Annotated in this window: 97 protein-coding genes (1 of these 97 cut by a window edge); 57 read left to right on the top strand and 40 right to left on the bottom strand. The window is 60.7% G+C overall.

The features are described 5' to 3' along the window. Positions 1 to 264: 264 nt before the first annotated feature. The 8 genes from QRN46_RS01250 to QRN46_RS01215 all read left to right on the top strand — a co-directional run bounded on the left by QRN46_RS01250 (position 265) and on the right by QRN46_RS01215 (position 19,408). On the top strand, positions 265 to 1,788 hold the full coding sequence (locus QRN46_RS01250) for a fumarate hydratase (protein WP_011335679.1): 1,524 nt from the start codon (positions 265 to 267) through the stop codon (positions 1,786 to 1,788). Positions 1,789 to 1,941: 153 nt separating this feature from the next. Further along, positions 1,942 to 6,408: a SpvB/TcaC N-terminal domain-containing protein gene (locus QRN46_RS01245; protein ID WP_285354188.1), complete on the top strand. Its 4,467-nt coding sequence runs from the start codon at positions 1,942 to 1,944 to the stop codon at positions 6,406 to 6,408. After that, the gene (locus QRN46_RS01240) at positions 6,405 to 9,191 is read left to right on the top strand and encodes an RHS repeat-associated core domain-containing protein (RefSeq protein ID WP_201816299.1); all 2,787 of its coding nucleotides are present in this window, start codon (positions 6,405 to 6,407) and stop codon (positions 9,189 to 9,191) included. Before QRN46_RS01245 ends, QRN46_RS01240 begins: the two co-directional genes overlap by 4 nt. Position 9,192: 1 nt before the next feature. Next, the gene (locus tag QRN46_RS01235; protein WP_285354187.1) at positions 9,193 to 12,027 is read left to right on the top strand and encodes an RHS repeat-associated core domain-containing protein; all 2,835 of its coding nucleotides are present in this window, start codon (positions 9,193 to 9,195) and stop codon (positions 12,025 to 12,027) included. Positions 12,028 to 12,033: 6 nt separating this feature from the next. Then, entirely contained in the window at positions 12,034 to 14,709 is a 2,676-nt protein-coding gene (locus tag QRN46_RS01230) for an RHS repeat domain-containing protein (protein WP_011335683.1), read from the top strand. A 76-nt stretch (positions 14,710 to 14,785) separates the two neighbouring features. Beyond that, the gene (locus QRN46_RS01225) at positions 14,786 to 16,546 is read left to right on the top strand and encodes a sensor histidine kinase (protein WP_201816304.1); all 1,761 of its coding nucleotides are present in this window, start codon (positions 14,786 to 14,788) and stop codon (positions 16,544 to 16,546) included. After that, on the top strand, positions 16,546 to 17,874 hold the full coding sequence (mifR, locus tag QRN46_RS01220; protein WP_201816307.1) for a two-component system response regulator MifR: 1,329 nt from the start codon (positions 16,546 to 16,548) through the stop codon (positions 17,872 to 17,874). The genes QRN46_RS01225 and mifR overlap by 1 nt, the downstream gene beginning before the upstream one ends. A 214-nt stretch (positions 17,875 to 18,088) precedes the next feature. Next, positions 18,089 to 19,408 carry an MFS transporter gene (locus QRN46_RS01215; protein ID WP_011335686.1) on the top strand — a complete coding sequence of 440 codons (1,320 nt, stop codon included), beginning with the start codon at positions 18,089 to 18,091 and terminating at the stop codon, positions 19,406 to 19,408. Positions 19,409 to 19,471: 63 nt separating this feature from the next. Here QRN46_RS01215 and QRN46_RS01210 read toward each other — a convergent pair whose 3' ends face one another. Beyond that, positions 19,472 to 20,230: a COG4705 family protein gene (locus QRN46_RS01210; RefSeq protein WP_201816310.1), complete on the bottom strand. Its 759-nt coding sequence runs from the start codon at positions 20,228 to 20,230 to the stop codon at positions 19,472 to 19,474. A gap of 348 nt (positions 20,231 to 20,578) precedes the next feature. Between QRN46_RS01210 and QRN46_RS01205 the strand changes: the two genes are divergently transcribed. Further along, positions 20,579 to 20,896, top strand: a complete 318-nt coding sequence (locus QRN46_RS01205) for a hypothetical protein (protein ID WP_011335688.1) — start codon at positions 20,579 to 20,581, stop codon at positions 20,894 to 20,896. 124 nt (positions 20,897 to 21,020) lie between these two features. Then, entirely contained in the window at positions 21,021 to 21,650 is a 630-nt protein-coding gene (locus QRN46_RS01200; protein WP_011335689.1) for a flavin reductase family protein, read from the top strand. A 4-nt stretch (positions 21,651 to 21,654) separates the two neighbouring features. On the opposite strand, the gene QRN46_RS01195 is transcribed toward QRN46_RS01200, so the two are convergent. Both QRN46_RS01195 and QRN46_RS01190 read right to left on the bottom strand, forming a co-directional pair. After that, positions 21,655 to 21,897: a hypothetical protein gene (locus QRN46_RS01195; RefSeq protein WP_007960172.1), complete on the bottom strand. Its 243-nt coding sequence runs from the start codon at positions 21,895 to 21,897 to the stop codon at positions 21,655 to 21,657. A 43-nt stretch (positions 21,898 to 21,940) separates the two neighbouring features. Then, on the bottom strand, positions 21,941 to 22,294 hold the full coding sequence (locus QRN46_RS01190) for a putative quinol monooxygenase (RefSeq protein ID WP_201816313.1): 354 nt from the start codon (positions 22,292 to 22,294) through the stop codon (positions 21,941 to 21,943). 335 nt (positions 22,295 to 22,629) lie between these two features. Here QRN46_RS01190 and QRN46_RS01185 point away from each other — a divergent pair, with 335 nt between their 5' ends. Beyond that, positions 22,630 to 23,559, top strand: coding sequence for an AraC family transcriptional regulator (locus QRN46_RS01185; RefSeq protein ID WP_011335691.1), 930 nt, complete (start codon positions 22,630 to 22,632; stop codon positions 23,557 to 23,559). Here QRN46_RS01185 and QRN46_RS01180 read toward each other — a convergent pair whose 3' ends face one another. The 6 genes from QRN46_RS01180 to QRN46_RS01155 all read right to left on the bottom strand — a co-directional run bounded on the left by QRN46_RS01180 (position 23,560) and on the right by QRN46_RS01155 (position 30,862). Further along, positions 23,560 to 24,615: an ABC transporter ATP-binding protein gene (locus tag QRN46_RS01180; protein WP_011335692.1), complete on the bottom strand. Its 1,056-nt coding sequence runs from the start codon at positions 24,613 to 24,615 to the stop codon at positions 23,560 to 23,562. It abuts the gene before it with no gap. A 16-nt stretch (positions 24,616 to 24,631) separates the two neighbouring features. Continuing rightward, complete coding sequence (locus QRN46_RS01175; protein WP_007960165.1) at positions 24,632 to 25,480, bottom strand: ABC transporter permease; 849 nt, start codon at positions 25,478 to 25,480, stop codon at positions 24,632 to 24,634. Next, a complete protein-coding gene (locus tag QRN46_RS01170; RefSeq protein WP_201816315.1) occupies positions 25,477 to 26,385 on the bottom strand; it encodes an ABC transporter permease in 909 nt (302 codons plus the stop codon). The genes QRN46_RS01175 and QRN46_RS01170 overlap by 4 nt, the downstream gene beginning before the upstream one ends. Before the next feature lie 71 nt (positions 26,386 to 26,456). Further along, positions 26,457 to 27,560 (bottom strand): ABC transporter substrate-binding protein, encoded by a 1,104-nt coding sequence (locus tag QRN46_RS01165; protein WP_011335694.1) that lies wholly within the window; start codon positions 27,558 to 27,560, stop codon positions 26,457 to 26,459. A gap of 216 nt (positions 27,561 to 27,776) precedes the next feature. Then, complete coding sequence (locus tag QRN46_RS01160; RefSeq protein WP_201816318.1) at positions 27,777 to 29,225, bottom strand: aldehyde dehydrogenase family protein; 1,449 nt, start codon at positions 29,223 to 29,225, stop codon at positions 27,777 to 27,779. Then, positions 29,225 to 30,862 carry a 5-guanidino-2-oxopentanoate decarboxylase gene (locus tag QRN46_RS01155; protein WP_201816320.1) on the bottom strand — a complete coding sequence of 546 codons (1,638 nt, stop codon included), beginning with the start codon at positions 30,860 to 30,862 and terminating at the stop codon, positions 29,225 to 29,227. The genes QRN46_RS01160 and QRN46_RS01155 overlap by 1 nt, the downstream gene beginning before the upstream one ends. A gap of 139 nt (positions 30,863 to 31,001) precedes the next feature. On the opposite strand from QRN46_RS01155, the gene QRN46_RS01150 reads away from it, so the two are divergent. Next, positions 31,002 to 31,880 (top strand): LysR substrate-binding domain-containing protein, encoded by an 879-nt coding sequence (locus tag QRN46_RS01150; RefSeq protein ID WP_201816323.1) that lies wholly within the window; start codon positions 31,002 to 31,004, stop codon positions 31,878 to 31,880. Between the two features lie 135 nt (positions 31,881 to 32,015). Here QRN46_RS01150 and QRN46_RS01145 read toward each other — a convergent pair whose 3' ends face one another. Together QRN46_RS01145 and QRN46_RS01140 are read right to left on the bottom strand one after the other, a co-directional pair. Then, entirely contained in the window at positions 32,016 to 32,630 is a 615-nt protein-coding gene (locus QRN46_RS01145) for an NAD(P)-dependent oxidoreductase (RefSeq protein WP_285354186.1), read from the bottom strand. A gap of 46 nt (positions 32,631 to 32,676) precedes the next feature. Then, a complete protein-coding gene (locus QRN46_RS01140) occupies positions 32,677 to 33,555 on the bottom strand; it encodes an MBL fold metallo-hydrolase (protein WP_201816325.1) in 879 nt (292 codons plus the stop codon). A 115-nt stretch (positions 33,556 to 33,670) separates the two neighbouring features. On the opposite strand from QRN46_RS01140, the gene QRN46_RS01135 reads away from it, so the two are divergent. Further along, complete coding sequence (locus QRN46_RS01135) at positions 33,671 to 34,576, top strand: LysR family transcriptional regulator (RefSeq protein ID WP_201816327.1); 906 nt, start codon at positions 33,671 to 33,673, stop codon at positions 34,574 to 34,576. 86 nt (positions 34,577 to 34,662) lie between these two features. Then, complete coding sequence (locus QRN46_RS01130; RefSeq protein WP_007953274.1) at positions 34,663 to 34,839, top strand: hypothetical protein; 177 nt, start codon at positions 34,663 to 34,665, stop codon at positions 34,837 to 34,839. A 9-nt stretch (positions 34,840 to 34,848) separates the two neighbouring features. Here the strand turns inward: QRN46_RS01130 and QRN46_RS01125 are convergent, their stop codons facing one another. Then, positions 34,849 to 35,745 (bottom strand): helix-turn-helix domain-containing protein, encoded by an 897-nt coding sequence (locus tag QRN46_RS01125; protein WP_011335702.1) that lies wholly within the window; start codon positions 35,743 to 35,745, stop codon positions 34,849 to 34,851. 178 nt (positions 35,746 to 35,923) lie between these two features. Between QRN46_RS01125 and pobA the strand changes: the two genes are divergently transcribed. Further along, a complete protein-coding gene (gene pobA, locus QRN46_RS01120; RefSeq protein ID WP_221615299.1) occupies positions 35,924 to 37,117 on the top strand; it encodes a 4-hydroxybenzoate 3-monooxygenase in 1,194 nt (397 codons plus the stop codon). A gap of 79 nt (positions 37,118 to 37,196) precedes the next feature. Next, complete coding sequence (locus QRN46_RS01115) at positions 37,197 to 38,714, top strand: MDR family MFS transporter (RefSeq protein ID WP_221615298.1); 1,518 nt, start codon at positions 37,197 to 37,199, stop codon at positions 38,712 to 38,714. 44 nt (positions 38,715 to 38,758) lie between these two features. Here the strand turns inward: QRN46_RS01115 and QRN46_RS01110 are convergent, their stop codons facing one another. From QRN46_RS01110 to QRN46_RS01095, 4 genes are all read right to left on the bottom strand, one after another. Beyond that, positions 38,759 to 39,607, bottom strand: coding sequence for a cache domain-containing protein (locus QRN46_RS01110; RefSeq protein WP_011335705.1), 849 nt, complete (start codon positions 39,605 to 39,607; stop codon positions 38,759 to 38,761). Positions 39,608 to 39,731: 124 nt separating this feature from the next. Beyond that, positions 39,732 to 40,607 (bottom strand): ATPase, encoded by an 876-nt coding sequence (locus tag QRN46_RS01105; RefSeq protein ID WP_201816331.1) that lies wholly within the window; start codon positions 40,605 to 40,607, stop codon positions 39,732 to 39,734. A gap of 117 nt (positions 40,608 to 40,724) precedes the next feature. Next, positions 40,725 to 41,717, bottom strand: coding sequence for an NAD-dependent epimerase/dehydratase family protein (locus tag QRN46_RS01100; RefSeq protein WP_285354185.1), 993 nt, complete (start codon positions 41,715 to 41,717; stop codon positions 40,725 to 40,727). A 54-nt stretch (positions 41,718 to 41,771) separates the two neighbouring features. Then, on the bottom strand, positions 41,772 to 42,665 hold the full coding sequence (locus QRN46_RS01095; protein WP_011335708.1) for a LysR family transcriptional regulator ArgP: 894 nt from the start codon (positions 42,663 to 42,665) through the stop codon (positions 41,772 to 41,774). Between the two features lie 96 nt (positions 42,666 to 42,761). Between QRN46_RS01095 and QRN46_RS01090 the strand changes: the two genes are divergently transcribed. From QRN46_RS01090 to QRN46_RS01045, 10 genes are all read left to right on the top strand, one after another. Further along, complete coding sequence (locus QRN46_RS01090; protein WP_011335709.1) at positions 42,762 to 43,163, top strand: ACT domain-containing protein; 402 nt, start codon at positions 42,762 to 42,764, stop codon at positions 43,161 to 43,163. Positions 43,164 to 43,168: 5 nt separating this feature from the next. Further along, positions 43,169 to 43,771, top strand: a complete 603-nt coding sequence (locus QRN46_RS01085) for a LysE/ArgO family amino acid transporter (RefSeq protein WP_011335710.1) — start codon at positions 43,169 to 43,171, stop codon at positions 43,769 to 43,771. A gap of 175 nt (positions 43,772 to 43,946) precedes the next feature. Next, positions 43,947 to 44,543 (top strand): superoxide dismutase, encoded by a 597-nt coding sequence (locus tag QRN46_RS01080; RefSeq protein ID WP_003227660.1) that lies wholly within the window; start codon positions 43,947 to 43,949, stop codon positions 44,541 to 44,543. A gap of 354 nt (positions 44,544 to 44,897) precedes the next feature. Continuing rightward, positions 44,898 to 46,949 carry a putative bifunctional diguanylate cyclase/phosphodiesterase gene (locus tag QRN46_RS01075; RefSeq protein WP_064383811.1) on the top strand — a complete coding sequence of 684 codons (2,052 nt, stop codon included), beginning with the start codon at positions 44,898 to 44,900 and terminating at the stop codon, positions 46,947 to 46,949. 197 nt (positions 46,950 to 47,146) lie between these two features. Next, a complete protein-coding gene (locus QRN46_RS01070; protein WP_201816335.1) occupies positions 47,147 to 48,502 on the top strand; it encodes an imelysin family protein in 1,356 nt (451 codons plus the stop codon). A 155-nt stretch (positions 48,503 to 48,657) separates the two neighbouring features. After that, entirely contained in the window at positions 48,658 to 50,085 is a 1,428-nt protein-coding gene (locus QRN46_RS01065; RefSeq protein WP_285354184.1) for a di-heme oxidoreductase family protein, read from the top strand. A gap of 26 nt (positions 50,086 to 50,111) precedes the next feature. After that, positions 50,112 to 51,176, top strand: a complete 1,065-nt coding sequence (locus QRN46_RS01060) for an imelysin family protein (protein ID WP_285354183.1) — start codon at positions 50,112 to 50,114, stop codon at positions 51,174 to 51,176. Positions 51,177 to 51,190: 14 nt separating this feature from the next. Further along, the gene (locus tag QRN46_RS01055) at positions 51,191 to 52,291 is read left to right on the top strand and encodes a DUF1513 domain-containing protein (protein ID WP_201816339.1); all 1,101 of its coding nucleotides are present in this window, start codon (positions 51,191 to 51,193) and stop codon (positions 52,289 to 52,291) included. A gap of 146 nt (positions 52,292 to 52,437) precedes the next feature. Continuing rightward, entirely contained in the window at positions 52,438 to 53,586 is a 1,149-nt protein-coding gene (locus tag QRN46_RS01050; RefSeq protein ID WP_064383816.1) for an efflux RND transporter periplasmic adaptor subunit, read from the top strand. 13 nt (positions 53,587 to 53,599) lie between these two features. Continuing rightward, a complete protein-coding gene (locus tag QRN46_RS01045) occupies positions 53,600 to 56,629 on the top strand; it encodes a multidrug efflux RND transporter permease subunit (protein WP_201816342.1) in 3,030 nt (1,009 codons plus the stop codon). A 72-nt stretch (positions 56,630 to 56,701) separates the two neighbouring features. Here the strand turns inward: QRN46_RS01045 and QRN46_RS01040 are convergent, their stop codons facing one another. The 5 genes from QRN46_RS01040 to colR form a co-directional block, all read right to left on the bottom strand. Continuing rightward, positions 56,702 to 56,929, bottom strand: coding sequence for a hypothetical protein (locus QRN46_RS01040; protein WP_011335717.1), 228 nt, complete (start codon positions 56,927 to 56,929; stop codon positions 56,702 to 56,704). A 2-nt stretch (positions 56,930 to 56,931) separates the two neighbouring features. Then, complete coding sequence (locus QRN46_RS01035; protein ID WP_201816343.1) at positions 56,932 to 57,645, bottom strand: lipopolysaccharide kinase InaA family protein; 714 nt, start codon at positions 57,643 to 57,645, stop codon at positions 56,932 to 56,934. 4 nt (positions 57,646 to 57,649) lie between these two features. Continuing rightward, positions 57,650 to 58,318 carry a class I SAM-dependent methyltransferase gene (locus tag QRN46_RS01030; RefSeq protein ID WP_011335719.1) on the bottom strand — a complete coding sequence of 223 codons (669 nt, stop codon included), beginning with the start codon at positions 58,316 to 58,318 and terminating at the stop codon, positions 57,650 to 57,652. A 161-nt stretch (positions 58,319 to 58,479) separates the two neighbouring features. Next, positions 58,480 to 59,754 (bottom strand): sensor histidine kinase, encoded by a 1,275-nt coding sequence (locus QRN46_RS01025; protein ID WP_011335720.1) that lies wholly within the window; start codon positions 59,752 to 59,754, stop codon positions 58,480 to 58,482. Continuing rightward, a complete protein-coding gene (colR, locus tag QRN46_RS01020) occupies positions 59,744 to 60,427 on the bottom strand; it encodes a two-component system response regulator ColR (RefSeq protein ID WP_007953224.1) in 684 nt (227 codons plus the stop codon). The genes QRN46_RS01025 and colR overlap by 11 nt, the downstream gene beginning before the upstream one ends. A gap of 203 nt (positions 60,428 to 60,630) precedes the next feature. On the opposite strand from colR, the gene QRN46_RS01015 reads away from it, so the two are divergent. Both QRN46_RS01015 and QRN46_RS01010 read left to right on the top strand, forming a co-directional pair. Beyond that, positions 60,631 to 62,580, top strand: coding sequence for an LTA synthase family protein (locus QRN46_RS01015; protein ID WP_285354182.1), 1,950 nt, complete (start codon positions 60,631 to 60,633; stop codon positions 62,578 to 62,580). A gap of 51 nt (positions 62,581 to 62,631) precedes the next feature. Further along, entirely contained in the window at positions 62,632 to 63,375 is a 744-nt protein-coding gene (locus tag QRN46_RS01010; protein ID WP_201816368.1) for a phosphatase PAP2 family protein, read from the top strand. Between the two features lie 75 nt (positions 63,376 to 63,450). Here QRN46_RS01010 and groL read toward each other — a convergent pair whose 3' ends face one another. The 4 genes from groL to QRN46_RS00990 all read right to left on the bottom strand — a co-directional run bounded on the left by groL (position 63,451) and on the right by QRN46_RS00990 (position 66,975). After that, on the bottom strand, positions 63,451 to 65,097 hold the full coding sequence (groL, locus tag QRN46_RS01005) for a chaperonin GroEL (protein ID WP_011335723.1): 1,647 nt from the start codon (positions 65,095 to 65,097) through the stop codon (positions 63,451 to 63,453). Between the two features lie 51 nt (positions 65,098 to 65,148). Further along, the gene (locus QRN46_RS01000) at positions 65,149 to 65,442 is read right to left on the bottom strand and encodes a co-chaperone GroES (RefSeq protein ID WP_011335724.1); all 294 of its coding nucleotides are present in this window, start codon (positions 65,440 to 65,442) and stop codon (positions 65,149 to 65,151) included. Between the two features lie 259 nt (positions 65,443 to 65,701). Next, positions 65,702 to 66,178 carry an FxsA family protein gene (locus tag QRN46_RS00995; RefSeq protein ID WP_007953217.1) on the bottom strand — a complete coding sequence of 159 codons (477 nt, stop codon included), beginning with the start codon at positions 66,176 to 66,178 and terminating at the stop codon, positions 65,702 to 65,704. Positions 66,179 to 66,243: 65 nt separating this feature from the next. After that, positions 66,244 to 66,975 carry a HugZ family pyridoxamine 5'-phosphate oxidase gene (locus QRN46_RS00990; RefSeq protein ID WP_201816371.1) on the bottom strand — a complete coding sequence of 244 codons (732 nt, stop codon included), beginning with the start codon at positions 66,973 to 66,975 and terminating at the stop codon, positions 66,244 to 66,246. Positions 66,976 to 67,135: 160 nt separating this feature from the next. Here QRN46_RS00990 and QRN46_RS00985 point away from each other — a divergent pair, with 160 nt between their 5' ends. Continuing rightward, complete coding sequence (locus tag QRN46_RS00985; protein ID WP_011335726.1) at positions 67,136 to 67,894, top strand: SDR family oxidoreductase; 759 nt, start codon at positions 67,136 to 67,138, stop codon at positions 67,892 to 67,894. 68 nt (positions 67,895 to 67,962) lie between these two features. On the opposite strand, the gene apbC is transcribed toward QRN46_RS00985, so the two are convergent. Beyond that, positions 67,963 to 69,057: an iron-sulfur cluster carrier protein ApbC gene (gene apbC / locus QRN46_RS00980; RefSeq protein ID WP_011335727.1), complete on the bottom strand. Its 1,095-nt coding sequence runs from the start codon at positions 69,055 to 69,057 to the stop codon at positions 67,963 to 67,965. A 155-nt stretch (positions 69,058 to 69,212) separates the two neighbouring features. On the opposite strand from apbC, the gene metG reads away from it, so the two are divergent. From metG to QRN46_RS00940, 8 genes are all read left to right on the top strand, one after another. Further along, positions 69,213 to 71,264 (top strand): methionine--tRNA ligase, encoded by a 2,052-nt coding sequence (gene metG / locus QRN46_RS00975; RefSeq protein ID WP_285354181.1) that lies wholly within the window; start codon positions 69,213 to 69,215, stop codon positions 71,262 to 71,264. Positions 71,265 to 71,395: 131 nt separating this feature from the next. After that, on the top strand, positions 71,396 to 71,965 hold the full coding sequence (locus QRN46_RS00970; RefSeq protein ID WP_285354180.1) for an electron transport complex protein RnfA: 570 nt from the start codon (positions 71,396 to 71,398) through the stop codon (positions 71,963 to 71,965). Continuing rightward, positions 71,962 to 73,173 (top strand): electron transport complex subunit RsxB, encoded by a 1,212-nt coding sequence (rsxB, locus tag QRN46_RS00965; RefSeq protein ID WP_285354179.1) that lies wholly within the window; start codon positions 71,962 to 71,964, stop codon positions 73,171 to 73,173. Before QRN46_RS00970 ends, rsxB begins: the two co-directional genes overlap by 4 nt. Next, a complete protein-coding gene (locus QRN46_RS00960) occupies positions 73,160 to 74,143 on the top strand; it encodes an RnfABCDGE type electron transport complex subunit D (RefSeq protein WP_285354178.1) in 984 nt (327 codons plus the stop codon). The genes rsxB and QRN46_RS00960 overlap by 14 nt, the downstream gene beginning before the upstream one ends. Then, on the top strand, positions 74,140 to 74,745 hold the full coding sequence (locus QRN46_RS00955) for an RnfABCDGE type electron transport complex subunit G (RefSeq protein WP_201816382.1): 606 nt from the start codon (positions 74,140 to 74,142) through the stop codon (positions 74,743 to 74,745). The genes QRN46_RS00960 and QRN46_RS00955 overlap by 4 nt, the downstream gene beginning before the upstream one ends. Next, positions 74,742 to 75,323 carry an Rnf-Nqr domain containing protein gene (locus QRN46_RS00950; protein ID WP_011335733.1) on the top strand — a complete coding sequence of 194 codons (582 nt, stop codon included), beginning with the start codon at positions 74,742 to 74,744 and terminating at the stop codon, positions 75,321 to 75,323. The genes QRN46_RS00955 and QRN46_RS00950 overlap by 4 nt, the downstream gene beginning before the upstream one ends. Then, positions 75,320 to 75,958, top strand: a complete 639-nt coding sequence (gene nth / locus QRN46_RS00945) for an endonuclease III (RefSeq protein ID WP_007953205.1) — start codon at positions 75,320 to 75,322, stop codon at positions 75,956 to 75,958. The genes QRN46_RS00950 and nth overlap by 4 nt, the downstream gene beginning before the upstream one ends. 107 nt (positions 75,959 to 76,065) lie before the next feature. Then, positions 76,066 to 76,245 (top strand): PA3496 family putative envelope integrity protein, encoded by a 180-nt coding sequence (locus tag QRN46_RS00940; protein WP_011335734.1) that lies wholly within the window; start codon positions 76,066 to 76,068, stop codon positions 76,243 to 76,245. Positions 76,246 to 76,333: 88 nt separating this feature from the next. On the opposite strand, the gene QRN46_RS00935 is transcribed toward QRN46_RS00940, so the two are convergent. Then, positions 76,334 to 76,960, bottom strand: coding sequence for a response regulator transcription factor (locus QRN46_RS00935; protein ID WP_011335735.1), 627 nt, complete (start codon positions 76,958 to 76,960; stop codon positions 76,334 to 76,336). A 398-nt stretch (positions 76,961 to 77,358) separates the two neighbouring features. Between QRN46_RS00935 and QRN46_RS00930 the strand changes: the two genes are divergently transcribed. Next, a complete protein-coding gene (locus QRN46_RS00930; RefSeq protein WP_011335736.1) occupies positions 77,359 to 77,943 on the top strand; it encodes a hypothetical protein in 585 nt (194 codons plus the stop codon). 164 nt (positions 77,944 to 78,107) lie between these two features. Here the strand turns inward: QRN46_RS00930 and QRN46_RS00925 are convergent, their stop codons facing one another. Together QRN46_RS00925 and QRN46_RS00920 are read right to left on the bottom strand one after the other, a co-directional pair. After that, entirely contained in the window at positions 78,108 to 79,325 is a 1,218-nt protein-coding gene (locus QRN46_RS00925; protein ID WP_011335737.1) for an argininosuccinate synthase, read from the bottom strand. A gap of 129 nt (positions 79,326 to 79,454) precedes the next feature. Next, entirely contained in the window at positions 79,455 to 80,363 is a 909-nt protein-coding gene (locus QRN46_RS00920) for a flagellar protein MotY (RefSeq protein ID WP_007953200.1), read from the bottom strand. A gap of 160 nt (positions 80,364 to 80,523) precedes the next feature. Here QRN46_RS00920 and pyrC point away from each other — a divergent pair, with 160 nt between their 5' ends. Together pyrC and rnt are read left to right on the top strand one after the other, a co-directional pair. Next, positions 80,524 to 81,570: a dihydroorotase gene (pyrC, locus tag QRN46_RS00915; RefSeq protein WP_285354177.1), complete on the top strand. Its 1,047-nt coding sequence runs from the start codon at positions 80,524 to 80,526 to the stop codon at positions 81,568 to 81,570. Further along, on the top strand, positions 81,567 to 82,241 hold the full coding sequence (gene rnt, locus QRN46_RS00910; protein WP_011335739.1) for a ribonuclease T: 675 nt from the start codon (positions 81,567 to 81,569) through the stop codon (positions 82,239 to 82,241). Before pyrC ends, rnt begins: the two co-directional genes overlap by 4 nt. A 74-nt stretch (positions 82,242 to 82,315) precedes the next feature. Here rnt and QRN46_RS00905 read toward each other — a convergent pair whose 3' ends face one another. Continuing rightward, positions 82,316 to 82,918, bottom strand: a complete 603-nt coding sequence (locus QRN46_RS00905; protein WP_007963972.1) for a peroxiredoxin — start codon at positions 82,916 to 82,918, stop codon at positions 82,316 to 82,318. Positions 82,919 to 83,209: 291 nt separating this feature from the next. Here QRN46_RS00905 and QRN46_RS00900 point away from each other — a divergent pair, with 291 nt between their 5' ends. Both QRN46_RS00900 and bfr read left to right on the top strand, forming a co-directional pair. Next, positions 83,210 to 83,428, top strand: coding sequence for a bacterioferritin-associated ferredoxin (locus QRN46_RS00900; protein WP_007953193.1), 219 nt, complete (start codon positions 83,210 to 83,212; stop codon positions 83,426 to 83,428). A gap of 199 nt (positions 83,429 to 83,627) precedes the next feature. Next, complete coding sequence (bfr, locus tag QRN46_RS00895; protein WP_011335740.1) at positions 83,628 to 84,104, top strand: bacterioferritin; 477 nt, start codon at positions 83,628 to 83,630, stop codon at positions 84,102 to 84,104. A 105-nt stretch (positions 84,105 to 84,209) separates the two neighbouring features. Here bfr and grxD read toward each other — a convergent pair whose 3' ends face one another. The 3 genes from grxD to plzR all read right to left on the bottom strand — a co-directional run bounded on the left by grxD (position 84,210) and on the right by plzR (position 87,174). Beyond that, positions 84,210 to 84,551, bottom strand: coding sequence for a Grx4 family monothiol glutaredoxin (grxD, locus tag QRN46_RS00890; RefSeq protein ID WP_011335741.1), 342 nt, complete (start codon positions 84,549 to 84,551; stop codon positions 84,210 to 84,212). A 97-nt stretch (positions 84,552 to 84,648) separates the two neighbouring features. Then, positions 84,649 to 86,754, bottom strand: a complete 2,106-nt coding sequence (locus QRN46_RS00885) for a molybdopterin oxidoreductase family protein (protein ID WP_201816384.1) — start codon at positions 86,752 to 86,754, stop codon at positions 84,649 to 84,651. A gap of 129 nt (positions 86,755 to 86,883) precedes the next feature. Further along, positions 86,884 to 87,174, bottom strand: coding sequence for a PlzR type 4 pili assembly inhibitor (gene plzR, locus QRN46_RS00880; RefSeq protein WP_007963969.1), 291 nt, complete (start codon positions 87,172 to 87,174; stop codon positions 86,884 to 86,886). Between the two features lie 406 nt (positions 87,175 to 87,580). Here plzR and argF point away from each other — a divergent pair, with 406 nt between their 5' ends. Both argF and QRN46_RS00870 read left to right on the top strand, forming a co-directional pair. Then, positions 87,581 to 88,501 (top strand): ornithine carbamoyltransferase, encoded by a 921-nt coding sequence (argF, locus tag QRN46_RS00875; protein WP_039765834.1) that lies wholly within the window; start codon positions 87,581 to 87,583, stop codon positions 88,499 to 88,501. After that, the gene (locus QRN46_RS00870; RefSeq protein WP_011335744.1) at positions 88,498 to 89,607 is read left to right on the top strand and encodes an ABC transporter ATP-binding protein; all 1,110 of its coding nucleotides are present in this window, start codon (positions 88,498 to 88,500) and stop codon (positions 89,605 to 89,607) included. Before argF ends, QRN46_RS00870 begins: the two co-directional genes overlap by 4 nt. Before the next feature lie 50 nt (positions 89,608 to 89,657). On the opposite strand, the gene QRN46_RS00865 is transcribed toward QRN46_RS00870, so the two are convergent. Beyond that, positions 89,658 to 90,440 carry a PhzF family phenazine biosynthesis protein gene (locus tag QRN46_RS00865; protein WP_011335745.1) on the bottom strand — a complete coding sequence of 261 codons (783 nt, stop codon included), beginning with the start codon at positions 90,438 to 90,440 and terminating at the stop codon, positions 89,658 to 89,660. Positions 90,441 to 90,529: 89 nt separating this feature from the next. After that, positions 90,530 to 91,000, bottom strand: a complete 471-nt coding sequence (ybaK, locus tag QRN46_RS00860) for a Cys-tRNA(Pro) deacylase (protein WP_011335746.1) — start codon at positions 90,998 to 91,000, stop codon at positions 90,530 to 90,532. Positions 91,001 to 91,360: 360 nt separating this feature from the next. Between ybaK and QRN46_RS00855 the strand changes: the two genes are divergently transcribed. The 11 genes from QRN46_RS00855 (at position 91,361) to QRN46_RS00805 (ending at position 103,632) form a co-directional block, all read left to right on the top strand. Further along, on the top strand, positions 91,361 to 92,212 hold the full coding sequence (locus QRN46_RS00855) for an MIP/aquaporin family protein (RefSeq protein WP_011335747.1): 852 nt from the start codon (positions 91,361 to 91,363) through the stop codon (positions 92,210 to 92,212). A gap of 78 nt (positions 92,213 to 92,290) precedes the next feature. Next, on the top strand, positions 92,291 to 93,793 hold the full coding sequence (glpK, locus tag QRN46_RS00850) for a glycerol kinase GlpK (protein ID WP_011335748.1): 1,503 nt from the start codon (positions 92,291 to 92,293) through the stop codon (positions 93,791 to 93,793). Between the two features lie 95 nt (positions 93,794 to 93,888). Next, the gene (locus tag QRN46_RS00845; protein ID WP_007953179.1) at positions 93,889 to 94,644 is read left to right on the top strand and encodes a DeoR/GlpR family transcriptional regulator; all 756 of its coding nucleotides are present in this window, start codon (positions 93,889 to 93,891) and stop codon (positions 94,642 to 94,644) included. Between the two features lie 199 nt (positions 94,645 to 94,843). Continuing rightward, entirely contained in the window at positions 94,844 to 96,382 is a 1,539-nt protein-coding gene (glpD, locus tag QRN46_RS00840; RefSeq protein WP_285354176.1) for a glycerol-3-phosphate dehydrogenase, read from the top strand. Positions 96,383 to 96,721: 339 nt separating this feature from the next. Beyond that, positions 96,722 to 97,636 (top strand): glutamate/aspartate ABC transporter substrate-binding protein, encoded by a 915-nt coding sequence (locus QRN46_RS00835; RefSeq protein WP_011335750.1) that lies wholly within the window; start codon positions 96,722 to 96,724, stop codon positions 97,634 to 97,636. A gap of 194 nt (positions 97,637 to 97,830) precedes the next feature. After that, a complete protein-coding gene (locus QRN46_RS00830; RefSeq protein WP_007953174.1) occupies positions 97,831 to 98,577 on the top strand; it encodes an amino acid ABC transporter permease in 747 nt (248 codons plus the stop codon). Beyond that, positions 98,577 to 99,248 (top strand): amino acid ABC transporter permease, encoded by a 672-nt coding sequence (locus QRN46_RS00825; protein WP_007953172.1) that lies wholly within the window; start codon positions 98,577 to 98,579, stop codon positions 99,246 to 99,248. The genes QRN46_RS00830 and QRN46_RS00825 overlap by 1 nt, the downstream gene beginning before the upstream one ends. Continuing rightward, positions 99,245 to 99,979: an amino acid ABC transporter ATP-binding protein gene (locus QRN46_RS00820; RefSeq protein ID WP_007953170.1), complete on the top strand. Its 735-nt coding sequence runs from the start codon at positions 99,245 to 99,247 to the stop codon at positions 99,977 to 99,979. Before QRN46_RS00825 ends, QRN46_RS00820 begins: the two co-directional genes overlap by 4 nt. A gap of 64 nt (positions 99,980 to 100,043) precedes the next feature. Next, positions 100,044 to 101,957, top strand: a complete 1,914-nt coding sequence (aauS, locus tag QRN46_RS00815; protein WP_285354175.1) for a two-component sensor histidine kinase AauS — start codon at positions 100,044 to 100,046, stop codon at positions 101,955 to 101,957. Next, positions 101,954 to 103,282: a two-component response regulator AauR gene (gene aauR / locus QRN46_RS00810; RefSeq protein ID WP_085606770.1), complete on the top strand. Its 1,329-nt coding sequence runs from the start codon at positions 101,954 to 101,956 to the stop codon at positions 103,280 to 103,282. Before aauS ends, aauR begins: the two co-directional genes overlap by 4 nt. Before the next feature lie 20 nt (positions 103,283 to 103,302). Continuing rightward, positions 103,303 to 103,632 (top strand): GlpM family protein, encoded by a 330-nt coding sequence (locus QRN46_RS00805; RefSeq protein WP_162831789.1) that lies wholly within the window; start codon positions 103,303 to 103,305, stop codon positions 103,630 to 103,632. 42 nt (positions 103,633 to 103,674) lie between these two features. On the opposite strand, the gene QRN46_RS00800 is transcribed toward QRN46_RS00805, so the two are convergent. Both QRN46_RS00800 and QRN46_RS00795 read right to left on the bottom strand, forming a co-directional pair. Further along, positions 103,675 to 104,124 carry a hypothetical protein gene (locus tag QRN46_RS00800; protein ID WP_146615285.1) on the bottom strand — a complete coding sequence of 150 codons (450 nt, stop codon included), beginning with the start codon at positions 104,122 to 104,124 and terminating at the stop codon, positions 103,675 to 103,677. Positions 104,125 to 104,299: 175 nt separating this feature from the next. Further along, positions 104,300 to 105,331, bottom strand: a complete 1,032-nt coding sequence (locus tag QRN46_RS00795; protein ID WP_221615286.1) for an alpha/beta fold hydrolase — start codon at positions 105,329 to 105,331, stop codon at positions 104,300 to 104,302. A 205-nt stretch (positions 105,332 to 105,536) separates the two neighbouring features. Here QRN46_RS00795 and QRN46_RS00790 point away from each other — a divergent pair, with 205 nt between their 5' ends. Beyond that, positions 105,537 to 111,071, top strand: a complete 5,535-nt coding sequence (locus QRN46_RS00790; RefSeq protein ID WP_285354174.1) for a dermonecrotic toxin domain-containing protein — start codon at positions 105,537 to 105,539, stop codon at positions 111,069 to 111,071. Positions 111,072 to 111,113: 42 nt separating this feature from the next. On the opposite strand, the gene metE is transcribed toward QRN46_RS00790, so the two are convergent. Beyond that, the gene (gene metE, locus QRN46_RS00785) at positions 111,114 to 113,426 is read right to left on the bottom strand and encodes a 5-methyltetrahydropteroyltriglutamate--homocysteine S-methyltransferase (RefSeq protein WP_041475419.1); all 2,313 of its coding nucleotides are present in this window, start codon (positions 113,424 to 113,426) and stop codon (positions 111,114 to 111,116) included. Positions 113,427 to 113,537: 111 nt separating this feature from the next. Between metE and metR the strand changes: the two genes are divergently transcribed. After that, positions 113,538 to 114,455, top strand: coding sequence for a transcriptional regulator MetR (gene metR, locus QRN46_RS00780; RefSeq protein ID WP_011335758.1), 918 nt, complete (start codon positions 113,538 to 113,540; stop codon positions 114,453 to 114,455). Here the strand turns inward: metR and QRN46_RS00775 are convergent. After that, complete coding sequence (locus QRN46_RS00775; RefSeq protein WP_011335759.1) at positions 114,439 to 114,969, bottom strand: GNAT family N-acetyltransferase; 531 nt, start codon at positions 114,967 to 114,969, stop codon at positions 114,439 to 114,441. The genes metR and QRN46_RS00775 overlap by 17 nt on opposite strands. Before the next feature lie 2 nt (positions 114,970 to 114,971). Continuing rightward, positions 114,972 to 115,343, bottom strand: partial view of a LysE family translocator gene (locus tag QRN46_RS00770; RefSeq protein ID WP_011335760.1) — the 3' portion only. The gene runs 267 nt beyond the window's last position; the window shows 372 of its 639 coding nt (coding positions 268-639); its start codon lies off the right edge, out of view; its stop codon occupies positions 114,972 to 114,974.

Below are 115,343 nucleotides of genomic sequence, written 5' to 3'. Positions count from 1 at the left end.
ATCAGCTCCCTCTCCCTCCGGGAGAGGGTTGGGGTGAGGGCAGCGATATGAAAGTGAAAACCGATGCCAAATCTTCCCCCAACCATGCGACCAACGAATGACTACCGGCGCGTGTCACCACCGGGGAGGCGCGGTATACTGCCGCGCCTTTTTAGCGTCGCGCCAGCAGCCCCGGCGTGCCTTGAAAGGTGTCTGCGACCGACCGATGCACCCAAGCCGCAGGCACCTTATTGAATGTTCCCGTCTTTTGGAGGAGCGCGACTCATGACCGTGATCAAGCAAGACGACCTGATTCAGAGCGTTGCCGACGCCCTGCAGTTCATTTCCTACTACCACCCCGTGGACTTCATCCAGGCGATGCACGAAGCCTACCTGCGCGAAGAATCGCCAGCGGCCCGTGACTCGATGGCGCAGATCCTGATCAACTCGCGCATGTGCGCCACCGGCCACCGGCCGATCTGCCAGGACACCGGCATCGTGACCGTGTTCGTGCGGGTGGGCATGGACGTGCGTTGGGATGGCGCGACCATGAGCCTGGACGACATGATCAACGAAGGCGTGCGCCGCGCCTACAACCTGCCGGAAAACGTCCTGCGTGCCTCGATCCTCGCCGACCCGGCGGGCGCTCGTAAAAACACCAAGGACAACACCCCGGCCGTTATCCACTACTCCATCGTTCCGGGTAACACCGTGGAAGTGGACGTAGCGGCCAAGGGCGGCGGTTCCGAGAACAAGTCGAAAATGGCCATGCTCAACCCGTCCGACTCGATCGTCGACTGGGTACTCAAGACCGTTCCGACCATGGGCGCCGGCTGGTGCCCGCCGGGCATGCTGGGTATCGGCATCGGCGGCACCGCCGAGAAAGCCGCTGTGATGGCGAAAGAAGTGTTGATGGAATCCATCGACATTCACGAGCTCAAGGCCCGTGGCCCGCAGAACCGCATCGAAGAAATGCGTCTGGAGCTGTTCGAGAAGGTCAACCAGCTGGGCATCGGCGCCCAGGGCCTCGGTGGCCTGACCACCGTCCTCGACGTGAAGATCATGGACTACCCGACCCACGCCGCTTCCTTGCCGGTGTGCATGATCCCGAACTGCGCCGCCACCCGTCACGCGCACTTCGTATTGGACGGCTCCGGCCCGGCCTCGCTGGAAGCGCCACCGCTGGACGCCTACCCGGAAATCGTCTGGGAAGCCGGCCCGTCGGCCCGTCGCGTCAACCTCGACACCCTGACCCCGGAAGACGTGCAGAGCTGGAAGCCGGGCGAAACCGTCCTGCTCAACGGCAAGATGCTCACCGGTCGCGACGCTGCGCACAAGCGCATGGTCGAGATGCTGAACAAGGGCGAAACCCTGCCGGTTGATCTGAAGGGCCGCTTCATCTACTACGTCGGCCCGGTTGATCCGGTCGGTGACGAAGTGGTTGGCCCGGCGGGTCCGACCACCGCCACGCGGATGGACAAGTTCACCCGTCAGATCCTTGAGCAGACCGGCCTGTTGGGCATGATCGGCAAGTCCGAGCGCGGCCCGACCGCCATCGACGCGATCAAGGACAACAAGGCTGTGTACCTGATGGCCGTCGGCGGTGCCGCTTACCTGGTGGCGCAAGCGATCAAGAAGTCCAAGGTTCTGGCGTTCTCCGAACTGGGCATGGAAGCGATCTACGAGTTCGAGGTCAAGGACATGCCGGTCACCGTTGCGGTGGACAGCAAAGGTGAATCGGTGCACATCACCGGTCCTGCGATCTGGCAACAGAAGATCAGCGAAAGCCTGGCGGTGGAAGTGCAGTAAGCACTTCATCTGCTTGTAAAAAACCGGGCGGCCAGCGATGACCGCCCGGTTTTTTTTCGCCTGCCGTCAGTCGGCACCTGTCAGATCTGACAGGTGCCGCGGCCAACCCCCCTCTGTTAGCGTGCAATCTGAACGTTCACAGGTTGCGTTGCCATGGCCCTTGATGCAGATGCGCTCGTTACTCCTCCTTCCATTGCCAAGACAGCGTCCATTGCTACTAACGGGCGCAGTTGGGGAGAGATCGGTGCGACCGGGCAGCGGTCTTACACCTTGCCACTGCCGATCCTGAACGCCCGTACGCTCAATCCCGAGTTGCAGCTGGTTTATGACGGCAATGCGGGCAACGGCAAATGCGGACTTGGCTGGGATCTGTCGGTGGCTTCCATTTCGCGCAAGACCAGCAAGGGCGTGCCGAAATATGCAGCCGACGATGTCATGCAGGCTGACGGAACCGACCTGCGGCCCGAACGGACAACGCGCGGCAGGATCAAGGCAAAAAAGCGTACGCGCGGTAAAGGCAGGAGCGCCAGAACCTATTCAGTGGTGCTCTACATTCCACGTCTGGAAACGACATTCACCCGCTACGAACTCTGGACGCCCACCGATGGCGGTCATCCGTTCTGGGTGGTCTCTGGAGCCGATGGCACTCGATATTGCTATGGCAACACCCTGGATTCCTGCATCCATGACCCGGCAGCCCCGGCGCATATCGCTGTGTGGTTGCTGACGGAAGTCAGGAACCCCGTGGGCGAAAACATCTTTTACCAGTACAAGACCGACGACAAAACCACTGACGCCCGTTTTGACTACAGTGCTCAACGCTATCTGCGCCAGGTCTGTTATTGCAACAAGACCGCCAGTGCCGATCTGTACTGTCTTGATCACGCTCAACCCGAATTACTCGACTGGCTGTTCCGACTGATCATTGACTACGGCGAACGCGTCTCCGGGCATGACGATGTTCCACCGTACCCCGCCAATGAAGATGCCTGGACGGTGCGTTCCGATCCGTTTCGAATGCATCGCCATGGCTTTGAAGTCGGCACTCGGCGCCTGTGCCGACAGTTCCTGCTGTTCAATGCCATCGGCCCCGCTCCGGCGCTGGTCAATCGCCTGTTACTGGAGCACGAATCCACATCGCATCGATACAATCATCTGAAAGCAGCGCACTACATGAGTTACGACGCTACAGGTCACGTCAAACACATGCCGCCCCTCGAATATTTTTATGAGGCGCTGATACTCGACACCACCCCCAAACCCTTTCTGCAACTTGATCACATGCCCGGTCTCAACGACGGCCAGCCCTACCATTGTGTCGATCTTTACGGTGAAGCCCTGCCCGGTTTTCTCTGCCAGCACGACGGGGCCTGGTATTTCCGCGAACCCTTGCGCGGCACGCCCGGCACAGACGAAATCGTCTACGGCCCCTGGACCCTGCTGCCGCTGATTCCGAACGCCGACAGCAGCAAACCGGTGGTGCAGATTCTTACCGACCTCACCGGTGACGGCTGTCTGGACTGGGTCGTCGCGCAGCCCGGTGGCAGCGGGTGTTACACGCTCAAGCCGGATGGCAGCTGGGCGCCTTTCAAATCGTTCGACCAGTTTCCCGTGGAGTTTTTCCATCAACTGGCACAATTGGGCGACCTGCGCGGCGATGGCCTGGACTCCATGGCGTTGATCGGCCCGAACAGCGTGCGGGTGTATGCCAACCTGCGGGAAAAAGGATTTGCTCCCGGCCAGGATGTGCCCCATACCCCGGACAGATTGCCGCTGTTCGGCAATGCCCGCAGCGAACTGGTGTCATTCAGTGGCATGGGCGCCAGCGGCATGGAGCTGTGCCGGATCCGTCACGATGAAATCCGCTGCTGGGCCAGCCTCGGACATGGCCGGTTTGGAGAAGGTTTCAAACTGAGCGACTTGCTGTTCGACTATGGCAAATTCGATGCCGACCGGGTACGCATCGCCGACCTGGACGGCTCCGGCGCCCCGGCCTTCATTTACCTGTTTTCGGATTACTTCGAGATCTGGTTCAACCAGGGTGGCAACGGCCTGGCCCCGACACCCGTGCGTGTCCCGTGGCCTGCCGGCATTCGCTACGACAACCTCTGCCAGGTGACCTTCGCCGATCTGCAAGGCATTGGCTGCGCCAGCCTGCTGTTGACCAAACCCCACATGAAACCGCAGCACTGGGTGTATCACTTCGTCAGTAAACGGCCCTACCTGCTCACCGGCTGCAACAACAACATGGGCTACAGCGCCACGCTGCAACATCGCAGCAGTGCGCAATTCTGGCTGGACGAAAAACGCCGGGAACTGATGGCTCGCAGGCATCCGGTCAGCCGGTTGCCGTTTCCTCAGATGGTGCTCCACTGGCTGGAACAACTCGATGAAATCACCGGCAACCGCTTGAAGCAGTCATTCGACTATCAAGAAGGTTCCTACGACGGTATCGAACGGGAATTCCGTGGCTTCGGCCGGGTCTGTCAGATCGACAGTGAACTGGAACCTGGCAAGGCTGAAGACGGCCATACGGCGCCGATGAAGGTGACGCACTGGTTTCATACCGGTCAATGCACTGACCCCGTTTTGAAAGGTATCTGCGAACTCGACCCTGAAATCACATCGCTGGGCCCCACGGTCTTTTCAGCGTTCGATGCCAAACGCCGTAAAGAGCGCATTCGCAAGCGGCGCAAAGCCGAGGATGATCGCGAAACCGCCTACGCCCTTGCCGGTCGCCTGCTTCGCACCGAAGTCTGCCAGGCAGACGACCCCGCCCCCGCGCGCCTGTTCTCTCTGAGCGAAACGCGCTATCTGGTGCGAGAGGTGAACATAACTCCCTCCAGTCTGCTGGTGCTGGAACTGGAAAACCGCAGCCATCAATACGAACGCTTCATGGACGATCCACGCGTTGAACACAGGGTCAATCTGGCGTGGGACGAATACGGTCATCTGACACAAGGTTTTACCGTCGCTTGTGCTCGTCGCCGCACCGAGAATGACGAACCGCCCTTCGATCAGGAAGATCAACGACGCGCCTGGCTGGACAGCCACGATGAGCAACAGCAATGCTTTTATCTGACGGAAGCTCTCGCCGAATTCACTCACTTGACCAGTAACGGCCACTGGCTGCTCGGTTTGCCCTGCCGCCAGCGTGGTAATGCGATGAGGCTGCCCAAAGGCTCTCTGCCGGGCGGTTTGCGCGCAGCGGACATCAGTTTCGAAAATTTCGATCGGCATAAAGACAGCGCCGCATGGAAAGCCGCGCGCGAACTGACCTCGCTTTCGCAGCAGACCTATCTGGAGGCCGCCGGCAAAATGCTTTACCCACCTTTGGCAGGCCCGATGGAACAGGCTGTGTTCGACAAGAAAGCACTGTCTGCCTACGACGACGTCCCGATTGTCATTCGGGACGAGCTGATCAAGATCGGCTATGAGCCGATGAATCTGTTTCTCCCCGAAGATTCGGAAGAGGACAAACTGAAAAACCTGTGGTCATCCCTGAGCGGTTTTTTCACCTACGCCGATGCCAGCCAATTTTTCCACGTCACCGATGTGCAGCAGACCGCCAGCCATGGCGTGACGCACATCGCCTGGGACCCGCTCCATCTGGTGACCAAGACCCTCACCCTGCCGGACGGCTGCGCCACAATCATGGCATACGACTGGCACACCCTTCTGCCGTGCAGTGTCAAGGATGCCAACGAGAACATTCAGGAAGTGCTGTACGACGCAGACAGGCAACCCACCGCCCTCAGTTCTTATGGCACCGAAAACGGCGCTCAGGCCGGTTTCGCTCCCCTTTCCGCTTACCCGCCTCAGCCTGACCTGAGTGTCGAATACGCCCTCGCCAATCCGAAAACCGCCCTGGCATCCGCTGCCAGCGTGGTGCGCACCGACCTGCAAAGCTGGATGCCGGTACTCCCGCTCAAAACGCTGCCCATCAAAAGAAAGGAATGGATCGCCAAGGGGCTGATTCTGCCCGACGGCCACATCCGCGCCTCGGCCCTGCGCTGGCTGAACCAGCTGAAAAAACGCAGCACCAGCGAACAGGCCCTGCTCAAGTTCATCCGAACCACCCTCAAGCAGCCGGTACACAGCCTCAACCTGGTTGCCGACCGCTACCCCACCGACCCGCAGCAACAGATTCAAATGACGATCCGCTACTTCGACGGCTTCGGCCGCGCGCTGCAAAGCAAACAGCTCGTCCCGCAGGGCGATGCCTTTGTCGCCACCCCTGAGGATGACCTCGTGACCGGCGCCGATGGCAAACCGATCGAAATGCCGGCCACCCGGGGCTCGCGCTGGCGGGTGCAGAGTCGCGTGGAATACAACCACAAGGGCGAAACCATCCGGGTCTACCGCGCCTACTTCCTCAATACCCACCGCTGTATCAACGACAGCGCGATGCGCGAGCACGGCTATCACGACCGGATGTTCTACGACGCCTTGGGGCGGCCGATACAGACGATCAATGCGCTGGGCCACCTGGCGTTCGACCTCCTGCACCCGTGGTTCAAATGCAGCTACGACTTCAATGACACCGACGACACACCGGCGAGCAAGTCTGCGAAACCCGCCAAACAGCCCGTCAAACCTGCGAAGAAAGTCAAGCCATGAACGCCAGCGTGCACTGGCACACCCCGACGGTGGCCGTCAACGGACCGCGCGGCGAGACCTACAGACACATCGATTACCTGCGCAGGGTGGCTGGAGAGGATGTGCAGGCGCTCATTACCCGACAGCAATATGACGTTGCCGGCCGACTGGTCGCGCTGCGCGATCCGCGTCTGCCCACGCCCAATACCACAACGGTGCACAGGCTGGACGGCGTGGCGATCAGGACGATCAACGTTGACGGTGGCGAAAACACGGTGCTGCAGGGTGTCGGTGGCGAGCTTCTTCAGAATTGGGATGCTAACCGCAATCACCGGGAAATGACCTACGACCCGCAACTGCGTCTGCGGGCCGTCACGGAAAACGGTGCAGCGAACTTCGAAACCTTCCACTACCTCGACGCTTCGGCCGACCCGACACACAATCTGCGCGGACAGATGACGGCGCTGAGCGATCCATCAGGCACGCTCGCCCTCGACAGCTTCGGCATGCACGGACAGACGCTGGAAGAAACCCGCACCTTCAAGGACGGCAAAACCTGCACCAGCCGTCGGGTCTTCAGCGCCGTCGGCGCACTGTTGCAAACCACTGACGCCGGCGGGCACCTGCAACAGTCGACCTACGACATCGCCGGGCAACTCGTCCAGGTACAACTGCAACTCGACGGACAAGCCTTCCAGCCGGTTTTGAAAGGTGCGGATTACAACGCCGCCGGCCAGATCACCGAACAACGGCTCGGCAACGACGTGACCAACCGCTGGTGCTACCGGGACACCGACGGACGCCTGCTGCGACAGTACGCGCAAAAGGCTTCAGGGCAGGCGATTCAGGATTTCGGGTATGGATACGACCGGGTGGGCAACACCACCCGCATTGTTGACCACACCTACACACCGACATATTTCCGCAACCAGCGGGTCGACGGCCAGCGCACGTTTGACCATGACACGACTTATCAGCTGATCCGCGCCACCGGGTACAGCGACGCCCCGCCCAGAGACAACCCGGGCCGGCCTCAGCCAACCGACCCACGGGACCGGCGCAACTATGTCGAGACCTACGAATACGACGAAGGCAAAAACCTGACCCTGCTCACCCATGTCCGCGACGGCAGTGCCCATACCTTCGAGATGTGCATCGACCCGGGCAGCAACCGTGGTGTGCGCTGGAAACCGGGCGATCCGGCTCCGGACTTCCGCGCATTGTTCGACCGTGCCGGCAATCAGCTAGCGCTGCAGCGGGGTCAACCCATGCGGTGGAACAGCCGCAATCAACTGGAGTCACTGACCCTGGTGGAACATGCCAGCGGTCCACCTGACCAGGAGCTGTATCAATACAGCCAGGGCGCCAGGGTCTACAAACGCCTCGAAACCCACACTCGCAAGGTCAGCCATGTCGAGCAAGTGCACTACGTGGGCAATCTGGAGGTCCGCAGCAAAAGCTCGGGTGAAGAGCTGCACCGGATCACCGTAGCCACCGGCGTCGGCGAAGTGACATGCCTGCATTGGGTCGCCGGCAAACCGCCCGGCATCGACGCCGATCAGGTGCGTTACTCCCTGCCGGATCATCTGGGCTCAAGCGTGACCGAGCTCGACCAGAACGCGCGACTGATCAGCCAGGAAGGCTATTTCGCCTTCGGTGCAACCGCGTGGATGGTCGCAGACAAACTCGTGGAGGCGGATTACAAGTTCATCCGCTACTCGGGCAAGGAGATGGATCGCAGCGGGCTTTATCATTATGGGGTGCGGTATTACGCGCCTTGGCTGGGACGCTGGGTCAGCACTGACCCGACGGGAGATGAGGACGGGCCGAATCGATATGCGTTTGTCGGGAACAGCCCACTGCGCTACGTGGATCCTGCGGGAGGTACCAGGGCGGAGGCGACCATCATGCTGTACAACAGTTTTGTTTCCCAGGTGTCCGGGAATGCCGAATACACACTCCACAGGCTGCACAACATCATCAAGCAAAAAGGCTTCACACTAAGCCTGATGGCCAACGTGGCGGTCGAAGGCCTGAAAGGTGCAATCGGCTATGAGGCCGGCCTGATCGGCGGCGGACAAATCGACATGGTCATGCCGGGGTTCCCGACCACTACGCCTTACACCACACCCGGTGGAGTGATCGGCGGCAACATCGGGGGCGATGTGTCGGGAGCGATCGCAGACGTACCGTTGAGGAAGATGCCGTTCCATATCGGCCCGCTGATCCCACAGACCTCGAAACTGTCCGTGGCAGCGATTGACAGCGACCTCGGCATAACGGGTGCCGTCAAGGAAATACGCAACTGGAGCGATTTCAAGGATGAGGTCGTGCATCCGGCGCTCAACTCGGTGATCAACCCTTACTTCCTGATGAGCAGAGTAATGGGCTCTTGGATATCGATCATCCCCGCCGCTCTGGAGTTGTTTGCCCGGGCAATCGAGGTTGAGGACATCAAGAATCGCCTTGACCCGGTCAAGATCCAGAAGATCGAAGACATGCTCAACGGTTGGCAAACCGCTCTACAGGAACGCTCGACATGGGTCGAGAATGCCTTTGATGCATTAGGCAGCGACGTGCTCTATCCGGCGGATGTGCTTCCCAACGTCAACATGACGACCTCAAAAGACACGCTGGCACCGATCAGCAGAGCCGGTTTGCGGCAGCAAACCAGAGCCGTCATGGCGGATATCGCGCACGCCAAAAGAGGACTGGCCTACTACAAGGAGATGGGCACCACGGACAATCAATACTTGCTGAGCCAGGCTCATGTTAAATCGCCGTCCCGCAACCGGACCACGTGAAATGGCAAATAGCATTCACCTGCGCACGCCCTCGGTCACTGCCAATGATGGCCGGGGCCTGGCGCTCAGGCAGATTGCCTATCTACGCACAGTCCCAGACGGTCCCGTGGACACCCTGATCACCCGCTTGCGCAACGATGTTGCCGGGCACCCGATCGAGCAGCAGGATCCGCGTCTGTCCGTTGCCGGTCAGATAACCGTTTTTGCGCTGAGTGGCCAGCCACTCAAGGTCCGGAGTGTCGATGCCGGCACGAACGTGGTATTGCCCGGTCGGTCGGGAGAAGTACTTCAGCGCTGGGATGCACGGGACAATCACCGGTTCACGACCTACGACCATCAACTGCGACCGTTGAACGTCAGAGAAAACGGCACACCGGATATCGAGACCTTCACCTACGCCGACTGCTCGGCCGATCCCGGGTACAACCTGCGCGGACAGTTGATCGAACAGAGCGACGCGTCCGGTACCGTCGAGTTTCACAGCGTCGGGATGACGGGGCATGGATTGCGTGAAACCCGCACCTTTCACGATGGCAAAGCGTTTGTCAGCCGTCGCGCCTACGGCCCGCTGGGCACGGTGTTGACGCAGACCGATGCCGGGGGACACCAGCAACTGTCGACATACGACGTGGCCGGTCAACTCAATCGCGTGCAATTGCAAATCAACGGTCAGAGCACTTGGCAAACCGTGTTGCAGGATGCGCAGTACAACGCCTCCGGGCAGATCATCGAACAACAGGCCGGTAATGCCGTGATCAGTCACTGGCATTACCACGCCGACGGGCGCCTGCATCGCCACTTCGCGCATAAGGGCTCAGGACCGGTGCTTCAGGACTTCGAGTACAAATACGACCGGATGGGCAACATCACCTGCATTCTCGATCATGCCTACACGCCCACCTATTTCCATAATCAGCGGATCAATGGTCACCGCGAGTTAACTTACGACACCCTGTACCGGCTGATTCGCGCCACCGGTTACAGCGATGCCGCGCCCTCGGACAACCTCGGACGGCCGCAGCCGACCGCCCCCGATGACCGACGCAATTACGTCGAGCACTACAAGTACGACCACGGCGACAATCTCGTCAAGACCGTCCACGTGCGCGACGGCACCAGCCACACCGTCGAGATGTGCATCGACTCCGCCAGCAATCGCGGCGTGCGCTGCAAACCCGGTGATCCACCACCGGATTTCAGCCGGCTGTTCGACCGTGCCGGCAACCTGCAGGCCCTGCAACCCGGCGTCCTGATGCACTGGAACAGGCGCGGCGAACTGGACAAGATCACCCTCGTCGATCGCAATGGCGGCAGTGCCAATGACCAAGAGTATTACCGCTACAGCCAGGGCGAGCGGGTCTACAAGCGACACGACACCCACACGACAAAAGTCAGCCACTTCCATGAAGTGCGTTATTTGCCAGGGCTGGAGATTCGCACCCCGGACAACGGTGAGGAGCTGCACCTGATCAACCTGTCGCTGGCCAGCGGCAACGCGGTCTGCCTGCACTGGAAGGCCGGAAAACCGCCGCGGATCGATGCCGATCAACTGCGCTATACCCTCGCAGATCATCTGGGGTCGGTCTCGCTGGAACTGGATCGACAGGCGCAGATAATCAGCCGGGAAGGCTACTTGTCATTCGGTGCCACGGCCTGGATGGCGGCGCGTGCGCTGATCGAAGTGGATTACCGGTTCCTCCGTTACTCGGGCAAGGAAATGGATGTCACCCGGTTGTATTACTACGGCGCCCGTTACTACGCCTGCTGGCTGGGGCGCTGGGTCAGCGCCGATCCGGCAGGCCCTGTAGACGGGCCTAATCTGTACGCGTTCGTGGGGAACAACCCGGTCAATCACGTCGACGTCAACGGCGAAGCCAAAGTCAAATGGCCCACCGTGGCAGATATCAATGCAGGCGTAGACCGGATCATTGCCTCGCAAAACGCCAGCTACTCCAAAAACAGGCAGGCCATCGCAACGCGTCACATGAAAGACCAGATGAGCCAACAGGTGACGCGTCACATTGAAATACTCGGGCTCACCAAGGAGCGCGCAAGCGACGCTGCAAAACAACTCGACAGAATGGGTTCCGGTCTTGATGTGGCGCTTGCCGCAACCCGCAGAACCCTGACGCTGATCATCGGCAAGGGCATCAGCTATGGCGTGGGAGTCGGCGTCGGGATCGGCGCCCAGGCCCTGGGAGCCGTAGCGCCCGGCGTGGGAAATGTGGTGGGGGCCGGCTTGGGCATCGGCGCAAAAATTGCGGTCAGCGGCCTGATCGACTATGTGGCCGAACGAACGGGCATGAGCGCGCCGGTCAACTTGAAAACCAGCAAACTGACGGCGAAAAAGATCATTCAAAAAGCCGAATACAAGCAGATGGAGCCGTTTGAATATCTGAAAGCCAAATACCAGAACATGAAACCGGACAGCCAGAAATCCCAGCTGAAGTTTTCCAAGGAAGCTGCGACTCAGGCTTCCGGGTATATCTTGAAGTCGGCGCTGACCTCCATGCCTTCCGAAGCGGTCAGCGCTATCGGCACCGGCGTTGCTGTGCTGCTGGGATTGCCAGAGATTGTGGATGAAACCATGGGCGCGCTCTCGGACAAATCAGGCGCGAAGATGCTGGAGTTCGAACGCCAGATTCTTGGGCTCGTTGATGAGATCGAATCGAGCAATGCCACGATTCATGGATTTGCCAATGCACTCTCCACGACCAGTATCGGCGGGATTGACCTGGATGACCTGGATCGGCAGACAAGGCACATCACTGACATGCTCCATGGTCTGGCTGACACGGTTCGACACCACCGGGCCAGCCAAAAAGCTGCAGCGTGAACTCAAATGAACCCATCCATTGACTCGTACACACCATCAGTGTCGGCCACTCACCCTCAAGGTCAGGCCATCAGACAAATTGCCTACCTGCGCAAGGTGGCGGGCGAGGACGCGCAGGCACTCATTACCCGTCAACACCATGATGTTGGCGGACGAACCGTGACTGAACGCGATCCGCGTCTGTCCATTGCCAGTCAGGTGACCGTTTTTGCGCTGAGTGGCCAGCCACTAAGGGTCCAGAGTGTCGATGCCGGCACAAGCCTGGTTCTGCCCGGTCGGTCGGGAGAAGAAACTCGGCGCTGGGATGCACGGGGCAATCACTGGCTTACGACCTACGACAACCAATTGCGCCCGTTGACCGTTGAAGAGAACGGCACGCCGGATATCGAGACCTTCACCTACGCTGATCGCTCGGCCGATCCCGGACACAACCTGCGCGGGCAACTGATCCGGCGGGAAGATCCGTCGGGTTCCGTGGATGTTCGCAGCTTTGGACTGTCCGGTCAGGCACTGCGCGAGACCCGCACCTTTCACGATGGCAACGCGTTCGTCAGCGGTCGCCGTTATAGCCCGCTGGGCGCGGTGTTGACGCAGACCGATGCCGGGGGACACCAGCAACAGTCGACATACGACGTGGCCGGTCAACTCAATCGCGTGCAATTGCAGATCAACGGACAGACCACCTGGCAAACCGTGTTGCAGGATGCGCAGTACAACGCCTCCGGACAGCTCATCGAACAACAGGCCGGCAACGGTGTGACCAGCCACTGGCACTACCGCGCCGCCGATGGGCGCCTGCACTGTCACCGCGCGCAGAAGGGCTCGGGACCGGTGCTTCAGGACTTCAAGTATGAATACGACCGGGTGGGCAATATCGTCCGCATTCTCGATCACGCCTACACGCCGACCTACTTCAGCAACCAGCGGGTCGATGGCCATCAGGAGTTCGATTACGACACGCTGTACCGACTGATTAGCGCCACCGGCTACAGCGACGCCCCGCCCTCGGACAGGCTCGGTTTGCCCCAGTCGACCAATCCCGATGACCGACGCAATTACGTCGAGCACTACGATTACGACCACGGCGACAATCTTGTCAAAACCATCCACGTGCGCGACGGCACCAGCCACACCTTCGAGATGTGCATCGACCCCGCCAGCAATCGCGGCGTGCGCTGGAAACCCGGCGATCCGCCGCCGGATTTCAGCCAACGGTTCGATCCTGCCGGCAACCTGCGGGCCCTGCAACCCGGCGTGCCGATGCACTGGAACGCCCATGGCGAACTGGACAAGGTGACGCTCGTCGATCGCAACGGCAGCAGCGCCAACGATGAAGAGTATTACCGCTACAGCCGGGGCCAGCGGGTCTACAAACGCCACGACACCCACACAACGAAAGTCAGTCACTTTCATGAAGTGCGCTATTTGCCGGGGCTGGAGATCCGCACCAAGGACAACGGCGAGGAGTTGCACGTCATCACGCTCGATATCGGATCTGGCGCAGCGCGCTGCCTGCACTGGAAGAAGGATCCGGCAAAAATCGGTGCCGACCAGCTGCGATTCACGCTGCCGGATCACCTGGGTTCGGCTGTCAGGGAACTCGATGCACAGGCGCGATTGATCACCGACGAGCGCTATCTGCCATTCGGCGGCACAGCCGTTTATACCAGGCACTCCGCCGTGGAGGTCGATTACAAGACCGTCCGTTACTCGGGCAAGGAAATGGATGTCACCCGGCTGTATTACTACGGCGCCCGCTACTACGCCGATTGGCTGGGGCGCTGGGTCAGTGCCGATCGGGCGGGCACTGTCGACGGACTGAATCTCTATGCGTTCGTGGGGAACAATCCGATTATCCATGTCGACAAAACGGGCAATGTGAAGGTGCTTTTTGATGTGGCGAAAGGCTTTATCGGCGTGCTCGACAAAGCGGCAACCGCAGCAGGTCAGTTGGACTACCTTGCGAGAGAATTCGACGGCCTTGTTCCCGAAGACGCCGACATCAACGAACTGCGCGAAAGCATCACTTTTGGCACATTCATGAAGTCCCGGCACGGGATCAAATCTGCCCTCTACGGCGCGGCAAAAGGTGCGGGTGTCGGCGCGGTTTTAGGCACCGCTTTACCGGGTATTGGCAACCTGATCGGCACAGCCGTGGGCACGCTCGTCGGGGCCATCGCTTTTCCGCTGTTGCGTTACCACTTTTTCAAAAAAAGCCTGAAGGCCGTGGAAACCCTTCGCACCCGGGAAATCGCCGCGGGAGTGACAGCTGTCGCCGATACCGCAGCCAATGTTGTGGAAGGGACGAAGAACCTGATCAACGGTGCCGGTGAACTCCAGCAGAGGATCAAGGCTGCAGCTGACAATCTCGGTTCTTATCCGCAACGGCTTCAGGAAATGTTCTATCGTCAGCTGGATGACCTGATGGGCGATCAACAACGCGAAGTCATGAAACTGCTCAAAACCGGGCTCGATCCGTTTGACGCCATTGATCAGGTATTGAGTACCGCGCGCCAGCTTGTCGACTCCCCGAGCGAAGCAGACGGGGTAACGGCACGCTTGGCCGAACTGCTCCAATCGGCACAGCAAGACAGTCATCGGCCACTGAAAAAGCCGATCCCCAAACCCAGGACAAAAATGCAGCCGCAATTGCAACGCAGGATGAGCGAAACGTACGTCTGAGTCGCTTCGACAATACGCCGTACCGAGCGGGCACATGCTATCGTGCCCGCCCGTCCTGCCACCCCTTTGACCCAGCATGCTGCCGACTTCCCGTACCTTGCGTCTGTCGTTGTATACCCTGCTGATCATCGCTGGCGCCGCCCTCGCCGCGACGCTTGCGATCCGCCACGCCGAGCGCCAGGCGCTGGAAGAAGACGCCGCGCGGGCCAATCAACAGCTGGCGCTGTATGCCAACTCGCTGCACACCCTGATCGACCGCTATCGCGCCTTGCCCGCCGTGCTCGCACTGGACCCGCAATTACGCGCGGCGCTGGCCGGTCCTGTGAGTACCGAACAGCAAACGGCGCTCAATCTGAAACTGGAAAAGATCAACGGCGCTGCACAATCCTCGACCCTTGAACTGCTCGACCGCACCGGCCTGGCGGTGGCGGCCAGCAACTGGCGTCTGCCCAGCAGTTACGTCGGTCACAACTACGGCTTTCGCCCCTATTTCAGTCAGACCCGCACTCAGGGCACCGGGCGTTTCTACGCAGTCGGTGTGACCAGCGGGATTCCCGGTTACTTCCTGTCCAGCGCCGTGCTCGGCGACAACGGCGAGTTCCTCGGGGCGATGGTGGTCAAGCTCGAATTCCCCGAACTCGAACGCGAATGGAGCCAGGGCAATGACACCCTGCTGGTCAGCGATGCACGCGGGATCATCTTCATCGCCAACCAGCCCGGCTGGCGCTATCGCCTGCTGCACCCGCTGAGCCCGGCCGATTACCGCGAGATCAAGGCCACCCGCCAATACGACAAACAGTCGCTGGTGCCGCTGACGCATCTGGCGCTGCGCAGCTTCGACGACAACAGTGATCTGCGCCGCGTCGAAGGCCCGCAAGGCACGGCGGATTACCTGTGGGAATCGCTGCCGCTGAGCGCCGAAGGCTGGACCCTGCATCTGCTGCGCCGTCCGCAACTGTCCTTCGAGGATCAGCGCAATGCCGGGCTCGCCGCTGCCGGGGTATGGCTGGCGCTGGTGTTCCTGTTGCTGTTCCTCAACCAGCGCTGGCGTCTGGCGAAGATGCGCCAGCGCAGCCGCGAAGAGCTTGAGCAACTGGTCGAGGAACGCACCCGCGACTTGCGCACCGCCCAGGACGGTCTGGTGCAATCAGCGAAACTGGCGGCACTGGGGCAGATGTCCGCCGCGCTGGCCCACGAAATCAATCAGCCGTTGACCGCCCAGCGCATGCAACTGGCGACCCTGCGCCTGCTGCTCGATCATGGCCGGGTCGATGACGCCTACAAGGCACTCAAACCGGTGGATGACATGCTCACGCGCATGGCCGCCCTCACCGGCCACTTGAAAACCTTCGCCCGCAAGAGCCCCAGCGGTTTGCGCGAACGGCTGGATCTGGCGACGGTGGTCGATCAGGCCCTGCAATTGCTCGATGCGCGTCTTCGCGATGAGCAGGTCAGTCTGGTGCTGCACCTGACCCGTCCGGCCTGGGTGCGCGGCGATGCGATCCGCCTGGAGCAGGTGCTGATCAATCTGCTGCGCAATGCCCTCGATGCCATGCAGGGCAAGCCGTGCAAGCGTCTGGAAATCCGCCTGGAAGCCGACGAGCAACTGTGGCGCCTGAGCGTCATCGACAACGGCGGCGGCATCGCCGACGAACATCTGGGTCAGGTGTTCGATCCGTTCTTCACCACCAAACCGGTGGGTGACGGACTGGGCCTGGGACTGGCGGTATCCTTCGCCATCGTCCATGAATCCGGCGGGCGCCTGTGCGTCGAAAATGGTGACAATGGCGCAGTGTTCAGCCTGACCTTGCCGATCGATCTGGAGGCGCACATCTGATGCTCAATTCCGTGATGGTGGTGGATGACGAAAGCAGCATTCGCAGTGCCGTCGAGCAATGGCTGAGCCTGTCCGGGTTCGAGGTGCAGCTGTTCAGCCGCGCCGAGGAATGCCTGGAGGCGCTGCCGGCGCATTTTGCCGGGGTGATTGTCAGCGACGTGCGCATGCCCGGCCTCAGCGGTCTTGAACTGCTGGCCGAAGTGCAGCGCCGGGATGCCGATCTGCCGGTGATTCTGCTGACCGGCCACGGTGATGTGCCGATGGCGGTCGAAGCGATGCGCGACGGCGCCTACGATTTTCTGGAAAAACCGTTCAGCCCCGAGACTCTGCTCGGCAGCCTGCGCCGGGCGCTCGACAAGCGTCGGCTGGTGCTGGAAAACCGTGCCCTGCACGAGCAGGCCGACAACCGCGCCAGACTGGATGCGACACTGCTCGGTGTGTCCCGTGGCTTGCAGACCTTGCGCCGGCAGGTACTTGATCTGGCGACGCTGCCGGTCAATGTGCTGATCCGTGGCGAAACCGGCAGCGGCAAGGAGCTGGTCGCCCGCTGCCTGCACGACTTCGGCCCGCGCGCCGACAAGCCGTTCGTGGCGCTGAACTGCGCGGCGATCCCCGAGCAGTTGTTCGAAGCCGAGTTGTTCGGGCATGAGAGCGGCGCGTTCACCGGCGCCTCGGGCAAGCGCATCGGCAAGCTGGAATACGCCGATGGCGGCACGCTGTTTCTCGATGAAATCGAAAGCATGCCGCTGGCCCAGCAGGTGAAACTGCTGCGGGTGTTGCAGGAGCAGAAGCTGGAGCGGCTGGGGTCGAACCAGAGCATCCGGGTGGACTTGCGGATCGTCGCGGCGACCAAACCCGACTTGCTGGATGAAGCGCGGGCCGGGCGTTTTCGCGAGGACCTGGCGTATCGGCTGAACGTCGCAGAGCTGCGATTGCCACCGCTGCGTGATCGTCGGGAAGACATTCCGCTGTTGTTCGAATCCTTCGCCCAGAGTGCCGCCCAGCGTTTGGGCCGGACCTTTCCGCCGCTCAGTGGCGCGCAGTTGAGCCACCTGCTCAGTCACGACTGGCCGGGCAATGTGCGCGAGTTGGCGAACGTGGCCGAGCGGCAGGTGCTGGGGCTGGATGAACCGGTGCAGGGTATCGATCCGGGGCAGTCGCTGGCGGCGCAGCAAGAGGCGTTTGAGGCGCAGTGTTTGCGGGCTGCTTTGACCCGGCACAAGGGCGATGTGAAAGCCGTGCTGGAGGAACTGCAACTGCCGCGTCGTACGTTTAATGAAAAGATGCAGCGCCATGGATTGACCCGGGAAATGTTTATTCCCGATTGATCCTTCTTGATTGATCGTTCCCACGCTCCGCGTGGGAACGATCAGATAGGCGGAAATCCGCTCATCGCCAAGTTCCTATCGGCAAAATCCCGCTCAACCCATCTCCCCAACCCCTCTAAACCGGCCCTCCCCCCGTTGGCACAGCTCCTGCTATAGCCCTCGCAGGCTGCGTTCCAACGCGCTCCACAAAAACAATTAAACGAAGGATCCTTCAATGGATAACTCCAACGCCCTGCCTCTTGGGTCGGCTGCCGTGCCGGCCAAAGAACGAACCACCGCCAGTCGCATCAAGTCGATCTTCAGCGGTTCCGTCGGCAACATGGTCGAGTGGTACGACTGGTACGTCTATGCCGCCTTCTCGCTGTATTTCGCCAAAGCCTTCTTCCCCAAAGGCGACACCACCGCCCAACTGCTCAACACCGCCGCGATCTTCGCCGTGGGCTTCCTGATGCGCCCGATCGGTGGCTGGCTGATGGGGCTGTACGCCGACAAGGTCGGACGCAAAAAAGCCCTGATGGCCTCGGTTTACCTGATGTGCTTCGGCTCGCTGATCATCGCCCTGAGCCCGGGCTATGAAACCATCGGTGTCGGCGCGCCGATCCTGCTGGTGTTCGCCCGCCTGCTGCAAGGCCTGTCGGTCGGTGGCGAATACGGCACCTCGGCGACCTACCTGTCGGAGATGGCGACCAAGGATCGTCGCGGCTTCTTCTCCAGCTTCCAGTACGTGACTTTGATTTCCGGCCAGCTCATCGCGCTGGGCGTGCTGATCGTGCTGCAACAGTTCCTGACCACCGAAGAGCTTTACGCGTGGGGCTGGCGTATTCCGTTCGCCATCGGTGCGCTGTGCGCAATCGTGGCGCTGTACCTGCGTCGTGGCATGGAAGAAACCGAGTCGTTCACCAAGAAAGAGAAGTCCAAGGAAAGCGCCATGCGCACCTTGCTTCGTCATCCGAAGGAACTGCTGACCGTGGTCGGCCTGACCATGGGCGGTACGCTGGCGTTCTACACCTACACCACCTACATGCAGAAATACCTGGTGAACACCGTCGGCATGAGCATCTCCGACTCCACCACCATTTCCGCCGCCACGCTGTTCCTGTTCATGTGCCTGCAACCGATCATCGGCGGCCTTTCCGATAAAATCGGGCGTCGCCCGATCCTGATCGCCTTCGGCGTGCTCGGGACGATCTTCACCGTGCCGATCCTGATGACCCTGCACACCATCCAGACCTGGTGGGGTGCGTTCTTCCTGATCATGGCGGCGCTGATCATCGTCAGCGGCTACACCTCGATCAACGCCGTGGTGAAAGCCGAGCTGTTCCCGACCGAAATCCGCGCCCTGGGCGTCGGCCTGCCGTACGCACTCACCGTGTCGATCTTCGGCGGCACCGCCGAATATATCGCACTGTGGTTCAAGAGCATCGGCATGGAAACCGGTTACTACTGGTACGTGACCGCGTGCATCGCGGTGTCCCTGCTGGTGTACATCACCATGAAAGACACGCAGAAACATTCTCGGATCGTCACTGACTGATCACAAAAAAACGCGCGAAGGTGCAAGACCTTCGCGCGTTTTCTTTCCTGTCCGATTTCCCGATCAGGACAACTCGGCAACGCCCTGTTTGCTGCCATAGCGCTTCTGCGCATACGACGCCCCGACGATCATCACCAGCAGAATCCCCGCCAGTACCGCCGACGAACCGATGGTGCCGAAGTCCAGACCGCCCTTCTCATGGGACTTGGTCATCAAGTCGCCCAGGGTTGCGCCAAACGGCCGGGTCAGCACGAACGCCACCCAGAACAGCGCCACCGACGAAATCTTCGTGAAGTACTTGAGCAGCACGACCACGCCAATCGCCGAACCGATCAACAGCGCGCCACCGGCAAAGCCCAGGCCGGAGTCGTCCGCCAGGTAATCGCCGAGCGCGGTGCCCAGGGTGTTGGAGAACAGAATCGCCATCCAGTAGAACATCTCGCCGCGAAAACTCTGCACCTTGGTGACGTTGAGCGAGTCGCCGCTCAGGCGCCATGCCGCGAAGATCGCCAGCAGGATCGCGATCAGAATCATGGAACCGGTGGCGTAACCCAGTTCCAGCGTGCGATCCATGAAGTCCGACATGGTGGTGCCGGCGGTGCTGGTCGACAGGATCACGATCCAGTACAGCAGCGGCTTGTAGGTCTTGGACATCAATTGCGTGATCAGGGTCAGGACAAACACGCTGATCAGGATCAGCGAGCTGATGGCGTAGCCGACGTTAAGGGTCATCGACAACAAATCCCCCGCGGTTTCCCCCAGGGTCGTCGCGCAGATTTTCATGACCCAGAAGGCCAGGGTGATTTGAGGCAGTTTATTCATCGCGGGCAACGCTCCAGTGTGTGACGGCCGGTTTTTGGCTTTATGGCCGTGGGCAGACTGGCGTTGCTCGGGTGAAAAACCGGTCGGGAATCCATGAAAAATCTGTCACGCACGCAAAAAACGGCGATTAATCACCGGTTAATGCCCCTGCCGCATCCTGCACCTACCTGATCGATTACCTGCGCGACGCTCGCTCCGACGACGAAAGCGAATTGAATGCGTCGCCCTTAATATCAAGTTAATCGATTGTTTTTAGCATTATTTTGCGCTTTTTAATCAATTTAGTTGGCGTAGCATGAACCCCATGCGAAACACATCGCCAACGAATTCCGAATCTGGAGAACGACCATGAAAACCAAACTGATCCTCGCCCTGACCCTGTCCGTACTGGCCGCCAACACCTTTGCCGCCGACGGTTCGGACAAAACCAAATCCGCCGACTTCATTTCCGGCGCCAGCGCTGCCATCGAAACCAGCCACACCGGCACCTACGCTGCCGACGGCTTCGACAAGACCAACGTCGGCAAAGCCGTTGCCGCTGACGGTTTCGATAAAACCGGCACTGCCAACGCCATCGCTGCTGACGGTTTCGATAAGACCGGTACCGCCAACGCCATCGCCGCTGACGGCTTTGATAAAACCGGAACTGCCGAAGCCATCGGCTGATCATCAAATACACACACCACAGCCCGGCTTCGGCCGGGCTTAGTCATGTCTGGAGGGCTGGAAATCAGCCGCCCGTCCTTGCACTATGGCCGCTCTCTGACAGCCGTTTCCAGGAACACCCGCCATGCCCGATGACATCCATTTCTACGAACCGGCCAACGGCCACGGCCTGCCGCACGATCCGTTCAACGCCATCGTCGGCCCGCGTCCCATCGGCTGGATTTCTTCGCAGGATGCCGAGGGCCGGCTGAACCTGGCGCCCTACAGCTTTTTCAACGCGTTCAACTACATTCCGCCGATCATCGGGTTCTCCAGCGTCGGTCGCAAAGACAGCCTGAACAACATCGAGCAGACCGGCGAATTCGTCTGGAACCTCGCCACCCGCCCGCTGGCCGAGCAGATGAACCAGAGCTGCGCGATGGTCGGGCCGGAGGTCAACGAGTTCGAACTGGCGGGGCTGACGCCGGTGGCGTCGAAAGTGATTGCCGTGCCGCGCGTGGCCGAAAGCCCGGTGTCCTTCGAATGCAAGGTCACCCAGATCATTCAGTTGCAGCGCGCCGACGGCGAGACCGTGCCGAGCTGGCTGGTGCTCGGCGAAGTGGTTGCCGTGCACATTGCCAAATGGCTGTTGAAGGACGGGATCTACGACACCGCCGCCGCCGAACCGATACTGCGGGGCGGCGGGCCGGCGGACTACTTCCAGCTGGGGCCGGAGGCGTTGTTCAAGATGTGGCGCCCGGGGGCGACGAAGTAAGCGCTTACCAGATCAGCTCGGCGTCGTCGGTGACGCCCTTGAGCTTGTCCAGCTCATTGATCGCGGCTTCATCGGCGGCGATGGCGCCGGGAAAAACCTGATCGTTCAGCAGTTTGTGAAAGCGCGGTGCGCCGCCGTCGACCAGGGCCTTGACGGCAATCGCCGCGTGATAACCCTTGTTGCCGCCCAACTCGACGGGGACGACAGCGGAAACCGCTTCGAAGTGTTCGAACTCTTTACGTGCCATATCGCAGGTCCTGGCTCAGTCAGATAAGCCGGACATTAAACATTCAACCGGCGAGTTTGTGTATCGGCGCAGTGCATTGCCCTACGGCCTGTGCAGCCGAGACTTCCTTGAACGTGTGGAAATCCAGGCTGTTGACCACCAGGTCCTGCACCAGCTCGGCAAAGATTTCCATCGACGGGCTGCTGAAATAAGCGGTCATCGAGTGCTGGTTGCTCCAGAAACCGGAGACCAGCCACAACTCCGGATCACACTGCGAATGCTGCAAGGCGAAGCTCAGGCAACCGGGGGCGGCGCGGGATGGCTCGATCAGGGCGCTCAAGCGCATGCCGAGTTCCGCCGAGCGTCCGGCACGCGCTCGAACGAAGGCCATATGACTGACGGGAATCTGCTTGGACATGTTCAACCCTCCCAGGAAGTTGCGTGGCAGCCGGGGACGTGCTGCGACAGGATCCAAGGTTAAGGGCCGGGCACGGCTCGCCGTTAGTCGATTCCTGCCGTCGCGTTGCACAATCCTGCGAGACTGTCTTGCAGACCTGTAACAAGTCGTGAATTGCTGTCACCGTCCTGTCACACCGGTTTCGGGCAACTCTGCCGACCTGCGTCCTGCTATGGCTGGACGAGCCAACAAACCCATGCAGGATCAGGCAAGCATTTGACAGGATGTGTCTACCGCTCGCGCTTGCACAAACTTATGCTCTGCTCCCATTCCATCCCTTGCCGAGGAGGCTGTGCATGACGTCATTCGATCGTTTTCAGGGGCCCCCCGATGCCGACATGGAAAAGCAGCGCGCGGAACTGGCGGCCATCATTCGCCGCAACACGTCCGAAGATGGCAGTTATGCCACTGCCGTCGGCTCGCTGTTCATGTCGCGCCACACCCAGTCCCATGATTTCGCCCCGGTGCTCGCGCAACCGGCGCTGTGCATCATGGCCCAGGGTCGCAAAGAGGTACGGCTGGCGGACGAATTCTTCAATTACGATCCGCTGAATTACCTGGTGGTGTCGGTTTCGATGCCGTTGAGCGGTCGGGTGGTGAATGTCTCGCCCGAAGAGCCGATCCTCGCCGTACGCCTGGACATTGATCCTGCGGAAATCACCGCGCTGATCGCCGACGCCGGCCCGATGGGCGTACCGACCCGGCCGACCGGACGTGGTCTGTATGTCGAGAAAATCGACAGTGCGATGCTCGATGCGGTGCTGCGTCTGGCCCGCCTGCTCGACGCACCGAAAGACATCGCCATGCTTGCGCCGCTGATCCGTCGGGAGATTCTCTATCGTCTGCTGCGCAGTCCTCAGGGCCATCGGCTGTACGAAATCGCCATCGCCAACAGCCAGAGCCACCGCATCAGCCAGGCGATCAAATGGCTCAACGGCAACTTCGAGCAACCGCTGCGTATTGATGACCTGGCGAAGGAAGTGAACCTCAGCGTCTCGACCTTGCATCACCGCTTCAAGGCGATGACGGCGATGAGCCCGTTGCAGTATCAGAAGCAGCTGCGCCTGCAAGAGGCGCGGCGGTTGATGCTGGCTGAGGGGCTGGAGGCTTCGGCGGCGGGGTATCGGGTGGGGTATGAAAGTCCGTCGCAGTTCAGTCGCGAGTACAGCCGGTTGTTTGGCGCGCCGCCGTTGCGGGATCTGGCGCGCCTGCGATTGAGTGTCTGATCAGGCGCCGAGTACCCGACACGCCTCACTCGGCAATGTCACCGACACCGGATGCCCGATCCCCAGCCCGAAGCCCTGACACGGCGTGCTCAGCGCCGTGAAGGTCACGCCGGAACACTCCACCGTAGTCTCGATCGTCGCGCCAATATCCCGCACGAACGTCACCTTGCCCAGCAGACGATTGCCCGCCGTGGCCTGGGGCGGTGACAGTTGCAGGTCTTCGGGGCGGATCAGCATTTTCACCTTCTGCCCGACCACGATGCTGCTGCAGATCGGCACTTGCAGGGCATCGCCGCCCGGCAGCACAACCTTGCCATCGCCCAGCGCGGTGGCCGGAAAAATATTCCCCGAGCCGATAAAATCCGCGACGAATTCGTTGGCCGGATGCCGATAGATTTCAATCGGCGTCCCCACCTGCTGCACCCGATGCTCACCCAGCACCACCACGATATCGGCCATGGTCATGGCCTCGCGCTGATCGTGGGTCACCATGATGGTGGTGATGTTCAGGCGTTGTTGCAGCTGGCGGATTTCCACCTGCATCGACTCACGCAATTTGGCGTCCAGCGCCGACAGCGGTTCGTCGAGCAACAGGATTTTCGGATGCGAGGCAATCGCCCGGGCAATCGCCACCCGCTGACGCTGACCGCCGGACAGCTTGGCCACCGGGCGATCGATCATCGGTTGCAGCTGGATCAACTCAAGCAACTCCACCACCCGTGTCTGTTGATCAGACTTGCTCACACCGCGCAGTTTCAGCGGATAGGCGATGTTCTCGCCCACGGTCATGTGCGGGAACAATGCCAGCGACTGGAACACCATGCCGAAGTTGCGCAGGTGCGCCGGGGTGTGGCCGATGTCCTCGCCGTCCAGGCGGATCTCGCCGCCAGTGAGAGTTTCCAGCCCGGCGATCATGCGCAGCAACGTGGTTTTGCCGCAGCCCGACGGGCCAAGGAAACACACCAGTTTGCCCTCGGGCAAATGCAGATTGACGTCTTTTACCGCACAGGCCGAGCCGTAGTGTTTCTCGACGTTTTCCAGAATCAGACCAGACATAAATCACCTCAAGAAATCAAAACGAAACGCCACCCTCACCGACCAGCTTCTCCAGCGCCCAGATCAGGACGAAGTCGATCAGCACGATCAGCACGGCAAACGAGAACACGGTAGGGTCGAGCGATGACACGGTGCGGCTGTACATCCAGATCGGCACGGTCATGACGTCGATGGTGTAGAGAAAATAGGTCACGGTGAATTCGTTGAACGAGACGATGAACGCCAGCAGCATCCCCGCCAGAATCCCCGATTTCATCAGCGGCACCACCACGTCGACAATGGCCCGCAGCGGCGAAGCGCCGAGCATCTGCGCAGCCTCTTCGACTTCGCTGCCGATCGAAAGCATCGCAGCCGTGCAGTTCTTCACCACGAACGGCAGCGCCAGAATCACGTGGGCGATCACCAGCCGCGAGGTGGTCATGTGGAACGGCAGGCTGTCGAACACCAGCAGCAAGGCCAGCCCCAGCACCACCATCGGGAACACCAGCGGTAGCGACATCAATTGCAGCGCCACGCCCTTGCCACGGAACTCGCAGCGGGTCAGCGCGTAGGCGGCCGGCACCGCGATCAGCGTGGCGAAAATCATCGTCAGGCACGACACCAGCAAACTGGTGCCCATGGCCTGGCCGAGGCTCAGCACATCGCTGGCATCCGGCGAGACGAAGGTGTGCCACGCCGCCTTGTACCACTGCAGGCTGTAGCTGCTCGGCGGGAAGTCGAGGTTCGACGCGCCGCTGAACGACATCACGATCATGGTCAGGATCGGCAACACGGCCAGGAACAAAATGATCCCGGACAGGATGCCGGCGAACTTGCCGGTGTCGCCCGGCAACAGCGACTGACGCTTCTTGATCAGGGCACTCATTGCGAAGCCTCCAGCAGACGGCGACGGCGGCCGGTGATGTATTCGGACAAGGTCATGATGGCGAGCGTAGTGACGATCAGCACCACCCCGGCGGCGGACGCGGCAGGCCAGTTCATCAGCGGGGCGATCTGGTCATGCACCATCACCGCGAGCATCGGCACGCGCCGACCGCCGAGCAACAGCGGCACCACGAAGCTGCTGGCGTTGTAAGCGAACACCAGGGTCGCGCCGGTGATGATGCCTGGCAGACTCATCGGCAACACCACTTGGCGGAACACCTGAAAACGACTGGCGCCGAGGGTCGCGGCAGCTTCTTCGTAGCTGCGGGCGACACCGCGCATGGCGCTGGCAATCGGCAACACGGCGAGCGGAAACGCGGTCTGCACCAGGCCCATCAGCACGCCGTTCTGGTTGTACAGCAACATGATCGGGCGCTTGATCAGACCGAGGCCCATCAGGGTCTGGTTGAGCATGCCGCCGGGACCGAGGATCACCAGCCAGCCATAGCTTTGCAGCAGCAGGTTGACCAGCAGCGGCAACAACACCGCCGCCAGAAAAATTCGCCGCACGAATGGCGAGGTCAGGCGCGACATGGTGTACGCCACCGGGATCGCCAGCACCACCGCGACCACCGCGCTGATCAGCGCCAGACGCAAGGTCAGCAGCAACGATTTGAGGTAGTAGGGTTCAAGCAACTGCGCGTAACTGGCCAGGCTGAAACCGGACCACTCCGCGCCCTTGGTGCCGACGCTCATGCGCAGCACCAGCAGGCTGGCGGCAATCAGCACGCCGAGAAACAGCATCGACGGCGTGAGGAAAAACCACGCCCGCGCCGTCGGCGAAACACCGCGCGCCGGGCGCACGTCACCCGCGCCGACCGGTTGGGTCAGGGATTGATGTTCCATAGCAATGATCTCGTCAATGGAAAACGAATCTCCCGGGCACCCCGATCATGCGGTGCCCCGGAAGGTCGGCGTCAGGAAGAAAAGATTTCCGTGTAGCGACGAATCCACTGGTCATGCACGGTCGCCAGGAAGGCGTTGTCGTGCATGATCGCCTTCTCCGCGATCTGCTCCGGCGTGAGGATGAACGGGCTCTTGCGTGCTTCGGCGGAGATGATCGCCTTGGCGTTGACCGGACCGTTGAAGATGTCTTCGGCCATCTTGCCCTGCACCAGCGGGTCGAGGGAGTGATCGATGAAGGCGTAGGCCAGGTCGGTGTCGCCCGGACGGTTCTTCGGCATCACCGAGAGCATCAGGTCGGTGTAGAAACCTTCTTTCATGCCGAACGTGGCGCCCAGGCCATAGTTCGGGTCGCGGATCTGCTTGGGGAAAAACGCCGGGGCGTAGAGGCCGCCCATGTCCAGGGAGCCGGTGCGGAACAGCTCGGCGATCTGGTTGGGGTTTTCGCCCAGGGTCACCACGCGGTCTTTCAGCTCCGCGAGTTTCTTGAAGCCCGGCTCGATGTTGTGCTCGTCACCACCGGCCAGTTTGGCGGCAATGATGATCAGGTCCATCGCCTCGGTCCAGTTCGGCGGTGGCAGGAAAATGTTCGGTGCCAGATCGGCGTCCCACAGCGCGGCGTAACTGTCCGGCGCTTCCTTCTGAGTGCGGGTGCTGTAGACCAGACTGTTGCACCACAACAGGTAACCGATGCCGTGACCGTTGGCCCCGGTGCGGTATTTTTCCGGGACATCGATCAGGTTGGGAATGCGGTTGAGGTCGGGTTTTTCCAGCAGCCCGGCAGCGGCCAGACCTTCGGCGCCAACGCCAGCCAGAGTGATGATGTCGTACTGCGGACGATCACCGCCGGCCTTGAGTTTGGCGACCATTTCCGAGGTGCTGCCAGTGCGGTCGGCAATCACTTTGGCGCCAGTCTTGGCTTCGAACGTTGCCGCGATATTGCGCAGTGCGGCCAGGCCCGTGTCATCGGACCAGGTCAACAGGCGCAGGGTCTTGCCGGCAAAACGGGTGTCGCTGGCACTGGCCCGGATGAAGGGCATGCTCATGGCCGCCGCAGCCACCGAGGCCACGCCGACGGTTTTGATGAATTGACGCCTGTTCAGATCGTGCTCGCCCATTTAGGACTCCCATTATTTTTGTAAGTATGAGATTGACCGCAACCCTTGCCGTGCGTGATCGGAACCGCCCAACCCCCCGATTTCAAAGGGCTTGAACGTGATCAGCGGGTTCATCCTGAGGTCGTGCAAAACACCTGACTATCGATAAAAACTCATTGAAGCCATGACGCCGGCGCATGCCTCGTTGCGAGGCATGCGCTGACCTTTTTCGGGCATTCAGAGCGCGCGGATCACGTGCTTGATTTCCTGAAATGCCGCCAGACCCCACGGCCCCAATTCGCGGCCGATGCTGCTCTGTTTGTAGCCGCCCCACGCCGTCTGCGGGAAGATCACCTGAGGCGCGTTGAGCCACACCAACCCCGCCTGCAAGGCGTTGGCGACCCGATCCGCGGTCTCGGCATTGCGCGTGACCACGCTGGCGACCAGCCCGAACTGACTGTCGTTGGCCAGGGCAATCGCCTCGGCTTCCGTAGCAAAACTGCGCACGCAGATCACCGGGCCGAAAATCTCTTCACACCACAGCGCACTGTCGAGGGGCACTTCGGTGAAGATTGTCGGCTGCAAGAAATAGCCGCGCGGCAGATCGGCAGGACGGTTGCCGCCACAGATCAGCTTGGCCCCGGCACTGAGGCCACGGTCAATGTGGCCGAGTACGCGTTGGTACTGCGCCTGATTGACCAGCGCGCCCATCTCGACTTCAGGATCGAACGGATCGGCCACACGGATTTTTTCCGCGCGGGCCTTCAGACGAATCAGGAATTCATCGGCCAGTTCATCGGCGACCAGTACCCGGCTGGTGGCCGAGCACATCTGCCCGGCGTTGAAGAAACCACCACCGCAGGCCAGCTCCACCGCCAGATCCAGGTCGGCATCTTCCAGAATCAGCAGCGAGGATTTGCCGCCCAGTTCCAGGCTCACGCCCTTCACGGTTTCAGCGGCGCGCTGCATCACCTGCACACCGACGGCGTTGCTGCCGGTGAAGGAAACCTTGGCGATGCGCGGGTCCGCCGACAGCGGCGCACCGACCGCCAGACCGGTGCCACACACCAGGTTGAACACGCCTTTGGGCAGACCGGATTCGGCGATGATGGTCGCCAGTTCCAGCTCCGGCAGCGGCGTGACTTCAGACGGTTTGAGCACCACGCAGCAACCGGCGGCGAGAGCTGGCGCGAGTTTCCACGCGGTGGTGACCATCGGGAAATTCCACGGCACGATCAGCCCGACCACACCGCACGGCTCGCGGCGCAGACGTGCGCTGAAATCGTCGCTGGGCAGCGGCACGTTGCTGTCGAGTTTGGCGTCGAGGCCTTCGGCGAGTTCGGCGTAGTACTCGAACGTGGCGATCACGTCGTCGACATCGATGCCCGCCTCGAACTGCGGTTTGCCGTTGTTGCTCGACTGCAAGTTCATCAAATGTTCGCGGCCGTTGCGCACGCCATTGGCGATGTTGCGCAGGATCGCGCCGCGCTCGGCACCGGTGGTTTTCGACCAGCCCTTGAAGGCTTCGGTCGCCGCCGTTACCGCTTGATTGACGGCGCGTTCGTCACCGCCGTTGACCGTGGTCAACAGCGCTTCGGTGGCCGGATTGATGACGCGCAGGTGTTCGCGGCCGGCGGACCATTGGCCGTTGATGTACAGGCCGTCGAGTGTGGTCGGGAAATTCATCATTGGGCCACCGCCTTCATCCATTGGGTCTGGTCGATTTCAATCAGGGTCGGGCCCTGACGATCGGTGGCGGCGCGCAGTGCACCGCGCAGATGTTCAGCGGAGCTGATCGCTTGCGCCGCGCAACCCAGGGCCTTGGCCACGCCGATGAAGTCCGGGGTGTAGATGTCAACACCCACCGGCTCGATGGCACGGTTGACCATGTATTTCTTGATCTCTTCGTAACCCTGGTTATTCCACAGCAGGATGATCACCGGGGTGCGCGCTTCCACGGCGCTGGCCAGTTCCGGCAGGGTGAATTGCAGACCGCCGTCGCCGATCAGGCACACCACTGGCGGACGCGCGCCATGTTCCAGAGAGCCGCCGAGCCATGCGCCAATCGCCGCCGGCAAGGCGTAACCGAGGGTGCCGTAACCGGTGGACGAGTTGAACCAGCGGCGCGGACGCTCCGGGTTGAACGTCAGGTTGCCGGTGTACACCGGTTGCGTGGAGTCGCCGACGAACACTGCGTTCGGCAATTCGTGCAGCACGGTTTCGAGGAACCGGGTCTGGGCCAGGGTCGGCGCGTCCCAGGTCGCGGCCAGGTCTTCACGCAGACGGGCGGCGCGTACCTGGCCCCAATCGTTGCGGCGCTCGGCCAGCGGTTTGTGCGACAGCGCGCTGAGCAACGCTTGTGCGGCATTGCGCGAGTCGGCCACCAGCGCCACGTGAGGCGGGTAGTTGCGCACGGTCTGGTCGGGATCGATGTCCACACGCAGCAGCTTGCCGGGGATTTCGAAACCGCCGGCGAAGGTCACGTCGTAGTCGGTTTCCGCCAGCTCGGTGCCGATCGCCAGGATCACGTCGGCATCGGCCACCAGAGCACGGGTCGCCACCAGGCTCTGAGTCGAACCGATCAACAGCGGATGGCTGGACGGCAGCATGCCTTTGGCGTTGATGGTCAGAGCCATTGGTGCATCAAGCAGCTCAGCCAGTTCGGTGAGTTCGGCAGCGGCATCGATGGCACCGCCACCGGCGAGGATCAGCGGACGCCGGGCGCCGGCCAGCAGTTCGGTCATGCGGCTCACGGCGGCCGGCGCAGCACCGGCGCGGTCGATGTGGACCGGCACGCTGGTCAGCAGTTCGTCGGCTTCTTCGACCAGCACGTCCAGCGGGATTTCGATGTGCACCGGACGCGGACGCCCGGCCTGGAACAGCGCAAACGCACGGGCCAGCACACCCGGCAATTCGGACGCCGACATCAGGGTGTGGGAGAACGCCGCCACGCCGCCGACCAGTGCGCTCTGGTTCGGCAGTTCATGCAGCTTGCCGCGACCGCCGCCCAATTGGCTGCGCGACTGCACGCTGGAGATCACCAGCATCGGGATCGAATCGGCGTACGCCTGGCCCATGGCGGTGGTGATGTTGGTCATGCCCGGGCCGGTGATGATGAAGCACACACCCGGTTTGCCGCTGGTGCGGGCGTAGCCGTCGGCCATGAAGCCGGCGCCCTGTTCATGGCGCGGCGTGACGTGGTTGATGCTCGAACGGGCCAGCCCGCGATACAGCTCCACGGTATGCACCCCGGGAATGCCGAACACCTGCTCGACCCCATAATCTTCGAGTAACTTGACCAGTACTTCGCCACACGTCGCCATGTCTTTGCCCTTCTTGTTCGTTGAGGCACCGGGCTGTAAAGGAACCGGTGATTGGCCTCATTGAAACGGGCGACCCGTAGCCGCAACAATCGATAAAAGCTCATACTAGCCATGTCCTCACGTCATACCTTGGATCCACATGAAACGACTGCCTCCCCTGCCCGCTCTGCATACGTTTCTGATCACCGCGCAGTGCTGCAACTTCACCCGGGCCGCCGAGCAGTTGCACATCACCCAGGGCGCGGTGAGCCGGCAGATCGCCGGGCTTGAGGAACATCTGGGTTATGAGCTGTTCATTCGCCTGGCCCGGGGTTTGGAGCTGACGGCCGAAGGTCGCGAATGGCTGCCACGGGTGCAGCAGGTGTTCAGCCTGATCGGCGACTCGGTGGAGCAGATCGGCGCCAAACGCGAAACCCTGCAACTCAAGGCGCCGAGCTGCGTGATGCGCTGGTTGTTGCCACGCCTGCTGCAATGGCAGCGCGAGCGCCCGGACGTGCCGGTGAAACTCACCGCGTCGTTGCAACACGGGGTGGACTTTCATCGCGAGCAGTTCGACGCGGCGGTGATCTACGGCAGCGCGCCCCACGATTCGCCTGCGACCCTGCATCTGTTCGATGAACAACTGACGCCGGTCTGTTCGCCGACACTGCTCAACGGATGGCCGGCCCTGCATACACCGGCAGATCTGCAACAGCATCTGCTGCTGCACCCGACTCATACGGATGACGACTGGACGCTCTGGCTCAAAGCCGCCGAACTGCACTTGAGCAATATCGCCAGCGGTCAGCATTTCGAGACGCTGGATCAGGCGATGTCGATGGCGTCCCACGGGACGGGGGTGGCGATCGGCGACTGGTCACTGATCGGCGACGACTTGAACGCCGGGCGACTGGTGATGCCGTTCGATCTGAAGGTGAAGACGGGATTGGGCTATTACATCGTGGCGCCGGCGTCGGAGCCGTCGGCGAAATTGCAGGAATTGATGGGGTGGTTGGTGGAGCAGGCTCATACGCGTTGAGCCCGGCCTCACCTGATGATCGTTCCCACGCTCCGCGTGGGAATGCAGCCCGGGGCGCTCCGCGTCCCATGCCGAAGCGGACGCGGAGCGTCCAATTAGGCATTCCCACGCGGAGCGTGGGAACGATCAATACGGTCAGTAACCGACGGTAAACCGCTGACGCGAATGCTTCGGCGTTTCCACTTCGTCGATCATCGCAATCGCGTAATCGGCAAAGGTGATCGAGCTCTGACCTTCGGCACTCACCAGCAAGTCATCCTTGCCCACGCGGAATTTACCGGTGCGCTCGCCTTCGACAAACAGCGCCGACGGCGACAGGAACGTCCAGTCCAGTTCCTTCTCCTGACGCAAGGCCTCAAGAAACGCCGCGCCAGCGCTGGCCTCTGCCTTGTACTCGGCCGGGAAGCCAGCGCTGTCGATCACGCGGGTGCCGTCCGGCAGCAACAGCGAGCCGGCACCGCCGACCACCAGCAGACGTTTCACCCCGGCCTGTTTCACCGGACCGATCAGCGCGCTGGCAGGCACCGTGGCGAAATGCGCAGCGCTGATGACCACATCGTGACCGGCGACGGCGTCTTGCAGCGCGGCTGCATTCAGCACGTCGACATTCTTACTGACCACACCGGCGCGGGCGCCGATCTTCGAGGTATCCCGGGCGATGGCGGTGACGCTGTGGCCACGACGCAGGGCTTCTTCCAGCAGTTGGCTGCCGGCACGGCCGGTGGCACCAATGATTGCGATCTTGCTCATGACATTCTCCAGTTGGCTTGAGAGTGCTGCGTTTTTCAGAATCGGGTTACCACTTCATCTCGCCCTTGGCGACTTTCGCGCTGAGCTCCAGCGAGCTTTCTTCGCCCAGTGTCGGGTAGCGTTTTTTCATCGCGGCGATCAGCGCGGCAGAGTCCTTGGCCTTGGCCGTTTCGGCATCGAATGCCTTGATGTAGTCGGCAGTGAATTTCACCGCTGCCAGCGAACGGGCGCTGTCACCCAGGTAGTGACCCGGCACCACGGTTTTCGGTTTCAGGGTTTCGATCGAGTGCAGGGTTTGCAGCCAGTCGGCGTGGGATTGCGCGGTCTGGGTGTCGGCCATCCACACGTGAATGTTCTCGGCGACAACCACACCACCGACCACGGCTTTCAACGAAGGAATCCACACGAAGCTACGATTCGGTTGCTTGCCGTCCAGGCCGACCACCTGCAGTTTCTGCCCTTCAAGCATGAGGGTGTCGCCTTTGAGCACGCCCGGCACGATGGTTTTGGCCGGCACGTCGGCGCCCATTTTCGGACCCCAGAAAGCCAGTTTGCCGTCGACGGTTTGCTTGATGTGATCAACGGTCGGCTGCGAGGCCAGCACCTTGGCATTCGGGAAGGCCTTGGTCAGGGTGTCGAGACCGAAGTAGTAATCCGGGTCACCGTGGCTGATGTAGATGGTGGTCAGTTGCTTGCCGCTGGCGCGGATCTTTTCCACCACTTGCTCGGCCTGGGACTTGCCGAACTGGGCGTCCACCAGAATCGCGTCTTTCTCGCCGCTGACCAGCACCGAAGTCACCGGGAAGATCGCATGGGTGCCTGGGTTGTAGACATCGAGGGTCAGATTCGCGGCCGCTGCGTGGGCAGCAAAGCCGAGGGTGGCGGTGGCCAGTAAAACGCGCTTGAGGGTGGTGAAGCCGATCATGGGTTGCTCCGCTGTTCGTATGCCGTGCTTGGCGATGGGGACAAAGCTTAGTTGCCAGACTCGTTACAAAAAATGCGATGCTTGGACATAGTTTGTTTCTGAAAGCGGGCAAATCATGGATCGTCTCCAAGCAATGCGGGTATTCGTCACGGTAGTGGATCTGGGCAGCCAGTCGGCGGCGGCCGATCACCTGGACCTGTCACGGCCGGTGGTGTCGCGCTATCTGGCGGAACTGGAAGACTGGGTCGGCGCGCGCCTGATGCACCGCACCACGCGCAAGTTGAGCCTGACCGCCGCCGGCAACGAAATCCTGCCGCGCTGCCGGCAGATGCTGGAACTGTCCGGCGACATGCAGGCCGCTGTCAGCGAACCTGCCGATGCCCCGCGAGGATTGCTGCGAATCAGCGTCAGCACCTCGTTCGGTCAGGCGCAACTGGCCGATGCCATGGCGGCGTTTGTCAAAGCCTATCCGGGGGTGAACATCGACCTGCAAATGCTCGATCGCACCGTGAACCTGGTGGACGAGCGCATCGACCTGGCGATCCGCACCAGCAACGACCTCGACCCCAACCTGATCGCCCGGCGCCTGACGGTGTGCCGCTCGGTAGTCTGCGCCGCACCTGCCTATCTGCAGGAGCATCCGCAGCCGCAGCGGGTTGAAGATCTGAGCCGGCACAACTGCCTGACCCATTCCTATTTCGGCAAAAGCCTGTGGCATTTCGAGGAGGATGGCGAACCGGTCTCGGTGCCGGTGCAGGGCAACATCAGCGCCAACGAGGCCAGCACCCTGCTGCGCGCGACCCTGGCCGGCGCCGGCGTGGCGATGCTGCCGACCTATCTGGCCGGGGCACATATTCACAGCGGCGAACTGGTGCGCCTGCTGCCCCACGCCGAGCCCCGGCAGATGAGCATCTATGCCGTGTATGCCTCGCGCAAGCACATGCCGGCGGCGTTGCGCTGCATGCTGGACTTTCTGGTGCAGCGTTTTCCCGAAAACCCGCAGTGGGATATCGGACTGTAAAGCCGTTCACAGAGCCGCTGGCAACTCCACGGCGCTGACCTATGCTGAAAGTAGTACCCAAGGGTATTCGTTCAGAGGTCAACGCCATGAACACCAGAACAAGAAGATACCTCGCGATTTTCATCACCTGCGCGGCCACGCTGGCGCTGTACGGCACCGCGGCGTGGCGCGTGGAGCAGTTGCGGCAACTGCCCCGTGAGTACGCGAGCTGCAACTTCGAGCGCTGCATCCCTCACAACGCCACCCTCAACGCCCTGCGGTAACACAGGACGTCAGGCGTCGTCGTTCTGCTCGGCCTTCAAGCGGTCGCGGAACGCCTTTGGCGAGATCCCCACCCGACGCCGGAACAGGCGCGTGAAGTTGGTCGGATCGGAAAACCCCAACACCTCGGACATCTCGTAAATCGTCATGCTGGTGTAAGTCAGCAGACGCTTGGCTTCCAGCAATTGACGCTCGTGCATGATCTGCAACGCCGGCTGCCCCGCCAGTTCACGGCAGGTGCCGTTGAGGTGCGAGACGGAAATCCCCAGGCGATGGGCCAGGTCTTCGACCTTGACGTGCTGGCGGTAGGTCTCTTCCACCAGCTGAATGAATCCGTTGAGGTATTCGCGCTGGCGTTGCGGCCGTTGCGTGGCGTTGTGACGGCGGATCGCCTGACGGCTGACCCAGACCATGATCACGCTGACCAGCGAATGCATGAGCATTTCCCGCGCCGGTTGATGGCCGTTGTACTCGGCCTGCAACGCGGCAAACAGACTGTTGAGGTACTCCGCGTCCTTGCCCGCCGGATAACTCTCGGCCTGGGCCAGGGCCTGCACCGCGCTGCCCAGTTGCGCCTGCAAATGGTTGATCAATGGTGTAGCGAGGGTGACGACGAATCCTTCGACGTCCTCGGAAAAACGGAATCCATGCACCGATAACGGCGGCAGGATCTGGATCGCGGCTTCGTTCAGTTGCGTGCGTTGGCCTTCGATTTCAAGCTCTGCCTGACCTTTGAATACGAAGAGCAACTGGCACAAATCGGCGTGGCGGTGGGGTTTGATTTCCCAATGGTGTTCGCGGCTGCGTTTGGAAATGGTTTCACAGTGCAGCAAGTCAGGGGTCGGCCAGTCCAGGCTTTCACCGTAGAGCTTGAACACCGGAATCGAAGGCAGGTCAGGCTTGTTCATCACTTCAATCCAGGCCTCGAGGTTTGCGGGCGATAATCGCACCGATTGGCAGAATGTACAGGTATCGGCTCAGTTTTCACCTTCAATTGACAGACCCGCAAGGGAAAAATGCAAGCACTCGAATCCTGAAAATCATTCACCGGCGTTTGTCGCGTGAAGCTTGCGAGTCATAAAAACAATGAAAACGCTCAAAACCCAAGTCGCCATCATCGGCGCCGGTCCGTCCGGATTATTGCTCGGCCAACTGCTGCACAACGCCGGCATCGACACCCTGATTCTGGAGCGTCAGACACCTGACTATGTGCTCGGCCGAATCCGCGCCGGCGTGCTTGAACAGGGCATGGTAGAGCTGTTGCGCGAAGCTGGCGTGGGTCAGCGGATGGACGCCGAAGGTTTGGTGCACGGTGGATTCGAACTGGCCCTCGACGGGCGCCGGATCCACATTGATCTGGAAGCTCTGACCGATGGAAAAACCGTGGTGGTCTACGGCCAGACCGAGGTCACCCGCGACCTGATGGCCGCTCGTCGGGAGACCGGTGGGCAGACAATTTACGAAGCCCGCCATGTCGTTCCCTGTGACGTGAAAAGCGACGAAGCTTATGTGACCTTCGAAAAGGACGGCGAAACCTGGCGCGTCGATTGCGACTACATCGCCGGTTGCGACGGTTTCCACGGCGTGGCCCGGCAGTCGATTCCCGAGGACTGCCTGAAAGTCTTCGAACGGGTTTATCCGTTCGGCTGGCTGGGGATTCTCGCCGACACGCCGCCGATTCACGATGAACTGGTCTACGCCCGCCACGAGCGCGGCTTCGCCCTGTGCAGCATGCGGTCGGCGACTCGCACCCGTTATTACCTGCAAGTGCCGGCCGAAGAAAACGTCGACGACTGGTCGGATCAGCGTTTCTGGGATGAACTGCGCAATCGTCTGCCGGAGGATCTGGCGCATAAGCTGGTAACCGGTCCGTCGATTGAAAAGAGCATCGCGCCGCTGCGCAGTTTTGTGGTCGAACCGATGCAGTACGGACGGATGTTTCTGGTGGGCGACGCGGCGCATATCGTTCCGCCGACCGGGGCCAAGGGTTTGAACCTGGCAGCCAGCGACGTCAGCACGTTATTCAGGATTCTGCTGAAGGTCTACCGCGAAGGTCGCACTGAGTTGCTGGAGAAATACTCGCAGATCTGCCTGCGCCGGGTGTGGAAAGCCGAGCGGTTTTCATGGTGGATGACTTCGATGCTGCACCGCTTCGACGAGCACGATGATTTCAGTCAGCGGATCTGTGCTTCGGAACTGGACTACTTTGTCAGCTCGGAGGCCGGCCAAAAAACCATTGCAGAAAATTACGTCGGGCTTCCTTATGAGGCTATCGAATAGCTTCCTACCGACTTACACTGGCGAGCATCCCCGCTCGCCTGGCGATCTGCGGGACCCTCACTGCCCGCAGGTTTTGCCCGTGACCAATCTCAACCATCCCGAAACGCCCAAACCGGCCATTCGCAGCGTGCTGGTCGCGCTGATGATGGCGATCTTTCTCGGCGCGCTGGACCAGACCATCGTCGCCGTTTCCATGCCGGCCATCTCCGCCCAGTTCAAGGACGTCAGCCTGTTGGCATGGGTGATTTCCGGCTACATGGTGGCGATGACCGTGGCGGTGCCGATCTACGGCAAGCTCGGTGACCTGTACGGGCGGCGCAAACTGATGCTGTTCGGCATGGGCCTGTTCACCCTCGCCTCGCTGTTCTGCGGCATGGCCCAGAGCATGGAGCAACTGGTGCTGGCGCGGATTTTCCAGGGCATCGGCGCCGGCGGGATGATTTCGGTGAGCCAGGCGATCATCGGCGACATCGTGCCACCTCGCGAACGCGGGCGTTATCAGGGCTATTTCTCCAGCATGTACGCGGTGGCCAGTGTGGCCGGCCCGGTGCTCGGCGGTTACATGACCGAGTACCTGTCGTGGCGCTGGGTGTTTCTGATCAACCTGCCGCTGGGCCTTGGCGCTTACTGGGTGGCGCGACGCAATCTGATCGGCCTGCCGATTCCGCAGCGCAAACCAGTCATCGATTATCTCGGCACGCTGTTGATGATCATCGGCCTGACGGCACTGTTGCTGGCGATCACTCAGGTCGGCCAGGGCCATGCGTGGCGCAGCAGTGAAGTGCTCGGTCTGTTCGCTTGCGCGATGGCAGTGTTGGCGGTGTTCGTCTGGCATGAGCGACGTGCTCGGGAGCCGTTGCTGCCGATGCACTTGTTCACCAATCGCAGCGCGCTGCTGTGCTGGTGCACGATTTTCTTTTGCAGCTTCCAGGCGATTTCCCTGATCGTGCTGATGCCGCTGCGCTTTCAGAGCGTGACTGGCGCGGGGGCCGACAGCGCGGCATTGCACTTGCTGCCGTTGGCGATGGGTTTGCCGATCGGCGCGTATTTCGCCGGACGTCGTACTTCGATCACCGGGCGCTACAAACCGCAGATTCTGACCGGCGCGCTGCTGATGCCGGTCTCGATCCTCGGCATGGCCTTCAGCCCGCCCGATGCGACGCTGCTCAGCAGCCTGTTCATGTTGCTCAGCGGGATCGCCGGCGGCATGCAGTTCCCGACCTCGCTGGTCGGCACCCAAAACTCGGTCGAGCAAAAGGACATTGGCGTCGCCACCAGCACCACCAACCTGTTCCGCTCCCTGGGCGGCGCGGTGGGCGTAGCGTTGATGTCGGCGCTGTTGCTGGCGTTGTTGCAGGACTCCAGTTTCGCGCACCTGGCCGGCAGCTCGCTGATGAGCGAAGGGCATTCCGGCAACGTGTTGCTCGATGGCCTGAACGCGGCACCCGGCGATGCGCAGAATGCCTTGCGTGCCGAATTGCTGGTGACGTTCCGGCATTTGCTGATGGTCAGCGCGGCGGTTTCGCTGCTTGGGCTGGCGGCGGCGATCGCGATGCCGAACCGGTTGCTGCGGGGCCGTGAGCACGGCGCCCGCTGATTGATGCCGATGGCTCCCACGCGCTGCGTGGGAGCGCTCACGAATCAGGCACTGTAGTAACCGACCGCCACCAGCATGTTCCCGACCTTCTTCAGGTAGGCATGCTTGTCCTCGACCTTGCCGGTCACCGGGTTTTTCCAGCGGTACTCGTACTCGCCCTCATCCTGTTTGCCAATCAGCGCCAGAATCGGTTCGCCCACCGGTTTGCCTTCCGGGTCATCGACCTTGGCGAAATCGGTGTTGATCAACCGCAGATTGGTGCCGTGGGCGACGTAGCGCTTGTTGTCGAGATTGACCACGAACACATACAGGTCATCCTGCAAGTATCCGCCCTTGAGCGAGTTGATCGCGGACAGCGTGCCCTTCTCGTCTTTGGCCAGGTCGGTGGCCGCTTTGTCGAGCAACGCTTTCGCCTGTTCCGCCGACGCACGCGGCAAGTAATAACCTACCGCCAGAATCCGCTGACCGATGCGTTGATAGTAAACGTGCTTGCGCTCGACCTTGCCGTCGGACCAGTTCTGCCAGCGGTATTCGGCCTGCTGGATGCCGTTGCCTTCCGGCACTTTCAAGGCGTCCTTGAAGGACTTCTGCAAGTCCGGCCCGAGCACTTCGCTGACGTCGCGCCCGATCAATGCCGACGACGGCCCGCCGCTGGCGAGCATCACGCCCTTGGTGTCGACCACGAACACGTAACGGTCCTTGTCGACGAATTCGCCCTGGCGGCTGAACGCCGCGAACGCCTTGTCGCCGTTGTCGTGGTAATAGGCCAGAGCCTTTTCCAGCAAGGCGATGGCGGCCTTGCTGTCGTCTTTTTCCGTAATGGCCGCGTTGGCCTGACCGAAACTCAACAGCAGCACCGCGCCGAGCCAGGCCAGCTTGTGCACAAACCCCATGACGCATCCCTCGTTCTTGTTGGTGTTTCAAGAGCGTAGACGGCCTGAAGGCATGTATGGATATTCAGATGGCTTCTGAATGTTGCTGTGGCGAGGGTGTTGATTCCCTCGCCACACGAGAGGCTTACGGACGGGCGTTGAGTTGCTGCTGCAGGTTCTGGATCTGCGCTTGCAGGGTGTTGATGTTGCGGGTCATCTGCCCACGAAACGCGTCGAATTCGGCGGTGTTGGTGCCACCCTGGGCAGCGGCCGGACGGTTGTCCTGTTCGCTCTTGAGTACAACGATTTCCTGTTCCAGACGATCAATCGCGGCGCTCGGGTTGCCTTGTTTCTTCAGGGCCGTGATGTCCGCGCCGAGACTCTTGAACTGCGCATCGAACCCCTTCACCTGTGCATCGAAGCTCTTGAGCTGGGCGTCGACCTTGCTGGTGTCGGCCGGCGTGCTTTTCAGCGTTGCCAGCTCGGCGCTCAGGGCTTTGACCTGGGCTTGCAACTGAGTGTTGGCGCTCTGCTGTTCGCTGGCCTGGGCGGTCATCTGCGCCAGACGCTTGTCCAGATCCGTCGCCTGCCCGGCCACGCCCTGCTGCTGTTTGCTCTGATCCTGAAGGGCGCTTTGCAGCTGTTTGATCTGCAGCTTCAGGGCTTCGCTGTCGGTGGTGACATTGGTCTGGCTGGCCACGACCTTGCCGGAAATGTCCTGCAAACGCCCCGCCGCTTCCTCACTGATGCGCGCGAAACTTTCCTGGGTCGCCACCAGTTGCTGCTCCATCAGTGAAATCTGCTGGAAGCTCCACCAGGCCAGACCAATGAATGCGAAGAACAATGCACCGACCAATGCCCACAACGGCCCGGTGCTGGCGGCCTTGACCTTGACCGCCGGCGGCGTGCGCGAATGCACGGTGGTCCGGGCGGTGGCTGGAAAATCGTCGTCATCGAGAGTATCGGCGCGCAGGCTCGGTACATCGTCGAAATCGTCGTGGGCATCGTTACGCATGGACATTGAGGCAACCTTTGTGAAACGCAGTGATGGCAGATTGGGGGCGAAGTATAAACCTCTCAGCCGCAAGGATTGACCCTCAAGCGGCAGGGCGGTTCATTGCCGGCCGGCCGATTCGTTTCAACGAATGTCCTGGGCTTTCCACCAACTGCAGAACTCATCGAGAGCTGTCCACAGACTGACTTTCGGATCGTAGTCCAGATAATGCCGGGCGCGACTGATGTCGAGGGTGAAATTTTTGTTCATCACCTGCATGCCCAGGCGCGACAGAGTCGGCTCGGGACGCCCGGGCCAGAGCTTGCACACACCTTCGTTGAGCGCCGCCACGCTGTAGGCCAGACCGTAGGAACGGTACTTGGTGACCTGTGGGACTTCCATCTTGCGCATCACGTAATTGACCACATCCCACAGCGGAACCGGAGCGCCGTTGCTGATGTTGTAGGCCTTGCCCAACGCGGAGGCATCGGCCAGCAGGCTGCTGAGCAATGCTTCGTTGAGGTTGTGCACGCTGGTGAAATCGACCTTGTTCAGGCCGTTGCCGATAATTGCCAGACGACCTTTGCGCTGCATGTTCAGCAAGCGCGGGAAGATGCTCATGTCGCCGGCGCCGGTGACGAAACGCGGGCGCAGAGCGAGGGTTTCGAGGCCGAATTCCTGGGCGCCGAAGACCTTTTGCTCGGCCAGGTATTTGGTCGCGGCATAGTGATGCTTGAAGCGCTTGGGCACTTGCTCTTCGGTCAGGCCGAGGTGGTCGCGACCGTCAAAGTAGATCGAGGGCGACGACAGATGCACCAGCCGCCGAACCCGTTGTTTCAGGCAGGCCTCGACCACGTTTTCGGTGACTTGCACGTTGCCCTGATGGAAGTCCTGATAACGGCCCCACAAGCCGACCGCGCCGGCGCAATGCACCACGGCTTCGACATCGCTGCATAGCGCACGCACCAGATCCGGATCGCTCAGATCGCCTTGAACGAACTCGGCACCGCGACGTACCAGATGCTCGACACCCTCGGCCCGGCGACCGTTGACCCGCACCTCCAGGCCCTGCTCCAGGGCGAAACGCGCAAAGCGTCCGCCAATGAAGCCGCTTGCGCCGGTGACCAGAATTTTCATGTAGAGCTCCGCTGTCTTTCGTTTTGCCTGATTCGTGAGTCTTGACGCTGGCCGTCAGTCCAACGGCACCAGCCATTGCGCCGACGAGCGCACCAATTGCTCGGTCAACAGCCCGAGCAACTGACCGCCATTGCGCCAATGATGCCAGTACAAGGGCACATCGATCGGTTTATCTGGCAACAGTTCGCGCAGTACGCCGCGCTCCAGTTGCTCGCGCACCTGTAATTCCGGCACCAGTCCCCAGCCGAGCCCGGCTTCGGTCAGGCGAATAAAACCTTCGGACGACGGGCACAGGTGATGTTCGAAACCGCCATCGACGCCGAGGGACGCGAGGTATCGATGCTGGAGAAAATCGTCCGGGCCGAAGACCAATGCGGGGGTGCGCGGCAATTGTTCGGCCCGCACGCCGTCGGGAAAATGCCGCTTGATGAACGCCGGGCTGGCCAGCGCCCGATAGCGCATCGCTCCGAGCAGCACGCTGCGTGCACCCGCTACCGGCCGTTCGCTGGCGCACAGGCAACCGGCCACTTCACCGGCGCGCATGCGCTTGAGGCCGACGGTCTGGTCTTCGACGATCAGATCGAGCAACAGATGTTGTTCGGCGCAGAAATCACCCACCGCTTCGGCCCACCAGGTGGCGAGGCTGTCGGCATTCAGGGCGATGCGCAGGCGTTCCGGCAGGCCCTCTTCGTCCAGCGCCGGCACCAGCGTCTGCAAATCCCGCTCAAGCAGACGCACCTGCTGCACATGGTTGAGCAGGCGCCGGCCGATTTCGGTCGGCGACGGCGGTGTGCCGCGCACCAAAACCGGCTGGCCGACCCGTGCTTCCAGCAGTTTGATCCGCTGGGATATCGCCGATTGCGAAAGGCCCAGCACCTGCGCCGCCCGTTCGAAGCCGGCCTGCTCGACCACGGCGGCCAGAGCGGAAAGCAATTTGTAGTCGAACATCAGTTTTCCTAATGAGCGATCAGCACTATTGGTTTTTCTTATACAGCGTCAACCGGGAGAATAGCCAGCAAGCACTCTTTATCAAGGACTCCCACAATGGCTGGCGAAACCTCGTTGACCACCCTGCTGCGCAGCATGAGCCCGCAGCTCAATGCCGGCGAATACGTGTTCTGCACCTTGTCCGACGGCGAGTTGCCGAGCGGCCTGGAAGTCGTCGGCAGTTTCCGTGAACAGGAAGGCCTGACGGTGATCCTGGAACGTTCCCACGCCGAACGCGCCGGTTTCAGCTTCGACTATGTCGCAGCGTGGATCACCTTGAACGTGCATTCGGCGCTGGAAGCCGTTGGTCTGACCGCCGCATTCGCCACCGCACTGGGCAAGGCCGGGATCAGCTGCAATGTGATTGCCGGCTACTACCACGATCATTTGTTCGTCGGTCAGGCCGACGCCGAACGAGCCATGCAAGTGCTGCGCGATCTCGCAGCCAACGCGGAGTAACCGTCATGTGGCAAAGCTATACCAACGGTTTGTTGGTGGCGTTCGGGCTGATCATGGCGATCGGCACCCAGAATGCCTTTGTCCTGGCGCAGAGCCTGCGGCGTGAACATCACCTGCCGGTCGCTGCATTGTGCGTCGCCTGCGATGCGCTGCTGGTGGCGGCAGGTGTGTTCGGTCTGGCCACGGTGCTGGCGCAGAACCCGACCTTGCTGGCGGTTGCCCGCTGGGGCGGCGCGGTGTTCCTGATCTGGTACGGCAGCCAGGCGCTGCGCCGGGCCTGTTCGAAACAGAGCCTGCAACAGGGTGAAAACCAGACCGTACGTTCGCTGCGGGCGGTGATGCTCAGCGCTCTGGCGGTGACCCTGCTCAACCCGCACGTCTATCTCGACACCGTTTTGCTGATCGGCTCCCTCGGTGCGCAACAGTCGGTGCCCGGCGCTTATGTGGTCGGCGCGGCGAGTGCTTCACTGCTGTGGTTCTTCACTCTGGCGTTCGGCGCGGCATGGCTCGCGCCGTGGCTGGCACGGCCGAGTACCTGGCGGATTCTGGATCTGTTGGTGGCGGTGATGATGTTCACGGTAGCGGGTCAGCTCATTCTGGCTTCGTGATTATTCCAAACAGCTCTGGAACCTCTATCCCACACAGTTGTTGCGTGGTTAAGCCGCACCCCCGGTGCTATGATCCGAACCCTGCGCCGCAAAGAGTAAAAACTCGCCGGTGCATTTCTGGCCGCCCGTGATCGGCCTTGCGCTCACCGCAACAGACCTGATTAGGAGAATCATCATGGCTTTCGAATTGCCGCCGCTGCCTTACGCACACGATGCCCTGCAGCCGCACATTTCCAAGGAAACCCTGGAATTCCACCACGACAAGCACCACAACACCTATGTCGTGAACCTGAACAACCTGGTGCCAGGCACCGAGTTCGAAGGCAAGACCCTGGAAGAAATCGTCAAGACTTCCTCGGGCGGCATCTTCAACAACGCCGCTCAGGTCTGGAACCACACCTTCTACTGGAACTGCCTGGCGCCAAACGCTGGCGGTCAACCAACCGGCGCACTGGCTGAAGCCATCAACGCGGCTTTCGGTTCGTTCGACAAGTTCAAGGAAGAATTCAGCAAAACCTCGATCGGCACCTTCGGTTCCGGCTGGGGCTGGCTGGTGAAAAAGGCTGACGGCTCCCTGGCTCTGGCCAGCACCATCGGCGCCGGCAACCCGCTGACCAGCGGCGACACCCCGCTGCTGACCTGCGACGTGTGGGAACACGCTTACTACATCGACTACCGTAACCTGCGTCCAAAATACGTCGAGGCGTTCTGGAACCTGGTCAACTGGAAGTTCGTGGCCGAGCAGTTCGAAGGCAAGACCTTCACCGCTTAAGCTGCACGCCAGACAAAAACCCGGCCATTGCCGGGTTTTTTTCTGCCCGCAGAAATCATCTCGGGTGCGTCCCATCACAAACAGGCCTTTTCCCACACGCAAAGCAGCCCTTCTCGCCTTGCTCCCAAGCCACGGCGAACTACCATCAAAAGAGGAAAAATTGTCCGACACCCCTCAAGTTGGAGGCCAAAACTACCGACACAGTACAACCAGGGCAAATACTCCAGACAGCAGCATTTCGGCCAAGGCCACGGACAAATTTTCCGCGGCTCGATTGTCCCTTTGACTGCCAACACGGGATTGCCAATACTCATGGCAACTTGACGCTACCCGCACGGAACAAGGAATAACCCTTTGAAGCTGGAACTCAAGAACAGCTTGTCGGTGAAGTTGCTCCGGGTCGTGCTCCTGTCGGCATTGATCGTCGGTGTGGTCTTGAGCTGCGCGCAGATCGTTTTCGATGCCTATAAAACACGCCAGGCCGTCGCCGGCGATGCCGAACGCATCCTCGACATGTTCCGTGATCCCTCCACCCAGGCGGTCTATAGCCTGGACCGGGAGATGGGCATGCAGGTGATCGAAGGTCTGTTCCAGGACGACGCTGTGCGTCAGGCGTCCATCGGTCATCCCAACGAAGCGATGCTCGCGCAAAAATCCCGTGAGCTGCAGCAATCCAACAGCCGCTGGCTGACCGACCTGATCCTCGGCCAGGAACGCACGTTTACCACCCAACTGGTGGGACGTGGGCCGTATAGCGAATATTACGGCGATCTGAGCATCACCCTCGACACGGCCACCTACGGTCAGGGTTTCATCGTCAGCTCGGTGATCATCTTCATTTCCGGTGTATTGCGCGCCCTGGCCATGGGCCTGGTGCTGTATCTGGTCTATCACTGGCTGCTGACCAAACCGCTGTCGCGGATCATCGAACACCTCACCGAGATCAACCCGGACCGCCCCAGCGAACACAAGATTCCGCAGCTCAAGGGCCACGAGAAAAACGAACTGGGGATCTGGATCAACACCGCCAATCAGTTGCTCGAATCCATCGAACGCAATACCCACCTGCGCCACGAAGCGGAAAACAGCCTGCTGCGCATGGCCCAGTACGATTTCCTCACCGGCCTGCCGAACCGCCAGCAATTACAGCAGCAACTGGACAAGATCCTGGTGGATGCCGGAAAGCTGCAACGCAGGGTCGCCGTGCTTTGCGTAGGTCTGGACGATTTCAAAGGCATCAACGAACAATTCAGCTACCAGACCGGCGATCAGTTATTGCTCGCCCTGGCTGACCGGCTACGCGCCCACAGCGGTCGCCTCGGCGCCCTCGCCCGTCTCGGCGGCGACCAGTTCGCGCTGGTGCAGGCCGATATCGAGCAACCCTACGAAGCGGCGGAACTGGCGCAAAGTATCCTTGATGACCTGGAAGCGCCGTTCGCCCTTGATCATCAAGAAATTCGCCTGCGCGCGACCATCGGCATCACCCTGTTCCCGGAGGACGGCGACAGCACCGAGAAGCTGTTGCAGAAAGCCGAGCAGACCATGACCCTGGCCAAGACCCGATCGCGCAACCGCTATCAGTTCTATATCGCCAGCGTCGACAGCGAGATGCGCCGCCGTCGCGAGCTGGAAAAAGACCTGCGCGACGCTTTGCTGCGCGATCAGTTCTACCTCGTCTATCAGCCGCAGATCAGCTACCGCGATCATCGCGTGGTCGGGGTCGAGGCCCTGATCCGCTGGCAGCATCCGGAACACGGTCTGGTGCCGCCGGACCTGTTCATCCCGCTGGCGGAACAGAACGGCACCATCATCGCCATCGGCGAATGGGTGCTGGATCAGGCCTGCAAGCAACTGCGCGACTGGCACGATCAGGGCTTCGTCGATTTGCGCATGGCGGTCAACCTGTCCACCGTGCAACTGCACCACGCCGAGCTGCCCCGCGTGGTCAACAACCTGTTGCAGATGTACCGCCTGCCACCGCGCAGCCTGGAGCTGGAAGTCACCGAAACCGGCCTGATGGAAGACATCAGCACCGCCGCCCAGCACCTGCTGAGCCTGCGCCGCTCCGGCGCCCTGATCGCCATCGACGACTTCGGCACCGGCTATTCGTCGCTGAGTTATCTCAAGAGTCTGCCGCTGGACAAGATCAAGATCGACAAGAGCTTCGTCCAGGACCTGCTGGATGACGACGATGACGCGACCATCGTTCGCGCCATCATTCAACTGGGCAAGAGCCTGGGCATGCAGGTGATCGCCGAGGGCGTGGAAACCGCCGAACAGGAAACCTACATCATCTCCGAAGGCTGCCACGAAGGTCAGGGCTACCACTACAGCAAACCGCTGCCGGCACGCGAGTTGAGCATTTACCTCAAGCAGGCCCAGCGCAGCAACGCGGCCATTCTCTGAAATCTCCCCTGCGAAGCCCGGCAAACCCCTTGATCCGCCGGGCGTGCTCTACGCTGTTGATCCAGCGCAACCCCCGCGCAAATAGGAAATATTTCCAGCTACAACCCTTTACACATAATGCGAAAGATTTGCATTATGTCGCAGCTTTTGCGCACCCCCGCGCCTGTCCACTCAATTACCGAAGCAGGATGTTCGCCATGATTCGTATGCCTCTGGCTACCGCCAGTCTGCTGGCCATCGCTATTTCCCTCGCCGGTTGCGGCGAAGGTAAAGACAAAGAAAAGGCCGCCGCTCCTGCGCCGACTCCGGCTGCGAGCACCGCTGCACCGGCTGCGCCTGCTGCTGCTGCTGCTGCCGGTAAAGTCGACGAGGCCGCCGGCAAAGCCGTTGTCTCGCACTACGCCGACATGGTCTTCGCCGTTTACAGCGATGCCGAATCCACCGCGAAAACCCTGCAAACCGCCATCGACGCGTTCCTCGCCAAGCCGGACGCCGACACCCTGAAAGCCGCCAAGGCTGCCTGGGTCGCCGCCCGCGTTCCTTACCTGCAGAGCGAAGTGTTCCGCTTCGGCAACACCATCATCGACGACTGGGAAGGTCAAGTGAACGCCTGGCCTCTGGACGAAGGCCTGATCGACTACGTCGACAAGTCCTACGAGCACGCACTGGGCAACCCGGGCGCCACCGCCAACATCATCGCCAACACCGAAGTACAGGTCGGCGAAGACAAGGTCGACGTCAAAGACATCACCCCGGAAAAACTCGCCAGCCTGAACGAGCTGGGCGGTTCCGAAGCCAACGTTGCCACCGGCTACCACGCCATCGAATTCCTGCTCTGGGGCCAGGACCTGAACGGCACCGGCCCTGGCGCCGGCAACCGTCCGGCCTCGGACTACCTGGAAGGCAAAGGCGCCACTGGCGGTCACAACGATCGTCGTCGTGCCTACCTGAAATCCGTGACCCAGCTGCTGGTCAGCGACCTGGAAGAAATGGTCGGTAACTGGAAGCCGAACGTGGCCGACAACTACCGCGCCACCCTGGAAGCCGAACCGGCTGAAAGCGGCCTGCGCAAAATGCTGTTCGGCATGGGCAGCCTGTCCCTGGGCGAGCTGGCCGGCGAGCGCATGAAGGTGTCCCTGGAAGCAAACTCCCCGGAAGACGAACAGGATTGCTTCAGCGACAACACCCACAACTCGCACTTCTACGATGCCAAGGGCATTCGTAACGTTTACCTGGGCGAGTACACCCGCGTCGACGGCACCAAAATGACCGGCGCGAGCCTGTCGTCGCTGGTGGCCAAGGTTGATCCGGCTGCCGACACCGCGCTGAAAGCCGATCTGGCCGCCACCGAAGCCAAGATCCAGGTCATGGTCGATCACGCCAACAAGGGTGAGCACTACGACCAGTTGATCGCGGCCGGCAACACCGCCGGCAACCAGATCGTCCGCGACGCCATCGCTTCGCTGGTCAAGCAGACCGGTTCGATCGAAGCCGCTGCCGGCAAACTGGGCATCAGCGACCTGAACCCGGACAACGCCGATCACGAGTTCTGATCACAGCGTCCGCGTTAATAAAGGCGACCTTCGGGTCGCCTTTTTCGTTCTGGCTGACCTGACGTGCATCAAGCAAACGATAATTCCTCTTATTCAAACCCCCTCGCCCTGTTAGACTTTGCGCCTTTAAATTCGCCCCTCTTGCAGGAAGTCTGATGCCCTCGCTGCCTCTTCGCTTGTCCGCACTGTTTCTGGCCCTGGGCCTGAGTGCCTGCGATGACGCCCCGCGTTTCACCAAGGCCGAGCCGGGTGAGGCCCGTTCCGGCGGCGCGGCGACCGTGCGCAAGAGCGATCAGAACGCGTTTTCCCTGCCGTCGGCCAACCTGCCGCCTTCGCGGCGGGTGGACTTCAGTGTCGGCAACAGTTTCTTTCGCAGCCCGTGGGTGATCGCGCCGTCGACCACCACCGCCCGCGATGGCCTCGGCCCGCTGTTCAACACCAACGCCTGCCAGAACTGCCATATCAAGGACGGCCGCGGCCATCCGCCGACGCCGGATGCGGCCAACGCGGTTTCAATGCTGGTGCGTCTGTCGATTCCCGATGCGCCGGCCTATGCCAAAGTTATCGAACAGGTGGGCGTGGTGCCCGAGCCGGTTTACGGCGGCCAGTTCCAGGACATGGCCGTCCCCGGTGTCGCGCCGGAAGGCAAGGTGCGGGTCGATTACGCGCCGGTGCCGGTGCGCTTCAAGGACGGCACCGAGGTTGAGCTGCGTAAACCGGTCTTGCAGATCACCCAGCTCGGCTACGGCCCGATGCACCCGGACACACGTTTCTCGGCCCGCGTTGCGCCGCCGATGATCGGCCTGGGCCTGCTTGAAGCGATCCCGGAAGAAGCGATCCTCGCCAACGCCGCCGCGCAGGCCAAAGAAAACAACGGCATCAACGGCCGGCCAAACCGGGTCTGGGACGATGAGCAGCAAAAGACCGTCATGGGCCGATTTGGCTGGAAAGCCGGCCAACCGAACCTCAATCAACAAAATGTTCACGCGTTTTCTGGTGATATGGGCCTCACCACCAGCCTGAGACCGTTTGATGACTGCACCGACGCGCAAACCGCCTGCAAACAGGCGCCGAACGGCAATGGCCCGGTCGGCGAACCGGAAGTCAGCGACAACATCCTGCGCCTGGTGCTGTTCTACAGCCGCAACCTCGCCGTTCCCGCCCGCCGTGGCGTCAATGATGCGCAGGTGCTGGCCGGCAAGAATCTGTTTTTCCAGGCGGGTTGCCAGTCCTGCCACACACCGAAATACACCACCGCCGCCAACGCGGCCGAACCTGAACTGGCCAATCAAGTGATTCGCCCGTACAGCGATCTGCTGCTGCACGACATGGGCGAAGGTCTGGCGGACAACCGCACTGAATTCCAGGCTTCCGGCCGCGACTGGCGCACCCCGCCGCTGTGGGGCATCGGCCTGACGCAGACGGTCAGCGGCCACACTCAGTTTCTGCATGACGGCCGCGCCCGCAATCTGCTCGAAGCCGTGCTCTGGCACGGCGGCGAAGCGAAAGCGGCGCAGCAACTGGTTTTGTCTTTCAACGCCGAGCAGCGTGCCGCGCTGCTGGCGTTCTTGAACTCACTTTAAACACTTGAACGAATCGGGAGCCCGACATGTTCCGTCCCAAGCTGTTGTTCACCAGCCTTGCCGCATTGGCCCTCGGCGCGTGCTCGCCACAGGATCCGCAAGCCGTCACCTCGGCGGCCATCGCCAAATCGGTGATCCTGCCGACCTACACCCGCTGGGTCGAGGCTGACAAGCAACTGGCCGTCAGCGCCCTCGCCTACTGCCAGGGCAAAGAGTCCCTGGACACCGCCCGTGCCGACTTCCTGCATGCGCAGAAAGCCTGGGCCGAGCTGCAACCGCTGTTGATCGGCCCGCTGGCGGAGGGCAACCGTTCGTGGCAGGTGCAGTTCTGGCCGGACAAGAAAAACCTGGTCGGCCGTCAGGTCGAGCAACTGGTCACCGCGCAGCCACAGATCGACGCCGCCGCACTGGCCAAGTCCAGCGTTGTGGTTCAAGGCCTGTCCGCTTACGAGTACATCCTGTTCGACGCCAAGCCTGACGTCGCCAACGACGAGCAGAAAGCCAAATACTGCCCACTGCTGGTGGCCATCGGCGAGCGTCAGAAACAACTGGCCGAAGAGATCCTCAGCAGCTGGAACAACACCGACGGCATGCTCGCGCAGATGAGCAAGTTCCCGAACCAGCGCTACGCCGACTCCCACGAAGCGATCGCCGATCTGCTGCGGGTACAGGTCACCGCCCTCGACACCCTGAAGAAAAAACTCGGCACGCCGATGGGCCGCCAGAGCAAGGGCGTACCTCAGCCGTTCCAGGCTGACGCATGGCGCAGCCAGTCGTCCATGGAGTCGCTGGAAGCCAGCCTCGCAGCGGCCAAAACCGTCTGGGAAGGCGTCGACAACAAAGGCCTGCGCGGCTTGTTGCCGGCTGAGCAAAAGCCGTTGGCGGACAAGATCGATGCTGCCTACGCGGCGTCGCTCAAACTGTTCGGCAGCACTCAGCGCTCGCTGACCGAAATGCTCAACGATGACGCCGGTCGCCAGCAGCTCAACGACATCTACGACAGCCTCAACGTCGTCCACCGCCTGCACGAAGGCGAGCTGGCCAAGGCGCTGGGCATCCAACTGGGCTTCAACGCCAACGACGGTGACTGATGAGGGCACGTGCCATGCTGCGACGCCAGGCTCTGACTTTAGGTAGTTTGCTGCTGGGAGCAGTGACACTGGGCGGCTGGACGCTGCTCAAACGCAAGGACCAAAGCCCGCTGCTGCTGTCAGCGCGGGACGACACCGACGGCAAGCACTACGCCGTCGGCTATCGGCTGGACGGCACCCAGGTGTTCGCCACCGAAGTCGGCCAGCGCTGCCACGACATCATCAATCACCCGACGCTGCCGATCGCGCTGTTCGTCGCCCGCCGGCCGGGCACCGAGAGCTACCTGATCGACCTGCGCAGCGGTGCATTGCTGCAAACCGTGACGTCGCAGCCGAACCGGCATTTCTACGGCCACGCGGTGATCCACCACAGCGGCGACTACCTGTACGCCACCGAAAACGACACCACCGATCCGGGCCGTGGACTGCTCGGGGTGTACAAGTTCGAAGGCGAACGGCTGGTGCACAGCGGCGAGATTTCCACCCACGGTCTCGGCCCGCATCAGGTGTCGTGGATGCCCGATGGTGAAACCCTGGTGGTGGCCAACGGCGGGATCCGCACCGAGGCCGAAAGCCGGGTCGACATGAACCTCGACGCCATGGAACCAAGCCTGGTGTTGATGCAGCGCGATGGCACCCTGCTGAGCAAGGAAACCCTCGCCCAGCAGATGAACAGCGTGCGCCACCTGGGGATCGCCAGCGACGGCACCATCGTTGCCGGCCAGCAATTCATGGGGCCTTCCCACGAGCGCTCGGAGCTGCTGGCGATCAAGCGACCGGGCCAGCCATTCGTGGCGTTCCCGGTGCCGGAGCATCAGTTGCAGTCGATGGGGCATTACACCGCCAGCGTCGCCGTGCACAGCGACCTGCGTCTGGTGGCACTGACCGCACCGCGCGGCAACCGCTTCTTCATCTGGGACCTGGACAGCGGCGAAGTGCGCCTCGACGCCCCATTGCCCGACTGCGCCGGCGTCGGTGCGGTGAAGGACGGGTTTGTCGTGACCTCCGGTCAGGGACGTTGCCGCTACTACGATTGCCGTCAGGACGATCTGCTGGCCAAACCGCTGGATTTGCCCGCAGGGCTCTGGGACAACCATCTTCATCTGATGGCTTGAAATTCGCCGCCGACCGTTCGGTCGGCGGCCCCGCTTTTCTCCACCTTCTTCCCTTACACCCGGTAAAACTGGCAGTTGGAATCCCTGCCGGACTCGCGGTAATGTGCCCGCCTGTCTCGCCTGATTTTCTCCAAGGAACTGGAAATATGCTGCGTCGCCGCATGCTGATCATGTTGGGTGTTGTACTGCTGATCGTTCTGCTTCTCGCCGGTTACAAGGCCTTCTCGATCTATACGATGATCCAGGGCTTTTCAAAACCGAAGCCGCCGATCAGCGTCGCCGTGGCCACCGCCGTCGAGCGCCCGTGGCAGATGCGTCTGCCCACCGTCGGCACGCTGAAAGCGCTGCAAGGCGTCGACCTGAGTCTGGAGAACGCCGGCACCGTCACCGAGCTGAAGTTTGAATCGGGGCAGAAGGTCAAGGCCGGCCAACCCTTGCTGCAACTGGACAGCGCCGTCGAAGCCGCCTTCCTCGAAACCGCCAAGGCCGATCTCGGCCTCGCGCAGCTGGATTACGGTCGCGGCAGCCAGCTCGTCGGCAGCAGCGCCATCTCCAAAGGCGAATTCGACCGGCTCTCGGCGCAGCTGCAAAAGAACAAGGCCACGGTCAATCAACTCAATGCGGCGCTGGCCAAAAAACGCATCGTCGCGCCCTTCAGCGGCACCATCGGCATCCGCCTTGTCGACATCGGCGACTACCTCGCCAGCGGTACCAAGATCGCCACCCTGCAGGATCTGAGCAGCCTCTACGCCGACTTCTACGTGCCCGAACAGTCGGTGCCGAAACTGGCCATCGGGCAACCGGTACAGATTACGGTCGCGGCGTATCCCGGCCAGAACTTCACCGGTGCCATCAGCGCGATCAACCCGATCGTCGAAAGCACCACCCGCAACATTCTGGTGCGCGCCACCCTGGCCAACCCCGACGGCAAGTTGCTGCCGGGCATGTTCACCAGCGTCGAAGTGCTGCTGCCGGATCCGCAGAAACACATCGTGGTCCCGGAAAGCGCGATCACCTACACCCTCTACGGCAACTCAACGTACGTGGTCACCCAGAAGAAAGCCGAAGACGGTACCGTCGAGAAAGACGACAAGGGCCAACCGGTGCTGATCGCCGAGCGTCGGTTCGTCGAGACCGGCGAACGCCGCGATGGCCAGGTGATGATCAACAAGGGCGTGCAGAGCGGCGAACAGGTGGTGACGGCCGGCCAGATCAAACTGGACAACGGCGCCCACATTGCCATCAGCGACGACAAGACCCTCGGCGAGCAGAACAGTCCGCCCCGCGCCGACTGATCAAGGAAACCCCATGGCTTTTACCGATCCGTTCATCCGCCGCCCGGTGCTAGCCACCGTGGTCAGCCTGCTGATTGTGCTGCTGGGCTTTCAGGCCTGGAGCAAGCTGCCGCTGCGCCAGTACCCGCAAATGGAAAACGCCCTGATCACGGTGACCACCGCGTACCCCGGGGCCAACGCCGAAACCATCCAGGGCTATATCACCCAGCCGATGCAACAGAGCCTGGCCAGCGCCGAGGGCATCGACTACATGACCTCGGTCAGTCGCCAGAACTTCTCGGTGATTTCGATCTACGCGCGCATCGGCTCCAACAGCGACCGCCTGTTCACCGAACTGCTGGCCAAGGCCAACGAGGTAAAGAACAAACTGCCTCAGGATGCCGAAGACCCGGTACTGAGCAAAGAAGCCGCCGATGCCTCGGCGCTGATGTACATCAGCTTCTTCAGCAAGGAGCTGAACAATCCGCAGATCACCGACTACCTGTCGCGGGTGATACAGCCGAAACTGGCGACCCTGCCGGGTATGGCCGAGGCAGAGATTCTCGGCAACCAGGTGTTCGCCATGCGCCTGTGGATCGACCCGGTGAAACTCGCCGGCTTCGGCCTCAGTGCCAGTGACGTGACCAACGCGGTGCGCCAGTACAACTTCCTCTCCGCCGCCGGCGAGGTGAAAGGCGAGTACGTGGTCACCAGCATCAACGCCAACACCGAACTGAAGTCCGCCGAAGCCTTCGGCAAGATCCCGCTCAAGGTCAGCGGTGACAGCCGGGTACTGCTCAGCGATGTGGCGCGGGTCGAGATGGGCGCGGAAAACTACAACTCGATCAGTTCGTTCGGCGGCACGCCTTCGGTGTACATCGGGATCAAGGCCACGCCCGGCGCCAACCCGCTGGACGTGATCAAGGAAGTGCGCAAGATCATGCCGGAGCTGGAAGCCCAGCTGCCGCCCAACCTCAAGAGCGAAATCGCCTACGACGCCACGCTGTTTATTCAGGCCTCCATCGACGAGGTAGTGAAAACCCTGTTCGAGGCGGTGCTGATCGTGATCGTGGTGGTGTTCCTGTTCCTCGGCGCCCTGCGTTCGGTAGTGATTCCGGTGGTGACCATTCCGCTGTCGATGATCGGCGTGATGTTCTTCATGCAGATGATGGGCTACTCGATCAACCTGCTGACCCTGCTGGCGATGGTGCTGGCCATCGGGCTGGTGGTCGACGACGCGATTGTGGTGGTGGAAAACATCCACCGGCACATCGAGGAAGGCAAGACACCACTGGAAGCCGCGCTCGAAGGCGCCCGGGAAATCGCCATGCCGGTGGTGTCGATGACCATCACCCTCGCGGCGGTGTACGCACCGATCGGTTTCCTGACCGGGCTGACCGGGGCGCTGTTCAAGGAATTTGCGTTGACCCTGGCCGGGGCGGTGGTGATCTCCGGCGTCGTCGCCCTGACCCTGTCGCCGATGATGTGCGCCATGCTGCTGCGCCATGACGAAAATCCCACGGGTCTGGCCCACCGCCTCGACCGGATTTTCGACAGCCTCAAGCGGCGCTATCAGCGCATGCTGCACGGCACGCTCAACACCCGGCCGGTGGTGCTGGTGTTTGCGGTGATCGTGCTGTGCCTGATTCCGGTGCTGCTCAAGTTCACCAAGTCGGAACTGGCACCGGACGAGGATCAGGGCATCATCTTCATGATGGCCAACGCGCCGCAGCCAACCAACCTCGACTACCTGAACACCTACACCGACGAGTTCATCAAGATCTTCAAGGAGTTCCCGGAGTACTATTCATCGTTCCAGATCAACGGCTATAACGGCGTGCAGAGCGGCATCGGCGGCTTCCTGCTCAAGCCGTGGAACGAGCGCAGCCGCACGCAAATGGAAATTCTCCCCGAGGTGCAGGGCAAACTCGAGGGCATTCCGGGCCTGCAGATCTTCGGTTTCAACCTGCCATCCCTGCCCGGCACCGGTGAAGGTCTGCCGTTCGAATTCGTGATCAACACCGCCAACGACTACGAGCTGTTGCTGCAAGTGGCCGACCGGATCAAGAAGCGCGCCATGGAGTCAGGCAAGTTCGCCTTCGTCGACCTTGACCTGGCCTTCGACAAACCCGAAGTGGTGGTTGACATCGACCGCGCCAAGGCAGCGCAGATGGGCGTGTCGATGCAGGATCTGGGCGGCACCCTCGCGACCTTGCTCGGCGAAGCCGAGATCAACCGGTTCACCATCGAAGGCCGCAGTTACAAGGTCATCGCCCAGGTCGAACGGGCCTACCGCGACAACCCGGACTGGCTGAACAATTACTACGTGAAAAACACCCAGGGCGAACTGCTGCCGCTGTCGACCCTGATCACCGTGACCGACCGCGCGCGACCGCGACAACTCAACCAGTTCCAGCAACTCAACGCGGCGAAGCTGTCCGGGTTCCCGCTGGTGAGCATGGGGGAAGCCATCGACAGTGTGCTGCAGATCGCCCGGGAGGAAGCCCCGGCCGGTTTTGCCTTCGATTACGGCGGCGCCTCCCGGCAGTTCGTCCAGGAAGGCAGTGCGCTGTGGGTGACTTTCGCGTTAGCACTGGCGATCATTTTCCTGGTGCTGGCGGCGCAGTTCGAAAGCTTCCGCGATCCATTGGTGATTCTGGTGACCGTGCCGCTGTCGATCTGCGGGGCGCTGATTCCGCTGTTCCTCGGCTGGTCGAGCATGAACATCTACACTCAGGTCGGGCTGGTGACACTGATCGGGCTGATCAGCAAACACGGGATCCTGATCGTCGAGTTCGCCAACCAGTTGCGCAAGGAGAAGGGCCTCACGCCTCGGGAGGCGGTGGAGGAAGCGGCGGCGATTCGTCTGCGCCCGGTGTTGATGACCACGGCGGCGATGGTGTTCGGCATGGTGCCGTTGATCGTGGCTACCGGCGCCGGTGCGGTCAGCCGCTTCGACATCGGGACGGTGATTGCCACGGGGATGTCGATCGGGACACTGTTTACGCTGTTTGTCCTGCCGTGCGTTTATACCGTGCTGGCGAAACCCGATCCCAAGGCATGACGCAGTAACACGAGCCATGACGCAATAAAAAAGGCCTCGCATTGGCGAGGCCTTTGGCTCTTGTCGAACGATTCAACTCTGCGGCCTCATCCCTTGAGAAAGTCCGAACATGAACAGCAACAGATCATGGTCCGGCTGAGTCGCCACGGCGGCTTTTGCCACCCGTGGCATCGGGCAATGCGGGTCGCTGGCTGATGCGCCAATGACCTGCATGCGTGGCTGTTCCCAGGCCGCCACCGCCAATGATGCAACTGCCAAGGCTCCTACCAGAAACAAACCTCGTGCAATTTCTAGTTTCATCGCTATAAACCTTTGATAGCGCTGCCAAACGCCGTCTCATAAAAGTAGACGAGTTTTTTCCAGTCGGTAGCGCTGAACGACGAGTGGCGGCGTAATTGCTTCATGTCATGGGCGGCCGCGCGATGAGCGGTCAGACGCTGACGGCATTTTTCCAGATCGATCAGAGCGACTTCGACCTTGGCCGATTCACCTTCGCCGGTCACGCTGACAAAGACGTGCTTGATGTAGATGCAACTGTGCTGCCAGCGACCTTTGTGCATGCGAGCCAGGTTTTCGGCGAGGTCCTTGAGCACGCGTTCATAGACGGCTTCGCCATATTGCTCACGACCGCCGGCGGCCACCCATTGCTCAAGCTCCTGAAAGCCATCGAGGGATTTGGTCACCAACAGCGCCCGCCACTTGTGCTGAGGATCGGGTTGAGCACCGCAAAAGACGATTTCTGGCACCCGGACCCCGAGACGGGAAACCCCGGTCAGCGCATCCAGTTCACGCAACACGGTCGGTCGCCCGAACGGATGCAGCCAACTGCGATAAATATGTCCGGTCTGGCGTTTGGCATACAGCAGTTGACCATCGCGCCCCACCACCCGCTGCACACCACTTTCGCCACCACGACGCACGTTGGGTTCTTCCACCCACTCACCGCGCTGGTTCCAGTAGTAGTCGAAGCGATCCTCGGGAGCGACTTCCGTTTCTGCTGCAAATTGCACTGCCATCCTCTTACCTCTTGCGTAATACGTAGACTCGCCACATGGCATAGAGCGGAATAAAGTCCAGTTGTTCCTGGATCCGGAATCCTGCTTCCTCGAATTCCTTTTCAACTGTTGCGGCCGGTAACACAAACCGGTTCTGGTAACCCTCCTGCCCACGCTTGCGTTCGGCGCGCTTGCGTTTCCAGGCCTTGAAATTGCCGTCTACCCACAGCGAAATGATCACGCTGTCGCGGGTGACACGCTCGAATTCGCGCAAAATCGCCCGACGGTGCTCGGCTTCGCCGATGTGATGCAGCAGTCGCATGCAGAAAATGCTGTCGACGGCGTTATCAGGCAAGGCAATGTCGAACGCAGACGTGTGCAAGGGTTGTACCCGTTTCACCACATCCGCCGGTTGTGCCTGCATGGCGGTCTTGATCATCGACTCGGAGTTATCCGCTCCGATGATCACCCGGTTGGGCTTTTCCGCCAGCAATGGCCAGAAACGCCCTGCACCGCATGGCAGGTCGAGCACCAGTCCCGGCTCGCCGACAAGGGTCAACGCCTTGCGGGCCAACTGCTGATCCCGCCAGTTGGACAAACGACGACCCAGACCGTCCTGATGCTTGCGCAAGTATTTCTGCGCATGGTTGTCGTCGTACTTTTCGGAAAAATCGAGTTTGATCGGGCCGGCCATCACCAGGACTCCTGAATTACTGATGACGCCACCTTAAGCAGTGACGTGTCAGCGTCAGGTCATCCCTTTGTGAAAAAAACGTCATGTAAATCGGCAAACTATTTCAAGGTTATACAGGAATTAGACAGGTTGGCGGCACTCTCGTGTGAGATTCAATGCTCTCAGCGCTTGCCCAGATCGACCTTGAAACGACAGCCATTGGGCTCCATCGTGCTCAGGGTGACGCTCCAGCCCTGGTTCTCGCAGATGCGTTGAACCAATGACAGACCCAACCCCAGCCCTTCGCCGCGTTTTTCGTTGCCACGTACAAACGGCTGGAACATGGCTTCGCGTTTTTCTTCGGGAATGCCTACACCCGAATCCTCGACCACGAAACCATTCTCGTTGAGCGTCAGGCGAATGAACCCCTGCTCGGTGTAATGCAAGGCGTTGCGCAGCAAATTGCCCATCACGGCATTGAGCAGCGTCGCGTTGTAACGGGTGTCGGGCGGATTGCCCGGCTCGAAAATCAGCTGCAAGCCCTTGGCTTCGATGGGCTCGCGCCACAGGCACAGCAAACTCTCAGCCACTTGCGAGAGGTTATGCTGGGGTGCCGCGCCTGCGTCCTCACGCTGGGCACGGGCGAGCATCAGGAAGGTCTGCACCAGTTCACGCATTTCCTCACTGGCCCGCGCAATGCGCTGAACCTGAGCCTTGCCGCGCTGATCGATACCTGGATTTTCCAGCAGCAGTTCACAGGAGCTGGCCAATACCATCAGCGGTGTACGCAATTCGTGGCTGACGTCACTGGTGAACAAACGCTCCCGCGTCAGCGCCTGACGCAGGCGCCCGAGCGTAGCGTCGAATGCCACCGCCAGTTCACCCACCTCGTCTGCCGCATAATCCGGCGCCAGCGGAGGCGCCAGTCCGAGCAACTGATCGCGATGACGTACCTGGCGGGCCAGCCGCACCACCGGGGCCATCACCTTGCGCGCCAGCACCCAGCCAAGGAACACCGCCAGTGCCAGACTGAGCACAAAGCCCACCAGCACCACGGCGAACAGCACACGCTCGCGCTCCTCGAAATCGCTTTGATCCTGCAGCAGCACATAGCGGCGACCGTCGACCACCTCGACCATCGCGTGGTACGACAGCTGCTCGCGAAAGACTTCATGGAAACCTGAATCCAGGTGACGCAGGTCCTTGGGCAGCTCGAAGTCGCCCGGCCCGCCGCTGAAGTAGAACAACTGATCCGGTTCCGGCCGGTGGCTCCAGTCCGAAACATTGTCCATCAACAGCAGTCGTTGCAGGTCGCCGCCGAGCCCGGCGGAAATCAGTTTTTCCTCGACCAGATGCACGGTCGCGACGATGCCCATGGCAAACGCCCCGGCCACCAGCGCACTCATCAACGCAAAGGCGATGATGATCCGCTGGGCAAGGCTTTGCTTAAACTCCATCGCGGCCCTCGGCCAAGCGGTACCCCACGCCGTGCACGGTGTGCAGCAATGGCTTGGCGAACGGTTTGTCGATCACCTGGCGCAACTGGTGGACATGGCTGCGCAGGCTGTCGCTGTCCGGGCAGTCATCGCCCCACAGCGCTTCTTCGAGAATTTCCCGACGCAGGACATGCGGGCTCTTTTGCATCAGCACTGCCAGCAGCTTGAGGCCGACCGGGTTGAGCTTGAGCAATTTGCCTTCGCGGGTCACTTCTAGGGTATCGAGGTCGTAGCTCAGATCGCCGACCTGCAGGGCCCGGCGACCGCCGCCCTGGGTGCGACGCATCACCGCTTCGACCCGCGCCGCCAGTTCCGACAGCGCGAACGGCTTGACCAGATAATCGTCGGCCCCGGACTTGAAGCCCTGCAGGCGATCGTCGAGCTGATCGCGGGCGGTGAGCATGATCACCGGCGTATCGCGACGGGCGTCTTCGCGCAAGCGCTTGCACAGGGTGTAGCCGTCGATGCCCGGCAGCATGATGTCGAGCACGATCAGGTCGTAATGCTCGGTGGCGGCCAGATGCAGGCCCGACAGACCGTCCTGGGCGCAATCGACGGTGTAGCCTTTGAGCCCCAGGTAATCGGCCAGATTGGCCAGGATATCGCGGTTGTCTTCGACCAATAGAATTCGCATGGGCACCTCCTCCGTACACGGTAGCGGCCGTCTTGGCCCGCGCAGCTTACGACCATCGCCGGCTCAGGGCTAGGGCGGCAAGCCCCACAAATCGAGTCTTTCAACCAAATTCATCCCTTAACAAGTTTTTCACTATCGGTTCACAACCTGACTACAGTGACAACGCGAGACTCTCGCGCCATTAGATATAAGGAATTTAGACAATGGACTTCCTCAAGACGGCGCCTGTGCGCTTTTTGCTGCTGGTCACCGGCGCCTGGCTGGTGGTGTTTCTCCTGACCCGAAGCGTGCTGTTGCTGACTCATCTGGACGAGGCCGGCGGCGTCGCGCTTTCCGTGTTCGGCATCGGCTTGCTGTATGACCTGGGCTTTCTCGCCTATGCCGCGCTGCCGATGGGCCTGTATTTACTGCTGTGTCCGCCGGCCTTGTGGCGCCGGCGCGGTCATCGCTGGTTCCTTCAGGGACTGTTGACGGTCAGTCTGTTCGCCATGCTGTTCACCTCCGTGGCCGAATGGCTGTTCTGGGACGAGTTCGGCGTGCGCTTCAATTTCATCGCCGTCGACTATCTGGTGTATTCCGATGAAGTCCTGAACAACGTGCTGGAGTCGTATCCCATCGGCATGTTGCTGAGCATCCTTGCGCTGCTCGCCGTCGCATTGAGTTTCGCGTTGCGCAAACCTTTTAACGCGGCGCTGGACGCCCCGCTGCCGCCACTGCGCGGTCGCCTGCTCAATGCCCTCGGTCTGTTGGTGGTCGCGGGACTGAGCCTGCAACTGCTCAGTCAGGACGCGCCGCGCGCTCAGGGCGGCAATGCCTATCAGAATGAACTGGCGAGCAATGGCCCGTATCAGTTTTTCGCCGCGTTCCGTAACAATGAACTGGACTATGGCCAGTTCTACAGCAGTCTGTCGCCGGAAAAAGTCGCCGGCCAGATTCGCGCTGAATTGAGCGAACCCAACGCGCGCTTCATCGGTCAGGATCCACAGGACATCCGCCGGTTGATCGACAACCCGGGCACTGTGCGTAAACCGAACATCGTGCTGGTTACCATCGAAAGCCTGAGTGCCAAGTACCTGGGCAGCAATGGCGATGAACGCAACCTGACACCGAATCTGGATGCCTTGCGCAAGCAGAGTCTGTACTTCAACAATTTCTACGCCACCGGCACCCGCACCGATCGCGGCCTGGAAGCCATCACCCTGGCCATTCCGCCGACGCCCGGCCGTTCGATCGTCAAGCGCATCGGCCGCGAAAGCGGCTTCGCCAGCCTCGGCCAGCAACTCAGCGCCGTCGGCTACGACAGCGTGTTCGTCTACGGCGGGCGCGGTTATTTCGACAACATGAACGCGTTCTTCAGCGGCAACGGCTACCGCGTCGTCGATCAGAGCAGCGTCGACGAATCGGAAATTCATTTCAAGAATGCCTGGGGCATGGCCGACGAGGATCTGTACAAGCAGACGCTGAAACTGGCCGATGCCGATCACGCCAGACAGCAGCCATTCCTGTTGCAGCTGATGACCACGTCCAACCACCGTCCTTATACCTATCCGGACAACCGGATCGACATCAAGTCCGGCAACGGTCGCGACGGCGCGGTGAAATACACCGACTACGCCATCGGCCAGTTCCTGGAGCAGGCGCGGCAGAAACCGTGGTTCGACAATACGATCTTCATCTTCGTCGCCGACCACACCGCCGGCAGCGCGGGCAAGGAAGACTTGCCGATCAGCAACTACCAGATCCCGCTGTTCATCTATGCACCGAAGTTGATCGAGCCACGGGAAAACGCGCAACTGGCCAGCCAGATCGATCTAGCGCCAACCCTGCTGGGGTTGCTGAACCTGGATTACCAATCGACGTTCTTCGGTCGCAACCTGCTGCAGGACAACCCGCTGCCACCCCGGGTCGTGGTCGGCAACTATCAACATCTGGGACTGTTCGACGGCAAGGATCTGGCGATCCTCAGCCCGCGCCAGGGCCTGCGTCGGCATGACGATGCACTGACCGAAAGCCGCGAGTCCAAAGCCGCCAGCGACGACCCGCTGATCAGCCGCGCCATCACCTATTACCAAACCGCCAGTTATGGCTTCAAGCAACAGCTGCTTGGCTGGAAAGCGCCCAAGGAGGGCGCCGAGCAAGTCAGCGAACGTTAATTGAAGCGCCCCGGGCTGATGCCCCGGGGCGTTTCCCGCTCTGGATATGTCATGTCATCAAGCGTTGTACGCCCTGCCCCTCGCCCGCTGAATTTCTGGTTGTGCCTGGGGATTCCCGTCGTGGCGGCCGTCATTCTGGTTTTGTTGGAGCTGACCGATCTGGACATGGATCTGGCCCGGCTTTTCTATGACCCGGCTGCCGGCGACTTCATCGGCCGCCACAGTTACTTCCTGGAAAACATCCTCCACGACCGCGCCAAACAAGTGGTGATCGCCTTTTCGGTGTTTGCCATCCTCGGGTTCATCGGTGCGTTTTTCATCGAGCGGCTCAAACCGTTCAAGCGTGAGCTGGGCTGCCTGGTGCTGTCGCTGGGGCTGGCCACCTCGTTTGTCACGCCGGTGAAAGCGGTGACGGCAGTGCAATGCCCATGGAGCCTCGAACAGTTCGGCGGCCACGAAACCTACAGCAAACTGCTGGAGCATCGCCCGCCTACCGACAAGCCCGGTCGTTGCTGGCCGGGTGGTCATGCGGCTACAGGTTTTACCTTGTTTGCGCTGTTCTTCGTGCTGCGTGACCGTCGCCCGCGGCTGGCCCGTCAGGCGTTCATCTTTGCCTTTGCACTGGGGTCGGTGTTCTCGATCAGCCGGATGATGCAGGGCGCGCACTTCTTTTCCCACAACGTGTGGACGGCGATCTTCTGCTGGCTGATCTGTCTGGGGTCGTATTACTGGATTCTGTATCGTCCGGCAGTAAAGGGTGAAACAGCGACACAGGCCCGTCCGGTCAATGCATGAAACTCTGAAACGCGGGCAATAAAAAACCCCGTCTGCTCACGCAGACGGGGTTTTTCGTTACTGGGTAAGGCTGGCTTACATCATGCCGCCCATGCCACCCATGCCGCCCATGTCTGGCATACCGCCGCCAGCAGCACCGTCTTTCTTCGGTGCGTCAGCAACAGCAGCTTCGGTGGTCAGGATCAGACCGCCGATCGACGATGCAGCTTGCAGAGCGGAACGGGTTACCTTGGTTGGGTCCAGGATGCCCATTTCGATCATGTCGCCGTATTCGCCAGTCGCAGCGTTGTAACCGAAGTTACCTTTGCCGTTCTTGACTTCGTTGACCACAACGCTTGGCTCGTCGCCGCTGTTGGCAGCGATCTGACGCAGCGGTGCTTCAACGGCACGACGCAGAACAGCGATACCTACGTCCTGGTCGGCGTTGTCGCCTTTGAGGTTGATGATCGCGTTCAGAGCGCGGATCAGCGCAACGCCACCGCCAGGTACCACGCCTTCTTCAACGGCTGCGCGGGTTGCGTGCAGGGCGTCTTCAACGCGGGCTTTCTTCTCTTTCATTTCAACTTCGGAACCGGCGCCAACCTTGATCACTGCAACGCCGCCGGACAGCTTGGCCAGACGCTCTTGCAGTTTTTCACGGTCGTAGTCCGAGGAAGTCTCGGCAACCTGGGCACGGATCTGAGCGATACGCGCCTGGATGTCGCCGTCATTGCCAGCACCGTCAACGATGATGGTGTTTTCCTTGGACAGGGTCACGCGCTTGGCGCTACCCAGGTGTTCCAGGGTGGTGCTTTCCAGGCTCAGGCCGATCTCTTCGGAGATAACGGTACCACCGGTCAGAACGGCGATGTCCTGCAGCATGGCCTTGCGACGGTCGCCGAAGCCTGGAGCCTTGACGGCTGCGACTTTAACGATGCCACGCATGTTGTTCACTACCAGAGTCGCCAGGGCTTCGCCTTCAACGTCTTCGGCAACGATCAGCAGTGGACGGCCGGCTTTGGCAACGGCTTCCAGTACTGGCAGCATTTCGCGGATGTTCGAGATCTTCTTGTCGACCAGCAGGATCAGCGCGCCTTCCAGCTCGGCGACCATGGTGTCCGGCTTGTTGACGAAGTATGGGGACAGGTAGCCACGGTCGAACTGCATGCCTTCTACAACCGACAGTTCGTTTTCCAGGCCCGAGCCTTCTTCAACGGTGATCACGCCTTCTTTACCGACTTTTTCCATGGCTTCGGCAATGATGTCGCCGATGGAGTTGTCGGAGTTGGCGGAGATGGTGCCAACCTGAGCGATCGCTTTAGTGTCGGTGCATGGTGCGGACAGTTTTTTCAGCTCGGCAACGACAGCGATGGTCGCTTTGTCGATACCGCGCTTCAGGTCCATCGGGTTCATGCCGGCAGCGACGGCTTTCAGGCCTTCGTTGACGATCGACTGAGCCAGAACGGTAGCGGTGGTAGTACCGTCACCAGCGTCATCGTTGGCACGGGAGGCAACGTCTTTGACCAGCTGCGCGCCCATGTTTTCGAAACGGTCTTCCAGCTCGATTTCCTTGGCAACGGAAACGCCGTCCTTGGTGATGGTCGGAGCGCCGAAGCTCTTCTCGAGGATCACGTTACGGCCTTTCGGGCCCAGGGTCGCTTTTACCGCGTCAGCCAGGACGTTTACGCCAACCAGCATTTTCTTGCGGGCGGAATCGCCGAATTTAACTTCTTTAGCAGCCATGATCGATATTCCTTAAATACTTTGTAGTAGCGGGAAAATGAACGGGGGTAATCAGCCTTCGATAACGGCGAGGATTTCGTTCTCGCTCATTACCAGCAGGTCTTCGCCGTCGACTTTCACAGTGTTGCTGCCGGAGTACGGACCGAACACAACCTTGTCGCCTACCTTCACGGACAGTGCGCGCACTTCACCGCTTTCCAGTGCCTTGCCCGGGCCTACAGCCAGAATCTCACCGTGGTTGGCTTTTTCAGCAGCCGAACCTGGCAGGACGATACCGCCAGCGGTTTTCTTTTCTTCTTCGCTGCGACGGATGACGACGCGGTCATGCAGAGGACGAAGCTTCATTGTCGATCTCTCCTAATTGTGGTTTTCATCGGCCGGTGTAGTCCCGGCGGGTTTAACGAATCCGGCCTGCGCCGGTTGCGGCTCGTCGAGCGAACCGCGGAAGTCTGTCCGGTTCAAATACCGGAAACCTTTCGGTGACCGATACATAAGGGCGCATAAGCTTATTACAAGGGCGGGGGCTAAAAAATTTTCACGCAAGCTGCATGAATTAGCTCCACAAACGAACACGGCACCCGAAGGTGCCGTGTCGATGCAGAAGTTACTTGGTGTCGCGGTGTTCGAATTCGCCTTCGATCACATCACCTTCGCGTCCCAGAGGCTGGCGCGGCGCAGGACCGCCGCGAGGTTGCAGGTCATCGGCGAACGCTCGCTGGCGCATGGCCTGTTCTTCGGCGCGCTGACGCATTTTGTTGGCGACCAGTCGACGACTGAACGGCAACAACAGCACCAGACCGACCACGTCGCTGATGAAGCCCGGCAGGATCAGCAGGCCGCCGGCCAGGGCCAGCATCAGGCCTTCGAGCATGGTTTGCGCAGGCAGCTCGCCGCGGTTCAGGCTTTCACGGGCACGCAGTGCGGTGGCCAGCCCGGCGACGCGCAGCACGAACACGCCGAACATCGAGCCGAGAATGATCAGCAGCAGGGCCGGGAAAAATCCGATCGATCCTGCCACTTTGACGAATACGAACAGCTCCAACACCGGGAACAGCAGAAAGAGCAACAAAAAAGGGCGCATCAAAGTTTCCTCAACGCAAGAAATGCCTTGCAGTAAGCCTTAGATGACGTCGCCCTTTCGTGAATTCAAGCGTCGGCCACCGCATTTTTTGGCCAGACCTCGGCGTGAGCCAGAGAAACCAAGGCCTCGCGCACTTGTATCGGCGTATGACAAGGCGCTTGAAACGGCAGCCAGTACAGCGCCTGACCGATGCGCAAGTGCATGCCTTCGGTGTCGATCCCGGCCAGTTGCGCCGGGACGGTTTTCGGCAGGCCGGCGAGGTCGACGTAATGCGCAATGGCCTTGGCGTGGTCGCTGTTCATGTGCTCGACCATGCTGACTTCGGCCTTGCCGGCGAACGGGTTGGCCAGGGTCAGGTGATCGACCCAATGGATCGCGCCAAAACCGCCGATGTAGCGATGACGCACCGGTTTGAGCACCCAGAAATCGAAATCGTGGGCCTTGTGGTAATTCTGCGAATCGGGGAAATAACGGTAGTAGCGCTCGGCGGCAGCTTCGATGGCGGCCGCGTCTTCGAGTTTTTCCGCCTCGGCCAGATAGGTCAGGCGACCAACGGCTTGCACATCGTCGGCCTCGCGCTCACCCACCAGCAGCGAACATTTCGGATCTTTCTGCAGGTTGTGGGTGTGCTGGGCGATACGGCTGATCAGGATCAGCGGCCGGCCCTGCTCGTCCAGGCAGTAGGGAACCACGGAGCCGAATGGAAAACCGGGCATCGATCTGGAGTGGGTCGACAGCACGCCACGGTATTCCTTGAGAAGCAATTCTCGGGCATTCTTAGCCGCTTCAACGCTCAATTTATGACTCCTTAAATAGAATCCGTCGAAAAAACGGACAGGCGCATGGAATTTGTTCCACACGCCATCGGGCAGTTCTCATGTGCAACAGGCCCCAGGCCGGTGCAGATCGAGAGGCTACCTATAAGGACCACTCTGACCTGCTCTCGGGGGCATGCGAATGCAACTCAACGACAAAGTAATCATTATCACTGGCGGTTGCCAAGGCTTGGGCCGCTCGATGGCCGAGTATTTCGCGGGCAAGGGCGCGAAGCTGGCGCTGGTCGACCTGAACCAGGAAAAACTCGATGACGCCGTCGCGGCCTGCAAGGCCAAGGGTGTCGAGGCACGCAGCTATCTGTGCAACGTCGCCAACGAAGAGCAGGTGACGCACATGGTCGCTCAGGTCGCCGAAGACTTCGGCGCGATCCACGGCCTGATCAACAACGCCGGGATCCTGCGCGACGGCCTGCTGCTCAAGGTCAAGGACGGCGAAATGACCAAGATGAGCCTGGCCCAATGGCAGGCGGTGATCGACGTCAACCTGACCGGCGTGTTCCTCTGCACCCGTGAAGTGGCGGCGAAAATGGTCGAGCTGAAGAACAGCGGCGCGATCATCAACATCTCGTCGATCTCCCGCGCGGGCAACGTCGGCCAGACCAACTACTCCGCCGCCAAGGCCGGCGTCGCTGCAGCGACCGTGACCTGGGCCAAGGAACTGGCGCGCTACGGCATTCGCGTGGCCGGTATCGCGCCGGGCTTCATCGAAACCGAGATGACCCTGGGCATGAAGCCGGAAGCGCTGGAGAAAATGACCTCGGGCATTCCGCTCAAGCGCATGGGCAAGCCGGAAGAGATCGCCCATTCGGCGGCGTACATCTTCGAGAACGACTACTACACCGGCCGGATTCTGGAGATGGACGGTGGGTTGCGCATCTGACCCCTGCCACGCAATGAAAAACGCCCCGGTGCACAGGCACCGGGGCGTTTTTGTTTAAACCGCAGGCATCAATCGTCGCTGATGGTGATGTTCGGCATCGCCGGCGAGGCTGCTTCCTGCAATACGATCCGCGCGCCGACATGGCGAGCCAGTTCCTGGTAAACCATGGCGATCTGGCTGTCCGGCTCGGAAATCACCGTCGGTTTGCCGCCATCGGCCTGTTCGCGGATCAGCATCGACAGCGGCAACGAAGCCAGCAGCTCGACGCCGAACTGGGTCGCCAGCTTCTCGCCACCGCCCTCACCGAACAGATGCTCGGCATGACCGCAGTTCGAGCAGATGTGCACGGCCATGTTTTCCACCACGCCCAGCACCGGGATGTTGACCTTGCGGAACATTTCCACGCCCTTGCGCGCGTCGAGCAGCGCCAGATCCTGCGGTGTGGTGACGATCACGGCGCCAGCTACCGGGACTTTCTGCGCCAAGGTCAGCTGGATGTCGCCGGTGCCGGGCGGCATGTCGATCACCAGGTAATCCAGATCGCCCCAGGCGGTTTGCGTGACCAGTTGCAGCAGCGCGCCGGAGACCATCGGCCCGCGCCAGACCATCGGTGTGTTGTCGTCGGTCAGGAACGCCATCGACATCACTTCCACGCCATGGGCCTGCAGCGGCACGAACCATTTCTGATCCTTGACCTGCGGACGGGTGCCCTCGGGGATGCCGAACATGATGCCCTGGCTCGGGCCGTAGATATCGGCGTCGAGAATTCCGACCTTCGCGCCTTCGCGAGCCAGCGCCAGCGCCAGGTTGGCAGCGGTGGTGGATTTGCCCACACCGCCCTTGCCGGAGGCCACGGCGACCACGTTCTTGACGTTGGCCAGCCCCGGAATCTGCGCCTGGGCCTTGTGCGCGGCGATCACGCTGTTGACCTCGACCCTGGCAGTCACCACGCCGTCGAGGTTTTCGATGGCCAGTTGCAGCAATTGCGCCCAGCCGCTCTTGAACAGACCGGCGGCATAACCGATTTCCAGCTGCACGCTGACGCGATCGCCAGTGATTTCGATGTTGCGCACGCAACCGGCGCTGACCGGATCCTGGTTCAGGTAAGGGTCGGTGTATTGGCTGAGGACGGCTTCCACCGCTGCGCGAGTGACGGCACTCATGGGCAACTCCGATAACAAGACTGGGAAAAGATGGCGGGTATCCTACCCCTTCTGCCCTCCGGACGGCATGTCCGGCAACGATTTGCAGAGGTGAAATATCTTTCCCGGCGCTTTATAGTGGCCGACCTCCGTTTCATCAAGTAGCGAAGCCCCACATGTCCGAACCACGCAAGATTCTCGTCACCAGCGCCCTGCCCTATGCCAACGGTTCGATCCACCTTGGCCACATGCTGGAATACATCCAGACCGATATGTGGGTGCGCTTCCAGAAGCATCGCGGCAATCAGTGCATTTATGTCTGCGCCGACGACGCCCACGGTTCGGCGATCATGCTGCGCGCGGAAAAGGAAGGCATCACCCCGGAACAACTGATCGCCAACGTCCAGGCCGAACACAGCGCCGACTTTGCCGAGTTCCTGGTGGACTTCGACAACTTCCACTCCACTCACGCCGAAGAAAACCGTGAGCTGTCGAGCCAGATCTACCTGAAGCTGCGTGACGCCGGGCACATCGCCCAACGTTCGATCACCCAGTATTTCGACCCGGAAAAGAAAATGTTCCTGGCCGACCGCTTCATCAAGGGCACGTGCCCGAAATGCGGCACCGAAGACCAGTACGGCGACAACTGCGAAAAATGCGGTGCGACCTACGCGCCGACCGACCTGAAGGATCCGAAGTCGGCGATCTCCGGTGCCACTCCGGTGCTCAAGGATTCCCAGCACTTCTTCTTCAAGCTGCCGGACTTCCAGGAAATGCTCCAGGCCTGGACCCGCAGCGGCACCCTGCAGGACGCCGTGGCCAACAAGATCGCCGAATGGCTGGACGCCGGCCTGCAACAGTGGGACATCTCCCGCGATGCGCCGTACTTCGGTTTCGAGATCCCGGGCGAGCCAGGCAAGTACTTCTACGTGTGGCTGGACGCGCCGATCGGCTACATGGCCAGCTTCAAGAACCTCTGCAACCGCACGCCGGAGCTGGACTTCGACGCGTTCTGGGGCAAGGACTCCACCGCCGAGCTGTATCACTTCATCGGCAAGGACATCGTCAACTTCCACGCCCTGTTCTGGCCGGCGATGCTTGAAGGCGCGGGTTTGCGCAAGCCGACCGGAATCAACGTGCACGGCTACCTGACCGTCAACGGTCAGAAGATGTCCAAGTCCCGCGGCACCTTCATCAAGGCCCGTACCTACCTGGATCACCTGTCGCCGGAATACCTGCGCTACTACTACGCGGCCAAACTCGGCCGTGGCGTGGACGACCTCGACCTGAATCTCGAAGACTTCGTGCAGAAGGTCAACTCCGACCTGGTTGGCAAAGTCGTCAACATCGCCAGCCGTTGCGCCGGTTTCATCCAGAAGGGCAACGCCGGTCTGCTGGTGGACACCAACGCCGCACCGGAACTGACCGAAGCTTTCCTGGCCGCTGCGCCGAGCATCGCCGACGCCTATGAGGCCCGCGACTTCGCCCGTGCCATGCGCGAAACCATGGCGTTGGCCGACCGCGCCAACGCCTGGATCGCCGACAAGGCGCCATGGTCGCTGAACAAGCAGGAAGGCAAGCAGGATGAAGTCCAGGCGGTCTGCGCCACGGCGATCAACCTGTTCCGCCAGCTGGTGATCTTCCTCAAACCGGTGCTGCCAGTGCTGGCTGCCGATGCCGAGGCGTTCCTCAACGTCGCCCCGCTGACCTGGAACGACCACACCACCCTGCTGGCCAACCACCAGTTGAACGAATTCAAGCCGTTGATGACCCGCATCGACCCGGTAAAAGTGCAAGCCATGACCGACGCCTCGAAAGAAGACCTGACCGCCAGCCAGACCGACACCGGTGCCGCCGCGCCTACCGGCAATGGCGAACTGGCCAAGGATCCGCTGTCGCCGGAAATCGACTTCGACACCTTCGCCGCGGTCGACCTGCGCGTGGCGCTGATCGTCAAGGCCGAACACGTTGAAGGTGCGGACAAGCTGCTGCGTCTGACCCTCGACATCGGTGACGAGCAACGCAACGTGTTCTCGGGGATCAAGAGCGCCTACCCGGATCCGTCCAAGCTCGACGGTCGCCTGACCATGATGATCGCCAACCTCAAGCCACGGAAAATGAAGTTCGGCATCTCCGAAGGCATGGTGATGGCAGCCGGCCCTGGTGGTGAAGAAATCTACCTGCTGAGCCCGGACAGCGGCGCCAAGCCGGGTCAGCGCATCAAGTAAGGTTCTGCCCTGACAGATCCCACAGGCGTGCTCCGTGCGCCTGTGGGATTTTTCATATCTGGCCCGCCCTCCACGGCTGCCGGATAATGCCTAACCTTAAATGACACACGCCCGTTGCCACCGGCAGAACCATGACCGAACTCGTGCTTACGCTCTTCAGTGCTGCACTGATCAACAACTTCGTGTTGCACTGGCCGCTGGGCGTCGATCCGCTGCTGGGCAGTGAGCGTCGACAAGTGCATGCGCTGGGGCTGGCAACGTTGTGTCTGATGCTGCTTGTCGGTGTGGCGGGTTACGTGCTCTGGCATTGGCTACTGGTGCCGTTGCAACTGGAATTCCTGCGCCTGTTTGTGTTTATGCCGTTGAGCATCTTGCTGATCACGCCGTTGCTGAAGCTGTTGGCGCATTGGCTCCCGGCGTTGCCATTCGATGGTTTGTGGCCGCTGCTGCTGGGCAATGCCGGTGTGCTGGGGCTGATACTGATCAACGCGCAAGCGGACAAAGGCCTGTTTCATGCAATTGCGCTGAGCCTTGGCGCCGGCCTGGGTTTCTGGCTGGTGTTGAGCCTGTTCAGCGATTTGCGTGAGCGCACGGCCGACAACGATATTCCCCTGCCCTTTCGTGGCCTGCCGATCCTGTTGATCGGCGCCGGACTGATGGCCGTGGCTTTTCTCGGATTCAGTGGACTGATCAAAACATGAGTCTGATTCAACGCATCGATGCCCTGCTGCCGCAGACCCAATGCGGCAAGTGCGGCCATCCCGGATGCAAACCCTACGCTGAAGGCATCGCCGACGGCGAGCCGATCAACAAGTGCCCGCCGGGTGGCGACGAAACCATCGCGGCGCTGGCCGAACTGTTGAAAATCCCGGTGCTCGAGCTGGACATCAGTCGGGGTTCGGCGCCGCCGCAAGTGGCCTACATCCGCGAGGCCGAATGCATCGGCTGCACCAAGTGCATTCAGGCCTGCCCGATCGACGCCATCGTCGGCGCGGCAAAACTGATGCACACCGTCATCATCGACGAATGCACCGGTTGCGATCTGTGCGTGGCACCCTGCCCGGTCGACTGTATCGAGATGCATCCGCTGCCGCTGGGCACACTGCCGGTGGTCGGTGGGCTGGCCATCAGCCTTGAAGAACAGCAGACACGCGCGGCCAAACGCGATCACGCCCGTCAGCGCTTTGAACGGCGCAATGCTCGTCTGCAACGTGAAGAACAGCAGAAGCAGGCCGAACGCGAGGCCCGGGCGCAGCGCGCGGCACAGGTCGAAGTCGCCACCACGCTCGATCCGGTGCAGGCGGCGCTGGAACGGGTGCGCGCGCAAAAAGCCGCGACCGCCGATGCCGCGCTGAAAAAAGCCAAGATCGACGTGGCCATGAGTCGAGCGCAATTGAACAAGTCGCTGAAGGCGTTCGGTCATCCGCCGACTTTCGAACAGCAATCGCAACTGATCGTCCTGCAACAGCAGTTCGAAGCGGCCGAACAGGCTCTGGCGAACCTGGAAAGCAGCGCGGCACCTGCGCCAGTCATCGCTGCGCCGGCAAAGGACGCCGATCTGAAACGGGCGAAAATCCAGTTGGCGATGCGCCGCGCCGAACTGAAAAAGGCGCAAACCACAGAGGCCCCGCCAGCCGAGATCGCCGCGCTGGAGCAAGCGCTGCGTGACGCCGAACAGGCGCTGCACAATGCCGAAGCCGCCAGCAATCAACCGGCGCCGGAGCTTGTGCGTGTCGAGAAACGTCCGATCGACGACCAGTTGCGCCAGCTGAAAACCGAACTGGCCTACGCTCGCGCCGACCTTAACAAACTGCAACGGCGCGACGGCACGCCCACCGACATCCTCGAAAAAGCCCGCGCCCGCCTGCAAGAAGCAGAGCGGCAGGTACAAGCCCATGTCATCCATTGAAACCAGAGACGAGCGCCTGCAACAGGCAATGAAGCTGGTTTTGCTGGCGACATTGCCGGGTTGGCTGGCGTTGTTCTGGTTTTACGGTTGGGGCGTGCTGATCAACCTGATCCTGTCCGTCGTCACGGCTATGGGTGTTGAAGCCGCCGTGACACACCTGCGTCAGCAACCCATGCAGGCCACCTTGACCGATGGCAGCGCGGTGGTCAGCGCCACGCTGCTGGCGATTGCCCTGCCGCCTTATTGCCCGTGGTGGCTGACGGTTACGGCGATCGCCTCGGGCCTGCTGCTGGGCAAACATCTCTACGGTGGTGTTGGCCGAAATCCATTTAATCCGGCCATGCTCGGCTTCGCGCTGGCCATGGTGACGTTTCCTCAGCCGATGACCCATTGGCCGGCCCATGGCATGGATCTGACGGCGGCTTTTGGTCAGGTGTTCAGTCTGGGCGCGCAACCGGATGCCTGGGTTCAGGCCACCGCGCTGGACAGTCTGCGCATCAATAAAAGCCTGACCATGAACGAATTGTTTGCCGGTAATCCGGCATTCGGTCGCTTTGGCGGGCACGGCGTTGAATGGATCAATCTGGCGTTCCTCGCCGGTGGGCTGTTTTTGTTGCAGCGCCGGGTGTTTGGCTGGCACGCGCCGGTCGGCATGCTCGCCAGCCTGTTCGTGATCAGCCTGTTGTGCTGGAACGGTTCGGGATCGGACTCCCACGGCTCGCCACTGTTTCACCTGCTGAGTGGCGCTACCATGCTCGGGGCATTTTTTATTGTCACTGAACCGGTCTCGGGGGCAAAAAGTCCGCTCGCCCGCCTGCTGTTCGGCATCGGCGTGGGGTCGCTGACTTACGTGATTCGCACCTGGGGGGGTTACCCCGACGGCGTGGCGTTTGCGGTGCTGTTGATGAACCTGTGCGTGCCGGCGCTGGAGCGCTTCGCGATGGCCCGTCAGGCGCAGGTGACACCATGAACCGAACGAACAGCCTGATCACACTAGCGTTGATTACCGCGCTGGGCATCGGCGTGACGTGGCTGGTGCAACGCAGCAACGCACCGCAGATTGCCGCCGCACAGCGTCTGTTCGAGAATCGTAAATTGCTGGACGTGCTGCCGGTCGACGCTTACGACAATCAGCCGCTGGAACAACCTCTGACGCTGACCGACATCAACCTGAGCCACAGTCTGATGCTGGGCGGTTATCGGGCGACCAAAAGCGGCCACCCCGTGGCGGCACTGTTGCGCAGCCGGACCCAAGGTTATGCCGGCAATATCGAGTTGCTGATTGCCATCGATGCCGACGGCCGATTGCTCGGAGTCAAAACCCTCGAGCAAAACGAAACGCCTTCGCTGGGTGGGCATATCGGCGACTGGCCAAATGGCTGGCTTGAGACTTTTAGCGGAAAATCGAGCAACCAACCGACCGACGCCGGATGGGCGCTGAAAAAGGATCAGGGAGAATTCGACCAGATCGCGGGCGCAACCATTACCTCTCGCGCGGCGATCAATGCCATTCACGATGCCCTGCGTTACTTCGATGAACACCGGACGACCCTGCTCGGGAGCGCTCCATGAATACGTCAGCGACTCTGTCGAACTCAATGATGCTGGTGCTGCTGATCGGTGCCACCGACTCCGTTGCGGGTGCGCTGGCGACTCTGTTGATGTTTGCGGTTGTCGTGGGCGTTTACGGTTTGTGCATGACACCGCTGCGCTCGCGCCTGAGCAGCGAGAGCCTGTTGCCGGTCAGCCTGATACTGGCCGCAACTCTGGCCGGCTGCGCCGATATTTTTCTGCAACGCGTTGCGATGCAGTGGCATCAACTGATCAGTCTTTATGCCGGGCTGATTGGCTTGCAGTGCGTCGTGCTGGAACACAATGGATTTTTTCGCCGGCCTGTCCGTAATCGACTAAAACTTTGCGGCCTGTTTACCGCGCTGATGATTGTGCTCGCAGTGTTGCGTGAGCTGATCGGTCAGGGCAGCATCGGCCATCATCTGTCCGAACACTGGCAAGGTTTGATTCTGTTCGGCGACGGCCTGCATTTCGCGACGCTGGCTCCCGGCGCCTTCATATTGCTTGGATTGTTACTGGCCGCCCGTCAGGCCTGGACTCGCCCTGCCGCCTTACCCGAGGAAACGCATCACCCATGAATGCCGCAAAACGTCTGGAGATTTTCCGCAGGCTTCACGAGGACAACCCCGAGCCCAAGACCGAACTGGCCTACTCCTCGCCCTTCGAACTATTGATTGCGGTGATTCTGTCCGCGCAATCCACGGACGTCGGGGTGAACAAGGCGACGGCGAAGCTGTTTCCGGTGGCGAACACACCGGCGGCCATTCACGCCTTGGGCGTCGAAGGGTTGTCCGAGTACATCAAGACTATCGGCCTCTATAACAGCAAGGCCAAAAACGTGATCGAGACCTGCCGCCTGCTGGTCGAATTACACAACGGGGAAGTCCCGCAGACGCGTGAAGAACTGGAAGCCTTGCCCGGCGTTGGCCGCAAGACCGCCAACGTCGTGCTCAACACCGCGTTCCGCCAGTTGACCATGGCCGTGGACACCCACATCTTCCGGGTCAGCAACCGCACCGGCATTGCACCGGGTAAAAATGTGGTCGAGGTGGAAAAGAAGCTGATGAAGTTTGTGCCAAAAGAATACCTGCTCGACTCGCACCACTGGCTCATTCTTCACGGACGCTATGTGTGTCTGGCACGCAAACCCCGTTGTGGCAGCTGTCGGATTGAAGATCTGTGCGATTACAAGCACAAAACTTCTGACGATTGAGCGACTATTGGTTTTACTGATTTATCGATTGAAAAAATCTTTTTTACCATCTGCTGGAATATCGATATAAGGAGCGCCAAAGGCAGTCTTAGCCTGGAGTTGACCTTATGAGCACCAGCAAAGAGCAATTGGAAGCGGATGACGACTTTATCGCCACGGAGGCCGATGATGCCGATCCTGTGGTTGAAGTCGCCAAGACCAACTTGAGCAAACGCCGAACCATCGACAACCTGCTTGAGGAGCGCCGACTGCAAAAGCAATTGGCCGATTACGATTTTGATCTCTGACATTTGAAAGCCTCCCGAAACGGAGGCTTTTCTGTTTCTGTCACACGCTGATTCCGATCCGCCCATGATCCGTCAGCCACTGAAACTCTCAGACCAGACCGTTTCGCTGCGCCAGTTCGATCAGATCCACCAGCGAGCGCGCGTTGAGCTTCAATAGCAACCGGGTTTTGTAGGTACTCACGGTCTTGTTGCTGAGGAACATTCCGTCGGCAATTTCCTTGTTGGTCTTGCCGCGCGCCAACTGCTGCAACACCATCATTTCCCTCCCGGACAGGCGATCGACCATGTCCGCTTCGCTGGCGTTTCCAAGGCTGGTCCGCACGGTATGCAGCGCCTGATTCGGAAAATAGCTGTATCCGGACAGTACCGCCTTGATGGCACTCAGCAACTCCGTCAGATCCTGTTGCTTGCAGACATAGCCCGCCGCCCCCGACTGCATGCAGCGCATGGAAAAATGTCCCGGTGACTGGGACGTCAGCACCAGCACCTTCAATGGCATTGCAATGGTCGTAAGACGCGCAATGACTTCCAGACCATCCAGTTTCGGTATGCCGATATCCAGAATGACGATATCCGGCATCTGGTCACGAGCAAGTTGTAATGCATCCACGCCGTTATCCGTTTCTGCAATGACTTCGTAGCCATGACGTTCCATCAGCATACGTACCGCAAGACGAATGACGGGGTGATCATCCACGATCAGCACTTTATTCATGGGCAAGTCCAGTTTCGCTGTTCGAATTTTTAGAACCGGCACAATAACTCAGTCATTTCCTCCATGGCATGGATAAGTTCCTCTACACCAGCACCGAGAGACGCCTCCTACAGCCAATAAAGATTATTCCTACAGAAAAGACTCACTCACAGAAAAACATGAACTCCCATCCGGAAGTTCGGCTCCTACCCCGCCCTTCTCGATAGCGTTCATGACAGGCTAAACACCGAAACGAAGATCAGCGACCACACATTAAAAAACAGAAACACCTTACACATATCGCACTCCTGGAATTTAATATAAACACCAAACACCGAGAATCCTGTTTATCCGACAACTTGAAACTCGACCACTCACTCAATCAAGACGACGAGAAAGACCATTCATGAGTAAATACCATGCTAAAAATCAACAGGAAGATCCCCAACCCCATTACCGTCATTGCCATCTTCGCTTTTATATCGGAAACCTCCGCCGCCGTATCACTGCCATTTCTTAATAATAATGAACGGGAGCTGTACGTCTGGTTCCTGATCAGTTTTCCGTTCTACCTGTTGTTTCTGTTCTTCATCACCCTGAACTTCAACTATCGCTCTCTGTATGCTCCATCCGACTTCGACAACGACAAGAACTTTCTCAAGGCTTTCGAAGAAGAAATCAATCTTCCGAACAAGGTTGCACCCACTCAGCCGAATGTCGATTTACACGCTGTCAAACTACCAAAACCGTTGGACAGGGTGTACATCATTGACATTCGACAGATACACACGAGTTCGGTAATAGCGGAGCTACTGGAAAAGTTCCCACATCCAAACAAGCATTCGCTGAGGCTGTTTCTGTTTTTAACCGACGCTGTGTCAGATATTTTACTTAAAGAACATATCGACAATCTGGAAAAAAAACTCAAAAGAACACAAGGAACAACCTTCTGTATTGTTTACAACACTCATTCGTTGAATACATCTGTATTGGGAAAGATATGAAAGGAGATAAAGCGTGGAGGAAGACATCCATGCAATGCACGATGTACAGCCGATGATGACAGTAACGCTGACAGGTACCTATCAAGTCAAACGAGCCCCCGCTCCAAAAAAAAAACGGCCTTGTCGCTACGACAAGGCCGTTCTTTCCATCAGGCCCGAAGAACTCAGAACAACTTGCGGCCCTTGTTGGCAGCAATACGCATGCGCAGTGCGTTGAGCTTGATGAAGCCCGCCGCGTCGGCCTGGTTGTAGGCGCCGCCGTCTTCTTCGAAGGTCGCGATGTTGGCGTCGAACAGCGAATCGTCGGACTTGCGGCCGGTCACGATCACGTTGCCCTTGTACAGCTTAAGGCGCACAACGCCGTTCACGTTGACCTGAGAAGCGTCGATCATCTGTTGCAGCATCAGACGCTCAGGGCTCCACCAGTAACCGGTGTAGATCAGGCTGGCGTACTTCGGCATCAGCTCGTCTTTGAGGTGAGCGACTTCGCGGTCCAGGGTGATCGATTCGATGGCGCGGTGAGCGCGCAGCATGATGGTGCCGCCCGGGGTTTCGTAGCAGCCACGGGACTTCATGCCGACATAACGGTTCTCGACGATGTCCAGACGGCCGATGCCGTGCTCGCCACCGATCCTGTTCAGGGTCGCCAGTACGGTGGCCGGAGTCATTTCGACGCCGTCCAGCGCGACGATGTCGCCGTTGCGGTAGGTCAGTTCCAGGTATTGCGGGGTGTCGGGAGCCTTCTCCGGGGAGACGGTCCAGCGCCACATGTCTTCTTCGTGCTCGGTCCAGGTGTCTTCCAGCACGCCGCCTTCATAGGAGATGTGCAGCAGGTTGGCGTCCATCGAGTACGGGGATTTCTTCTTGCCGTGACGCTCGATCGGGATCGCGTGCTTCTCGGCGTAGTCCATCAGTTTCTCGCGGGACAGCAGGTCCCACTCGCGCCAAGGGGCGATCACTTTCACGCCTGGCTTGAGCGCGTAGGCACCCAGTTCGAAACGCACCTGGTCGTTGCCCTTGCCGGTTGCGCCGTGGGAAATGGCGTCGGCGCCGGTTTCGTTGGCGATTTCGATCAGACGCTTGGCGATCAGCGGACGCGCAATGGAAGTACCCAGCAGGTACTCGCCTTCGTAAACGGTGTTGGCGCGGAACATCGGGAACACGAAGTCACGCACGAATTCTTCGCGCAGGTCGTCGATGTAGATTTCTTTGACGCCCATGGCCTGCGCCTTGGCGCGAGCCGGCTCGACCTCTTCGCCCTGACCCAGGTCAGCGGTGAAGGTCACGACTTCACAGTTATAAGTATCCTGCAGCCACTTGAGGATCACCGAAGTGTCCAGGCCGCCGGAATACGCCAGAACGACCTTGTTTACGTCCGCCATGCCATCACTCCACGGGGTTCTACGGAAAGCCGAGGAGTCTACCGCTCAAACGCGATAATTTACAGAGGCGCGACAGCTTAAGACGACAAAGCGACAGAATCTGTCGAGAGAGCGACGATGACCGGCAGGTCAGGAAGTCGCCGCAGTGTTGGCAGGTGTGCTGGCCTGAGGCGCTGGAGCAGTCGTCGGTGCCACCCGCGCAAGGTGCACATTGACCCGACGGTTCTTGGCCCGGTTGGCGGCATTGGTGTTCGGCACCAGAGGATAACGCTCACCATGGAAACGCACGGTGATCTGCGACTCCTGGATGCCGTTGGCCTTGAAGAAGTCGACCACGGCCAGCGCGCGGCGGCGCGACAGTTCGCGATTGGTCAGGCGATTGCCGCTGTTGTCCGAGTGGCCGTCGAGTTCGATGTGATTGACCGTCGGATCGGCCTTCATGTACTCGAGCATCACTTGCAGCTTGGCCTTGGCGGCGGCGTCCAGTTCGATGCCTTCGCCGGGGAAGCCGATCTGCGATTGCTTGACCTGATCGAAATTCTGCGGGAGCAGTTTCGCCACGCAGGTCTGATAGTCATTGAACGCCTTGCTGAACTTGACCGGCAACAGGCGCACTTCCGACACCCGACCATCGCCCGATGCCCGGCGCACCACCGGGCTGCGACCGTCCATCAGCCCGCTGATCAACTGCCCGGCCTGGGATTGAGAACTGTTGAACAGCACGTTGCCGCTGCCCAGTCGAACCGTGCCCAGATTGATGTCGCCACGACCCGGCTGCCACGGCGCAGCCGCTGCCAGCAAGGTCGCCGAACCACCGCCGAGCATGGCGTTGTAGGCGTTCAGGCGGAAGGTCGCCTGCTCGCCGGCCTTGCGCACGAATTGCCCTGAGCCAAAATCAGTGATCGGCTGCGTCAGACGGCACTCGAACTTGTCGCCCTCGACCGTCCACTCAATGTTCTCCAGACGGGTCTGGTAGGTCAGTGCCATCGCGGGGAGGCTGGCAAACACACTGAGCAAGGCTAAATATCGCTGGCGCACGGGAGGCTCCATTGGCTTCTACAACAAAAAAGACCGAGACATACATCTTTACGGCATACCTATGGGATATCGGACGCTCGTCGCAAAACTTGATAGCGAGTGCCTGCAAGAGTCTTTTCCGGTAGCATTCGCCTCAGTTTGACCCGCCTGGAATCCCCTCATGTCCGACCGCCTGACCCTGCTGCGTCCCGACGACTGGCACATTCATCTTCGCGATGGTGCCGTGTTGACCAATACCGTTGCGGATGTCGCGCGCACCTTTGGTCGCGCCATCATCATGCCCAACCTGGTACCTCCGGTGCGCAACGCCGCTGAAGCCGACGGCTATCGCCAGCGGATTCTCGCTGCCCGCCCGGCCGGCAGTCGTTTCGAACCGCTGATGGTGCTGTACCTCACCGAACGCACCCAGCCCGAAGAAATCCGTGAGGCCAAGGCCAGCGGTTTCGTGCACGCCGCCAAGCTGTATCCGGCTGGCGCCACCACCAACTCCGATTCCGGGGTCACCAGCATCGACAAGATTTTCCCGGTGCTGGAAGCCATGGCCGAAGCCGGCATGCCGCTGTTGATCCACGGCGAAGTCACCCGTGGCGACGTCGACGTGTTCGACCGCGAAAAAATCTTCATCGACGAGCACATGCGCCGCGTGGTCGAGCGTTTCCCGACACTGAAAGTGGTGTTCGAACACATCACCACCGGCGATGCCGTGCAGTTCGTCAACGAGGCTTCGGCCAACGTCGGCGCGACCATCACCGCGCATCACCTGCTCTACAACCGCAACCACATGCTGGTGGGCGGGATCCGGCCGCACTTCTATTGCCTGCCGATCCTCAAACGCAACACTCACCAGGAAGCCCTGCTCGACGCCGCCACCAGCGGCAGCGCGAAGTTCTTCCTCGGTACCGACTCGGCACCGCACGCCCAGCACGCCAAGGAAGCCGCCTGCGGCTGCGCCGGCTGCTACACCGCGTACGCCGCCATCGAGCTGTATGCCGAAGCCTTTGAACAGCGCAACGCGCTGGACAAGCTCGAAGCCTTCGCCAGCCTCAACGGCCCGCGTTTCTACGGCCTGCCGGCGAACACCGATCGCATCACACTGGTTCGTGACGAATGGACCGCCCCGACCAGCCTGCCTTTCGGCGAGCTGACCGTTATCCCGCTGCGCGCCGGTGAAAAACTGCGCTGGCGCCTGCTGGAGGAACACGCGTGAGTGAAGACCATTTCGACGACGAACTGGACGGTCAAGGTGGCGGCGGTTCCCGTCATCCAATGGCAGCACGCTTTCGCGGCTACCTGCCGGTTGTCGTCGACGTAGAAACCGGTGGCTTCAACTCGGCCACCGACGCTCTGCTGGAGATTGCCGCGACTACCATCGCCATGGATGAAAAGGGTTTCGTCTATCCGGATCACACCTACTTCTTCCGCGTCGAGCCGTTCGAAGGCGCCAACGTTGAACCGGCGGCACTGGAGTTCACCGGGATCAAGCTCGATCATCCGTTGCGCATGGCTGTCAGCGAAGAAACAGCGCTGACCGACATCTTCCGTGGCGTGCGCAAGGCCTTGAAAGCCAACGGTTGCAAGCGGGCGATTCTGGTCGGCCACAACAGCAGCTTCGACCTCGGCTTCCTCAATGCTGCCGTCGCGCGGCTGGACATGAAGCGCAATCCGTTTCACCCGTTCTCCAGCTTCGACACTGCGACCCTCGCGGGTCTGGCCTACGGTCAAACCGTATTGGCCAAGGCCTGTCAGGCAGCCGACATCGACTTCGACGGCCGTGAAGCGCACTCCGCGCGTTACGACACCGAGAAGACGGCCGAGCTGTTCTGCGGCATCGTCAACCGCTGGAAACAGATGGGCGGCTGGGAAGACTTCGACGACTGAGGGTCGTCGGGTTAAATCCCGCGCATGAAAAAACCGGCTCAAGAGCCGGTTTTTTTGTACCTCGACGTTGCGCCTTACAGGGCAGCAGCGTTCTCGGTCAGGTAAGCCGCAACGCCTTCTGGCGAAGCGTTCATGCCTTTGTCGCCTTTTTTCCAGTTGGCAGGGCAGACTTCGCCGTGCTCTTCGTGGAATTGCAGAGCGTCGACCAGACGGATCAGCTCTTCCATGTTACGGCCCAGCGGCAGGTCGTTGATGATCTGCGAGCGGACAACGCCTTTGTCATCGATCAGGAACGCGCCACGGAAAGCCACGCCGCCTTCGGACTCAACGTCGTAGGCCTTGGCGATTTCGTGCTTCATGTCGGCAGCCATGGTGTATTTCACCTGGCCGATGCCGCCATTGTTGACCGGTGTGTTGCGCCAGGCGTTGTGGGTGAAGTGCGAGTCGATCGAAACGGCGACTACTTCAACGTTGCGTGCCTTGAAGTCGGCCATGCGGTTGTCCAGAGCGATCAGCTCGGACGGGCAGACAAAGGTGAAGTCCAGCGGGTAGAAGAACACCAGGCCGTATTTGCCTTTGATGGCCGAGGACAGGGTGAAGCTGTCAACGATCTCGCCATTGCCGAGTACGGCCGGGACGGTGAAGTCAGGGGCTTGTTTGCCTACGAGTACGCTCATTGATATCTCCTGGTGTAGAAACTTGAAGTTCAGGGTTCGGGCCAGCCTGCCACCCTCAGGCGACAGCCCTGTGACACGAACCCCCTTCGCAAGGGCCGACCATCATACACTGCGTTTTTCGACTGTCCTTAAAGGTTTTTCGCGAAATCCCGGCTGGCATCCGGCCATGCACCACCGTTCGTCAGTCACAGGCTGTGGCGATGAAAACCACTGGGAAAGCACTTTGACAATCATTCTCGTTAACATTAAGATCCATCGCAATTGAGTCACAACCAGCGACGGTTCTCACTTATGTATGTTTGCCTCTGCACTGGCGTCACCGACGGACAGATCCGCGAAGCGATCTATGAAGGTTGCTGCAGCTATAAAGAAGTCCGTCAGGCCACCGGCGTCGCCAGCCAATGCGGCAAATGTGCGTGCCTGGCGAAGGAAGTGGTCCGCGAAACCCTGACCAAGCTGCAAACCGCCCAGGCTGCGATCCCCTACCCGGCAGAATTTACCGCCGCGTAATTATCCAGAATTCGAAGAACCGGACTTATGTCCGGTTTTTTTATGCCTGAAAATCAACTGCTTAGCGTCTAGACGCGGAACACAAACATTCTTATTCAGATTAATTTTCATTTATTATTCAATAACTTAGGTTTGACACTTATAAATACCAAGCTCAAACTCTGCCTTATATACCGTTACTTAGGGCAGGACTCCCATCATGAAAGGCGACGTAACAGTCATCCAGCATCTCAACAAGATCCTTGCCAATGAGCTGGTCGCGATCAATCAGTACTTCCTGCATGCGCGCATGTATGAAGATTGGGGCCTGAACAAGCTCGGCAAGCACGAGTATCACGAATCCATCGACGAGATGAAGCACGCGGACAAGCTGATCAAGCGCATCCTGTTCCTCGAAGGCCTGCCGAACGTGCAGGACCTGGGCAAGCTGCACATCGGCGAGCACACCAAGGAAATGCTGGAGTGCGACCTGCGTATCGAGAAGACCGGCCACGCTGACCTGAAAGCCGCCATCGCGCATTGCGAATCGGTGGGTGACTTCGGCAGCCGTGAATTGCTCGAAGACATCCTCGAATCCGAAGAAGAACACATCGACTGGCTGGAAACCCAACTGGGCCTGATCGATAAAGTCGGTCTTGAGAACTATCTGCAATCGCAGATGGGCGAAGACGAGTAATTAGCCAGCGCTAAACTCGCGACACTAAAAAGCCCCGCCCTCTTTCGAGAGGCGGGGCTTTTTATTGCCCGGACTTCAGCTCGCCGAAATCCGGGCAGAAGCCAATCAGGCTTGGGACTTGGCCGCAGCAGCCTTGGCGGATGCTTCCTTGACCAGGGTCTGCAGCTCACCGTTGGCAAACATTTCAGCCATGATGTCGCTGCCGCCGACCAGTTCACCGGCTACCCACAGCTGCGGGAAAGTCGGCCAGTTGGCGTACTTCGGCAGGTTGGCGCGGATTTCCGGGTTCTGCAGGATGTCGACGTAGGCGAACTTCTCGCCGCAGCCCATCACAGCCTGCGCAGCTTTCGCGGAGAAGCCACACTGGGGGGCATTCGGCGAGCCTTTCATGTAAAGCAGAATGGTGTTGTTGGCAATCTGCTCTTTAATCGTTTCGATGATATCCATGGAGCACCTCGGCTGAACTTTCCGACTCATGGGTCGGCACGGTGGCGCATTGTAACGGAATCCCGAGCGCCCTGCTCGGTCTCCCCGACAGACTTGCTCAAGCCGCCGCCACCTTCACCGGCACGCCATTGAGCGCCGCATTGCCTGACAGCTCGTCGAGCTGGCATTCATCGGTCAGGTCATTGGCGCTGGAGCCCGGCTGACCGCTGGCGATCGACATCTGCACACCCGGCCGGGCATGGCCCCATCCGTGCGGCAGACTGACCACGCCCTTCATCATGTCCGCGCTGCCCAGCACCTCGACCTCGATCTGCCCGACCCGCGAACTGACCCGGACAAGCTGACCATCACTGAGCCCGCGACTGGCGAGATCGTCCGGATTCATCAACAACTGATGACGCGGCTTGCCCTTCACCAACCGGTGGTAATTGTGCATCCACGAATTGTTGCTGCGTACATGACGGCGACCAATCATCAACAGCTCATCGGCGGCCGGCGCCTGCAACGCGGCGAAGCGCGCCAGGTCGGCGAGGATTTCCGGCGGCGCCGCCTGAACTCGTTGATTGAAGGTCTTCAATCGCGGTGTCAGGTTGGGTTTCAGCGCTCCCAGGTCAACACCGTGCGGATGATCGAACAGCGTCGCCAGCGACAATTTATGCTCGGACGCATCGCCATAGGCGCCCATGCGCAATCCCGTGTCGATCATCTTCGACGGCGGCATCGTCGGTTTCAGCTCCTTGCCGGTCTTCGCGGCGAAGGCCTTGGCCAGGCCGACGAAGATTTCCCAGTCGTGCAGCGCCCCTTCGGGTTTGGCGAGGATTGCCCGGTTGAATCGAGTGACGTTGCGCACCGCAAACAGATTGAAAGTGGTGTCGTAGTGATCGTTCTCCAGCGCCGAAGTCGACGGCAGGATCAGGTCGGCATAGCGCGTGGTTTCGTTGATGTACAGGTCGACGCTGACCATGAACTCCAGCCCGTCCAGCGCCTGCTCCAGTTGCCGGCCATTGGGCGTGGACAACACCGGATTGCCAGCCACTGTAATCAACGCGCGAATCTGCCCCTCGCCTTCGGTGAGCATTTCTTCAGCCAGCGCCGAGACCGGCAGCTCACCGCCGTACTCGGGACGTCCGGACACGCGGCTCTGCCATTTATTGAAGTGCCCGCCTGAAGTCGAGGCGACCAGATCCACCGCCGGCTCGGTACACAAGGCACCACCGACGCGGTCCAGGTTGCCGGTGACCAGATTGATCAACTGCACAACCCAATGACACAGCGTGCCGAAGGCTTGAGTGGAAACCCCCATCCGACCGTAGCAAACGGCGCTTGGCGCGGCGGCGAAGTCCCGGGCCAGTTGGCGGATCTGTTCGGAGGGAACGGCGCACAACGGGCTCATGGCTTCAGCGGTGAATCCCGCCACCGCCGCGCGCACGTCGTCCAGACCGTCCACCGGCAAATGACTGTCAGACGTCAGTCCTTCGCTGAACAACGTATTGAGCACACCAAACAACAACGCCGCATCGCCGCCGGGGCGCACGAACAGATGCTGATCGGCCATCGCCGCCGTCTCGCTGCGCCGTGGATCGACCACCACCACTTTGCCGCCTCGGGCCTGGATCGCTTTCAGACGCTTCTCGACATCCGGCACAGTCATGATGCTGCCGTTGGAGGCCAGTGGATTACCGCCCAGGATCAGCATGAAATCGGTGTGATCGATGTCCGGGATCGGCAGCAGCAGGCCGTGGCCGTACATCAGGTAGCTGGTCAGGTGATGGGGCAGTTGATCGACCGACGTCGCCGAATAGCGGTTGCGGGTTTTCAACAGGCCGAGGAAGTAATTGCTGTGGGTCATCAACCCGTAGTTGTGCACGCTGGGGTTGCCCTGATACACGGCGACCGCGTTCTGCCCATGACGCTCCTGAATCGCCGAGAGTTTTTCGGCGACCAGCTCGACCGCCTCGTCCCACTCGATGGGCAGCCATTCGCTGCCGACCCGGCGCATCGGCTGACGCAGGCGATCCGGATCGTTCTGGATATCTTGCAGCGCGACGGCCTTGGGGCAGATGTGCCCACGACTGAACGTGTCCAGGGCATCGCCCTTGATCGAGGTGATCTGCACCTGGCCGTCGGTTTCGGTGGTTTCGATGGTCAAGCCGCAGATGGCTTCACACAGGTGGCAGGCACGGTGGTGGAGAGTCTTGGTCATGGCCAGTCTCTGTCTTGTTCTGGGCAGGCAATCACGCCTGCGGGAACAAAACTATGGCCCGCGACCCGGTGCAGCGCCAGCGACGTTCGTCTTGTGAATCGGCGGCCATCAGGCCCGCCGATAGACGCGTCAGTTCGCCGGAAGCTGTGGCGGCGCGGCCAGCTGGATTTCCTGGATGGTCTCGATCTGCTCGTGGGCGACGTGGACGCCGGTGAGTTCGCCGATCAGTCGCCAATGCTCGTCGAGCCCGGCGCTGATGGTCGCCATGCGGTCGATCATCTGCCGGCTGGCGGCCTTGACCACGTCGTCTTCGCTGCGCAGCAGTTCGAAGGACATCGAAGTCATCGAGGCGGTGAGGTGGGTCAATGAGCGTGCCGTGTGGCCCAGCAGTTCCATTAACAGTTTTTCTTTCGATTCCATGCGGAGGCTTCCTGCGTCGCTCGTGATTTATTTATAACCCAGCACTTTGCTTTAGCAAATGTTTCAACCTGCGCATCCGACCAAGCGAATCGGTGGTTCACCGGTCGCAAACCGACCAGAGCCGTGCCATCCCCGCCGCGCCTGATTGCCAAGCCCGGTGGGGCCAGTGTACAAATGCCTTGCTGCCCTCTCGAAAACTTACCGGAAATCACAGTGTTCGCACTGTTCCAACCCCGGCGCATTTCTGCAAAAACCGTAGCCTATTGGAAAAACGCGACATTTAGTGTCAATATCGCGCCTTCCCCTATTTCGTCGCCCCCGTGCGGCTTACGCCGCAGGTCTCGCCCGTTGTTCCGATAAACAAGGCTTTGAGCATCTGCGGTTTGTAGCAAAAAGGTAGTCAATGATGAGCGCAAGGCACTTTCTCTCCCTGATGGATTGCACGCCCGAAGAGCTGGTCAGCGTGATCCGTCGAGGCGTTGAGCTCAAGGACCTGCGTAACCGCGGCGTACTGTTCGAGCCTCTGAAAAACCGCGTCCTGGGGATGATCTTCGAGAAATCCTCGACCCGTACCCGGATCTCCTTCGAGGCCGGCATGATCCAGCTCGGCGGCCAGGCGATCTTCCTGTCGCCGCGCGACACCCAACTGGGTCGTGGCGAGCCGATCGGCGACTGCGCCATCGTCATGTCGAGCATGCTCGACGCAGTGATGATCCGTACCTTTGCCCACAGCACCCTGACCGAATTCGCTGCCAACTCCCGCGTGCCGGTGATCAACGGCCTGTCCGATGACCTGCATCCGTGTCAGTTGCTGGCCGACATGCAGACCTTCCTCGAACACCGCGGCTCCATCCAGGGCAAGACCGTGGCCTGGATCGGCGACGGCAACAACATGTGCAACAGCTATATAGAAGCGGCGATCCAGTTCGACTTCCAGTTGCGCGTGGCCTGCCCGGAAGGCTATGAGCCAAACCCTGAATTCGTGGCCAAGGCCGGTGACCGCGTGACCATCGTCCGCGACCCGAAAGACGCCGTGCGCGGCGCGCATCTGGTGAGCACCGACGTCTGGACCTCCATGGGGCAGGAAGAGGAAACCGCCAAGCGCCTCAAACTGTTCGCGCCGTTTCAGGTCAACCGCGCCCTGCTCGACCTGGCTGCCGATGACGTGCTATTCATGCACTGCCTGCCCGCTCACCGCGGTGAGGAAATCAGCCTCGACCTGCTCGATGATCCGCGCTCCGTCGCCTGGGATCAGGCAGAAAACCGTCTCCACGCACAGAAGGCCCTGCTCGAGTTCCTCGTCGAACCGGCATATCACCACGCATGAGTCATGAATTACTGCTGAACCTGCGCAACCTCGCTTGCGGCTATCAAGATCAACGTGTGGTGCAGAACCTCAACCTGCACCTCAACGCCGGTGACATTGGTTGCCTGCTCGGCTCGTCCGGCTGTGGCAAGACCACCACCCTGCGCGCGATTGCCGGTTTTGAGCCGGTGCACGAAGGGGAAATCTCTCTCGGCGGTGAAGTGATCTCCAGCGCCGGTTTCACCCTCGCTCCGGAAAAGCGCCGGATCGGCATGGTGTTCCAGGACTACGCGCTGTTCCCGCACCTGAGTGTCGCGGACAATATCGCCTTCGGTATCCGCAAGCACCCGAACAAGGAGCGCGTCACCGAAGAGCTGCTGGAACTGGTCAACCTGAAGAACCTCGGCAAGCGCTTCCCCCATGAGCTGTCCGGCGGCCAGCAACAACGTGTCGCTCTCGCCCGCGCCCTGGCACCGGAGCCGCAGCTGTTGCTGCTCGACGAGCCGTTCTCCAACCTCGATGGCGAGTTGCGCCGCAAGCTCAGCCATGAAGTGCGCGACATCCTCAAGGCCCGTGGCACCAGCGCGATTCTGGTGACTCACGACCAGGAAGAAGCCTTCGCCGTCAGCGATCACGTCGGCGTGTTCAAGGAAGGCCGGCTGGAACAGTGGGACACGCCGTACAACCTCTATCACGAGCCGGCGACGCCATTTGTCGCAAGCTTCATCGGTCAGGGTTACTTCATTCGCGGCCAGCTCGGCAGCCCGGAATCGGTGCAGACCGAACTCGGCGAATTGCGCGGCAATCGCGCCTACACCTGGCCGGTCGGTGGCGCAGTGGATGTGCTGCTGCGGCCGGACGACATCGTTTACGCGCCGGACAGCGGGTTGAAAGCGCGGATCGTCGGCAAGACGTTCCTCGGCGCCTCGACCCTGTATCGCCTGCAACTGCCGACCGGTGCGCAGCTGGAATCGATCTTCCCAAGCCATGCCGACCATCAGGTGGGTGCGGATGTCGGGATTCGAGTGGCAGCGGAACATCTGGTGTTGTTCCAGGCCTCCGGCAGCACGGCGGCGCAGATTCCGGCGGTGGAAAACGGCGTCCGCCGTTACAGTACTGCGCACTGATCTGCACCCAAACAATGAGGGAGCCTGATGGCTCCCTTGTTTTTTTGCTCTCAGCCCAGCATCAATGTGCCGCTGGCCACCAGCGTCGCATTCCCACCGATCTTCACTCGCTCGCCCTCCAGCCGACAGAACAGTTCACCGCCCCGCGCCGAACGCTGGCACGCGGTCAGGCTGGATTTGCCCAGACGTTTCGACCAGTACGGAATCAGGCTGCAATGGGTCGAGCCGGTGACCGGGTCTTCATTGATACCGATCGCCGGGGCGAAATAGCGCGAGACAAAATCATGCTGATTGCCCCGCGCGGTGACGATCGCGCCCAGCCACGGCAGCTTGGCGAGGGCGATCATGTCCGGCGTGCAATCGAGCACCGCCTGCTCGGACTCCAGCACCACAAATAGTTCGTTGGAACTCAGGACGTCCACCGCCTGAACATTCAGCGCCCGCTCGATCTCCAGGGTGACGCCTTTCTCCACCGCTTCGATGGCCGGGAAATCGAGCCACAGCCTGTCGCCTTCGCGGCTGACGCTCAACGGCCCGGACTTGCAGGTGAAGTCCAGACGCTCGGCCGTTTCCTTATAGATCTCGAACAGCACGTAGGCGCTGGCCAGGGTCGCGTGACCACACAGCGGCACTTCGGTGGTCGGCGTGAACCAGCGGATGTGCCACACCTGCCCCTCGCGCACCAGAAACGCGGTTTCCGCCAGATTGTGCTCGGCGGCGATCTTCTGCATCAGTTCGTCCGCGAGCCACGCGTCGAGCCGATAGACCATTGCCGGATTACCGCTGAAGGGCCGATCACTGAACGCGTCGACCTGATGAAACTCGAGCTGCATAACCTTCTCCCTGTGTCAGTCGAACGAGCATGCAGCGCCGGCCGGATCAGCGCCAGTGACAGTGCCGGCCAATTTTCTTCATACAGACGTCAAGGGCGACCGATGTCGGCAAATTTCGCCTGGGTGTGTTCTGCCAATACTGCCGGCGCCAGTTCCACTTCCAGCCCTCGCCGGCCGGCACTGACATAAATGGTCGCAAAAGGCTGGGCCGAATTATCGATGAAGGTACGCAGGCGTTTTTTCTGCCCCAGCGGACTGATGCCGCCCAACAGATAACCGGTGGAGCGTTGCGCGGCGGCCGGGTCGGCCATCTCGACTTTTTTCACGCCGGCGGCGTGGGCGAGCCCCTTGAGGTCGAGACTTCCGACGACCGGCACCACTGCCACCAGCAACTCACCCTTCTCGCTGGCCGCCAGCAGCGTCTTGAATACCTGCGCCGGATCGAGCCCCAGTTTCTCCGCGGCCTCCAGGCCATATGACGCGGCCTTCGGGTCATGTTCGTAACTGTGCACGTGATGTTCGGCACGAACTTTTTTCAACAAGTCCAACGCAGGGGTCATGGCAGCTCCGGGCTCGGCAGTGGCAAAAAATCCTGCGGCGGATTTTAGGCCATCGCTGGGCAAAAGGCTCTACCACGCGCCACGTTTCCCGGGGTTTGCGGGCGGATAACAGCCGGGCAGGCCGGGTGATCCGCAGGATCATTCACATGACTGATAGTTTATTTGTGACTGGTGGTTCACTTTCGACCTTTGACAGGTTTGTTTCTTGTCTATATTTTTTCGAATCTGAATAATGTAAGAATTATGGTCATCGCAGCACCCAGCAGTAAACCGGGAACAGGATGGGGATCCTGCCTCGGCGAAAATCGCGCCTTGCCCTGTCGGCAACGCGCCAGACAACAACAAAAACCGAGGTTTTCAATGACAACTGCGTTACAGCAACCTTCGCTCTCGAGCCAGTGCCTGGCCGAGTTTCTGGGTACTGCACTCCTGATCTTTTTCGGCACGGGTTGTGTCGCCGCGCTCAAGGTCGCGGGCGCCAGCTTCGGTCTCTGGGAAATCAGCATCATCTGGGGCGTCGGCGTCAGCATGGCGATCTACCTCACCGCCGGCGTTTCCGGCGCGCACCTGAACCCTGCCGTCAGTATCGCCCTGAGCATTTTCGCCGACTTCGAAAAGCGCAAACTGCCGTTCTACATTCTGGCCCAGGTCGCCGGCGCCTTCTGCGGCGCGCTGTTGGTCTACACGCTGTACAGCAACCTGTTCTTCGATTACGAACAAACTCACCATATGGTTCGCGGCACTGAAGCCAGCCTCGAACTGGCATCGGTGTTCTCCACCTTCCCGAACCCTGCGCTGTCGACTGCGCAAGCGTTCTTGGTCGAGGTGATCATCACTGCGATTCTGATGGGCGTGATCATGTCCCTGACCGACGACAACAACGGCCTGCCGAAAGGCCCGCTGGCGCCACTGCTGATCGGTCTGCTGATTGCCGTGATTGGCAGCTCGATGGGCCCGCTGACCGGTTTCGCGATGAACCCGGCCCGGGACTTCGGCCCGAAACTGATGACTTTCTTCGCCGGCTGGGGTGAAATTTCCTTCACCGGCGCACGTGAAATCCCGTACTTCCTGATTCCGATTTTTGCACCGATTGTCGGTGCCTGCCTCGGCGCTGCCGGGTATCGCGGGCTGATTGCCCGTCACCTGACCGGCGCCACACCTGCTACAAAGGATGCAGAACCGGCCATTGACGGCAAACCAAGAACTTCTTGAAACAGTCGGCGCGGACTCCTGCCCTGATAGAGACCGCGCCACGGCCCACTCTCCCTTATTTCGTCCAAGGCAATCGACATGACCGACATTGAGAATAAGAACTACATCATTGCCCTCGATCAGGGTACGACCAGCTCCCGCGCGATCATTTTCGACCGCGACGCGAACGTGGTCTGCACCGCACAACGCGAATTCGCCCAGCACTACCCGCAAGCCGGTTGGGTCGAACACGACCCGATGGAAATCTTCGCCACCCAGAGCGCGGTGATGGTCGAAGCGCTGGCCCAGGCCGGCCTGCACCATGACCAGGTCGCCGCCATCGGCATCACCAACCAGCGCGAAACCACCGTGGTCTGGGACAAGACCACCGGCCGCCCGGTGTACAACGCGATCGTCTGGCAATGCCGGCGCAGCACCGAGATCTGCCAGCAGCTCAAGCGCGACGGTCATGAAGACTACATCCGCGACACTACGGGACTGGTCACCGACCCGTACTTCTCCGGCACCAAACTGAAGTGGATCCTCGACAACGTCGAAGGCAGCCGTGAGCGCGCGCGCAACGGCGAACTGCTGTTCGGCACCGTCGACAGCTGGCTGATCTGGAAATTCACTGGCGGTAAAGTCCACGTCACCGACTACACCAACGCCTCGCGCACCATGCTCTTCAACATCCACACCCTGGAGTGGGACGCGAAGATGCTGGAGATCCTCGACATCCCGCGCGAGATGCTGCCGGAAGTCAAAGCCTCTTCGGAAATCTACGGCCGTACCAAAAGCGGCATCGCCATCGGCGGTATCGCCGGCGACCAGCAGGCTGCGCTGTTCGGCCAGATGTGCGTCGAGCCGGGCCAGGCAAAAAACACTTACGGCACCGGTTGCTTCCTGCTGATGAACACCGGCGACAAAGCGGTGAAATCCCAGCACGGCATGCTCACCACCATCGCCTGCGGCCCGCGCGGCGAAGTGGCCTACGCCCTGGAAGGTGCCGTGTTCAACGGCGGTTCGACCGTGCAGTGGCTGCGCGATGAACTGAAGATCGTCAACGACGCCCACGACACCGAATACTTCGCCAATAAAGTGAAGGACAGCAACGGCGTGTATCTGGTGCCAGCCTTCACCGGCCTCGGTGCGCCCTACTGGGATCCGTATGCCCGTGGCGCCCTGTTCGGCCTGACCCGTGGCGTGCGCGTGGATCACATCATCCGCGCTGCTCTGGAATCGATTGCCTATCAGACCCGCGACGTCCTCGACGCCATGCAACAGGACTCCGGCGAACGCCTCAAGGCCCTGCGCGTGGACGGCGGCGCGGTGGCAAACAACTTCCTGATGCAGTTCCAGGCCGACATCCTCGGCACCCAGGTCGAGCGTCCGAAAATGCGCGAAACCACGGCGCTCGGCGCAGCTTATCTGGCCGGTCTGGCGTGCGGATTCTGGGGCAGCCTGGAAGAACTGCGCGGCAAGGCCGTGATCGAGCGCGAATTCGAACCGAGCCTGGACGAAGTCGAGAAAGAGAAGCTGTATAAAGGCTGGAAAAAAGCTGTCAGCCGTACCCGTGACTGGGCGCGTGAAGACGCTGAATAAGCCAACCTGAGTACTCGTATCCGTATGTAACTGGTAGGGAGCGGATTCCTGCGGCATCATGGGCAAATTTTGCACGGCAGCCCAAAGGAAGCCCCATGAATCTGCCTCCCCGTCAGCAGCAAATCCTCGAACTGGTCCGCGAACGCGGCTATGTGAGCATCGAGGAAATGGCCACGCTGTTCGTTGTTACCCCGCAAACCATCCGCCGCGATATCAATCAACTGGCGGAAGCCAATCTGCTGCGTCGCTACCACGGCGGCGCCGCCTATGATTCCAGTGTCGAAAACACTGCCTACGCGATGCGCGCCGATCAGATGCGCGATGAAAAGCAACGCATCGGCGAAGCCATTGCCGCGCAAATTCCCGATCACGCCTCGCTGTTCATCAACATCGGCACCACCACCGAATCGATTGCCCGCGCCCTGCTCAATCACAGCCATCTGAAGATCATCACCAACAACCTGCACGTCGCCTCGATGCTCAGTGCCAAGGATGATTTCGATGTGCTGCTGACCGGCGGCAATGTGCGTCGCGATGGCGGCGTGGTGGGCCAGGCGAGCGTGGACTTCATCAATCAGTTCAAGGTCGACTTTGCGCTGGTGGGCATCAGCGGCATCGACGAAGACGGCAGCCTGCTCGACTTCGATTACCAGGAAGTGCGGGTGTCCCAGGCGATCATCGCCAATGCCCGGCAGGTGATCCTGGCGGCGGACTCCAGCAAGTTCGGCCGTAACGCGATGATCCGCCTCGGCCCGATCAGCCTGATCGATTGCCTGGTGACCGATCAGCAGCCGGTGCCAGCCCTGGCGCAACTGCTGAGCCAGCACAAGATTCGCCTGGAAGTCGTTTAACCCTCTCCTCCGCATAAGGCGCCTGCACCGGCGCCCTATGCTCATCTGATGTTCGAATATTTTCCTTTCTCCATCCTTCGATGAGTTTTTTCAATCGAAGTCGACTGGCTGTGCGCGTCTTTATGGGCTACCATTTTCGCAAATGAACATTCATGTTCGATTTCCAAGACAGAAAATCAAAAGAGCCCGAGGCCAGCCGATGTCCACATCTACCTTGCGTACGCCCCCTATCTCCGAGATCTACGACATCGCTGTCATCGGCGGCGGGATCAATGGCGTTGGGATCGCAGCGGATGCCGCCGGTCGCGGTCTTTCGGTGTTCCTTTGCGAAAAGGACGACCTGGCCAGCCACACTTCGTCAGCCAGCAGCAAGTTGATCCACGGTGGCCTGCGCTACCTCGAACATTACGAATTCCGTCTGGTGCGCGAAGCATTGGCCGAACGCGAAGTGCTACTGGCCAAAGCCCCGCACATCGTCAAGCCAATGCGTTTCGTGCTGCCGCACCGTCCGCACCTGCGTCCGGCATGGATGATCCGCGCGGGTCTGTTCCTCTATGACCACCTCGGCAAGCGCGAAAAACTGGCTGGCTCGAAAAGCCTGAAGTTCGGCGCCGACAGCGCACTGAAAAGCGAAATCAGCAAAGGCTTCGAATACTCCGATTGCTGGGTCGACGACGCCCGCCTCGTGGTGCTGAACGCCATGGCCGCCCGTGAAAAAGGCGCGCATATTCACACCCAGACCCGTTGTGTCAGCGCCCGCCGCGCCAAGGGTCTTTGGCACCTGAACCTGGAGCGTGCCGACGGCAGCCTGTTTTCGATCACCGCCAAAGCGCTGGTGAACGCTGCCGGCCCGTGGGTCGCCAAGTTCATCCGTGACGACCTGAAGATGGAATCGCCGTACGGCATCCGTCTGATCCAGGGCAGCCACATCATCGTGCCGAAGCTGTACGAAGGCGATCACGCGCACATTCTGCAAAACGAAGATCAGCGCATCGTTTTCACCATCCCGTACCTGAACAACCTGACCCTGATCGGCACCACCGACCGCGAGTACACCGGCGATCCGGCCAAAGTGGCGATCACCGACGGCGAAACCGATTACCTGCTCAAAGTGGTCAATGCCCATTTCAAGAAGCAGATCAGCCGTGGCGACATCCTGCACACCTACTCGGGCGTGCGCCCGCTGTGCAATGACGAATCCGACAACCCCTCGGCCGTGACCCGCGACTACACCCTGGCGTTGTCCGGCATCACCGAGGAGGCGCCGCTGCTGTCGGTGTTCGGCGGCAAGCTGACCACCTACCGCAAGCTCGCGGAGTCGGCGATGGCGCAGCTGATGCCGTTCTTCACCCAGATGCGCCCGAGCTGGACCGCCACCGCCACCCTGCCCGGCGGCGAAGACATGACTACGCCACAGGCCCTGAGCGCGCTGATCCGCGACAAGTTCGACTGGGTACCGACCGAAATTGCCCGCCGCTGGGCCACCACCTACGGCAGCCGCACTTGGCGCATGCTCGAAGGCGTCGACACCCTGGCCGACTTGGGCGAACACATCGGCGGCGGGCTCTACACCCGTGAAGTCGATTACCTGTGCACTGAAGAGTGGGCCACCACCGCGCGTGACATTCTGTGGCGTCGCAGCAAACTGGGCCTGTTCACCACGCCAGCCGAGCAAGAAAGACTGGCGGCGTACCTGAACAAGGTCGAGCAGAACCGCAGCAAGATCGAAGCGGCCTGATCCGTTCGTCGTTGAACAAAAAGCCCCTGAATCGAGAGATTCAGGGGCTTTTTGCATTCAGGCTGAAACAAGGCGCAGCGAAGACGTTCGGTTTTCCGAACGCGACCTGACGGTCAATTCGGTTAACCGGATCAGATTGATGGAAAAACACCATCACAAAACTTTAATAACGTTATAAATCAATGCATTAACGCCTATCGACTGGTCTGGCACGACTCATGCTCTACACTCCTTCGACGAATGCCTGTTGCGCCAACACAGCAGGAGCCGTCAGGCATTCGAAGTACAAAGGGCCCGCTCAACCGGCTCCATAAAAAAAACAATGTCGAGGAAAATTTGATGCGCATCGTTCCCCATATCCTGGGCGCAGCCATTGCTGCCGCTCTGATCAGCACACCAGTTTTCGCTGCCGAACTCACCGGCACCCTTAAGAAGATCAAAGAGTCCGGCGTCATTACTTTGGGCCACCGTGACGCTTCCATTCCTTTCTCCTACATCGCTGACGCTTCCGGCAAGCCGGTCGGCTACTCCCACGATATCCAGCTGGCCATCGTCGAAGCGATCAAGAAAGACCTCGACCTGCCAAACCTGCAGGTCAAATACAACCTCGTCACTTCGCAAACCCGTATCCCGCTGGTGCAGAACGGCACCGTGGACGTCGAGTGCGGCTCCACCACCAACAACGTCGAGCGTCAGCAACAGGTCGACTTCTCCGTCGGCATCTTCGAAATCGGTACCCGTCTGCTGTCCAAGGCTGACTCCAAGTACAAGGACTTCGACGATCTGAAAGGCAAGAACGTCGTGACCACCGCCGGCACCACTTCCGAGCGCATCCTCAAGGCAATGAACGCCGACAAGCAGATGGGCATGAACGTGATCTCCGCCAAGGACCACGGTGAATCCTTCCAGATGCTGGAATCGGGTCGTGCCGTCGCGTTCATGATGGACGACGCCCTGCTGGCCGGCGAAGCCGCCAAAGCCAAGAAAGCCTCCGACTGGGCCGTGACCGGCACTCCACAGTCGTACGAAATCTATGGCTGCATGATGCGCAAGGGCGACGAGCCGTTCAAAAAGGCTGTCGACGACGCCATCAAGGCGACCTACGCTTCGGGTGAGATCAACAAGATCTACGAAAAATGGTTCATGCAGCCGATTCCGCCAAAAGGCCTGAACCTGAACTTCCCGATGAGCGACGAGCTCAAGGCCCTGATCGCCAATCCGACCGACAAAGCGGCTGACGACAAGAAATCCTGATTTCTGACTAACCTTATCCCCTGAGGAGGCGCCTGCCTTCTCAGGGGATGGTCACTCCCTGCTGGCACTTATTGGAAACACTCGAACCGGTGGCTGTCGAGCCGATCGCGTGTGCCTGATTTTCACAATCAGGGTGGGAACGGAGCTTCCCCAGGCGGGCACTTGTACATCGATCGAATCGAGGGGAGACCCTAATGAATTACAACTGGGACTGGGGCGTGTTCTTCAAGTCCACCGGCGTGGGCAGCGAGACCTATCTCGACTGGTTCATTTCCGGTCTGGGCTGGACCATCGCCATCGCCATCGTGGCCTGGATCATCGCCCTGTTGCTCGGCTCGCTGCTGGGCATCATGCGCACCGTGCCGAACCGCATCGTGTCGGGCATCGCGACCTGCTACGTCGAACTGTTCCGCAACGTGCCGCTGCTGGTTCAGCTGTTCATCTGGTACTTCCTGGTGCCCGATCTGCTGCCGCCGGATCTGCAGGAATGGTACAAGCAGGACCTGAACCCGACCACTTCGGCCTACCTGAGTGTTGTCGTGTGCCTGGGCCTGTTCACCGCCGCCCGGGTCTGCGAACAGGTTCGCACCGGTATCCAGGCACTGCCACGCGGCCAGGAATCCGCCGCCCGCGCCATGGGTTTCAAGCTGCCGCAGATCTACTGGAACGTGCTGCTGCCCCAAGCCTACCGGATCATCATTCCGCCGCTCACCTCGGAATTCCTGAACGTGTTCAAGAACTCCTCCGTGGCGTCCCTGATCGGTCTGATGGAGCTGCTGGCGCAAACCAAACAGACCGCCGAATTCTCGGCCAACCTGTTTGAAGCCTTCACCCTGGCGACCCTGATCTATTTCACCCTCAACATGAGCCTGATGCTGCTGATGCGCATGGTCGAGAAGAAAGTCGCCGTGCCCGGCCTGATCTCCGTGGGGGGTAAATAATGGAATTCGATTTCAGTGGCATCGTTCCGGCCATTCCCGGCCTGTGGAACGGCATGCTGATGACCCTCAAGCTGATGGCGCTGGGCGTGGTCGGCGGGATCATCCTCGGCACCATCCTCGCGCTGATGCGTCTGTCCCACAGCAAACTGCTGTCGAGCATCGCCGGCGCGTACGTCAACTATTTCCGTTCGATCCCGCTGCTGCTGGTGATCACCTGGTTCTACCTGGCAGTGCCGTTCGTGCTGCGCTGGATCACCGGCGAGGACACCCCGATCGGTGCGTTCACCTCGTGCATCGTGGCCTTCATGATGTTCGAAGCGGCCTACTTCTGCGAAATCGTCCGGGCCGGCGTGCAGTCGATCCCGAAAGGCCAGATGGGCGCGGCGCAGGCACTGGGCATGACCTACGGCCAGATGATGCGCCTGATCATCCTGCCCCAGGCGTTCCGCAAGATGACCCCGCTGCTGCTGCAGCAGAGCATCATCCTGTTCCAGGACACCTCGCTGGTCTACACCGTGGGCCTGGTGGACTTCCTCAACGCCTCGCGCGCCAGTGGCGACATCATTGGCCGCTCGAATGAGTTCCTGATCTTCGCAGGTCTCGTGTACTTCACCATCAGCTTTGCCGCCTCGGTGCTGGTCAAGCGTCTGCAAAAAAGGTTCGCCGTATGATCTCTATCAAGAACATCAACAAGTGGTATGGGGACTTCCAGGTGCTGACCGATTGCAGCACCGAGGTCAAAAAGGGTGAAGTGATCGTGGTCTGCGGTCCGTCCGGTTCGGGCAAGTCGACCCTGATCAAGTGCGTCAACGCACTGGAGCCGTTCCAGAAAGGCGACATCGTGGTCGACGGCACGTCGATTGCCGATCCGAAGACCAACCTGCCGAAACTGCGCTCGCGCGTCGGCATGGTGTTCCAGCATTTCGAACTGTTCCCGCACCTGACCATCACCGAAAACCTGACCATCGCGCAGATCAAGGTGCTGGGCCGCAGCAAGGAAGAAGCCACCAAGAAAGGCCTGCAACTGCTCGAGCGCGTCGGCCTGTCGGCTCATGCCCACAAACATCCGGGCCAGTTGTCCGGCGGTCAGCAACAGCGTGTGGCGATCGCCCGTGCGCTGGCGATGGACCCGATCGTCATGCTGTTCGACGAACCGACCTCGGCGCTGGACCCGGAAATGGTCAACGAAGTGCTCGACGTAATGGTGCAACTGGCCCACGAAGGCATGACCATGATGTGCGTGACCCACGAAATGGGCTTCGCCCGTAAAGTGGCCGACCGCGTGATCTTCATGGACGCCGGCAAGATCATCGAAGACTGCAAGAAAGAAGAGTTCTTTGGCGACATCAGCCAACGCTCCGAACGCGCGCAGCATTTCCTCGAGAAAATCCTGCAGCACTAAAAACGGCTGCATTCCCCGACATCCTCTGTCGGGGAATGCAGGTGGTTGACCCAAGGCATCTGTGATGAAATGCGACCCCACTCTCTATCGCGCCACGCCGCCATCACTTGCCGTGAAACCCCGTCTGATCCGCCACCTGTTCCTGCCGCCGCTGGTCATCGCCCTGATGATCGGACTGGGTTACATCGGCTTCTGGACCAGTGAACATTTCGGCATCCGCAGCCTCGGCGAAAACGGCCAGCGCCAGCTGGAACTGCACGCCCGCGCGGTCGAAAGCGAGATCAGCAAATACACCTACCTGCCCAGCCTGCTGGAACTCGAGTCGAGCGTTTCGCTGCTGCTGGACGACCCGACCCCGGAACACCGGCAAACGGTCAACGATTACCTTGAAGGCCTGAACCGGCGCAGCCGCAGTCGGGCCATCTACGTCATGGACACCACCGGCCGGGTCATGGCCACCAGCAACTGGCGCGACGTCGACAGTTATCTTGGTGAAGACCTGTCGTTCCGCGCCTACTTCCAGAACGCCATCCGCGGCCAGCCCGGACGTTTCTACGGGATCGGCAGCACCAACGGCGAACCCGGTTACTACCTGGCCCACGGCCTCGAAGAACACGGCAAGATCATCGGCGTCGCGGTGGTCAAGGTACGCCTGGAAGCCATGGAAGAACGCTGGCAGCGAGCGCGTCTCGAAGCGTTCGTCAGCGATGAAAACGGCATCATCATTCTCTCCAGCGATCCGGCCCGGCGCCTGAAATCGGTGATACCGCTGAGCGACGAGACCAAGGAAAAACTCGCCCGCAGCCTGCAGTACTACTGGTTCCCGCTGAACGAATTGCAACCGCTGGCCCGGGAAACCCTGTCCGAAGGCGTGGAAAAGCTCACGTTCCCGGCCAACAGCGAAGTGCCGAGCCAACAGGATGGCGATGAGGAAAACATCAGCTATCTGGCGCAAACCCGACCGCTGAGCGATACCCCGTGGAATTTCACCCTGCTCACCCCGTTGCAGGATCTGCGGCGCGAAGCGATCAATCAGGGGATTCTGGTAGCCGTGGCGTTTGCCCTGGTGGCGTTCCTGCTGATCGCCTGGAACGAACGGCGCAAGGTCATCGCCACCCGCCTCGCCGCCCGCGAAGCCCTGCAGGAAGCCAACAATCAGCTGGAGCGTCGGATTACCGAACGCACCGCCGACCTGCGCGCCAGCAATGACCGGCTCAAGAGCCAGATCCGCGAACGGCGTCAGGCCGAAGAAACCTTGCGCCGCGCCCAGGACGAACTGGTGCAGGCCGGCAAACTCGCGGCCATCGGCCAGATGTCCACCAGCATCGCCCACGAACTGAACCAGCCGCTGGCGGCGATGCGCACGCTGTCGGGCAACACCATTCGCTTCCTCGAGCGCGGCCAGCTCGATGTCGCCAGCACCAACCTCAAGACCATCAACGACCTGATCGACCGCATGGGCCGGATCACCGCCAGCCTGCGCTCCTTCGCCCGGCGCGGTGACGACAAGGGCCGCGCCAGCCTCGGCAAAGCGGTGGATGCTGCGCTGCAAGTGCTCGGCGCCCGAGTTGAAAGTGCTTCACTGCAATTGCATCGGCAATTCGACGATGCGCAGGTGCAGATCGACCAGACCCGCCTGGAACAGATTCTGGTCAACCTGATCGGCAACGCCCTCGACGCCATGCAGGCGCAACCGCTGCCGGAACTGTGGCTCGAAGGTGAAGAATTCAACGGCAAATATCGCCTGCGAGTGCGCGACAACGGCCACGGCATCGACGCCGAAGCGCGCAAGCACCTTTTCGAACCGTTCTTCACCACCAAACCCGGCGAACAGGGCCTGGGCCTCGGCCTGACCCTGTCGGCCAGCCTCGCCGCCGCCACCGGCGGGCATCTGGGTGTCGAGCACCCGGCCAGCGGTGGTACCACTTTCGTCCTCAGTTTACCGTTGGTAAGCCCTACTCCTGCCGAGCCAATATGAACAACGACCTCAGTGTATTGATCGTCGAAGACGACCCCCATGTCCTGCTCGGCTGCCAGCAGGCGCTGACCCTCGAAGACATCCCCTGCATCGGCGTGGGCAGTGCCGAAGAAGCGCTGGAGCAGGTCGGCGACAACTTCGCCGGGATCGTCATCAGCGACATTCGCCTGCCGGGCATCGACGGCCTGGAACTGCTGACCCGGCTCAAGCAACGCGACCGCAGCCTGCCGGTGGTGCTGATCACCGGCCACGGCGACATCTCCATGGCCGTCGGCGCGATGCAGAAAGGCGCCTACGACTTCATGGAAAAACCGTTCTCCCCTGAACGACTGGTGGACGTGGCCCGTCGTGCGCTGGAGCAACGCAGCCTCAATCGCGAAGTCTCGTCCCTGCGCCGGCAACTGGCCGAACGCGATTCCCTTGAAGGGCGGATCATCGGGCGTTCGCCGGCCATGCAGAACCTGCGCGAACTGATCGCCAACGTCGCCGACACCTCGGCCAACGTATTGATCGAAGGCGAGACCGGCACCGGCAAGGAACTGGTCGCCCGCTGCCTGCACGATTTCAGCCGACGCCACACCAAACAGTTCGTCGCGCTGAACTGCGGCGGTCTGCCGGAAAACCTGTTCGAAAGCGAAATCTTCGGTCACGAAGCCAACGCCTTCACCGGCGCCGGCAAGCGGCGGATCGGCAAGATCGAGCACGCCGACGGCGGCACGCTCTTCCTCGACGAAGTGGAAAGCATGCCGCTGCCGTTGCAGATCAAACTGCTGCGGGTATTGCAGGAGCGCACCCTCGAACGCCTCGGCTCGAACCAGAGCGTGGCGGTGGATTGCCGGGTGATTGCGGCCACCAAGTCCGACCTCGACGAGTCGAGCAAGGCCGGGGAATTTCGCAGTGACTTGTACTACCGCCTCAACGTGGTGACGCTGGAACTGCCGCCCCTGCGCGAACGCCGCGAAGACATCCTGCAACTGTTCGAACACTTCACCCAGCAATCGGCCCTGCGTTTCGACCGGGCGCTGCCGGAGCTGGACAACCAGACGTTGTCGAGCCTGATGAGCCACGACTGGCCGGGCAACGTGCGCGAACTGCGCAACGTCGCCGAGCGTTTTGCCCTCGGTTTGCCGGCGTTCAAGAAAACCGGCGCGGGCAGCGCAGGTCAGGGCCTGGCGTTCGCCGAAGCGGTGGAAGCGTTCGAACGCAACCTGCTCAGCGACGCCCTGCAACGCAGCGGCGGCAACCTGACCCAGGCCAGCCTGGAACTGGGCATGGCCAAGACCACGCTGTTCGACAAAGTGAAAAAATACGGCCTGAGCCATTAAGCGAGAACAACGTGGATCTGATTTTCAAGGCAATGCTCGGTGCGGCCGTGGTGGTGATCCTCGCCATGCTGGCCAAGACCAAAAACTACTACATTGCCGGGCTGGTGCCGCTGTTCCCGACCTTCGCCCTGATCGCCCACTACATCGTCGGCAAGGGCCGTTCGATCGACGACCTGAAGACCACCATCGTCTTCGGCATGTGGTCGATCATTCCGTACTTCGTCTATCTGGCGACGCTGTACGTGATGGTCGACCGCATGCGCCTCGAAGCTTCGCTGGCGGTCGCGGCAGTGGCGTGGCTGATGGCGGCGACGGTGCTGGTGTCGGTGTGGGTGCGGCTGCATGCATAAAAAATCACGCTCGTCACCGTTTACCGTTTACCGTGAGTCCAGCTATTTACATTGACTAGTTGTAAGGGCCCCATGGCAGTTGTTCAAATGACCAACTATTTCGGGTGTAGTTGTTAAATCCAGATAGGTGGTAGAAGAATTCACATGCACTACCGAAAGAGCTTCACTAATTGTGTTGCCTGTCCAATTACTAGTCGGATTAGTCCCACCATCCTTGCACGTAATTGAGTCAAAAGTGCATTTGCCATTTGGCTCAACCGCAATCGTATGTGTCAGGCAACTATGATTAGCAGTGTTATTATTCCAGGCAGTCTCACACGCATTTGGTGGTTTTGGCTTTCTAGCTTCATCCCACGCTGCTGCGGCCGCATCAAACTTTCCGGGATCAGCCCAATACGCCTCTTCCATTTCATCCTCCGTCATGGCATAAGCGTGACCCGATATTACCTGCAGCAAAAACAACACCAGCATCCACAACTTTCCATTTCTCATGTCACTTTCCTTATAAAACCAATGCGTCATCGCAATATAAAAATAAACGGACAACCACAAGCACGCCACTGTCAGAAATAACAGTTCGCAAGATAAAAATGAAATAAGAAACCCTTGCTAAGAGCAAATCCAACTAACTTTCTAAAATTATAGAAATAAAACTAACGATCTACATTCAGAGAAAATCAGATCCCGAGCCTAAAATCTGCGCCCAGTGCGACGTGTCTTCGCGATGCTCGCGCAAATACGGCAACACCGCCGCCAGCAACGGCTCCTTGAACGCTTCCTGAAAACGGTGCGCCAGCCCCGGAATCAGTCGCAACTGACTGCCACGAATGTGCGCCGCCAGGTGCACGCCGTGCATCACCGGCAGCAGCGGATCCGCCGTGCCATGCACCACCAGGGTCGGGACGCGCAGTTGATTGAGCAACGCCACCCGACTCGGTTCGGCGAGGATCGCCATGATCTGGCGCTTCACGCCTTCAGGGTTGAACGCCCGGTCATAGGACAGCGCCGCCTGATGCAGCAACATCTGGCGATCATCAGTGACCGTCGGACTGCCCAGCGCCGCCAGCAGATCCGCCTGTTGCTCCAAGGCGATCTGGCGATTGGGAGCACCGCGCCGTGACAACAACTGCACCAACGCCGCGCTCGGCGCCGGCAGCCCTTCGGCGCCGGAGCTGGTCATGATCAGCGTCAGGCTCTCGACCCGTTGCGGGGCCATCGCCGCCATGTGCTGAGCGATCATCCCGCCCATGCTCGCGCCGAGCACGTGGAATTGCTCGACGTGCAGCGCGTCCATCAGGCCCAGCGCATCGTCGGCCATGTCGGTCAGGCTGTAAGGCGCCGCCACCGGCAGGCCGAGTTTGTAGCGCAGCACTTCAAAGGTCAGGTTGGCGTCGGCCGGCGCCTGGCGCCAGGTCGAAAGACCGACATCGCGGTTGTCATAGCGGATCACCCGGAACCCCTGCTGACACAGCGCGACCAGCACTTCATCCGGCCAGTGGATCAACTGTCCGCCCAGCCCCATCACCAGCAGCAGCGCCGGATCCGACGCACGGCCGATGCTCTGGTACGCCAGGCTCACCTGCTCCAGATCGACCCGTTCGGTCGGTACATTGACGTCGCAACGCGACGCCGCATAGGACGCCGGAACTAAAAAAACCGCGGCCAACAACGCCGCGACTGCAAAAAATCCCTTGAACATGAAAAACACCGAAACGCAGAACCCCAGTAGAGCGCGAGTCTGATGAAGTTTGTTCAAGCGCGCTGCCACAGTTCGATGACAGTTTGATGAAGAGTGCCGAGCGGTCGGCTGGACCCGATAACCATGCACCACCCGCTCCCTGACCATTGCTCTTGAATGACGCCTGAATGAGCGGATCCGCCGCTCTTTGTCTGAGCTTGTCGCCATGGTCGAACGATCCTTTTTAGAAAATCTCCCTGCCCCGCTGAACCTGCTGCACGAGTTCCCCCGTCTGCCCGTCTCTGTCGATGAAAGCCTGCTGCAAAGCGCGGCAATCCGTCGGCGGACATGCAGCGAAGGGCTGCGCCAACTGTGCGCCAGCGCGCCCTCGGTACGCGATACCCTCGACCGCTTGCTCCACGAGAAACTGGGGCTGGACGGTCAGCAGTGCGGCTTGCTGTTTCACCCGACCAACAGGCATGCGCAGCGTTTTGTCAGTCTCACGGCAGCCTGCGCCTTCGTCGTCCAGCATCCGCGACTGGAAGAATGGCTCGACAACCGATGCCGGATGACCGGTGTGAACAGCGCCCACGCCCTGTCGACACTCACCCCGTCGCAATTGCTTGAACAAATCAAGGCTCTCGAACCGGCACTGGCGCTCGATGAGCGCTGGCAGGCTTACTGGAGCTCCCGAGCGCCTAGCACGCCGCTGTCCCGCCGGGATCAGGCCGATCGTCTGTATCGGGGACATGTCGAGGCCGCCGCACAAATGGCCTTTGCCCGGCGCACGGTAACGGCTGAACAGCTGGAACCCCTGTGGGCGCTGATGGACGGGGCGCAAACACGCAGCGCTTCGGACGATACCCTGCGCATCGAACTGCCGACCCTGCGACTGCACAACGGCGTGCGGGTCAGACCGGCGGCCGCCTGGGTCATCAGTCGCGCAGACGACGCTGCGCACTTGCTGTACGTGCCCGACCAGGCGGATGCGATCCAGGCCTTCGCCCGACGCAGTGATGTGCAGACCTGGCTGGCGCAGCCGCCATTCGTGCCCGCCGGACTGCCGGTCGAGAACCTCCAGGTCGAATATGCCGCGGTCGGCCGCTCACTGACGATGGTCTTCAACGAGTGGCTGTCGCAGCAGCAAATGACCCAAGTCGCTGCGTTGCGCAACGGATCGGACGGCAAACGCAATCTGGCCGAACACGGTCCTCGCTCGCTGGACGTCGCCGAGCGGATCGACCGACAGCGCAACCTCGCCACGTTCAGTGCGCCTCCCGGCCTGGACAGCCCGGCCCCAACGCCGGAGAGCGAAGATGAACCGTCACTGTTCGGCAACCTGCAGGCCGATGTGCCCTGGTCCCTGCGACAGGTTGCCGTCAAGCGAGCGTTCGATGCACTGGAGTCATTGGCGGATGATGAAGCCCTGCGATCGTTCAGAGCGCTGCAAACGATGCAGGAAAACGCCGAGCAAGCCGCCGACCTCGCCGCGCGGGCACTGCTCGAGCGCGAGCGAACGTTGGACATCCCCACGTTCAATCGGCAGTTCACCGCGCTGTACAACGCCCACAGACAAGGGCTGATTGCCGAAGCGCAAATGCAAAGGGCGCTGAATCAGATCAGCGTTGAAGAACATCACCTGCTCACAGCAATGCTTGGCACAGCCGACAGCGCCGATAGCGAATTTGTAGCAGCCAGCCTCACTCTGTCGCTGACCGAGTCCGAGGAAAACAGGACCACGATCAACCATCAAGAGATCAACGGCGCGTTCGTGCTGATGCGCGGGCAGCGCCCGCCAGACCACGCGCAAAGCCTGATGCTCTACTGGCCCGGCAGCGGCGGCGGACTGCAACGGTTCGCCGATCGCCAGGCCCTGGAACAGCAGTTGTTCAAGGTGCATGCAAATGCAGACAGCCCGGCGCTGGCGTTGACACCCCTCTCAGGCGATCCGCTGCAATACGCGTTGAATCAGCTGACCGGCGAGTTCGAAACCCGGGCGGCTACCATTCGCCAACGCAACAGCGAACCCTCGCAGGCACGACAGCGTGCAGATGAGCTGCAACACCTGCGCAGCCAGACGCTTGCCCTTCTACAAGTGCCAATCCACGCAGCCCGACGGCTGGCCATGGACTTTCGACTGGATCAGCAACGCAGCGCCACCCTCGCCACACAGTTGCCCGACTGGCTGCGCAATCTGCCGCAAACCGAACAACGCCCCCTCAAGGAACTGATCCAGGCCTGGATCGTTGCGATGAACCGCAGTCACGCTTTGCTGGCCGTCACGTTGCCGCCTCGTGAGGATTTCACCCGCCAGCGTCTGCAGGAACGGCTGCGTCGGGACTTTTCCCTTGAAGGGCATTTTTCGGTGCAACTGAACCTGCCGGATTCGGTGGCACTGCAGAAACAGACATTCAACGCGCCCGGCGCCCCCGGCACACCTCAGAAGCTGGTGGCGATACCCAGCGCCACTCGCAGCAGCCTGTCGCTGGAGACCCTGGCGCAGCTCAACATCGACAATACACCGTCGATGAATCTGGAACCCTTGCTGATGCGCCTGGACTTCATGCAGGTCGAAGTCAGTGCCAGCGACGACCGCGAACGCTCCGTCCTGCTTGAGGGGATCACCCTTCCCTATCTGCGCAAGCTGCTGCCGGAGCTGGATCTGCCCAAGGCCTACGAGCAACTGATCTACTGCACCTTCAAAGGCGCGACCGACGAGCCGCCGTTCCGGCGGGATCATCGGCGCGAATGCCTGCTCGAACCCTGGCGCCTGATGCTCAGGCTGCAAGGTCGATGCGCATGGCTGCAACATCAGATCGACCAATCTGCGTTGCAGATCTTCGATACGGCCATCGATGCCGACACCGACGAAGCCTGGAACCATGGTGATCGACGTATTGTGCTGCGCCCGGCGTTACTGTCCGCCGGTGGTCCGGACACACCGGGCGAAGGGCCCGCTACGCTGTCCGGCGTGACCTTTATCGAAGAACAGGCAGGCGGCACGACATTGCTGTACCTGCCGGACGCGCCCGACGGTCGATTCCTGCGTGGTTACGACAGCCTCGAAGCGGCTCGCAAGGATCTGTTCCATCGCTGCAGCCAGGACACGATGATCCGCTATCTCGCCGGCCGCGCCTTGCAGGGCAGCGTCCGAGCCCACGAAAAACGTATCGCTGAAGCAGTGGATAAACGCTTTGACGGCATGATCGGCGTCGGACTGAAATGGCCACCCACCACATCGCTCGCTGCGCATCTGCTCGATGCCCACATGGGTCGCCTGATCGAGGCCCATCGCGGCACCTCGCGCTCAAATGAAGCGCTGTACCAAGAGCGCTATGCCCTCAATGGTCCCCGAGTATTCAACTACCTGAAAATGGCCTTGGGGCTGGTGCCCTTCGTGGGTACGGCAATTGCGCTGTATGACGCCTGGATCGCCGGCAATCAGGCCGTCGCGGCGTTTCTGCGGGGCAAGGTCGGCGATGGGCTGGCCGAGGTCGAATCGCTACTGCTGTGCCTGATCGATGCCGCCATCGATCTTTTGCCCGGCGCCGGCGCGAGCCTCAAAGCCCGTTCGGCGACCCGCACCCGCCTGCTTCGGAACCTGGCGACAGACTCAGCAGCGCTGACGTTGCGCAATCAAACCCAGACGCGCCGCATCGTCGAACGATTCGCCGGATACGAATATGAGAACCCGCTCTCGCTGGCCGGTGTGCAACCGGTCGACAGTGGCGTGTGGCGAAACATTTACCGGCATGCCGACGGGAATTTCATCGTCCGCCAGGGCAGGGTCTACAAGGTCGAATGGAGTCGTGATTCACGCAACTGGCGTTTGAGCGGCACCCCCCGCAAGACCTATAAACAACCCATCGCCCTGAACGAGGCAGGTGAGTGGGATACCTGGTTCGGTGTCTACGGCACCACGTTCGAGGGCGGGGGACTCGGTGGCGGCAATGTGCTGGGGTACATCGCCGACACCCTCGATACGGTCTGGCCGCAAGCCATCCGCAACCGCCTGCCGCGCCGGTGGGTCGACCGCGCTTATCGGTTGCACCATCGGCTGACCCTTGAATGTGACAGCTTGAGCAACCGCATCGACGCCCAGGTCCGAAGAAGCGATGTGGTGATCAATACCCACTATCAGAACCCCGATAATCTGCTGTTCAGACTGGCCGCAGAAAAATGCTGCCGGGATGACATTGCCTTGGCCAAGCGTCAGTTTCAGACAGTGGCCGAGCTGCGTCCCCTTTCCCACGGCAACAAGCTGCGTGCCTTGCTGGATATACAGAGCCGCGACGCCAAACTGATCACCGACCGCCTCAAACACCGCGCGCTGATCACCAACCAGCGCATCAGGAAAAGACTGGATGACCTCGATGCACAGCATGAGGCCCTCGATGCGCTGCCGGCGGAGTCGATCGACGCGCGCTGGAGACAGCGTCAGGACATGCACCGGACCCGTCTCGAGATCATCAGCGCTATCGAGGACGTCGAAGGATTCATGAGCGATCTCAACCGTTGGTACAGCCTCATCACCGTGCAAACGGACAGGGCCAGACTGAGGGCGGTGGTCGATGACATGAACCGACGCATGACCGATTTCAATCTCGGGTACGTCAAGACTTCGCAACGCCTGGAGACAGTGCAGAACTTCGAACACACCGGCGATATCTCCTGGCGTTATCTGCAACAAAGTGCCTGGCAATTGCGGGCCGACATGGACCGAGCCCTGTTCACTCAGTTCAGTCTTTCGGAAGTCAGCGCCACGCGGGCGCAGCGCATGCAGATACTGACTGACTGCCTCGACACCTATGCAAAATACCGCCGGGAAATGAACCAGTGGACCGCCAGTTACCCCCAGTACTTTCATATGGAAGAGTTCGAACCGTTGATGGCCGGCGTGGAAGCCATGGCCGAGCGTGCCAGAAAGGCCATCGACCTTCCGGTACCCGCTCGCCCTGGCGGGCAGCGCGACAAGAAAATCTTCCGGACCGAAAACGATCAGTGGCTGATCGGGGTGGAGAACTGGGAACTCAGAACCCGCAAACGGCAATTTGTCCTGAACCACGGCAAAGCCGGGCAGCAAGTCTGGGAGCAGGCAACCAACGGCCGGTATCGCCAGGTGACTCCACAGCCACAAACACTGCCGCCGGCGCCCCGCCATCTGCCGTCACTGCTGGCCGATGCGCGCAAGCGGCTTGATGGACAACCGGCCTATCAGGCAAAGGTGCAGACCTATGCCGAACACGACATGCTCCCGGTGGATCTGGAACACATGATGGTCAGTGAAGCCAATGACTTGTCGCGCCGGGCCAAAGATATCGAAGCCCTGTCCGCCGGACATCCGGTGATCGCAGAACTGAACGCCATGGCGGCCCGAATGCGTATTCAAGGACGGCAAATGCGCACCCGGCAGACCCTTGCCAGCCGAAGCCCCACCGATGGCATGCTCGAAGATCTGCTGCAACAAAATGCCGTGGAGGTCCGCAAGGTCGCGCTGATGAAGCAACTGCGCAATCGCACCGACGGCCGGCCAGATTACCTGCAGGAATACGAAATTCGCGATCTGAGCCTCCAGCCGCCCCGGCTGTTGTGGTATGCACATTTTCACTACAGCAAAGCCAGGCCAGCGTTCGGCGACTTCGAAAAAGCCCATTTGAAACTGCCTGAACACCGTGGCAAAACCCACGCTGACGATCAAACGTTGCCCTACGCCGACATCGGCAAGCGTTCGCCAGTGCTGCCCTGGTTCGAAGCGCTTTGACACGACCCGGGGAGCGGTTCGCCGCTCCCTGTCTCTTGCGTGTTACGCCAACTGACTGCGCAACTGCCGCGCCGCCGCGACCATGTTGACCAGTGCTGCTTCGGTCTCCGGCCAGGCCCGGGTTTTCAGCCCGCAGTCGGGGTTGACCCACAGGCGCTGGGCCGGAATCCGTTTTACCGCTTTGCTCATCAACTTGACCATCTCGGCAGTGTCCGGCACCCGCGGCGAGTGGATGTCGTAGACACCCGGGCCGATGTCGTTCGGGTAGTCGAACGCTTCGAAAGCCTCGAGCAATTCCATGTCCGAACGCGAGGTTTCGATGGTGATGACGTCGGCGTCCATGTCGGCGATCGCCTTGATCACGTCATTGAATTCGCTGTAGCACATGTGGGTATGAATCTGCGTTTCATCCTTCACCCCCGAGGCTGTCAGGCGGAACGCCTCCACGGCCCAGTCGAGGTATTCCTGCCATTGTTCACGGCGCAGCGGCAGGCCTTCCCGGAACGCGGCTTCGTCGATCTGCACGATCCTGATCCCGGCGTTTTCCAGGTCCACCACTTCGTCCCGCAGAGCCAGCGCCAGTTGTTGCGCCTGGACTTTGCGCGACACGTCTTCGCGCGGGAACGACCACATCAGCATGGTCACCGGACCGGTCAGCATGCCTTTCATGACCTTGTCGGTCAGGCCTTGGGCATAAGTGATCCAGTCCACGGTCATGGCGTTAGGACGGGACAGATCGCCATAAATCACCGCCGGTTTCACACAGCGCGAGCCATAGCTCTGCACCCAGCCGAAGCGGGTGAGCAAGTAACCGTCTAGCTGTTCGGCGAAGTACTCGACCATGTCGTTGCGCTCGGCTTCACCGTGCACCAGCACATCCAGGCCCAGGCGTTCCTGCACCTGCACCGCGTGGCGGATTTCGCTGCGCATGGCATCGTGGTAATCGTTGGCCGACAGCTTGCCCTGCTTGTACGCCTGACGGGCCAGGCGGATCGAACCGGTCTGCGGGAACGAGCCGATGGTGGTGGTCGGGAACGTCGGCAACTTCAAGCGAGCCTGTTGCGCGGCGATGCGTTTGGCGAACGGCGAATGACGCTGGCTGTCGCTGGCGTTGATCGCCTCGATCCGCGCTTGAACTTCGGCCTTGTGAATGCGCGGCGAACGGGCGCGGCTTTGCTGAATGGCGCGGCTTGCGGCCAGTGCGCTTTGCACGTTCGGCGCTTGCGGGTCGTTCAGCGCATCACGCAACACCGAGATTTCGCTGCACTTCTGCACGGCGAACGCCAGCCAGCTTTTCAGTTCCGGATCGAGCTTGTCTTCACGCTCGACATCCACCGGGCTGTGCAGCAACGAGCAGGAACTGCTGACCCACAGGTTGTCGCCGAAACGCTCCTGCGCCGGTTGCAGTTGCGCCAGCGCCTGCTCCAGTTCGCAGCGCCAGACGTTGCGCCCGTTGACCAGGCCGACCGAGAGAATCTTGTAGGTCGGCAGACGATCCAGCACCTGACCGAGCTGATCCGGCGCCCGCACGGCGTCGATGTGCAGACCTTGTACCGGCAGGCCGACGGCCAGACCAAGGTTGTCTTGCAGGCCACTGAAATAGGTCGCCACCAGTTTCTTCAATGGCGAGTACTGAAGGATGTGATAGGCGCGTTCGAAAGCGCTTTTCCAGGCTTGCGGCAGGTCGAGGGTGAGGATCGGCTCATCGATCTGCACCCACTCCACGCCCTGTGCCGCGAGACGACCGAGGATTTGGTTGTACACCGGCAGCAGGCGCTCGAGCAGATCGAGCTTGTCGAAGTCGTTGCCTTTCGCCTTGCCCAGCCACAGGTAGGTCAGCGGGCCGATGATCACCGGTTTGACGTTGTGACCGAGGGCTTTGGCCTCTTCGACTTCATCGAACAGCTGTTCCCAGCTCAGCTTGAACTGCTGGTCGGCGCTGAACTCCGGGACCAGGTAGTGGTAGTTGGTGTCAAACCACTTGGTCAGCTCTTGGGCGTATTGAGTCTTGCCGTGCTCACCGCCGCAGCAGGACGACGTGGCGCCACGGGCCATGGCAAACAAGGTGTCGAGGGTCGGCAGGCCGCGCTCGTCGCGCACAGCGTCGAAGCGCTCAGGGATCACACCGAAGGTCAGCGAGTGGGTCAGCACCTGGTCGTACCAGGCGAAGTCGCCGACCGGCAGCAAGTCGATGCCGGCGTCCTTCTGCAGTTGCCAGTGTCTGGCGCGCAGTTCGCGGCCGACCTGATTCAGGGCGGCCTGATCAAGATCACCTTTCCAACAGGCTTCGAGGGCTTTTTTCAGTTCGCGGTCGGCGCCGATGCGCGGGAAACCCAGGGTGTGTGCCACGGCCATGTCGAGTGTTCTCCATTGCGTAAAAGATGGCGCCATTGTCGACAGCCAGGGCAACATGAGACAAACTCAACCTTTTCGTGTTGATCACAAATTTTCCTCATGGAGCCTGCAGTGCTTGAGATCCGTCACCTGAAAACCCTGCATGCCCTGCGTGAAGCCGACAGCCTGGTCGATGCAGCCGACCGCCTGCACCTGACCCAGTCGGCGCTGTCCCACCAGTTCAAGGAGCTGGAAGAGCGCATGGGCATGCCGTTGTTCGTGCGCAAGACCAAACCGGTGCGCTTCACCAGCGCCGGCCTGCGCCTGTTGCAACTGGCCGACGCGACCCTGCCGCTGCTGCGTGCCGCCGAACGTGACATTGGGCGTCTGGCCGGTGGCACTGCCGGACGTCTGCACATGGCCATCGAATGCCACAGCTGCTTCCAGTGGCTGATGCCGACCATCGATCAGTTCCGCGATGCCTGGCCGGAAGTCGAACTCGACCTCGCTTCGGGTTTCTCGTTTGCACCGCTGCCGGCGCTGGCCCGGGGCGATCTGGATCTGGTGGTGACGTCCGACCCGCTGGAAATCGCCGGCATCACCTACGTGCCGCTGTTCACCTACGAAGCCATGCTCGCGGTCGCCAATCAGCACGTGCTGGCAAGCAAACCGTACATCGTTCCCGAAGACCTGCTGACCGAAACCCTGATCACCTACCCGGTCGAACGCGATCGCCTGGACATCTTCACCCGTTTCCTCGAACCGGCCGACATCGAACCGGCGCAGGTACGCACCTCGGAGCTGACGGTGATGATGATGCAGCTGGTGGCCAGCGGCCGTGGCGTGTGCGGCATGCCGCACTGGGCGCTGCATGAATACAGCTCGCGGGGTTACGTGAAGGGCAAGCGGCTGGGCGAGAAAGGTCTGTTTGCCACGCTGTACGCAGCGATCCGCGCCGACATGCTGGATGCGCCGTACATGCGCGACTTCCTGCTGACGGCCAAGGACACTTCGTTCTCGACCCTGGATGGGGTCAGCGCGGTTCGTTGAGGCTGGCGGTTGGCACGAAAGGCGCGCACCACATGTGGATCTTGTCGAAGTAGTCCTCGCCGACCCGCACCGCCATCGGTTCGAGGCCGAACTGGATGAAGCCGCAGCGCTGGTACAACTTGAACGCCGCGTCATTGCCGGCGGTGACGGTCAGTTGAATGACTTTCAGCGCCGGATGCTGCTGCGCTTCACCCAGCACCGCCTCCATCAGTTTCAAACCCAGACCGCGCTGGCGATACTCGGCCGACACATACATGCCGAACACCGTTGCCTTGTGCCGGGCCTTCTCACGAGGCTCAAACGCCAGGCCGACGATGCCCGCCAGCCGGCCGTCCTCGAACGCGCCGAACACCGCGTCGAGCTTGCTGGTCAGGCGTGATTCCCACCAGCTCAGCGGCATCACTGCGCGCTCGCGCACGCTGGAGGTGAACGCCTGCGGATGCCGGTCATAGGCTTCCAGCATCAGTTCGCGATAAGCGAGCGCATGACTGGCGTCCAGCCGCTCGATCCACATGCTCAAGCCGAGCGGCGTTGTTCAAGCATCAGCCGTACGGCCAGACCGCCGAGCACAAACCCCATGAAATAACGCTGCGCCGCCAGCCAGGTCGGATTGCTGACGAACCACGAAGCGATGCCCGCCGCGAACAGCGCGATCAACAGATTGACGCTGAAACTGACGCTGATCTGGGTCAGGCCGAGAATGATGCTTTGAGTGAACACCGAGCCGTGTTCCGGGGTAATGAACTGCGGAAATACCGAGAGGTAGAACACCGCGATTTTCGGGTTCAGGGCGCTGGTTAGAAAGCCCATGGTGATCAGTTTGCGCGACGAATCCGCCGGCAGTTGCTGCGCCTCGAATGGCGAACGGGCGCCGGGCTTCACCGCCTG

It is taken from the genome of Pseudomonas sp. lyk4-R2A-10 (genome assembly GCF_030209075.1).
In the GTDB taxonomy this organism is placed as follows: domain Bacteria; phylum Pseudomonadota; class Gammaproteobacteria; order Pseudomonadales; family Pseudomonadaceae; genus Aquipseudomonas; species Aquipseudomonas glycinae.
The sequence above is the reverse complement of the archived record's forward strand: the minus strand, read 5'-3'. Positions and strand labels throughout refer to the sequence as shown.

Coding starts and splice junctions, on each gene's coding strand:
- QRN46_RS01250 (WP_011335679.1), top strand. CDS start 265: ATGACCGTGATCAAGCAAGACGACCTGATTCAGAGCGTTGCCGACGCC.
- QRN46_RS01245 (WP_285354188.1), top strand. CDS start 1,942: ATGGCCCTTGATGCAGATGCGCTCGTTACTCCTCCTTCCATTGCCAAG.
- QRN46_RS01240 (WP_201816299.1), top strand. CDS start 6,405: ATGAACGCCAGCGTGCACTGGCACACCCCGACGGTGGCCGTCAACGGA.
- QRN46_RS01235 (WP_285354187.1), top strand. CDS start 9,193: ATGGCAAATAGCATTCACCTGCGCACGCCCTCGGTCACTGCCAATGAT.
- QRN46_RS01230 (WP_011335683.1), top strand. CDS start 12,034: ATGAACCCATCCATTGACTCGTACACACCATCAGTGTCGGCCACTCAC.
- QRN46_RS01225 (WP_201816304.1), top strand. CDS start 14,786: ATGCTGCCGACTTCCCGTACCTTGCGTCTGTCGTTGTATACCCTGCTG.
- mifR (WP_201816307.1), top strand. CDS start 16,546: ATGCTCAATTCCGTGATGGTGGTGGATGACGAAAGCAGCATTCGCAGT.
- QRN46_RS01215 (WP_011335686.1), top strand. CDS start 18,089: ATGGATAACTCCAACGCCCTGCCTCTTGGGTCGGCTGCCGTGCCGGCC.
- QRN46_RS01210 (WP_201816310.1), bottom strand. CDS start 20,230: ATGAATAAACTGCCTCAAATCACCCTGGCCTTCTGGGTCATGAAAATC.
- QRN46_RS01205 (WP_011335688.1), top strand. CDS start 20,579: ATGAAAACCAAACTGATCCTCGCCCTGACCCTGTCCGTACTGGCCGCC.
- QRN46_RS01200 (WP_011335689.1), top strand. CDS start 21,021: ATGCCCGATGACATCCATTTCTACGAACCGGCCAACGGCCACGGCCTG.
- QRN46_RS01195 (WP_007960172.1), bottom strand. CDS start 21,897: ATGGCACGTAAAGAGTTCGAACACTTCGAAGCGGTTTCCGCTGTCGTC.
- QRN46_RS01190 (WP_201816313.1), bottom strand. CDS start 22,294: ATGTCCAAGCAGATTCCCGTCAGTCATATGGCCTTCGTTCGAGCGCGT.
- QRN46_RS01185 (WP_011335691.1), top strand. CDS start 22,630: ATGACGTCATTCGATCGTTTTCAGGGGCCCCCCGATGCCGACATGGAA.
- QRN46_RS01180 (WP_011335692.1), bottom strand. CDS start 24,615: ATGTCTGGTCTGATTCTGGAAAACGTCGAGAAACACTACGGCTCGGCC.
- QRN46_RS01175 (WP_007960165.1), bottom strand. CDS start 25,480: ATGAGTGCCCTGATCAAGAAGCGTCAGTCGCTGTTGCCGGGCGACACC.
- QRN46_RS01170 (WP_201816315.1), bottom strand. CDS start 26,385: ATGGAACATCAATCCCTGACCCAACCGGTCGGCGCGGGTGACGTGCGC.
- QRN46_RS01165 (WP_011335694.1), bottom strand. CDS start 27,560: ATGGGCGAGCACGATCTGAACAGGCGTCAATTCATCAAAACCGTCGGC.
- QRN46_RS01160 (WP_201816318.1), bottom strand. CDS start 29,225: ATGAATTTCCCGACCACACTCGACGGCCTGTACATCAACGGCCAATGG.
- QRN46_RS01155 (WP_201816320.1), bottom strand. CDS start 30,862: ATGGCGACGTGTGGCGAAGTACTGGTCAAGTTACTCGAAGATTATGGG.
- QRN46_RS01150 (WP_201816323.1), top strand. CDS start 31,002: ATGAAACGACTGCCTCCCCTGCCCGCTCTGCATACGTTTCTGATCACC.
- QRN46_RS01145 (WP_285354186.1), bottom strand. CDS start 32,630: ATGAGCAAGATCGCAATCATTGGTGCCACCGGCCGTGCCGGCAGCCAA.
- QRN46_RS01140 (WP_201816325.1), bottom strand. CDS start 33,555: ATGATCGGCTTCACCACCCTCAAGCGCGTTTTACTGGCCACCGCCACC.
- QRN46_RS01135 (WP_201816327.1), top strand. CDS start 33,671: ATGGATCGTCTCCAAGCAATGCGGGTATTCGTCACGGTAGTGGATCTG.
- QRN46_RS01130 (WP_007953274.1), top strand. CDS start 34,663: ATGAACACCAGAACAAGAAGATACCTCGCGATTTTCATCACCTGCGCG.
- QRN46_RS01125 (WP_011335702.1), bottom strand. CDS start 35,745: ATGAACAAGCCTGACCTGCCTTCGATTCCGGTGTTCAAGCTCTACGGT.
- pobA (WP_221615299.1), top strand. CDS start 35,924: ATGAAAACGCTCAAAACCCAAGTCGCCATCATCGGCGCCGGTCCGTCC.
- QRN46_RS01110 (WP_011335705.1), bottom strand. CDS start 39,607: ATGGGGTTTGTGCACAAGCTGGCCTGGCTCGGCGCGGTGCTGCTGTTG.
- QRN46_RS01105 (WP_201816331.1), bottom strand. CDS start 40,607: ATGTCCATGCGTAACGATGCCCACGACGATTTCGACGATGTACCGAGC.
- QRN46_RS01100 (WP_285354185.1), bottom strand. CDS start 41,717: ATGAAAATTCTGGTCACCGGCGCAAGCGGCTTCATTGGCGGACGCTTT.
- QRN46_RS01095 (WP_011335708.1), bottom strand. CDS start 42,665: ATGTTCGACTACAAATTGCTTTCCGCTCTGGCCGCCGTGGTCGAGCAG.
- QRN46_RS01090 (WP_011335709.1), top strand. CDS start 42,762: ATGGCTGGCGAAACCTCGTTGACCACCCTGCTGCGCAGCATGAGCCCG.
- QRN46_RS01085 (WP_011335710.1), top strand. CDS start 43,169: ATGTGGCAAAGCTATACCAACGGTTTGTTGGTGGCGTTCGGGCTGATC.
- QRN46_RS01080 (WP_003227660.1), top strand. CDS start 43,947: ATGGCTTTCGAATTGCCGCCGCTGCCTTACGCACACGATGCCCTGCAG.
- QRN46_RS01070 (WP_201816335.1), top strand. CDS start 47,147: ATGATTCGTATGCCTCTGGCTACCGCCAGTCTGCTGGCCATCGCTATT.
- QRN46_RS01065 (WP_285354184.1), top strand. CDS start 48,658: ATGCCCTCGCTGCCTCTTCGCTTGTCCGCACTGTTTCTGGCCCTGGGC.
- QRN46_RS01060 (WP_285354183.1), top strand. CDS start 50,112: ATGTTCCGTCCCAAGCTGTTGTTCACCAGCCTTGCCGCATTGGCCCTC.
- QRN46_RS01055 (WP_201816339.1), top strand. CDS start 51,191: ATGCTGCGACGCCAGGCTCTGACTTTAGGTAGTTTGCTGCTGGGAGCA.
- QRN46_RS01050 (WP_064383816.1), top strand. CDS start 52,438: ATGCTGCGTCGCCGCATGCTGATCATGTTGGGTGTTGTACTGCTGATC.
- QRN46_RS01045 (WP_201816342.1), top strand. CDS start 53,600: ATGGCTTTTACCGATCCGTTCATCCGCCGCCCGGTGCTAGCCACCGTG.
- QRN46_RS01040 (WP_011335717.1), bottom strand. CDS start 56,929: ATGAAACTAGAAATTGCACGAGGTTTGTTTCTGGTAGGAGCCTTGGCA.
- QRN46_RS01035 (WP_201816343.1), bottom strand. CDS start 57,645: ATGGCAGTGCAATTTGCAGCAGAAACGGAAGTCGCTCCCGAGGATCGC.
- QRN46_RS01030 (WP_011335719.1), bottom strand. CDS start 58,318: ATGGCCGGCCCGATCAAACTCGATTTTTCCGAAAAGTACGACGACAAC.
- QRN46_RS01025 (WP_011335720.1), bottom strand. CDS start 59,754: ATGGAGTTTAAGCAAAGCCTTGCCCAGCGGATCATCATCGCCTTTGCG.
- colR (WP_007953224.1), bottom strand. CDS start 60,427: ATGCGAATTCTATTGGTCGAAGACAACCGCGATATCCTGGCCAATCTG.
- QRN46_RS01015 (WP_285354182.1), top strand. CDS start 60,631: ATGGACTTCCTCAAGACGGCGCCTGTGCGCTTTTTGCTGCTGGTCACC.
- QRN46_RS01010 (WP_201816368.1), top strand. CDS start 62,632: ATGTCATCAAGCGTTGTACGCCCTGCCCCTCGCCCGCTGAATTTCTGG.
- groL (WP_011335723.1), bottom strand. CDS start 65,097: ATGGCTGCTAAAGAAGTTAAATTCGGCGATTCCGCCCGCAAGAAAATG.
- QRN46_RS01000 (WP_011335724.1), bottom strand. CDS start 65,442: ATGAAGCTTCGTCCTCTGCATGACCGCGTCGTCATCCGTCGCAGCGAA.
- QRN46_RS00995 (WP_007953217.1), bottom strand. CDS start 66,178: ATGCGCCCTTTTTTGTTGCTCTTTCTGCTGTTCCCGGTGTTGGAGCTG.
- QRN46_RS00985 (WP_011335726.1), top strand. CDS start 67,136: ATGCAACTCAACGACAAAGTAATCATTATCACTGGCGGTTGCCAAGGC.
- apbC (WP_011335727.1), bottom strand. CDS start 69,057: ATGAGTGCCGTCACTCGCGCAGCGGTGGAAGCCGTCCTCAGCCAATAC.
- metG (WP_285354181.1), top strand. CDS start 69,213: ATGTCCGAACCACGCAAGATTCTCGTCACCAGCGCCCTGCCCTATGCC.
- QRN46_RS00970 (WP_285354180.1), top strand. CDS start 71,396: ATGACCGAACTCGTGCTTACGCTCTTCAGTGCTGCACTGATCAACAAC.
- rsxB (WP_285354179.1), top strand. CDS start 71,962: ATGAGTCTGATTCAACGCATCGATGCCCTGCTGCCGCAGACCCAATGC.
- QRN46_RS00960 (WP_285354178.1), top strand. CDS start 73,160: ATGTCATCCATTGAAACCAGAGACGAGCGCCTGCAACAGGCAATGAAG.
- QRN46_RS00955 (WP_201816382.1), top strand. CDS start 74,140: ATGAACCGAACGAACAGCCTGATCACACTAGCGTTGATTACCGCGCTG.
- QRN46_RS00950 (WP_011335733.1), top strand. CDS start 74,742: ATGAATACGTCAGCGACTCTGTCGAACTCAATGATGCTGGTGCTGCTG.
- nth (WP_007953205.1), top strand. CDS start 75,320: ATGAATGCCGCAAAACGTCTGGAGATTTTCCGCAGGCTTCACGAGGAC.
- QRN46_RS00940 (WP_011335734.1), top strand. CDS start 76,066: ATGAGCACCAGCAAAGAGCAATTGGAAGCGGATGACGACTTTATCGCC.
- QRN46_RS00935 (WP_011335735.1), bottom strand. CDS start 76,960: ATGAATAAAGTGCTGATCGTGGATGATCACCCCGTCATTCGTCTTGCG.
- QRN46_RS00930 (WP_011335736.1), top strand. CDS start 77,359: ATGCTAAAAATCAACAGGAAGATCCCCAACCCCATTACCGTCATTGCC.
- QRN46_RS00925 (WP_011335737.1), bottom strand. CDS start 79,325: ATGGCGGACGTAAACAAGGTCGTTCTGGCGTATTCCGGCGGCCTGGAC.
- pyrC (WP_285354177.1), top strand. CDS start 80,524: ATGTCCGACCGCCTGACCCTGCTGCGTCCCGACGACTGGCACATTCAT.
- QRN46_RS00905 (WP_007963972.1), bottom strand. CDS start 82,918: ATGAGCGTACTCGTAGGCAAACAAGCCCCTGACTTCACCGTCCCGGCC.
- QRN46_RS00900 (WP_007953193.1), top strand. CDS start 83,210: ATGTATGTTTGCCTCTGCACTGGCGTCACCGACGGACAGATCCGCGAA.
- bfr (WP_011335740.1), top strand. CDS start 83,628: ATGAAAGGCGACGTAACAGTCATCCAGCATCTCAACAAGATCCTTGCC.
- grxD (WP_011335741.1), bottom strand. CDS start 84,551: ATGGATATCATCGAAACGATTAAAGAGCAGATTGCCAACAACACCATT.
- QRN46_RS00885 (WP_201816384.1), bottom strand. CDS start 86,754: ATGACCAAGACTCTCCACCACCGTGCCTGCCACCTGTGTGAAGCCATC.
- plzR (WP_007963969.1), bottom strand. CDS start 87,174: ATGGAATCGAAAGAAAAACTGTTAATGGAACTGCTGGGCCACACGGCA.
- argF (WP_039765834.1), top strand. CDS start 87,581: ATGAGCGCAAGGCACTTTCTCTCCCTGATGGATTGCACGCCCGAAGAG.
- QRN46_RS00870 (WP_011335744.1), top strand. CDS start 88,498: ATGAGTCATGAATTACTGCTGAACCTGCGCAACCTCGCTTGCGGCTAT.
- QRN46_RS00865 (WP_011335745.1), bottom strand. CDS start 90,440: ATGCAGCTCGAGTTTCATCAGGTCGACGCGTTCAGTGATCGGCCCTTC.
- ybaK (WP_011335746.1), bottom strand. CDS start 91,000: ATGACCCCTGCGTTGGACTTGTTGAAAAAAGTTCGTGCCGAACATCAC.
- QRN46_RS00855 (WP_011335747.1), top strand. CDS start 91,361: ATGACAACTGCGTTACAGCAACCTTCGCTCTCGAGCCAGTGCCTGGCC.
- glpK (WP_011335748.1), top strand. CDS start 92,291: ATGACCGACATTGAGAATAAGAACTACATCATTGCCCTCGATCAGGGT.
- QRN46_RS00845 (WP_007953179.1), top strand. CDS start 93,889: ATGAATCTGCCTCCCCGTCAGCAGCAAATCCTCGAACTGGTCCGCGAA.
- glpD (WP_285354176.1), top strand. CDS start 94,844: ATGTCCACATCTACCTTGCGTACGCCCCCTATCTCCGAGATCTACGAC.
- QRN46_RS00835 (WP_011335750.1), top strand. CDS start 96,722: ATGCGCATCGTTCCCCATATCCTGGGCGCAGCCATTGCTGCCGCTCTG.
- QRN46_RS00830 (WP_007953174.1), top strand. CDS start 97,831: ATGAATTACAACTGGGACTGGGGCGTGTTCTTCAAGTCCACCGGCGTG.
- QRN46_RS00825 (WP_007953172.1), top strand. CDS start 98,577: ATGGAATTCGATTTCAGTGGCATCGTTCCGGCCATTCCCGGCCTGTGG.
- QRN46_RS00820 (WP_007953170.1), top strand. CDS start 99,245: ATGATCTCTATCAAGAACATCAACAAGTGGTATGGGGACTTCCAGGTG.
- aauS (WP_285354175.1), top strand. CDS start 100,044: ATGAAATGCGACCCCACTCTCTATCGCGCCACGCCGCCATCACTTGCC.
- aauR (WP_085606770.1), top strand. CDS start 101,954: ATGAACAACGACCTCAGTGTATTGATCGTCGAAGACGACCCCCATGTC.
- QRN46_RS00800 (WP_146615285.1), bottom strand. CDS start 104,124: ATGAGAAATGGAAAGTTGTGGATGCTGGTGTTGTTTTTGCTGCAGGTA.
- QRN46_RS00795 (WP_221615286.1), bottom strand. CDS start 105,331: ATGTTCAAGGGATTTTTTGCAGTCGCGGCGTTGTTGGCCGCGGTTTTT.
- QRN46_RS00790 (WP_285354174.1), top strand. CDS start 105,537: ATGGTCGAACGATCCTTTTTAGAAAATCTCCCTGCCCCGCTGAACCTG.
- metE (WP_041475419.1), bottom strand. CDS start 113,426: ATGGCCGTGGCACACACCCTGGGTTTCCCGCGCATCGGCGCCGACCGC.
- QRN46_RS00775 (WP_011335759.1), bottom strand. CDS start 114,969: ATGTGGATCGAGCGGCTGGACGCCAGTCATGCGCTCGCTTATCGCGAA.